Annotated in this window: 105 protein-coding genes and 1 pseudogene (2 of these 106 cut by a window edge); 63 read left to right on the top strand and 43 right to left on the bottom strand. The window is 36.9% G+C overall.

Going from position 1 to position 115,343, the window contains the following annotated elements; all coding sequences use genetic code 11:
* Together ACJZU6_RS19840 and ACJZU6_RS19835 are read right to left on the bottom strand one after the other, a co-directional pair.
* Positions 1-321, bottom strand: the start of a protein-coding gene (locus ACJZU6_RS19840; protein ID WP_080156067.1) for a DEAD/DEAH box helicase. 978 nt of this gene lie to the left of the window's left edge; the window shows 321 of its 1,299 coding nt (coding positions 1-321); its start codon is at positions 319-321; the stop codon falls past the left edge of the window.
* 193 nt (positions 322-514) lie between these two features.
* Positions 515-2,161, bottom strand: coding sequence for an ABC-ATPase domain-containing protein (locus ACJZU6_RS19835; protein ID WP_080156554.1), 1,647 nt, complete (start codon positions 2,159-2,161; stop codon positions 515-517).
* Between the two features lie 601 nt (positions 2,162-2,762).
* On the opposite strand from ACJZU6_RS19835, the gene ACJZU6_RS19830 reads away from it, so the two are divergent.
* Positions 2,763-3,653 carry a phosphotransferase gene (locus tag ACJZU6_RS19830; RefSeq protein ID WP_080156066.1) on the top strand — a complete coding sequence of 297 codons (891 nt, stop codon included), beginning with the start codon at positions 2,763-2,765 and terminating at the stop codon, positions 3,651-3,653.
* 96 nt (positions 3,654-3,749) lie between these two features.
* The gene (locus ACJZU6_RS19825; RefSeq protein WP_080156065.1) at positions 3,750-4,460 is read left to right on the top strand and encodes a RimK/LysX family protein; all 711 of its coding nucleotides are present in this window, start codon (positions 3,750-3,752) and stop codon (positions 4,458-4,460) included.
* 87 nt (positions 4,461-4,547) lie between these two features.
* Here ACJZU6_RS19825 and ACJZU6_RS19820 read toward each other — a convergent pair whose 3' ends face one another.
* The 5 genes from ACJZU6_RS19820 to ACJZU6_RS19800 form a co-directional block, all read right to left on the bottom strand.
* Positions 4,548-5,360 (bottom strand): DUF2797 domain-containing protein, encoded by an 813-nt coding sequence (locus tag ACJZU6_RS19820; RefSeq protein ID WP_080156064.1) that lies wholly within the window; start codon positions 5,358-5,360, stop codon positions 4,548-4,550.
* Positions 5,361-5,750: 390 nt separating this feature from the next.
* A complete protein-coding gene (locus tag ACJZU6_RS19815) occupies positions 5,751-6,689 on the bottom strand; it encodes an ABC transporter permease subunit (protein ID WP_080156063.1) in 939 nt (312 codons plus the stop codon).
* Positions 6,690-6,691: 2 nt separating this feature from the next.
* Positions 6,692-7,507: a transporter substrate-binding domain-containing protein gene (locus ACJZU6_RS19810; RefSeq protein ID WP_080156062.1), complete on the bottom strand. Its 816-nt coding sequence runs from the start codon at positions 7,505-7,507 to the stop codon at positions 6,692-6,694.
* A gap of 26 nt (positions 7,508-7,533) precedes the next feature.
* Positions 7,534-8,334, bottom strand: coding sequence for an amino acid ABC transporter permease (locus ACJZU6_RS19805; protein WP_408901189.1), 801 nt, complete (start codon positions 8,332-8,334; stop codon positions 7,534-7,536).
* A gap of 10 nt (positions 8,335-8,344) precedes the next feature.
* A complete protein-coding gene (locus tag ACJZU6_RS19800; RefSeq protein WP_408901188.1) occupies positions 8,345-9,082 on the bottom strand; it encodes an amino acid ABC transporter ATP-binding protein in 738 nt (245 codons plus the stop codon).
* Between the two features lie 450 nt (positions 9,083-9,532).
* On the opposite strand from ACJZU6_RS19800, the gene aroG reads away from it, so the two are divergent.
* On the top strand, positions 9,533-10,585 hold the full coding sequence (gene aroG / locus ACJZU6_RS19795) for a 3-deoxy-7-phosphoheptulonate synthase AroG (protein ID WP_408901187.1): 1,053 nt from the start codon (positions 9,533-9,535) through the stop codon (positions 10,583-10,585).
* 74 nt (positions 10,586-10,659) lie between these two features.
* On the opposite strand, the gene ACJZU6_RS19790 is transcribed toward aroG, so the two are convergent.
* Entirely contained in the window at positions 10,660-10,842 is a 183-nt protein-coding gene (locus ACJZU6_RS19790) for a hypothetical protein (protein WP_080156058.1), read from the bottom strand.
* 249 nt (positions 10,843-11,091) lie between these two features.
* Between ACJZU6_RS19790 and ACJZU6_RS19785 the strand changes: the two genes are divergently transcribed.
* Positions 11,092-11,589, top strand: coding sequence for a hypothetical protein (locus ACJZU6_RS19785; protein WP_408901186.1), 498 nt, complete (start codon positions 11,092-11,094; stop codon positions 11,587-11,589).
* Between the two features lie 12 nt (positions 11,590-11,601).
* On the opposite strand, the gene ACJZU6_RS19780 is transcribed toward ACJZU6_RS19785, so the two are convergent.
* Positions 11,602-13,032 carry a hypothetical protein gene (locus tag ACJZU6_RS19780; protein ID WP_080156056.1) on the bottom strand — a complete coding sequence of 477 codons (1,431 nt, stop codon included), beginning with the start codon at positions 13,030-13,032 and terminating at the stop codon, positions 11,602-11,604.
* 184 nt (positions 13,033-13,216) lie between these two features.
* Between ACJZU6_RS19780 and ACJZU6_RS19775 the strand changes: the two genes are divergently transcribed.
* A complete protein-coding gene (locus ACJZU6_RS19775) occupies positions 13,217-13,543 on the top strand; it encodes a DUF1840 domain-containing protein (protein WP_408901185.1) in 327 nt (108 codons plus the stop codon).
* 25 nt (positions 13,544-13,568) lie between these two features.
* Here the strand turns inward: ACJZU6_RS19775 and ACJZU6_RS19770 are convergent, their stop codons facing one another.
* Positions 13,569-14,189, bottom strand: a complete 621-nt coding sequence (locus ACJZU6_RS19770; RefSeq protein WP_235865772.1) for a DJ-1/PfpI family protein — start codon at positions 14,187-14,189, stop codon at positions 13,569-13,571.
* Between the two features lie 194 nt (positions 14,190-14,383).
* Here ACJZU6_RS19770 and ACJZU6_RS19765 point away from each other — a divergent pair, with 194 nt between their 5' ends.
* Both ACJZU6_RS19765 and ACJZU6_RS19760 read left to right on the top strand, forming a co-directional pair.
* Entirely contained in the window at positions 14,384-14,584 is a 201-nt protein-coding gene (locus ACJZU6_RS19765) for a DUF2986 domain-containing protein (protein WP_080156053.1), read from the top strand.
* 170 nt (positions 14,585-14,754) lie between these two features.
* On the top strand, positions 14,755-16,206 hold the full coding sequence (locus ACJZU6_RS19760) for a DEAD/DEAH box helicase (RefSeq protein WP_408901184.1): 1,452 nt from the start codon (positions 14,755-14,757) through the stop codon (positions 16,204-16,206).
* A gap of 245 nt (positions 16,207-16,451) precedes the next feature.
* Here ACJZU6_RS19760 and ACJZU6_RS19755 read toward each other — a convergent pair.
* The 3 genes from ACJZU6_RS19755 to ACJZU6_RS19745 all read right to left on the bottom strand — a co-directional run bounded on the left by ACJZU6_RS19755 (position 16,452) and on the right by ACJZU6_RS19745 (position 19,369).
* Positions 16,452-17,629, bottom strand: a protein-coding gene (locus ACJZU6_RS19755; protein ID WP_408900069.1) for an IS3 family transposase whose coding sequence is annotated in 2 segments (ribosomal slippage) — positions 16,452-17,371 and positions 17,371-17,629 — 1,179 coding nt in all. Because the reading frame shifts where the segments join, the coding sequence is not laid out codon by codon here.
* A gap of 59 nt (positions 17,630-17,688) precedes the next feature.
* Positions 17,689-18,624, bottom strand: a complete 936-nt coding sequence (locus ACJZU6_RS19750) for an endonuclease/exonuclease/phosphatase family protein (RefSeq protein ID WP_408901183.1) — start codon at positions 18,622-18,624, stop codon at positions 17,689-17,691.
* Between the two features lie 130 nt (positions 18,625-18,754).
* The gene (locus ACJZU6_RS19745; protein WP_408901182.1) at positions 18,755-19,369 is read right to left on the bottom strand and encodes a PolC-type DNA polymerase III; all 615 of its coding nucleotides are present in this window, start codon (positions 19,367-19,369) and stop codon (positions 18,755-18,757) included.
* Between the two features lie 232 nt (positions 19,370-19,601).
* Between ACJZU6_RS19745 and mrdA the strand changes: the two genes are divergently transcribed.
* Positions 19,602-21,608: a penicillin-binding protein 2 gene (gene mrdA / locus ACJZU6_RS19740; protein ID WP_408901181.1), complete on the top strand. Its 2,007-nt coding sequence runs from the start codon at positions 19,602-19,604 to the stop codon at positions 21,606-21,608.
* 24 nt (positions 21,609-21,632) lie between these two features.
* Here mrdA and ACJZU6_RS19735 read toward each other — a convergent pair whose 3' ends face one another.
* The 3 genes from ACJZU6_RS19735 to ACJZU6_RS19725 form a co-directional block, all read right to left on the bottom strand.
* Positions 21,633-23,390 (bottom strand): ATP-binding protein, encoded by a 1,758-nt coding sequence (locus ACJZU6_RS19735; RefSeq protein WP_408901180.1) that lies wholly within the window; start codon positions 23,388-23,390, stop codon positions 21,633-21,635.
* Between the two features lies 1 nt (position 23,391).
* Positions 23,392-23,931, bottom strand: coding sequence for a heme NO-binding domain-containing protein (locus ACJZU6_RS19730; protein ID WP_327772034.1), 540 nt, complete (start codon positions 23,929-23,931; stop codon positions 23,392-23,394).
* A gap of 192 nt (positions 23,932-24,123) precedes the next feature.
* Positions 24,124-24,645 carry a hypothetical protein gene (locus ACJZU6_RS19725; protein ID WP_080156047.1) on the bottom strand — a complete coding sequence of 174 codons (522 nt, stop codon included), beginning with the start codon at positions 24,643-24,645 and terminating at the stop codon, positions 24,124-24,126.
* 243 nt (positions 24,646-24,888) lie between these two features.
* On the opposite strand from ACJZU6_RS19725, the gene ACJZU6_RS19720 reads away from it, so the two are divergent.
* The 5 genes from ACJZU6_RS19720 to ACJZU6_RS19700 all read left to right on the top strand — a co-directional run bounded on the left by ACJZU6_RS19720 (position 24,889) and on the right by ACJZU6_RS19700 (position 27,879).
* A complete protein-coding gene (locus ACJZU6_RS19720; protein ID WP_080156046.1) occupies positions 24,889-25,323 on the top strand; it encodes an Ivy family c-type lysozyme inhibitor in 435 nt (144 codons plus the stop codon).
* Between the two features lie 419 nt (positions 25,324-25,742).
* Positions 25,743-25,976 carry a hypothetical protein gene (locus ACJZU6_RS19715; RefSeq protein WP_408901179.1) on the top strand — a complete coding sequence of 78 codons (234 nt, stop codon included), beginning with the start codon at positions 25,743-25,745 and terminating at the stop codon, positions 25,974-25,976.
* Entirely contained in the window at positions 25,942-26,436 is a 495-nt protein-coding gene (locus tag ACJZU6_RS19710; protein ID WP_408901178.1) for a hypothetical protein, read from the top strand. Before ACJZU6_RS19715 ends, ACJZU6_RS19710 begins: the two co-directional genes overlap by 35 nt.
* Positions 26,437-27,142: 706 nt before the next feature.
* Positions 27,143-27,454, top strand: coding sequence for a type II toxin-antitoxin system HigB family toxin (locus tag ACJZU6_RS19705; protein ID WP_408901177.1), 312 nt, complete (start codon positions 27,143-27,145; stop codon positions 27,452-27,454).
* Positions 27,451-27,879: a type II toxin-antitoxin system HigA family antitoxin gene (locus tag ACJZU6_RS19700; protein ID WP_107275599.1), complete on the top strand. Its 429-nt coding sequence runs from the start codon at positions 27,451-27,453 to the stop codon at positions 27,877-27,879. Before ACJZU6_RS19705 ends, ACJZU6_RS19700 begins: the two co-directional genes overlap by 4 nt.
* A gap of 75 nt (positions 27,880-27,954) precedes the next feature.
* On the opposite strand, the gene ACJZU6_RS19695 is transcribed toward ACJZU6_RS19700, so the two are convergent.
* A complete protein-coding gene (locus tag ACJZU6_RS19695; protein ID WP_408901176.1) occupies positions 27,955-28,341 on the bottom strand; it encodes a hypothetical protein in 387 nt (128 codons plus the stop codon).
* A gap of 99 nt (positions 28,342-28,440) precedes the next feature.
* Entirely contained in the window at positions 28,441-29,181 is a 741-nt protein-coding gene (locus ACJZU6_RS19690) for a nitroreductase family protein (protein ID WP_408901175.1), read from the bottom strand.
* Between the two features lie 362 nt (positions 29,182-29,543).
* On the opposite strand from ACJZU6_RS19690, the gene ACJZU6_RS19685 reads away from it, so the two are divergent.
* Complete coding sequence (locus ACJZU6_RS19685) at positions 29,544-31,250, top strand: SgrR family transcriptional regulator (RefSeq protein ID WP_408901174.1); 1,707 nt, start codon at positions 29,544-29,546, stop codon at positions 31,248-31,250.
* 11 nt (positions 31,251-31,261) lie between these two features.
* Here the strand turns inward: ACJZU6_RS19685 and ACJZU6_RS19680 are convergent, their stop codons facing one another.
* Positions 31,262-31,729 carry a hypothetical protein gene (locus ACJZU6_RS19680; protein WP_408901173.1) on the bottom strand — a complete coding sequence of 156 codons (468 nt, stop codon included), beginning with the start codon at positions 31,727-31,729 and terminating at the stop codon, positions 31,262-31,264.
* Between the two features lie 215 nt (positions 31,730-31,944).
* Positions 31,945-32,952, bottom strand: coding sequence for a low-specificity L-threonine aldolase (gene ltaE, locus ACJZU6_RS19675; protein WP_408901172.1), 1,008 nt, complete (start codon positions 32,950-32,952; stop codon positions 31,945-31,947).
* Positions 32,953-33,185: 233 nt separating this feature from the next.
* Here ltaE and ACJZU6_RS19670 point away from each other — a divergent pair, with 233 nt between their 5' ends.
* The gene (locus tag ACJZU6_RS19670; protein WP_327763297.1) at positions 33,186-33,485 is read left to right on the top strand and encodes a hypothetical protein; all 300 of its coding nucleotides are present in this window, start codon (positions 33,186-33,188) and stop codon (positions 33,483-33,485) included.
* Between the two features lie 100 nt (positions 33,486-33,585).
* Here ACJZU6_RS19670 and ACJZU6_RS19665 read toward each other — a convergent pair whose 3' ends face one another.
* From ACJZU6_RS19665 to ACJZU6_RS19655, 3 genes are read right to left on the bottom strand one after another with little or no spacing between them, the layout of a single operon-like run.
* Entirely contained in the window at positions 33,586-34,923 is a 1,338-nt protein-coding gene (locus tag ACJZU6_RS19665; protein WP_080156035.1) for an ATP-binding protein, read from the bottom strand.
* Positions 34,913-35,572: a response regulator transcription factor gene (locus ACJZU6_RS19660; protein WP_080156034.1), complete on the bottom strand. Its 660-nt coding sequence runs from the start codon at positions 35,570-35,572 to the stop codon at positions 34,913-34,915. The genes ACJZU6_RS19665 and ACJZU6_RS19660 overlap by 11 nt, the downstream gene beginning before the upstream one ends.
* Positions 35,569-35,919 carry a PepSY domain-containing protein gene (locus ACJZU6_RS19655; RefSeq protein ID WP_080156033.1) on the bottom strand — a complete coding sequence of 117 codons (351 nt, stop codon included), beginning with the start codon at positions 35,917-35,919 and terminating at the stop codon, positions 35,569-35,571. Before ACJZU6_RS19655 ends, ACJZU6_RS19660 begins: the two co-directional genes overlap by 4 nt.
* A gap of 224 nt (positions 35,920-36,143) precedes the next feature.
* Between ACJZU6_RS19655 and ACJZU6_RS19650 the strand changes: the two genes are divergently transcribed.
* Both ACJZU6_RS19650 and ACJZU6_RS19645 read left to right on the top strand, forming a co-directional pair.
* Entirely contained in the window at positions 36,144-36,767 is a 624-nt protein-coding gene (locus tag ACJZU6_RS19650; RefSeq protein WP_408901171.1) for a TnsA endonuclease N-terminal domain-containing protein, read from the top strand.
* Between the two features lie 7 nt (positions 36,768-36,774).
* Positions 36,775-37,536: a hypothetical protein gene (locus ACJZU6_RS19645; protein WP_408901170.1), complete on the top strand. Its 762-nt coding sequence runs from the start codon at positions 36,775-36,777 to the stop codon at positions 37,534-37,536.
* Positions 37,537-37,541: 5 nt separating this feature from the next.
* Here the strand turns inward: ACJZU6_RS19645 and ACJZU6_RS19640 are convergent.
* A protein-coding gene (locus ACJZU6_RS19640; protein WP_408900069.1) for an IS3 family transposase occupies positions 37,542-38,719 on the bottom strand; the annotation gives its coding sequence in 2 pieces (ribosomal slippage) (positions 37,542-38,461 and positions 38,461-38,719; 1,179 coding nt in all).
* Positions 38,720-38,820: 101 nt separating this feature from the next.
* Between ACJZU6_RS19640 and ACJZU6_RS19635 the strand changes: the two genes are divergently transcribed.
* Both ACJZU6_RS19635 and ACJZU6_RS19630 read left to right on the top strand, forming a co-directional pair.
* Positions 38,821-39,237, top strand: coding sequence for a hypothetical protein (locus ACJZU6_RS19635; protein ID WP_408901169.1), 417 nt, complete (start codon positions 38,821-38,823; stop codon positions 39,235-39,237).
* A complete protein-coding gene (locus tag ACJZU6_RS19630) occupies positions 39,234-40,220 on the top strand; it encodes a TniB family NTP-binding protein (protein ID WP_408901168.1) in 987 nt (328 codons plus the stop codon). The genes ACJZU6_RS19635 and ACJZU6_RS19630 overlap by 4 nt, the downstream gene beginning before the upstream one ends.
* 3 nt (positions 40,221-40,223) lie before the next feature.
* Here the strand turns inward: ACJZU6_RS19630 and ACJZU6_RS19625 are convergent, their stop codons facing one another.
* Complete coding sequence (locus ACJZU6_RS19625) at positions 40,224-40,532, bottom strand: helix-turn-helix domain-containing protein (RefSeq protein WP_408901167.1); 309 nt, start codon at positions 40,530-40,532, stop codon at positions 40,224-40,226.
* Positions 40,533-40,633: 101 nt separating this feature from the next.
* Between ACJZU6_RS19625 and ACJZU6_RS19620 the strand changes: the two are divergent.
* The 21 genes and pseudogenes from ACJZU6_RS19620 (at position 40,634) to ACJZU6_RS19520 (ending at position 70,358) form a co-directional block, all read left to right on the top strand.
* Positions 40,634-41,160, top strand: a pseudogene (locus ACJZU6_RS19620) (hypothetical protein).
* Complete coding sequence (locus tag ACJZU6_RS19615) at positions 41,154-42,530, top strand: DEAD/DEAH box helicase (protein ID WP_408901166.1); 1,377 nt, start codon at positions 41,154-41,156, stop codon at positions 42,528-42,530. The pseudogene ACJZU6_RS19620 and the gene ACJZU6_RS19615 overlap by 7 nt, the downstream one beginning before the upstream one ends.
* A 122-nt stretch (positions 42,531-42,652) precedes the next feature.
* Entirely contained in the window at positions 42,653-45,097 is a 2,445-nt protein-coding gene (gene hsdR, locus ACJZU6_RS19610) for an EcoAI/FtnUII family type I restriction enzme subunit R (RefSeq protein WP_408901165.1), read from the top strand.
* 54 nt (positions 45,098-45,151) lie between these two features.
* The gene (locus tag ACJZU6_RS19605) at positions 45,152-46,429 is read left to right on the top strand and encodes a hypothetical protein (protein ID WP_408901164.1); all 1,278 of its coding nucleotides are present in this window, start codon (positions 45,152-45,154) and stop codon (positions 46,427-46,429) included.
* Between the two features lie 10 nt (positions 46,430-46,439).
* Entirely contained in the window at positions 46,440-47,768 is a 1,329-nt protein-coding gene (locus ACJZU6_RS19600; protein ID WP_408901163.1) for an MATE family Na+-driven efflux transporter, read from the top strand.
* 148 nt (positions 47,769-47,916) lie between these two features.
* A complete protein-coding gene (locus ACJZU6_RS19595) occupies positions 47,917-49,410 on the top strand; it encodes an N-6 DNA methylase (protein WP_408901162.1) in 1,494 nt (497 codons plus the stop codon).
* 2 nt (positions 49,411-49,412) lie between these two features.
* Positions 49,413-51,179, top strand: a complete 1,767-nt coding sequence (locus ACJZU6_RS19590; RefSeq protein WP_408901161.1) for a restriction endonuclease subunit S — start codon at positions 49,413-49,415, stop codon at positions 51,177-51,179.
* Between the two features lie 2 nt (positions 51,180-51,181).
* Complete coding sequence (locus tag ACJZU6_RS19585; RefSeq protein WP_408901160.1) at positions 51,182-52,522, top strand: DUF262 domain-containing protein; 1,341 nt, start codon at positions 51,182-51,184, stop codon at positions 52,520-52,522.
* Positions 52,509-54,425, top strand: a complete 1,917-nt coding sequence (locus ACJZU6_RS19580) for a DUF262 domain-containing protein (protein ID WP_408901159.1) — start codon at positions 52,509-52,511, stop codon at positions 54,423-54,425. The genes ACJZU6_RS19585 and ACJZU6_RS19580 overlap by 14 nt, the downstream gene beginning before the upstream one ends.
* 55 nt (positions 54,426-54,480) lie before the next feature.
* Entirely contained in the window at positions 54,481-55,074 is a 594-nt protein-coding gene (locus ACJZU6_RS19575; RefSeq protein ID WP_408901158.1) for a hypothetical protein, read from the top strand.
* A gap of 21 nt (positions 55,075-55,095) precedes the next feature.
* Positions 55,096-56,088 (top strand): hypothetical protein, encoded by a 993-nt coding sequence (locus ACJZU6_RS19570; protein WP_408901157.1) that lies wholly within the window; start codon positions 55,096-55,098, stop codon positions 56,086-56,088.
* Positions 56,089-56,192: 104 nt separating this feature from the next.
* A complete protein-coding gene (locus ACJZU6_RS19565) occupies positions 56,193-57,404 on the top strand; it encodes a TniQ family protein (RefSeq protein ID WP_408901156.1) in 1,212 nt (403 codons plus the stop codon).
* Positions 57,405-57,406: 2 nt separating this feature from the next.
* Positions 57,407-59,494: a type I-F CRISPR-associated protein Csy2 gene (locus ACJZU6_RS19560; RefSeq protein WP_408901155.1), complete on the top strand. Its 2,088-nt coding sequence runs from the start codon at positions 57,407-57,409 to the stop codon at positions 59,492-59,494.
* Between the two features lie 4 nt (positions 59,495-59,498).
* Positions 59,499-60,530: a type I-F CRISPR-associated protein Csy3 gene (gene csy3, locus ACJZU6_RS19555; protein WP_408901154.1), complete on the top strand. Its 1,032-nt coding sequence runs from the start codon at positions 59,499-59,501 to the stop codon at positions 60,528-60,530.
* Between the two features lie 9 nt (positions 60,531-60,539).
* Positions 60,540-61,160, top strand: a complete 621-nt coding sequence (gene cas6f / locus ACJZU6_RS19550) for a type I-F CRISPR-associated endoribonuclease Cas6/Csy4 (protein WP_408901153.1) — start codon at positions 60,540-60,542, stop codon at positions 61,158-61,160.
* Between the two features lie 861 nt (positions 61,161-62,021).
* The gene (locus ACJZU6_RS19545; protein WP_408901152.1) at positions 62,022-62,318 is read left to right on the top strand and encodes a hypothetical protein; all 297 of its coding nucleotides are present in this window, start codon (positions 62,022-62,024) and stop codon (positions 62,316-62,318) included.
* 145 nt (positions 62,319-62,463) lie between these two features.
* A complete protein-coding gene (locus tag ACJZU6_RS19540) occupies positions 62,464-64,422 on the top strand; it encodes a hypothetical protein (RefSeq protein ID WP_408901151.1) in 1,959 nt (652 codons plus the stop codon).
* A gap of 4 nt (positions 64,423-64,426) precedes the next feature.
* Positions 64,427-65,719 (top strand): hypothetical protein, encoded by a 1,293-nt coding sequence (locus ACJZU6_RS19535; RefSeq protein ID WP_408901150.1) that lies wholly within the window; start codon positions 64,427-64,429, stop codon positions 65,717-65,719.
* Positions 65,716-66,168 (top strand): hypothetical protein, encoded by a 453-nt coding sequence (locus tag ACJZU6_RS19530; protein ID WP_408901149.1) that lies wholly within the window; start codon positions 65,716-65,718, stop codon positions 66,166-66,168. Before ACJZU6_RS19535 ends, ACJZU6_RS19530 begins: the two co-directional genes overlap by 4 nt.
* A gap of 2 nt (positions 66,169-66,170) precedes the next feature.
* Entirely contained in the window at positions 66,171-67,790 is a 1,620-nt protein-coding gene (locus ACJZU6_RS19525; protein WP_408901148.1) for an AAA domain-containing protein, read from the top strand.
* A 603-nt stretch (positions 67,791-68,393) separates the two neighbouring features.
* Positions 68,394-70,358: an FRG domain-containing protein gene (locus tag ACJZU6_RS19520; RefSeq protein WP_408901147.1), complete on the top strand. Its 1,965-nt coding sequence runs from the start codon at positions 68,394-68,396 to the stop codon at positions 70,356-70,358.
* A gap of 283 nt (positions 70,359-70,641) precedes the next feature.
* Here ACJZU6_RS19520 and ACJZU6_RS19515 read toward each other — a convergent pair.
* A protein-coding gene (locus ACJZU6_RS19515; protein WP_408901146.1) for an IS3 family transposase occupies positions 70,642-71,828 on the bottom strand; the annotation gives its coding sequence in 2 pieces (ribosomal slippage) (positions 70,642-71,570 and positions 71,570-71,828; 1,188 coding nt in all).
* Between the two features lie 949 nt (positions 71,829-72,777).
* Here ACJZU6_RS19515 and ppiC point away from each other — a divergent pair.
* From ppiC to ACJZU6_RS19495, 4 genes are all read left to right on the top strand, one after another.
* The gene (gene ppiC, locus ACJZU6_RS19510; RefSeq protein ID WP_045036901.1) at positions 72,778-73,059 is read left to right on the top strand and encodes a peptidylprolyl isomerase PpiC; all 282 of its coding nucleotides are present in this window, start codon (positions 72,778-72,780) and stop codon (positions 73,057-73,059) included.
* A 438-nt stretch (positions 73,060-73,497) separates the two neighbouring features.
* Positions 73,498-74,007 carry a superoxide dismutase family protein gene (locus tag ACJZU6_RS19505; RefSeq protein ID WP_408901145.1) on the top strand — a complete coding sequence of 170 codons (510 nt, stop codon included), beginning with the start codon at positions 73,498-73,500 and terminating at the stop codon, positions 74,005-74,007.
* 727 nt (positions 74,008-74,734) lie between these two features.
* The gene (fliB, locus tag ACJZU6_RS19500; protein ID WP_408901144.1) at positions 74,735-75,919 is read left to right on the top strand and encodes a flagellin lysine-N-methylase; all 1,185 of its coding nucleotides are present in this window, start codon (positions 74,735-74,737) and stop codon (positions 75,917-75,919) included.
* A gap of 282 nt (positions 75,920-76,201) precedes the next feature.
* Positions 76,202-76,549: a hypothetical protein gene (locus ACJZU6_RS19495; protein WP_408901143.1), complete on the top strand. Its 348-nt coding sequence runs from the start codon at positions 76,202-76,204 to the stop codon at positions 76,547-76,549.
* A 66-nt stretch (positions 76,550-76,615) separates the two neighbouring features.
* Here the strand turns inward: ACJZU6_RS19495 and ACJZU6_RS19490 are convergent, their stop codons facing one another.
* Positions 76,616-77,743, bottom strand: a complete 1,128-nt coding sequence (locus ACJZU6_RS19490) for a hypothetical protein (RefSeq protein WP_080156027.1) — start codon at positions 77,741-77,743, stop codon at positions 76,616-76,618.
* 255 nt (positions 77,744-77,998) lie between these two features.
* On the opposite strand from ACJZU6_RS19490, the gene ACJZU6_RS19485 reads away from it, so the two are divergent.
* The 3 genes from ACJZU6_RS19485 to ACJZU6_RS19475 all read left to right on the top strand — a co-directional run bounded on the left by ACJZU6_RS19485 (position 77,999) and on the right by ACJZU6_RS19475 (position 80,497).
* Positions 77,999-78,280 carry a hypothetical protein gene (locus tag ACJZU6_RS19485; RefSeq protein ID WP_327767128.1) on the top strand — a complete coding sequence of 94 codons (282 nt, stop codon included), beginning with the start codon at positions 77,999-78,001 and terminating at the stop codon, positions 78,278-78,280.
* Between the two features lie 152 nt (positions 78,281-78,432).
* Positions 78,433-79,632 carry an enoyl-CoA hydratase/isomerase family protein gene (locus tag ACJZU6_RS19480; RefSeq protein ID WP_408901142.1) on the top strand — a complete coding sequence of 400 codons (1,200 nt, stop codon included), beginning with the start codon at positions 78,433-78,435 and terminating at the stop codon, positions 79,630-79,632.
* Between the two features lie 106 nt (positions 79,633-79,738).
* Positions 79,739-80,497 carry an SDR family oxidoreductase gene (locus tag ACJZU6_RS19475; protein ID WP_080156024.1) on the top strand — a complete coding sequence of 253 codons (759 nt, stop codon included), beginning with the start codon at positions 79,739-79,741 and terminating at the stop codon, positions 80,495-80,497.
* An 11-nt stretch (positions 80,498-80,508) separates the two neighbouring features.
* On the opposite strand, the gene ACJZU6_RS19470 is transcribed toward ACJZU6_RS19475, so the two are convergent.
* The gene (locus ACJZU6_RS19470) at positions 80,509-80,616 is read right to left on the bottom strand and encodes a hypothetical protein (RefSeq protein WP_045036908.1); all 108 of its coding nucleotides are present in this window, start codon (positions 80,614-80,616) and stop codon (positions 80,509-80,511) included.
* A gap of 169 nt (positions 80,617-80,785) precedes the next feature.
* Positions 80,786-81,142 (bottom strand): YibL family ribosome-associated protein, encoded by a 357-nt coding sequence (locus ACJZU6_RS19465; RefSeq protein WP_080156023.1) that lies wholly within the window; start codon positions 81,140-81,142, stop codon positions 80,786-80,788.
* Between the two features lie 301 nt (positions 81,143-81,443).
* Here ACJZU6_RS19465 and cutA point away from each other — a divergent pair, with 301 nt between their 5' ends.
* Positions 81,444-81,758, top strand: coding sequence for a divalent-cation tolerance protein CutA (cutA, locus tag ACJZU6_RS19460; protein ID WP_107275587.1), 315 nt, complete (start codon positions 81,444-81,446; stop codon positions 81,756-81,758).
* Between the two features lie 261 nt (positions 81,759-82,019).
* Positions 82,020-83,042: a methylenetetrahydrofolate reductase gene (locus ACJZU6_RS19455; protein WP_408901141.1), complete on the top strand. Its 1,023-nt coding sequence runs from the start codon at positions 82,020-82,022 to the stop codon at positions 83,040-83,042.
* A gap of 96 nt (positions 83,043-83,138) precedes the next feature.
* Here ACJZU6_RS19455 and ACJZU6_RS19450 read toward each other — a convergent pair whose 3' ends face one another.
* From ACJZU6_RS19450 to msrP, 5 genes are all read right to left on the bottom strand, one after another.
* Positions 83,139-84,611: a DASS family sodium-coupled anion symporter gene (locus ACJZU6_RS19450; protein WP_408901140.1), complete on the bottom strand. Its 1,473-nt coding sequence runs from the start codon at positions 84,609-84,611 to the stop codon at positions 83,139-83,141.
* A gap of 275 nt (positions 84,612-84,886) precedes the next feature.
* The gene (gene pflB / locus ACJZU6_RS19445) at positions 84,887-87,184 is read right to left on the bottom strand and encodes a formate C-acetyltransferase (protein WP_408901139.1); all 2,298 of its coding nucleotides are present in this window, start codon (positions 87,182-87,184) and stop codon (positions 84,887-84,889) included.
* A gap of 438 nt (positions 87,185-87,622) precedes the next feature.
* Positions 87,623-88,966: an MATE family efflux transporter gene (locus ACJZU6_RS19440; protein ID WP_408901138.1), complete on the bottom strand. Its 1,344-nt coding sequence runs from the start codon at positions 88,964-88,966 to the stop codon at positions 87,623-87,625.
* 191 nt (positions 88,967-89,157) lie between these two features.
* A complete protein-coding gene (msrQ, locus tag ACJZU6_RS19435) occupies positions 89,158-89,829 on the bottom strand; it encodes a protein-methionine-sulfoxide reductase heme-binding subunit MsrQ (RefSeq protein ID WP_408901137.1) in 672 nt (223 codons plus the stop codon).
* Positions 89,829-90,842 carry a protein-methionine-sulfoxide reductase catalytic subunit MsrP gene (gene msrP / locus ACJZU6_RS19430; protein WP_408901136.1) on the bottom strand — a complete coding sequence of 338 codons (1,014 nt, stop codon included), beginning with the start codon at positions 90,840-90,842 and terminating at the stop codon, positions 89,829-89,831. The genes msrQ and msrP overlap by 1 nt, the downstream gene beginning before the upstream one ends.
* A 144-nt stretch (positions 90,843-90,986) precedes the next feature.
* Here msrP and ACJZU6_RS19425 point away from each other — a divergent pair, with 144 nt between their 5' ends.
* From ACJZU6_RS19425 to ACJZU6_RS19415, 3 genes are all read left to right on the top strand, one after another.
* Positions 90,987-91,469: a hypothetical protein gene (locus ACJZU6_RS19425; RefSeq protein WP_408901135.1), complete on the top strand. Its 483-nt coding sequence runs from the start codon at positions 90,987-90,989 to the stop codon at positions 91,467-91,469.
* Between the two features lie 91 nt (positions 91,470-91,560).
* Complete coding sequence (locus ACJZU6_RS19420; protein WP_327767114.1) at positions 91,561-92,694, top strand: fatty acid desaturase; 1,134 nt, start codon at positions 91,561-91,563, stop codon at positions 92,692-92,694.
* Between the two features lie 291 nt (positions 92,695-92,985).
* Positions 92,986-93,891 carry a L,D-transpeptidase family protein gene (locus ACJZU6_RS19415; RefSeq protein WP_080156013.1) on the top strand — a complete coding sequence of 302 codons (906 nt, stop codon included), beginning with the start codon at positions 92,986-92,988 and terminating at the stop codon, positions 93,889-93,891.
* 250 nt (positions 93,892-94,141) lie between these two features.
* On the opposite strand, the gene ACJZU6_RS19410 is transcribed toward ACJZU6_RS19415, so the two are convergent.
* From ACJZU6_RS19410 to ACJZU6_RS19395, 4 genes are all read right to left on the bottom strand, one after another.
* Positions 94,142-94,405, bottom strand: a complete 264-nt coding sequence (locus tag ACJZU6_RS19410; RefSeq protein WP_080156012.1) for an Lpp/OprI family alanine-zipper lipoprotein — start codon at positions 94,403-94,405, stop codon at positions 94,142-94,144.
* 457 nt (positions 94,406-94,862) lie between these two features.
* Entirely contained in the window at positions 94,863-95,456 is a 594-nt protein-coding gene (locus ACJZU6_RS19405) for an SCO family protein (protein WP_080156011.1), read from the bottom strand.
* 180 nt (positions 95,457-95,636) lie between these two features.
* Positions 95,637-96,554: a DUF368 domain-containing protein gene (locus ACJZU6_RS19400; RefSeq protein WP_080156010.1), complete on the bottom strand. Its 918-nt coding sequence runs from the start codon at positions 96,552-96,554 to the stop codon at positions 95,637-95,639.
* Positions 96,555-96,783: 229 nt separating this feature from the next.
* Entirely contained in the window at positions 96,784-97,401 is a 618-nt protein-coding gene (locus tag ACJZU6_RS19395) for a hypothetical protein (RefSeq protein WP_327769296.1), read from the bottom strand.
* An 880-nt stretch (positions 97,402-98,281) separates the two neighbouring features.
* Between ACJZU6_RS19395 and ACJZU6_RS19390 the strand changes: the two genes are divergently transcribed.
* Positions 98,282-98,695: an NADH:ubiquinone oxidoreductase gene (locus ACJZU6_RS19390; RefSeq protein ID WP_080156008.1), complete on the top strand. Its 414-nt coding sequence runs from the start codon at positions 98,282-98,284 to the stop codon at positions 98,693-98,695.
* Between the two features lie 96 nt (positions 98,696-98,791).
* On the opposite strand, the gene nagA is transcribed toward ACJZU6_RS19390, so the two are convergent.
* Positions 98,792-99,925, bottom strand: coding sequence for an N-acetylglucosamine-6-phosphate deacetylase (nagA, locus tag ACJZU6_RS19385; protein ID WP_107275580.1), 1,134 nt, complete (start codon positions 99,923-99,925; stop codon positions 98,792-98,794).
* A 561-nt stretch (positions 99,926-100,486) separates the two neighbouring features.
* Here nagA and ACJZU6_RS19380 point away from each other — a divergent pair.
* The 5 genes from ACJZU6_RS19380 (at position 100,487) to ACJZU6_RS19360 (ending at position 106,601) form a co-directional block, all read left to right on the top strand.
* A complete protein-coding gene (locus ACJZU6_RS19380) occupies positions 100,487-101,251 on the top strand; it encodes a hypothetical protein (protein WP_080156006.1) in 765 nt (254 codons plus the stop codon).
* A gap of 243 nt (positions 101,252-101,494) precedes the next feature.
* On the top strand, positions 101,495-102,181 hold the full coding sequence (locus ACJZU6_RS19375; protein WP_080156004.1) for a VC0807 family protein: 687 nt from the start codon (positions 101,495-101,497) through the stop codon (positions 102,179-102,181).
* A gap of 121 nt (positions 102,182-102,302) precedes the next feature.
* Positions 102,303-103,319 carry an IS110 family transposase gene (locus ACJZU6_RS19370; RefSeq protein WP_408901523.1) on the top strand — a complete coding sequence of 339 codons (1,017 nt, stop codon included), beginning with the start codon at positions 102,303-102,305 and terminating at the stop codon, positions 103,317-103,319.
* A gap of 330 nt (positions 103,320-103,649) precedes the next feature.
* Positions 103,650-104,129 (top strand): hypothetical protein, encoded by a 480-nt coding sequence (locus tag ACJZU6_RS19365; protein WP_080156003.1) that lies wholly within the window; start codon positions 103,650-103,652, stop codon positions 104,127-104,129.
* A 909-nt stretch (positions 104,130-105,038) separates the two neighbouring features.
* Entirely contained in the window at positions 105,039-106,601 is a 1,563-nt protein-coding gene (locus ACJZU6_RS19360) for an EAL domain-containing protein (RefSeq protein WP_408901134.1), read from the top strand.
* A 55-nt stretch (positions 106,602-106,656) separates the two neighbouring features.
* On the opposite strand, the gene nagZ is transcribed toward ACJZU6_RS19360, so the two are convergent.
* Positions 106,657-107,661, bottom strand: a complete 1,005-nt coding sequence (nagZ, locus tag ACJZU6_RS19355; protein ID WP_327767108.1) for a beta-N-acetylhexosaminidase — start codon at positions 107,659-107,661, stop codon at positions 106,657-106,659.
* A gap of 240 nt (positions 107,662-107,901) precedes the next feature.
* On the opposite strand from nagZ, the gene ACJZU6_RS19350 reads away from it, so the two are divergent.
* A complete protein-coding gene (locus ACJZU6_RS19350) occupies positions 107,902-108,375 on the top strand; it encodes a DUF1097 domain-containing protein (protein WP_080156000.1) in 474 nt (157 codons plus the stop codon).
* Positions 108,376-108,453: 78 nt separating this feature from the next.
* On the opposite strand, the gene ACJZU6_RS19345 is transcribed toward ACJZU6_RS19350, so the two are convergent.
* Both ACJZU6_RS19345 and ACJZU6_RS19340 read right to left on the bottom strand, forming a co-directional pair.
* Complete coding sequence (locus ACJZU6_RS19345; RefSeq protein ID WP_408901133.1) at positions 108,454-109,392, bottom strand: NAD(P)-dependent oxidoreductase; 939 nt, start codon at positions 109,390-109,392, stop codon at positions 108,454-108,456.
* A 108-nt stretch (positions 109,393-109,500) separates the two neighbouring features.
* Positions 109,501-110,628 (bottom strand): S1 family serine peptidase, encoded by a 1,128-nt coding sequence (locus ACJZU6_RS19340; protein WP_408901132.1) that lies wholly within the window; start codon positions 110,626-110,628, stop codon positions 109,501-109,503.
* A gap of 197 nt (positions 110,629-110,825) precedes the next feature.
* On the opposite strand from ACJZU6_RS19340, the gene ACJZU6_RS19335 reads away from it, so the two are divergent.
* The 3 genes from ACJZU6_RS19335 to ACJZU6_RS19325 all read left to right on the top strand — a co-directional run bounded on the left by ACJZU6_RS19335 (position 110,826) and on the right by ACJZU6_RS19325 (position 113,180).
* Positions 110,826-111,677 (top strand): DUF5718 family protein, encoded by an 852-nt coding sequence (locus tag ACJZU6_RS19335; protein WP_408901522.1) that lies wholly within the window; start codon positions 110,826-110,828, stop codon positions 111,675-111,677.
* 76 nt (positions 111,678-111,753) lie between these two features.
* Positions 111,754-112,314: a nucleotidyltransferase family protein gene (locus ACJZU6_RS19330; protein WP_408901131.1), complete on the top strand. Its 561-nt coding sequence runs from the start codon at positions 111,754-111,756 to the stop codon at positions 112,312-112,314.
* Positions 112,315-112,322: 8 nt separating this feature from the next.
* Positions 112,323-113,180, top strand: a complete 858-nt coding sequence (locus ACJZU6_RS19325; RefSeq protein ID WP_408901130.1) for a sulfurtransferase — start codon at positions 112,323-112,325, stop codon at positions 113,178-113,180.
* A 111-nt stretch (positions 113,181-113,291) separates the two neighbouring features.
* Here the strand turns inward: ACJZU6_RS19325 and ACJZU6_RS19320 are convergent, their stop codons facing one another.
* Positions 113,292-114,113: a phosphate ABC transporter substrate-binding protein gene (locus ACJZU6_RS19320; protein WP_408901129.1), complete on the bottom strand. Its 822-nt coding sequence runs from the start codon at positions 114,111-114,113 to the stop codon at positions 113,292-113,294.
* A 398-nt stretch (positions 114,114-114,511) separates the two neighbouring features.
* Between ACJZU6_RS19320 and ACJZU6_RS19315 the strand changes: the two genes are divergently transcribed.
* A protein-coding gene (locus ACJZU6_RS19315; RefSeq protein ID WP_327779643.1) for an ATPase RavA domain-containing protein crosses the window boundary here: on the top strand, positions 114,512-115,343 show its 5' portion. The gene runs 824 nt beyond the window's last position; the window shows 832 of its 1,656 coding nt (coding positions 1-832); the start codon lies at positions 114,512-114,514; its stop codon lies off the right edge, out of view.

The following is a 115,343-nucleotide window of genomic DNA, read 5'->3' as shown; positions in this document are numbered from 1 at the left end:
AGCCGTACAATTAATGTTGGTGTATTTAGCATAATCGTTGATGTTAACTGAGATTTGTTCTGCGAGTTCGCGCGTTGGTGCAAGGATTAATGCACGAACGTTAAAACGGCTTTTTGTTGCTGGTTTGTCCAACAACTTTTGAATAATAGGTAATGCAAAAGCGGCTGTTTTGCCTGTTCCTGTTTGTGCTAATGCTAAAATGTCAGCACCACGTCGCGCTTGAGGAATCGCTTTTTGCTGAATTGGGGTTAATTTCTCGTAACCAATATCGGTTAATGCTTTAACAAGCTCTGGAGAAAAACCTTGAGATAAAAATGACATGCTGTGTTCCTAAACTGTCGGCCTATGCCGATTACATTCATAAACTAATGATTATGGTCAGTTTATGAATGTAATCCGCGAATAAAATGACCGCGTATTATAATAGATTGTAGATTATTGCGCTACCGTATCCTGAGCTAATATAAACCCCGCATTACGCGGGGTTGATAGCATCATTGATAGAACAAAAAGCTTACTTAAATTCAGCTTTGCGCATACGGTTTAATACCGCCATAACTTCAATGACGCGAGGTTTAGCCATTTCACCATACTTAGGCATCATATCAGCCCAGTTATCGTGCAACATATTGGCAAACGCACGAGTAGGATTTTTTTCCCACCCTTTTGTTTGTGCTAGTTGGAACCATAGGTACCCAATAGCTAATAGCTGGCTAGAGTGAGCAATTTGCTCTAATGCTTGTAAATCAATGTATTCACGACCAAAACGAAGAGACGTCTTGTCTTTAACCTGAATACGGAATTTACCTTCTTCTAGCATTGCTTGTAATGCACTGCGGTTTATTTGACGTGTGCGAGGATGAACAATAACTTCTGTTCCTTCTTGCTTACGACGTGTTGGGTGAGAAGCTACCACAGCACGTGCTTTTTCTGTCACATCAACAGCATCATAGTTGTGCATTTGAATGACAGTATCAGCAACATCAAGATAGTCACCAGAACCGCCCATTACCAACATAACTGAGATGTTGTGTTGATCGCGTAATAGTGCAATACGGTCAACCAATGGTGTTATTGGCTCATCTTCTTTACAGATCAGTGCTTGCATACGTTCATCACGGATCATGAAGTTAGACGCTGATGTGTCTTCATCAATCAATAAGGCTTCAGCGCCTGATTCAATTGATTCTTGTAACCATGATGCTTGTGACGTTGAGCCTGACGCATTTTGACTACTAAAAGCAGTTGTGTCTTTACCCATTGGTAAGTTGCTGATGTAAGGTGATAGGTCAACATTGTGAACACAACGACCATCTTCAGCGCGAATTTTAGCCGCAGCGTAATTGGTAACAACGTACTCACGGCCATCGCCAGGAATATGATCATATACTGAGCGTTCAATAGCACTCAACAACGTTGATTTACCATGGAAGCCACCACCAACGATAAGCGTAATACCTTCAGGAATACCCATACCGCGTATTTTGCCTTTATGCGGCGCTTCTAGTTCAACCGCTAAGTTATCAGGGCTTAGGAATGGCACTGCTTCCGTTAGTGGTAAATCACTATTACCAGCAAGGCGAGGTAATAAGCTGCCATCAGCGACAAAGGCTAATAATTTGTGTTGTTTAAGCTGGCTTCGTAGCGCAACTTGATCTTCAACCGCTTCACAGTGACGTTGTAACTCATCCATGGGTAATTCACGCGCGATAGTGGCTCGACGAATCATCTTTGGTAAGTAGAATGTCAGTAGATTAAGGGTTTTTTTCGCAATAATAGTACGGCCATCAGCAGGCATATTAATGCGGAAACGTAATTCAATACCTTCTTCATCAAACACAACTGAAGTGCGATCAAGAATGGTTTGTCCAGGCATGTCAATTAAGACAGCATTATCTTGCTGGGATAATTCAGCAAAGAAGCGTGCAATAAAATCACGAGCTGCACGTTGATAATCAGTCGATTTTTCACGTAGCCATTCAAGGTCAGTTAATGACCAAGCGCGACGGGCACGAACGCGAGAAGCAGGCGCAAAAGGATCCGACTGAACGGTATCGATAAAAAAGTCGAAATCAACAAAGTGATATTCACCGCGCATACTTGAATAGCTACGGTAGTTATGACGGTCAATTTTATGGAGTTTGGCTTCGAGTAATTGCATATCGCCCCGATATCGTTCGTTATTAAATACAGAGCGCATAATGTGGTTGGCTCTAGTCGCTGGATATTACACTAAACACTGACTTTTAGCATGAAAACTTTATCTAGGTCACAAAAAAACGTTTTAAGCGTCGATTGTTTCAAAACGAAGAAATAACAAAATGTAAAGTAATATTACGCTAACAAAATAATACTAATGCTGAAGTGATCGTTATGAAGCAAAGCTTTTATTTATGAGCCATATCATCATTAAATAGCACCAATAGGGCGTTGAATACCCAAAAGGCATATTAATTCCTTGTATATATATGTTTATTCTTGGTTTTTTTGGGGTGATAAATTAATTATATTTATATGAACATTTAAATATAGTTTAGAACACTAAAATATTGTTTATTAGAAGTGATTATTAGCACTAAAAATGAAATTGTAAGTAAAAGTAAACTATTTTCGTCTTTTCTATCACTCAATACTGGTTATCTTTGCTGTTATGATGCATTCTTAAAAGATAAAACAACGAAAACTTACATAAAACCAATGAGTTATTCCTTTTTGGTATAATTTATCTGTGTTATGTAACAATGATTATCAAGGTAACAACTATGAATAAACCACAGCTTAAAACTATTGCCGAAAACGCTTTTTTTTCAATGTTTCGTCGCAAAGCTGATGTGTGTGATATTCAGGAAACCTTTTATGGTTGGGTAGTTTTTCTTGCCTCAGGGAAGTCGAAAATTGTGGTCAAATTTTCGCGTGAAGTAGGTCGAATTGGTAAAGAAGTGGCGAGTTTAGAGCAGTTACGTAAAATTGTGTCGTGCCCTGTGCCTGAAATTTATTTATTTGGTCGAGAAGCAGGCTATGACTATATCGTTTTAGATTGGTTAGACGGTGTCTCTGCACATCAATTACCAGAAGATTCTAAAGCGGTGATGACATTCAGAGAAGATTATACTGATATTTTATTAGCGCTACATGAACATCAGCATCCACAAGGTTTTGAACTTTCAAATGGTCAATTTAGCCAAAATTTAAGTTCAGCATTTGATGATTGGATGGGAAGTGTCTATCACTATTTAATGAGTACAGGTTCCCCTTTCAGCTCGAAGTTAAAAGAAAAATTCACAGAACTTTGGGAAAATAGGACCAAAATATTAGCACCAATTGCCCATGAGTCATCGTCATTTGTACATGATGATTGTCATATTGCGAATGTGTTATTTGATCCTACCACGTTCAAAGTTGCAGGATTATTAGACCCTTGTGACAGTGGTTTTAAACATCGAGAATTGGATGTGATTCATTTATTTGATGTGCGTAGTGATTTACATATTGCAGAACGCTACTTAGAAAAAAGTCATTTAGATGATGGTTTTGAAGAGCGTCGTCATTTTTTTAGTCTATGGGATGATGCTAAGCATAGTCGCAATATGGGTTGGTATAATGAACAATGGTTAACGAATAAGTTTTCATTATATGAATCAGCAGTGCAGTAACGACGTACTTTAACGATATAGAATTATTTGGCATAACGTGAATCTACGTATTATGGTTAGTTATGGTTTGTAAAAATGTAAAGGAAGATGTGATTTATGAAGAAAACGGCAGTAGGTTTATTAACCTTGTTTCTTTTTGGTTGTGCTCAACAATTACCTGTCGACGATCAGCAACAAACAACAGCATCGGTAGCTAAGCCAATTACCAAACCATTAGCATTTGCATCAATGGTGACGGCTGCTGAGATAAAAGCAGCGGCAAAAGCACAAACTGCCGCCGCTGAAAAAAAAGCATCCCAAAAGCATCAACAGGCTTTAGTTAAAAAGGATGTGACAACAGATAAAATTACGGCTTCAACCGCATCAGCTAAGTTAGCATCTGTTGATCATAAGCAAAAGGCGGCCACAAAAAAGACCACCAAAGATGGCATGTTAGTTTTAGGTCACCATGAATGGGTACTAATATTATCGGGTACCAAACATGTTTCTGCTTATATTGATCCTAAATCAACAACGTCTCGAATTGGTGTTAAAGATTTAGTGGAATTTGAGCGTGATGGTGATAATTGGGTGAAGTTTAATTTTCAAGGCAAAGAATATAAATACCCAGTGAAATCATGGTCAAAATCTGAAGATAAAAAACGATTACCTGTTGTGTCACTACGAACAAAACTTGGGGATCGTAATGATGAAGTTGAATATCAATTAATTGCAGGTGGTAATGGGGTTGTTTTAGGTGAAAACTTTATGCGAGATATCGCGATACAGAATAGCCAACGCCAATACGTTCAGCCGCGAGCAAAGTAATTTCATTTTATATTAAGTTAACAAGATAAGAAATGGCATTGATCTTACTTAAGATCAATGCCGTTTTTTGTTACCGATTAGTGTGCTTTATTCAGTAACGATAACTTCATAGCTACTAAATTTTCGTATATTAATCACGCCGGTATCAAACAATAAATACTGACCTTTAATCCCTTCGAGAATACCACTGACTACGGGTTCTTTATCAAAATTATGTGACGCTATTTTGGTTGGAAACTGATCAACAGGATAATGAATATCCACAATGCTATTATCCAAATATTCGATAGCATCTTCACCAAATTCTGCCGTTATCTCAGCTAATTTTTGTTTTACTTGTGGTAACAGTAACTGCGCTTGTTGCTGTAAATCGATATCGTCATTATTGCCTTTTAGCATTGTGCGCCAATTGGTTTTATCTGCCACCATTTCAGCGATAGCAACTTCAACGAGCCCTGATATTTGGCGGGTTTTTACTTTTAATACCGCAAGAGCTTGAGTTGCACCTTGATCAATCCAGCGAGTTGGGAGCTGAGTATGACGAGTGATGCCAACTTTAAGGGCTGATGTATTAGAAAGATAAACATAGTGAGGCACCATGCAATTTTCTTCACCCCATTGTGGTTCACGACAAGTTCCTTCAGCGTAATGACAAGTTTCTGGTTTCATGATGCACATGTCACAGCTAGCTAGCTTTTTCATACAAGGAAAACAATGCCCTTGAGAATAGCTTTTTTTTGTCTTTTTTCCGCATGAACAGCAGAAGATATTGCCTGTATGAGTGAGCGTTAATTGCTTACCAATATAGGGATTAAGATGCAGTTGTTGATCGCCAACAGGGAGATAGTAATCAACGATATCTCCAAGAGATGATTTCATTTTACTGAGTGTACCTTGCATGCTCGTGCTCACCATTAATTGTTTGTTCTGAGTGTATCAGTGATTGGTATCAAGACCTAAATATCTTGCGATGATTGATATTGAATCGCAAACCCTATAATTAGGCGGATTCTGATCTCATTACATAAACAGTAGCTATAATTAAGTGAATATACATTTGTTGTCATAGAGGGGCAAATATGAAAAATAAATTTAAGAGGCTAATAAATGCTTATATAAAAATAGTAAGTAGCAAGCAGATCCATAATATTTACAAATAATAAATCCAGTAATGATATTGTTATAATTATATTTATTAAATTCAATCGAAGACGTTATTACAAAATGAAAGTTAAAAAACAAGAAAACCCAAGAATATTGACTATTCTTGGGTTTTATAATAAATATTTATTAATGTTGTAAATGACGTGAACTGTGTTTTTCTAGCTTGCTAAATAGCAGTGATAAGCTAAAGCACAATAAAAAATAAACAACACCAACGATAAGCCATATTTCAAAGATAAACCCAGATGAGTTAGCAATCTCAGAACCAGTAAAAGTAAGCTCTTGTATCGAAATTAATGAAATAATGGATGAATCTTTTACGATTGATATAAATTGTCCCGCTAGTGTCGGAACAATAGCTGTTAATGCTTGTGGAAATATAACAAATCGAAATCGACTATAGGTTGACAAGCCAAGTGAATCTGCCGCTTCCCATTGCCCCTTACTGATAGTATTAATGCCTGAACGAATTATCTCAGCTATATAAGCCGCTGCAATTAATCCTACACATAGCACACCTGAAAATAGGTTTTCCCATAGGTTACTATGTCCAAATAAAATAATCTGTAAGGCGTTTTCTTGGCCATTATAGTGACGAAAGATACCGCTTAAGCCGAGCAGTGGAACTAGCTGATTTGAAATGAAAAAGTAGAAAATAAACACAAACACAAGCGGCGGAATATTACGCAGTAACTGGATATAGCTACTTGAGATAAGTCGCATTATTTTAAATGATGAGAGGTTAGCGAGTGCGAGTAATAAACCAAATGTAGCGGCAAAAATCATGCCCCAAATACTAACACGAATGGTGCTAATGATACCTTGTATAAAATAAGGTAAGCCACCATGATGGCTACAAGTAAAGATAAGCTCAAATGCTTGACGCCAATGCCAATGGTAGTGAATACCAATAGACGAACGATAAGCTAGCCAACTCAGAAAACAACCAATAACAATCAGTAAAAAGATATCGAGTTTATTCAGTTTGAAATTAAAGCGACGCTTTACAGGAGGGCGTAAACCCTCCTGTATTGTATTGTCACCTGACGTTTTAGCGACAGTCATTATTAATTATTCTCGTTAACCAGGTTTTGCCAATCAGTTGTTTTAAACCAATATTGGTAACGATTGTTTAACCAGCCATCTTCTGTGCGTACTTGAATCCAGTTATTAAGGAAATTTAGCAAGTTAAAGTCACCTTGACGAATCGCAAAACCGGTTGCGTAACGTGTTAGAGGCTTTTTAAATGGCATAAATAAGCTTTCTGGATTTTTAATGACCATTTGCTCAGGTGTTGGCGTTGATGCTAATGCAGCTTGAGCATTACCATTAAGCACTTCTTGGAATGCTTGGGTTTCATCATCAAACTGGCGTAGTTTTGCTTTCGGGAATAACTTACGTGCAGTTTGGACTGGGTAAGCGCCACTACGAACGGCAATTGTCACACTGCGTTTATTATAGTCAGCAATTGTTGTCATTTTTGATGCTAGTTTTTTGCTAGCAACCATTTGAACCGCAGAATATGAGTATGGGTGAGTGAATAGCACGCTCATATTACGTTCAGGAGTAATGGTTAAACCGCCAATGATGACATCAAATTTACCTGCTAATAGTGCAGGAATAATACCATCCCAAGCGGTAGGTACAAATTCAACTTTTAATCCAGCATCAGCCGCTAAACGCTTAGCAACATCAACTTCAAAACCAATTAAATCGCCTTGCTTATCACGCATAGCCCAAGGAACAAATGTTGATAAACCAACACGTAACGTACCGCTTTCTTTAATTTGCTGTAGCGCATTACTGTCGTCTGCAGCAAAGGCATTATTAGCCCCTAATAAGCAAGTAAAAACGGTAACGAGTACCGCAATAAAGCGTTTCATAGCTTTCTCCATCGATGTGCATAAATTTAATGATTAGGGATACTTAAACGGCGCTCTAGCCAAACTGCTAATGCTGATAATGTTAAAGTGATACAAAGATAAATTGCAGCCACAGTGAACCACACTTCAAATGGCATCGCTGTGTCTGCGACAATATTCCGTCCTTCTGTTGTAAGATCAAATATAGCCATAATACTTACAATAGAAGAATTTTTTACTAACGATACCGCTTCATTTGTGAGCGGTGGAATTATTTTTCTAAACATTTGTGGAATAACAACAAATCGGTAACTATCAATTTGTGATAAACCTAAACTTTCTGCTGCTTCAATCTGACCTCGAGGGATCCCTTGTAGTCCAGCTCGAAAAATTTCAGCGCTATAAGCCCCTTGAAATAAAGACAGCGCTAAAATAGCAGTTGTAGTGCGATCAATACCTAATACTGGGCCAAAAACGAAATATAATAGATAAATTTGAACCAATAACGGTGTACTACGAATAACCTCAATATACCCACGAGCAAGGCTTCGCCCGACAATAGAGTCAGACATTCGTAATAACGCGGTGATAAAGCCGATAACAATAGTACAGATTAAGCTGATACTTGATATTTTCAGCGTTACCATTAAGCCTTCAAGTAAGTCACCAGAATACCATTGGCCATCTTCTTTAAACCAAAGGTATTCAGGAATACGGTACCATTGCCAGTGATAATGCATGGCTTTAGCTCCGCTATTGAGTAGCAACATGATGATAGAAGCGACACAAATTACTTGTAAGGCGATGGCGATAATTTTAGGAATTCGAGATCGTGTATTGTGGGTCATTATTTTGATCTCAATAGCTAAGGATATTTTCTAAAAATTGTTGTGTACGCTGATGTTGAGGATGATCAAACAATTGCGTTGGAGGTGCTATTTCAACAATTTCACCTTGATCCATAAATATAACCCGATCGGCAACTTGACGAGCAAAGCCCATTTCATGCGTTACACAAACCATAGTAATACCATCATCGGCGAGTTCTTTCATAACATCAAGAACTTCACGGATCATTTCCGGATCAAGGGCAGATGTAGGCTCATCAAAAAGCAATATATTGGGTTTCATACATAAAGAACGGGCAATCGCTACCCGTTGCTGTTGACCGCCAGACAGTTGGCCTGGAAACTTATCCGCTTGATGACCGATGTTGACACGCTCTAGAAACTTACGAGCTAAATTCTCTGCGTCAACTTTTGACATTTTCAATGCGCGACGAGGGGCTAATGTAAGATTATCTAAAACCGTCATATGAGGAAATAAATTGAAGTGCTGAAAAACCATACCAACTTGGCCACGAATAGTATGAAGTTCTTCGTGGTTTAATATATGCCCAGCGACTGTTATCTCACCGTTATTATATTTCTCCAATCCATTTATGCAGCGAATCAATGTGGATTTACCTGAACCTGATGGTCCACAAATGACCAGTCTTTCACCTTTATTAATAGAAAGATTAATATTTTTGAGTGCATGATAATTGCCATACCATTTGTCAACATTATTAAATGTGATTATGTTTTTTTCAAGCAACGTTGCACTCCTTAAATTTAATAGGCATCTATTTATATGATCTTTAGTTATGTTTTTTATGATTAAAGAATACAGAATTATTGAATTAATATGTTAATTTTGGTCAATGATATATCAGCAATGCATTGATCGTATCTATATTTTTTAATGTATAACAAATTTGGTTGCTAATAATTTTTATAAGTATATTTTACAGCGTTTCTATTCTCTAGTGTAATAATATATCCTGTATTTTTGATGTTTCTGTTCATATATTGTCATTTATATGTGAAATGATGCAGAAGCTTACAATGTTATGGAAAAATTGATGCGAGTTTTGATTCAATAACCGTTTGCACTCTTAGTTTTTAAAAGATAAGTTAAACAAATGTACCAGAATTAATATTATATGGTTATTTGTCTCTATAGGCTAATCGTTGGGTATTAAAAGGAATTATAGGAAGTAAGTATATGCATAAGACGGATGACATTCGTATAAGTGAAATCAAACAGCTTTTACCACCGATTGCAGTGTTAGAGAAATTTCCTGCGTCTAATACCGCGGCTAAAACAGTTTATGAGTCACGTAAATCAATCCATAATATTCTCAATGATGAAGATGACCGTTTATTGGCCATTGTCGGCCCTTGTTCGATTCATGATCCTGAAGCGGCATTAGAATATGGTAAAAAGCTGAAGACATTAAGAGATGAGCTTAAAGGCGATCTTGAAATTGTTATGCGAGTTTATTTTGAAAAACCACGTACAACCGTTGGTTGGAAAGGGCTTATCAATGACCCATATATGGATAATAGCTTCCAGCTAAATGATGGTTTACGTATTGGTCGAAAATTATTAGCGGATCTTACCGATTTAGGATTGCCAACAGCGGGTGAGTTTTTAGATATGATCACGCCGCAATATATGGGGGATTTGATAAGTTGGGGGGCGATTGGTGCTCGAACAACAGAATCCCAAGTGCACCGTGAGCTTTCGTCTGGGCTTTCTTGTCCTGTTGGTTTTAAAAATGGTACCGATGGTAATATTAAAATAGCTACAGATGCTATCGGATCAGCGAGTGCGCCTCATCACTTTTTATCAGTGACAAAATATGGCCATTCTGCGATTGTTGCCACTGCGGGTAATGAAGATTGCCATATTATATTACGGGGCGGTAAAGCACCTAATTACAGTGCTGAAGATGTGAATGCCATTATGCAGCAACTCGTAGATGCAGGTTTACGTAATAAATTGATGATTGATTTCAGCCATGCGAATAGTTCAAAACAATATCAACGACAAGTGATTGTGTCTGAAGATGTTGGGCAACAAATTGCTCACGGTAATAACGCCATTTTTGGGGTGATGATTGAAAGTCACCTTGTCGAAGGTCGTCAGGATATCGTTGATGGTAAAACACCGACTTATGGTCAAAGTATTACTGATGCCTGCATTGGTTGGGACGATACTGATAAAGTATTACGCCAACTTGCCGCAGATGTCAGAACGCGTCGTCAAAAATAGTGGTGTTAATTGTTTAATACGCTGTAAATAAACATATTTTTTAAAGCTCCTGCTTATATAGAGTAGGGGCTTTTTTATTGGTAGTATCGATAACCATCATTAAATTCAATATCATAATGTTTACCGTAGTGGTAGCGATTAAGTAAGTTAGGATTAAAAGGAAATTGGCAATAGATGCAATAATGCTGATGTAAGCCATTATTGATAAAAGCTTTAAAAATATCGTGAGTGTCAGCAATAAGTGTTTTTTTATTCATAATGACTCCAAGAGGCGATTCCCGGTAAGTAATATCATGAAAACAAGTTGTCACTTATTTAAGTGTATGCGAATTTGTTGAGAACAGGCGAAATTATGCTTAAAGATGTACACTAAATAGGACACTATTTGTTATTATTGTTTATTAAGAAGACTGTTATTTTTTAGTTTTGTTATTAATAATAAAAGATATATTTTGTTCGTCATCAAATTTGTCGAGATTCATCTCTTATCATTGAGTAAGGAGAAGATGATGCGTAGTCAAAAATGGACATTCAACCTAAAGAGTGCATTGGTGTTAACGCTTTTATTGGGTGGGCACATAAATGTGACTTATGCTAATAACCTGCATTCAACGCACCTCAGTGTCATTTCAACGATCCAAACTTACATTAATCAGCAAACGGTTTATCAACAACCACAGCAGAATATTGTTTATCATCCCACATTAGGCTACATGGATTATCAACAAATTTGGTGTAATAATTCATACCAACAACAAATGATAAATTATCAACATTTTATATTAAAGGTATGCAATGAAAGAGGTGGGGAGTTAGTTAATCATTGGTGTTCTTTATCTGATTCACATCAGCCACTATTCTATACCTCCATTGCACCTTATGATGCAAATTGTAGCAGTAATAGTGCAATAATTGTTCATATTATTGAGACATTGCCAGAGGCAAATAAAGATCCTATAGTGGCTGTTGCATGGATAAAAACAGCAAAAAGCTTTGGTTTCTAAATTAACGTTATATCAACTGTTATACCATTGTTTAAATAATTGCTGACTGATTATTTGGTTAAGATTATACCCCATAGAGGTTGTATTAGGGGTTTGTTGACTGAAGTCTTTTGGTGGCGTTAACGTATTATGCCCATTATAAATGACACTGTAACTTTTTTTGACATCAATAACTATTTTGTAATTATTTTCTCGTATTTTTGGAAGTATAAAATTACCGTTATTAGCGATGCTGAACGTTAACTCTTGAGGGTATTCGTTAAGAATTTTTGTTGCGTATTCTTGCGTCAATTTAGTTACTAACGCTTTATTATTATAGAGTATCGCAAAATTAACGATAGGATCTTTGATCTTATTACCTAGTCGTAGCGGTGATAGTTTTTCATAAAATGCCATACTTGAAATGTTAACTTTGTTCTGATCGTCAAGTAGGGTTTTATCGATGTTATTTGCCATTGCCATCGTTAATTTGTTGTACTGTTCAACATAATTATCGATAGCATGTTGAGATTGTCGTCCCATATTAATTGTTCGTTTGATAGCTAAATTATTATTAGCAATCATGAGATCTTTCTGTAAATAATGATCAAAGACTTGTTTATTATAAGTTGATTCAAAATAACCATTAAGTAGTACCATTGTCTTCCATAACTTTGGTACGTATGTATTCATAACAATATTTACTTGTGATTGATATTGTTGGGGTATTTTGTTTATAAGCTCTTCTTTATTATAATAAATACAAGTGTCAGGTGATGTGAATGTGATTTGTTGATATTCACCTAAGTATTTTGAACAATGAAGTGTTTTATCTGTCTTATATTTAAACTTAATATTTGAGATTAGATCAAAAGTGAGATCATCATCAAGCAATATAGTCTGTAACTCATGTTTAAGCGAACGACGTAGTTTTATATAATATTTTTGTTTTTCTTGGATCTTGTTTTTTATGGTTTTTATTTCATTAAGATGTTGTTTTTCATCTTTTTTTATAATTTCCAGGTGAGAATTAATAGATGCTAGTTCTTGTTGGTAATACATTAATTTAGCATCGATGTCTGCTTGAAGTTTTCTTTTTATAATATTAACTTCGATCATGTTTTTTTTATATATTAATGCGCTATTATTAAGTGCTTGAATAAAAATATTCGCATTTTTTATATGTGTTTGGTTAAATTGGTAAATTAGATGATTAATATCTTCAAGATAATGTGGGTTAGATAACCAATTTGAGTTAATTAATGCTTTGGATGTGTATTCGAGATTTTTAAAATCTAGCGGTGTTTTAAATGGGCTACATTTATTAGTAATAATAAACCCTTGTTGTTTTTGATCCGGAATAACTTCAGGTTGGATATTAAAAGAAGAATAATCGATATGGCTCTCTTTATCACAGCCTGCAACCATGCATAACATAATAAAAAAATTGCGCAAGATGTTCATATTCCACTGCATTTACAATTACTAATCAATAAGATGAATTATACCGAGATTGATAGTATATACAAGCGTATGCTTAGTTGCGATCATCACCTGTGAAACATGGTGTGATTCTAATGTGATAAAAGTGTTTATGTGGTTAAATGTTTAAATAAGATAAGTGATCATAAATAGATTGGAGGCAATAATGCTCGTTACGTTTAGCTGTAAAGCACACAATGATGTCACCATGTTTGGTGATATTGCTCAATCATTAATTAAGATGATGGAATACACAACGGATATACCTGGGGCGATCATTGCAGAAGATGTTGAGCTTGCACTGGCTAATTTAGAAAAAAATCTCATTGGTGCAGCAGCAAAGCAATGTGCAACTCAAGAGCAACAGCAAGTGGTTGATCTGGATGATGAGGATGAGAAAGAACCTGAGATTGATATTAGCGTGCGCGCAGTACCGCTGATAGAGCTATTAAAAGCGGCTATTTTAGCTAAAAGTTATGTGATGTGGCAGTAACCTTATTTAGCTATTTATAGCGTGTCTATTTGACTAAATGCAGGGGAGCAAAAGGGTCATCATTTGGGTCATTGAGCCACAAATATTCAGTATCTGCGGCAATGCGACGGGCAAGCGAATCGCCATGTTGATGACCAATAATAGCTAATGACATATCAATACTGGCAGAACAGCCTGATGCCGTAAAAATATTGTTATTACGCACCCAACGTGCTGATGTTTGCCATTGAATATTGTTGCCAAATTGAGATACCCAATCAAGGTTCTTTTGGGTAGTGGTGGCTTTACTATTATCGAGCAAACCTGCATTTGCAAGTAATGCTGCGCCCGTTGAGGTTGAGCAGATAATGTGTTGTTGTGGCGCTATTTTTTTTAACCAAGTTAAAATATCTTTGTTATGAGCTGCAAAACGAACACCGGCCCCACCTGGAATAATCAAAATTCCTGCAGAGATTACGTCATTAAAGCTTAATGTTGGTTGCATATTAATACCTTGCGTACTGGTAACATGCTGTCCATTCGTTGTGATTATTTGTAATTGATAATGTTCAGGTAATAATCCAAACATGTGCAGTGGACCTAATGCATCAAGTAATTCAAATTGTTCAAAAAGTAATACCGTTACTGTTTGTCGTTCTAACATCATATATACCTTGCAATAAACCTAATGTTATTAGTCGATACTATTAGTAATAGCCCAATTCATCATGATCCATTGTGTTGGAGATGATAATTTGGCATTTATAATTGCATTATGAGGATAATGCTTGTTATTCAGCTACGAATGATTACAATCAGCTCCCTGTTTGAAAATGGCTCAAAATAACAGCTGACACGATTATGAATAGAAAGAAAAAAATTAACGAAACATTAAAAAAGAGAATGAAGAAGGCGAATGCTAAGCTTAATAAAAGCAATAAGCCTCGTTATATTTCTAAAGCAGAACGTGCCAAGCTTGATGACGAAGCTGCACAGGTTACTGAAACTGCAGATGTAATATCTGATACTACTGTTGATAGTGATACTGAATCTGCGCTTTAGTCAATAGTCAAAAAATATGAATTTTATATCTTAAACAGAAACATGATTTTGGTCGTTTTTCTGTTTTTTCGCATCATGCCTATGAATATTTATAGGATGATTGCTTGCTTATCATTAGATGAGCAATCTACTACGCTATTATGCGTTTAATTTATACAAAGAGAGATGCTATGAGTTTTGCCTCTTTAGGCCTATCCGCCCCAATTCTTGAAGCCGTTGCAAAGCAAGGCTACGAAAAACCATCCCCAATTCAAGCGCAAGCAATTCCAGCAATTCTGGAAGGCAAGGATGTCATGGCGGCGGCACAAACGGGTACAGGCAAAACAGCAGGTTTTACATTGCCGCTGCTAGAAAAATTATCTAGTGGTCAACCTGCTCGTTCAAACCATGTTCGCGCACTTGTGTTAACACCTACGCGTGAGCTTGCAGCTCAGGTTGGTGAAAGTGTTGCAACATACGGCAAAAATTTAGCAATCAGCTCTGCGGTTGTATTTGGTGGCGTAAAAGCTAACCCACAAATGGTACGCATGCGTAAGGGTGCTGATGTTTTAGTTGCAACACCTGGCCGTTTGATGGATCTACATAGTCAAAATGCGGTTAAATTTCGTGATATTGAAATTTTAGTGTTAGATGAAGCTGACCGTATGTTAGATATGGGCTTTATTCGTGATATTCGTAAAATTTTAGCGCTATTACCAAAACAACGCCAAAACCTACTGTTTTCGGCAACGTTCTCTGATGAAATTCGCGAACTCGCTAAAGGCTTAGTGAATAATCCTGTTGAGATCGACGTTAACCCACGAAACCAAACTGCACCGACAGTGAAGCAGTGGATTTGTCCTGTTGATCAAAAGAAAAAAGCGAACTTATTAACAAAATTATTAAGTGAACGTAACTGGAAGCAAGTATTAGTCTTTACTAAAACAAAGCATGGTGCAAATCGCCTAGCAACGCATCTAGAAAGCCGTGGTATCTCAGCTGCTGCAATCCATGGTAACAAGAGCCAAGGTGCACGTACTAAAGCGTTGGCTAACTTTAAGTCAGGTGCTATTCGTGTGCTAGTTGCAACAGACATTGCAGCACGTGGTCTTGATATTGAACAATTACCACAAGTGGTGAACTTCGATCTACCACACGTAGCAGAAGATTACGTTCACCGTATTGGTCGTACTGGTCGTGCTGGCTGTGTGGGTGAGGCGATTTCATTAGTATGTGCTGATGAATTTGGTGATTTGATTGCCATTGAACGTTTAACGAAGCAAATCTTAGATCGTGAAATTGTTGAAGGTTTCGAACCAACCAACAAATTGCCTGCATCAAAGTTAGATACGCGTCCACTGAAGCCTAAAAAGCCAAAGAAACCGCAATCATTTGCAGCGAATGGCGAAAAACGTCCACGTTCAAATGGTAAGCCAACAACGCGTCGTAAACCAACGCCACGTAGTGATGATGCACCACGTGCAGAAGGTGCAAAGCCAGCACGTAAGCCGCGCCCAACTGATGCTAAACCTAAAGCAACTGATGGCAAACCAGCGCGTCGTTACAATGATGAAAAGCCAAAGACTGATGGTCGTCGTGCTCCTCAACGTAGTCGTAAGCCAGCAACAACAACAGCTAACTAATATCCGCTGACGGTTTAATCCGTTAGGGTGGAGTCGTTGTAATAAAAACCAGCGTGTAATGATAATCTGTCATTAGCGTTGGTTTTTTTATGTGTATTTATTCGAAGTGATTAAGATCTAAGTGACAACGTCACACATGGAATAGCATGATCGGTGCTATAACCATCTTCATCAAAACTGCTATTAACAAGATGTTTATCTTCAGTATGATAATCGCTAACTTCAAACAATGAACCGTGAAGTGGTCAAGTAAAATTGGCCACTGATTTGTATTCATTATTAAATCGGCGTTCTGATTCATTAGGCGTCAAGCCACCGTTATATTGATGGGGCCTGACTTGGTTGTAATATCGGATAATATATTCAGTGATCGCCACTTTAGCTTCATTCGATGAGCGATAACCCGCAGTTGGCATCCACTCTGTTTTAAAACTTCTAAAAAATCGTTCCATTGGGGCGTTATCCCAACAATTTCCACGTCGACTCATACTTTGTGTAATTTGATACCGCCAAAGTAATCGGCGATATTGTTTACTTGTGTAATGACAGCCTTGATCTGAATGAAACATAACACTTTTAGGCGCCCCTCGAACTTCATAAGCCATCGAAAGGGCTTTACCTGTTAGATCTGTATTGGGTGAGCCTGACGTTGCCCAACCAATCACTTTACGGGCAAATAAATCAATCACAACAGCAAGGTACAACCAACGTTGTCCTGACCAAATATATGTCACGTCGCCACACCAAACCTGATTAGGCTCAGTAACTGCAAACTGGCGATCTAATGTATTGGGAATATTTAAATGTTCATTTTCTACTTTTTTATAACGATGTTTTTTAACCTGACAACTGACTAATCCTAGTTGTTTCATGATGTTAGTTGCCTTATATCGACTTAACGGCACGCCTTTAGTCGTAACGATACCTGCAATTGTTCTGGCTCCAGCAGAGCCACTACTGGCACGATGTGCAGCCTTCACTTCACTAGATAATAGCACTTGCTCTTTTGACTGCGTTTTAGGCCGTTTAGTCCAATATTTATAGCTACTGCGATGAATATCAAAGACATGACAAAGGATAGATACAGGATAATAAGCTTTTAATTCATCAACTAATATGAAGTTTTGAATGAGTCCGAGGCCAAAAGAGCGGTTGCTTTTTTTAGTATTTCTTTCTCCATTTCAATCCGTTTAATCTTCTTCTCTAATTCACGAATTTTAAGCTGATCAGGCGTCATTGGTGTTGCTTTCGGTGTCATTCCACCACGTTCATCTTTCAGCTGTCGAACCCACTTATCCATTGTTGATTTACCAACATTCATTGCTTCCGCAGCTTCTTTTACAGAGTAGCCTTGGTCTAAAACGAGTTGTGCTGATTCTAATCGAAATTCAGGTGTAAAATTAGGGCGTATTCTTTTAGTCATAGTGTCACCTATTAAATTATGAGGTGATGATATCACCTCTAACTAGGTGGCCAAATTAACTATGCCACTTCACCGTGGTATTGGGCGTTAAATTCTTGGGATAATAAAATATAATCAAGCACAGAGCTTTTAGCGCCAAAATAGTGTGTTGGTGGGCGAGGCCGTGTGGCTTGTTCTGTATTTTGGGTAAATAAGGTCCAGCTATCGTATAAGCGGTAATAACCAATTAAACGTTCAATATCACTGTCTGACATACCAAACACATTTCCAGCGATAAGTTGCTCTAAACATGAGCTGGATATCTCATCATTGAAATCGCCCATGAGCAGCATTGGATGCGTGCTTGATTCACGTTGTTTTAGAATCGCTAATAATAATAAATTTGCTTCGGTGCCACGTAGCATAGCTGAGCCCCAACTGCCTAAGCGTTGGCCTGTAAAACGAGATAATGCAGTGTTTGATGGCACAATGGTATCAGGAAGTGGATCATCAAATAGTGATCGCTTTGATTTAAAATGGGTGATATAGCAGTCAGTTAAGCCAACATGAGGAATATCAATCGTGGCTCTAAGAGGCTTTCGGCTAAAATGAAAATCTGTTAATCCCAGTAATGCTGCAGCTTGTTGATCCGCTGTTACTGCTGCGACTTCAGTGATCGGAAATTTAGAAGCAATGGCAACGACAGGGCTACGGTAGATAAAATCATCAATCACTGTGGGAGAATCGATTACCGCATAATAAGGGTAACCTGCTTTTTCCAACAGAGATTGTAGACTCTCACTACTAAAGACTTCTTGAAAACCAATAATATCAGGTTGATTTTTATCAAGAAATCGTGTTATCCATGCTTGTTTTTTATGCCATTGTTCCATGGTGTAAATATTTTGAAAATCATAATAAGCCATCGGAGGCTCAAGATAATTCAATAAGTTAAAACTCGCAATTTTAACTGTGGGTAATGGCACTTCATAAGAAGGCTGATTTACGTCAGACACTCTACACTCTCAATAACTATAGCCGAACTGTATAACTCGGCTCTATGATTTCGTTAAATTATTGATATATAGCATACCAGAGTGAGGTCTTAATGACAGTGATGCTTTGATATAAGTAAATTAATGCACGTTAACTGAATAATTTATTGATATTGGCTTTTGGTGTTTTAGCAAATTTTTGCATTAACCCAAACGATACGTCTTCAACACCATATTGATGTTTTATATCGTCAATCATTGCTAACCATAAGCGGGCGGTCATTTCGGAGTCAGCTAATGCACGGTGAAAGACGCCATCATGATGAATATGTTTATAATCAACTAATGTGCCCAGTTTGTGGTTTGGATCATGTTGATATAAACGTCGTGCAATAAGCATAGAACACGCAAATTGATCGCTATATTTTCGATTAATTAACGCTAGTTCTGCATCTAAAAAACGCTGATCAAAAGAGGCATTGTGAGCAACAAGGTTTGCATCACCAATAAAATCAGCAAATTCAGCCATGACATTTTCACAGCAAGGGGCAGTACGGAGCATATTGTTACTAATGCCAGTATAGCTCTCGATAAAACTGCTGACTCTAAAGCCTGGATTCATTAATTGCTGGAAATGCGCGACGACCTGACCATCTTCAAGTTTAACAGCACCAATCTCAATTGCTCGATCACCTTGGGTTGGTGATAAGCCTGTGGTTTCAAAGTCGAGTACGATAACGCTATTGGCAGAACGAGAATTAAACATTTGTAAATCTTTAACGATAAGAAGAACAGTATTGTAGCGTTATCCGTTCAGTTGTAAATTGCAACCAGTCAATTTTATGCCACTTTTAATGCTGTATTTTTAAACAAATAAATGTATTTTTATTCATTATTGGGCTTAGATGACATTTTGTATTCTATAAAAGTATCAATAGGGTGTTATATTTGACGATTAGCAATTTATCGCCCTCGATTATGAGTCAATTAAACGTTCTATGAAAAACAAACGCTACCGCCAGATTCGCGATCATAAGCAAGAAAAAGCCTTATTCATTCGACGAGCGATTCAAGCTTTTGTTGGTATTTTGATTTTAACCTGTGTGTTAATTGCCAACCTTTATCATTTACAAGTAGAAGATTACAGTGAATATAAAGCGCGCTCAAATAACAACAGTATTAAACTTATTCCTGTCGCGCCTAATCGGGGTCGTATTTATGACCGTAATGGGGTGATATTAGCGGATAATATTCCCGTTTGCTCATTAGAAATAATTCCAGACCAAGTAAAAAATTTATCACAAGTATTAATTCAACTACAACAATTATTAGGCATCTCAGATAAAGAGATAGTGGCTTTCAATAAAGCGAAATCACAAGTACAAGCATTTAAACCTGTCACCCTTATTTCGCACATGAACAATAAACAAGTGGCGGTATTTTCGGTTAATGAATTTGAATATCCAGGGGTTGATGTTGATGCCCATCTTGAACGTTATTATCCTTATGGCGCCTCATTAACGCATTTATTAGGGTATGTCGGAAAAATTAATGATCGTGATATTGCTGCTTTAAAAAAGAGCGGTAAATTCGATAATTATAAGGCAACTCGCACTATTGGTAAGTTAGGTATTGAGCACTACTATGAAGATTTACTGCATGGTAAAACTGGCTATGAAACAGTTGAAGTTAACAGTCATGGCCGTGTTGTACGCACATTATCTTATATTCCACCGGTGGCTGGAAAAGATCTCAAATTAACGCTTGATATTAATCTACAACTTTATGCTCAAAAATTACTGACACTACAGCAAAAAGATCCTACAACAGGCTTAATGGTAACCAAAGTTCGTCGCGGTGCTATCGTGGCTATGAACCCCAAAAATGGGGCGATTTTAGCTATGGTTTCAAGTCCGAGCTATAACCCGAATTTGTTTGTTAATGGTATTTCCTCAAAAGCTTATGCCGCATTGTTGGACGATCCTGCACGTCCACTTATAAACCGTGCTACATTAGGTTTATATCCACCGGGTTCAACCGTCAAACCTGAGTTAGCTGCGGCAGGGTTAACAACAGGGGTTATCACAGTACATACTGTTCGTAATAATCATGGCTGGTGGCGCATTCCTAACAGTAAAAGCCGTAAATTTAGAGATGACAGAGTGCAAGGATTTGCCAATGTTGATATTTATAAAGCGATTGAAAAATCAGTGAATACCTATTTTTACCAAGTGGCTTATGATTTAGGTATTGATCGATTATCAATGTGGATGACTAAATTTGGTTATGGTCAGCATTCAGGCATTGATATTGATGAAGATTCAACCGGTATTATGCCAACACGATCTTGGAAAATGGCACGTTTTCATCATCCATGGATGCAAGGGGATACGGTACCACTTGGGATTGGCCAGGGTTACTGGACTGCGACGCCAATACAGATAGCCAAAGCCACATCGGTTATTGCAGAAGATGGGGTTGAGCATCGTCCGCATTTATTAAAAGATATCATTGATGGTAAAGTCCAACAGCCTGTTACTTTTACTGATTTTAAACCGCTTAGCTCTGTACCTCAAAAAGATTGGGCGATCATTAAAAAGGGCATGGAGCTTGTTGTAGAAAAAGGGACAGCCAGTCAAATGTTCCAAAATATGCCATTTCAAGTTGCGGGTAAAACAGGAACGAGTCAGGTTTATTCAATGAAGGATACTGAACATTACAACGCGAATGAAGTTGCTGAGCATTTTAAAGATCACGCTTTATTTACGGGTTTTGCCCCTGCTAATGATCCCACTATTTTAGTGACTGTAGTGTTAGAACATGGTGGCTGGGGGTGGCATGCTGCTCCATTTGCACGAGATATCATGGAGTATGTTTTACTAAAACCAACATTACGTCCACAATCTGATGAGTTAGTGCAACAGCCATCGCCATCACTTGCAGGGTCAAGCAATGTATCTAAGGTTGCAACAAAGACCGTATCTGTAGTGGCTCATAGTCATTAATTTAATGGTATTAATGCCATGATGTTAGTTGTTTGACTCATGGCTTAAATGGCGTTGATGTGAGGTATTGCACCATAAATTAAGCATTGCCAGCAATTCTGCTGCCATGTAAGGCTTACATAAAATATCGTCCATACCCGCAGTAATACAAGCTTCTCGTTCGGCCGTTGTTGTGCCTGCTGTTAGTGCAATAATGGGTTTGGTGAAGTTTTGTTTACGTAATACTTTGGTAGCACAATACCCATCCATAATCGGCATACGGCAATCCATAAGTACAATATCAAATGGTTTCTCGGCAATAATCTCTAATGCTGTTTGGCCATTATCGACAATCGTGACATTAATATCATGTTTTTGAAGCATTAATTGAATAATCATTTGGTTGGTTTTTAAATCTTCAACAACCAAAATATTTAATTGTTGTAATGCTTCATGTGAAATAGGAGGGTGATTCGATAGTGTCTCATCAAGTGTACTTATTGTTAATGGCAATGATACTGAAAACGTTGTGCCCTTATTGGTTTCGCTAGATAAGGTAATATTACCGTCCATTTGTTCGCATAACTGTTTACATATCGCTAAGCCTAAACCTGTACCTTCATGGCTGCGTTTACTTGATATATCAATCTGGCTAAATGGTCTAAATAACTTATGTTGTTGTTGTTTTTCAATGCCACAACCACTGTCTTCTACGGTAAAGATGAGACAATTATTTTTCCAACTAAATTTCGCTCTTACAAATCCTTGATGGGTGAACTTTATCGCATTAGCAATGAGGTTAACGTAAATTTGTTTAAGACGATCTTCATCGGCATTAATTGAACGCGGAATACTAGGATCATAGTCGATAGTAAAATCTAACCGTTTTTCTAAAGCACGATGAGAGAATATATCTCTTAATTTGATGACTAATAAATGGCTATCGAATGGTTTTTCTATGAGCTCTAACATGCCTGCATTGATTTTACTGTAATCAAGTAAATCATTAATAATCGCGCGAAGTAGTTCACCTGAATGATTTAATGTTGTTAATAATTTACTCTGATTTTGGTTTAATTCGGTATCTTGTAATAGCTCTGCTGTGCCTAATAAACCATTAAGCGGTGTGCGTAATTCATGATTAATCATTGCCAAAAAATCACGGGTTGATTGTTCTGAATCTTCGGCACGTTGACGCGCGTGAATAGCTCGACTAAGCGTTATTTGACGACCAATGGCGGAACGGAATAATTCACAAAAAAGTGCTAGATGTTGCTGAATAATTGTAATCCTATTTATTGGTGCCGATATTCTTGCCGCAAAATACCCCACAATATCGTTGTTATTAATCAATGCCGTCCAGTAAAGGTTGGTGGTTGGGTCCCATAATGAAATCTGATTTTTAAGTGCCGCTGGTGGAACCCACATTTGTTCTCGACCGCTGCAATAATCACCACTAATAGTAATGTTTTCAATAGGCATGATAGAAATATAACAAGCAGTAATGTAGTAGCCATCAATGAGGCTTTCGATTAATTGCTGAATATTTTCACGGCAAGGTGCTTGCTTGAGGAATAACCGCGCATAAGTAAGGAGCAAGTTTTCTATTTTTGTTTGATAAGCAAGTTGAGCGGAATCTAATTCTGCCTGTAAACGTAGTTTTTCTAATGATTTTTCTAATATGTTATTAGTCTCAAAAAGCTCACGACTTTTCATCTCTAATAATTTTTCAGCCATAATACGAGATGCATATTCTCGTTCTAGTTTGCGTTCTAATAACATAATATGGCGTTTGGCATCCATGTTAGTCACCAGTGAGAGTTAATGAAAATCTTACATGACTTTGTGATGTATTCATCGGTTGCATAGCGATGGTTAATGATTGATTAAAATAATTAGCACAGCCTTCTAATACGCCCATGCAAACATGCCCCATACAACGGGCTGAATGATAATCCATTGTCATTGTTGATTGTGTTTTATTGCTAAAAACAAATTTAGGTGGCGTCACATCAGGGTAGAGTTTTTTAACTTCAATATGAATGTATCGGTCTACTTTTTCGATAAAACTGAAAGTATCATCACTTTCAATATCGGGAACAGGGAGAGTTTTTAATAATGTTGGAAAAACGAGCCGACCATAGGTTTGTTGAAGTTGTTGCGCGGGAATATTAGTAATGTGACTTAGGCTCATTATCAGCTTAATTAATTGTCGATGATCATAGCTACCAACAGCAGTATAAACTCCCGTATCATTAGCATGATCAAACATTTTTTGACTTATTTCTAAACCAAATTGTTCTTCTACTATCGTAATAAACTCTGTGAAAATGATTCCTTTCATATCATTCCTTGTTATCTAATTGTATTTAATTAATATAGCCATTATGCAACCAGCAACTATAAATAGAATTGTATTAATATTATGGCAGAGTTTATCGATGCGTCAAAAATACGGAGCGAGAACATCGTATTTTTTAGAGGTCGCCAATATAAAGTATCAAGATGCAATATGGTTACATCTTGATATTTTTTATTATTTTTGAAGTACTACAGTTGTCGCGGCTTGTTGAGCAACATCTAATAAATATTGCTCCATGTCTTGCGTTAGTTGGCTTTGATTTGGAAGTGGTAGTGCATGTATATCACTGACTAAAGCTACTTTATCACCATCGTTAATATCAGTATAAATCATACCTGTTGCTGCAGGTTTACCATTATAAAATCCCACATAAAGTTGTGCATTTTCATCAGCTTCAAACATAATTTGAGTTAAGTATTCAACAATAGCTTGTTGTTGCTCTTCTTGTTGCCAGTAGCTTGAATACACTAATGCATAGCGGATAGTAAGGGGATGACAATCTACAGGATAAAAGGTTAACGATGATTCAGTTGGAGAGGTAATTGAGTCAATAATCTGCGTAGACAGTTCTGAGTGTGCGAGTTGATACAGATGTAAACCTTGTTCACTTAATGGGGTTGGAAATTCAGCATCAGTAATATGGCTAGCCATCCACGCGTTTTTTAAAGTAATCAGTTTTTCTGTAATTAGTGGCATATCATCACTTCTTTTATTCAATTGCCGATACCATAACCTAAATTACGGTAATAAGGTATGCTATTTGATTGTTTTCGATAAAAACGTTCGTAGTTTTACTTTGTGATTGAACAAAGTATGCGCTATTAACATTTAAAGTGCATCTAAAAGAATAAACTAATGGTTGTTACCAAGAATATCGCTATATGATGTTGATTACTTATATTTTAATTATAAACCTAACTATTAGGTATCAGAGTCAGAATGAAAAAATTAGTGTTAATAGCAGCGATGAGTGTGATGCTGGCAGGGTGTGATTTTTCGCACACGTCATCATTCCAAACAGAAGCAAAAGCGACGACAGCAAATGCAGTTCAATCGGTAGCGAGTGTTGAAAAGCAACTTCCTGATTGGATAAAAGACAATACCGTTACTTCGCCATTAGAAGCTATTGTTATGGGCGGTCATACTTATGATGCTGTTTCTTTTTGTAAACCTCATGATTGTGCTAGTGATTTTATGATCACTTTAACGACTGATAATAATAAAAAATATTCAATGATTGTGCATGTGAAAGATGTGCCTGATGCATTGAATACCCCCAGTATTTACGCAACATATCAATATATTGGTGAGCCGGATCAGCAAGTGAAAGATGTATTCACACAAGCCTTAAGCCAAAACCCTAACTGGCAATAAAAATCACCGCGCTACAATTAGTGGCTATCAGAAAGAGAGCGTTCAGTATTGTACTGAGGGCTCTGTTTGTTCACCACAAGCTGAAATCTTTATTGAATAGTGATAGATATGGGTGTTCTGTATCTCTGTGGTGAAATATAAATATTCCTACTAGTGAATACTAAACTCACCCCGTCATTCCCTACAGTGAATATCTGCGAATACGATAAGGAATCTATTATTAGCGTGTCGTAGAGTAAAAAACCGGAAACTAAACGGCGAGTGCCTGATTTTGTGATTACTATCGGGATTCATAAGTGAAAATGTATCTGATTTATAATGTTTTTTATATTATTTAGGAGATAAATACGGGAGCGCGTTCAAAGAATAAATTTGGGCGAGTTGTTAATATAATGAGTTGTTATAAGTTTTGAGGAAATATGGAAGCATCAAATTTTAATCGGATATTAATTAAATTTATGGATGAACAGTATATTGATTTTTTCTTAGATGAAGGAACAATTTACATGAATACTGTTAATTATTTCAAAAATTATGAGTCAAATGATGTAGCTGTTCGAGCAGATATCTATGAAGGTTTAGCTGCAACTTTTAATTCCAAGGAAATGGTTATATCTTATGGAGGAGTTACCGCAAAAAAATACTATAGGTAAAGTGGATATCAATTTTGACTGTATAGATAATGTTAATATTTATAGTATGACAAAAATTAGTGATCAAGATATATTGGATGCAGGAGAGAGCGGTTTATTTTTATCTCGCGATTTCTTAAAATTTGGAAACAAGGCAATTGTTATTTCAAACGAATCCATTGAGAAGTTTGAAATAATTCTAAAATCAGCGATTGATAAAAATAAAAACATTTACCCAGTAAAAAAAGGCGATCTGATTGCTAATAAAGTTGAGTATGTTGATCGTGATACTTACCACGGTGAAATTGGCATTTATAAGAAATTTAGTGATTATAAATGGCAATACGAATGGCGATTAGCATTTATGCAGAAATCAAACGAGGGACCATTTATATTAAAATTAGGCTCGCTTCGGGAACTTGTGGATGTTTTTGATACTTCTGAACTTATTGATACAGCAATTAAACTCGCAGAAATATAAACTTATAACAGATAAGGATATGTGTCGCGTAGCCGACACCTATTCAAGTGTTGGACAAGTCCGAGCACCTTTATATAAGTAAATATTGCGAATATTATGAAGGGTGATGCTGAAAAGAAGTCGAGCGTTATCCTTGACGTGAGCAAATTAATTTAAGTCATTAATTTATAATTAGAACCTCTTTAATTATTACGCGTTAATGCCATTATCCTTATTATTTTCGCTGACGTCTTTTAAGCTCAATTACGTGATGAATAGATCACGGATAGCTTCGTTCCTCAACTTCCGAGATGACGAATAATAACCAGCCTAATTCTTTACCATAACGCATAAATCAACGATCGTTATTTACAACACAGTGAAACATAAACATTCCTGCTAGTGAATGCTCAACTCACCCCGTCATTCCCTACAGTGAGGTTACGAACGAGATAGGGAATCTACTATCAGCGCGTTGTAGAGTAAAAAACGGAAACTAGCAGGTAAGTGCCTGATTTTGTGATTAACATTGAGATTGATAAGTGGAAATATATCTGATTTATAATGTTTTTTATATTATTAGAAGATAAATACGGGCGCATGTTCAAAGAATAAATTTGGGCAAGTTGTTAATATAATAAGTTTTTAAACGCTTCTTTGTTGGTTCACAACTTGTGAAGTTTATCTGTGAGTGCTATATTCACATATAGTGAACTTAGAGGTATTTATGCACGTAATATCAAGAAAACCATTCAGCGATGCCGCGAAAAAATATCCGAATGATGCTGCGGCAATTTATGCGCTATATAAATCATTAAAAAATAATAACTTTTCAAATCCACTGGATATGAAAAATGTTTATCCAAGCTTAGATAATTTTAAGTATAAAGATAAATGGTATGTTCTTGATACCGGTGGAAATAATTTACGATTAATGACCTTTATTGAGTTTCGAGATAATAGAATGTTTGTTAAGCATATTGTTCCTCACGCAGAATATGACAAGTTATGCGCCAAATATGCAAAGGAGTCAAAATGAAAAATTTTAATCAAGTGAAATCAACCGCATTACAATTATTTTCAATGGCTAGTTTTGTTGGCCATATTTCAACGGAAGAAGAATACGCTGAAGCCTTGGCATTAATGGACGATCTTATTGAAGAATATGATGTCTATAAACCATTAATTGAGGTGTTGGAAGTATCTATCGAGCGTTGGGAAGACAGTGCAGATGAATTTGCAGAGTTTAATTCTCGTATTGAGAATTTAGATGATGGAGTGGCAATACTGCGTGTATTAATGGATCAGTATCAACTTAAAGCTGATGATCTAAAAGATGTCATTGGTGGCAAAAGTTTGGTTTCAATGATCCTCAATGGTTCTCGTAAACTGACAAAAGAGCATATTCAAGCGATTTCATCTAAATATAATATCAGCCCCGCATTGTTTTTTGGCTGCGTTTAACAGATAAGCATATGTGTCGCGTAGCCGACACCTATTCAAGTGTTAGACAAGCCCGAGTGCCTTTCGAGCTTATCATCACTCAAGAGTTTCAAAGTAGAACTTGTAATCACGAACACCATCTATATGAATGCCTTTTTCTCTTAACTCAAGATATTGCTGAATCTTAATGGTTCTAAAATCCATTGCTTTTAGTGCCAGAATTATTCGCAGTTCATCCATTGGGCGCGATTTAGCATCAGAACTACAGCTACCACAAACAACATGTGCTTTTTGTTTAAAGCCAACCTGATTAAGCCAGTTAAGATCTTTGGTTTCTTTACGTGTGCCACAAAAATAACAACGATTCTGCTGTTGTAATACAGTCTGTTCCCTCAATGCTTTAGGGCTTGATGATTTGGCTGGTGGGGGAGTGTTCGTCTTTTTATTTTGACTGAACATAGAAAGCTGAACGACATTAGACATTTGAATTACTCTTACTAACCAAGGGATAGCGCATATAACAGAACATTAATGCCATGCGCTTTTGTATTTTATTGCTTGTGTATTCGATGAGTCAAACTATCAAGCATGCGTAATGATGATCTCTTGATTATCAACCCGTTGACGCTCGCCATAAATACCTTCATCTGTGCGCTTGCCACAGCTAACAATCATGGTAATTTCATCGCTATTTTTAAGGCCTAGTAAGGCTTTAGCGCGTTTAGAGTCAAATCCTTCCATTGGGCACGTGTCATAGCCTTCTGCACGCATTGCCATCATAAATGTCATTGCTGCCAGTGAACTGCTTTTGTGCAAACAAACCCGTAAATCGGCTTTACTCACTTCACGCATCATTGGCTTGTTTCTACCTAAAAAGGTGCAGATTAAGCGACGACCTAAGCCCAAAAGACCAAATCGATCGTTGCGATATACAAACGGGATCAGCTTTTCGTAATATTTAAGAGCGCGTTTAGAGGCTTTATCATCACGGCCTTTAAACATTTCTCGAATGTGAGCGGCATTGATACGTGTGCGCTGTTGCCATTTATCAGGTGTGATCACAAATGCGACTAATTCATTTGCAGTCTTAGCTGCATTTTGACCCATACAAAGTGTGGCTAATTGCTGGCGTTTATCATCATTAATCACGCGGTGGAATTGCCACAGCTGCATGTTGGAACTGTTAGGTGAAAGGGCGGCTAATTCTAAAGCACGAGTAACTACTTGATGATCAAATTTGGCCGTTAAATCATATTTACGTACCGAACGGCGACTATGAACTAAAGAGGAAAAATCGTAAGGTTGAGAAATAGATTCAGGCATGATGAGAATGAGTTCTAAGGAATAGATAAGTATGTTTTTACCTATATTTGATTTAATTAGCAACTTCTGTCGCCATGTTTGTGTTGGAATACAAAGTTTGATGCAAGAAAAGAGGAAAGACTGGCTGATACTATAAAGCTATAACATCAACCAGTGTTATTAATGATCACTCAGGAGTCACAATGGTTTGGGGGAACACATTGCAGACAATGTTCATTAACCTTGTCAGTACATTAAACGCCACAGAGTTAACATGCGTAATTTTACTCTGTGATGACACGTTTTTGTTTTGACATGTTCTATTTTAAGTTAAAGTAGAAAAGTTAAAAGAGTATAAATCGATAAATAAGGTTCCCCTTTTTATGAGTGGTCAACGGCTTAAATTGCAATTTCAACGTCTTTATAATCACTTTGGTGGTAATAGCATCGAGACTAATTTACAAGATATCTCTGAAGTCTTATTTTGTACGCGTCGTAACGTGCGGATGGTGATCAATAAGATGGTTGAAAAAGGTTGGGTTGACTGGCAACCTGCCGTTGGTCGAGGTAAGCAGTCGCGGCTTATTTTTAATAATACAGACAGTGAGTTACAGCTTAATCATGCCCGTAAATTGGTTGCAGAAGGAAAGCTTGAGCCAGCATTAGTTGCCTTAGATCATAATGCTGAAAAATTGGTGCAATTGATTCAAGAACAGTTGGGTATTTCACATCATCAAGGCAAGCAAATTGTTCGTTTACCTTATTATCGTAGCTTTGAAAATATCACACCTTTAAAGCCGTTACGTCGTTCAGAACAACATCTTGTAAGGCAAATTTTCAGTGGCCTAACGCAGCTAAATGAGGAAAAAGGGGAACAAGAAACAGTTATTGGCGATATTGCTCATTCATGGGAGGCAATAACACCCCGCCATTGGCGCTTTTATTTACGGCCAGCCATTCGGTTTCATGATGGTCGATTACTTGATAGTAACGATATTTTTGCTACTTTTTCAGAAGTGAAGCAACTGGCTTTGTTTGCACATATCGACAAAGTGTCGTCACCATTTATTAATATTATTGATTTTTACCTGACTCAAGATGATTTCCGTTTTCCTGATTTATTAGCCAATACCTGCGCAATGATTCAGCCAGCTAATCATGCATCGTTGCCTAATTATGAAAAGTTTCCGATAGGTACTGGTCCTTATAAAGTAGCAGTTAATGATAAACAACGATTTAAGTTGGAAGCGTTTGAGCATTACTTTGGTTTTAGAGCGTTAAGTGATGTGGTTGAAGTGTGGATATTAAATCATTTTGCGGCGTGTTATTTACAACCGACATTGGGGGATAAACTTGAGCAACATGTTCATATTTCATCACGTTTATCCATGGATCAAGGCTGCACCTTCTTATTGTTGAACCGTATTTCTGGTTTAGCGCAAGATCCTCAATGGCTACGTTATTTTCAATCGCGGTTATATAGTTTAAATGTGATGCGTGAGATGGATTTAACACAGGTAGGGGATTTTAAACTGTTTAATGCTTATGGGTTATTACCTGGTTGGATTCATACACAACAATTACCTGAAGCTGTTGTTATACCGCATAAAAGAGTGGTGACATTGGCTTATCAACATGAGCACCCTATCTATCCGTATGTTGCTTCTTTGATTGAAAAAATCCTGATGAAAGATGGTATTCGGCTCAATATAATAGAATTAAGCTATGAAGATATCGTTTTAGGAAAGCATGCTGAAAAAATTGATATTTGGTTAAATGGCATGAGTCTGGGAAGCAATCGTAGTGATGCTATTTTGGCGTGGTTACATAATTTTAATCATATTAAACGTGTAATGCCAAATGCTGAATTTAAGCAATTACAGCAGGTGATCAGTGAATGGCGTTCAACGGTAACCGCTAAGTTCCCCAGTGATATTATTGGCGAAACATTGTCTCAAACAGGACAGATTATTCCACTTTTCCATAATTGGCTTGGCGTAGATGACAACGTACAGTTACAAGGAATGGAGTCGAACTTACTCGGCTGGTTTGATTTTAAATCTGTATGGAGTAAGCCTCAGTCATCGTAATAATAATGGCTTTAATATCTAAGATTAAGGTGTTGTTGTGCCGCCATAAAAATAACATGTAAATCGATCAAATCACGACTTTGTTGTTGCCAGTGTTGCGGTTGCTGGCATTGGCAAAATTCTAATAATTTCACAATGATGCTATCGAGTTTTTTTAAACTCCAGCGTTTTGTGGTGGCACTTTGCTGCGGATCGCAGATAAGCGCTTGTAACTTGGCATAAGGTAATTGGAGATAAGTAAAGGCGAGTTCTGGTTGTTGTTGGCGATGAAACTGGCTGATTTTTTGACACCCATCAAGCCAATAAGCTAACGCTTCTTCATATTTATGATTATCTTGCTTGTTTTGAGGCATCTCTGGTGCAGTAAATAAACTCGCAGGGGTAGCGCTAATGATCGCGATAAGAGGTTCAAGATTATGTGGATTATTTTCGCTGTACCATGTTTTTATGGTGGCAACCCATAATTGTAAATCATCCATATATTCATCCTTGTTTAGCGACTTGAAGCTACAGCTTATACTGTATTTTTATCTATTTTAAATTCTACTTATAAGGGTAGTTTAGGATCGTAAAGATGAGAGATAAATTTAGCGTTTCTTTGCTGGGTTGTGATGCATTTCTAAAATTAAAATAAAGCCCATATTCACAGCTGTGTATTATGGGCTATTCGTTTTGTTAGCTAATTAACAGGTTATTACAAAGCGCTTTTTAGTGCGGCAATAAAGGTGTCAATATCTGCTGTTGTGATATCCAGATGAGTAACGAAGCGCATTGGATTGCCGCCACTGATCAAAATATCTTGCTGTTTTAGGGTTGCGATCAGTTGGGTTTGATTAATGTGTTGATCGACCTTCGCAAATGCCATATTGGTTTGGATATGTTGTAAGTTTACGCTAAAACCTTCAACAGTATTTAACTGCTCTGCTAAGTAACGTGCGTTATGGTGATCGTCAGCAAGACGCTCAATATTTTCAGTTAATGCTAATTTACCCGCTGCGGCAATAATACCCGCTTGGCGCATGCCACCACCCAGCACTTTACGCCAGCGGCGAGCTTTGGCTATCAAGGCTTTATCACCAAGTAATAAAGAGCCGACAGGCGCACCTAAGCCTTTAGATAGACAAATCGTAAATGAATCAAAGTATTTGACGATCTCTGTAATATCCACGTTCATGGCAACAGCGGCATTATAAACACGCGCACCATCAAGGTGCATTTGTAAGCCGTGTTGATTAACAAACTCACGCGCTTGCTGAATGTATTCTAATGGCAACACTTTACCATTGATGGTGTTTTCAAGGCTAAGTAGTTTAGTACGCGCAAAGTGTGGATCTAAGGGCTTAATAGCAGCCGTTAGTTTTGAGAATGGAATGCTACCATCAGCATCATTTTCTAGTGGCTGAGGCTGAATTGAACCTAATACTGCTGCGCCGCCACCTTCAAACTTATAGTTATGTGCTTGTTGGCCACAAAGGTATTCATCGCCACGGTTACAATGTGCCATTAATGCAAGTAAGTTGGCTTGGGTGCCTGAGGTGCAATAAATAGCAGCTTCAAAACCATGACGTTCTGCGGCCCATAATTCAAGATCGTTAACGGTTGTGTCGTCACCATAAACATCATCACCTACAAGGGCAGAGGCCATGACTTGGCGCATTTTATCTGATGGGCGAGTTACTGTATCTGAGCGGAAATCTATCATTTAATTTTTATCTTCCTTTGTTATGTTTTTTTAATATATCACTGCGTTATTTGAATGATCTATAACAAAAGATATCTTTCTGATGAACTTGATAGTATGAAGAATCAAGTATATGAAATAATAGAACTATTAATAGAAGTAAAAATATCTCTAATCTCGATTTATGAATCTACACTTAGATATGTTATGTGGCTAGGTGCAGTACACTCATTTTAATAAGAGACAAGGAGAAAATGATGATGTTAATTGAGCAACGAAACTTTACCTTGTGTGGCAATCAGCAAGGTAATGCTTCTGTACGTGTTATTCCGACAGGGAAGCTAGAAGTGATAATGACGGAAAATGATGCCCTTTGTGAAGCGGATTTTTCGCAATTGTGGTTCAACAAAGCAGGTATGAAAACATTGCTAGTGTGTCGTGAAGCCGAGCAGGTTTGTTGGCAATTGGATCTCACTAATCAAGATGCAAAAGAGCTTCAATGTTTAATTGAATCAGCACAAGAAGATTTTGAAATTTTAATGCGTGCGTTGTAGGTTCTAGGAAAAAGAGATGGTAAAGAAAGCCAATTAAGCCCTACAAGCATGATTTGTTGTAGGGCTTGTTATGTTATAGATGGTTATTAATAGCTAAGGTTTACTTACGAGGAATTGGTAAATAAAGCATGGCTTTTAAACCACCTAGAGTACTATTGGTTAATACTAAATCGCCACGGTAACTGTGTACTAACTCGTTAACAATATTGAGCCCAAGTCCTGTACCCGGAGTATTTTCATCTAATCTAACTCCGCGTTTTAATACTTGTTTGCATTTTTCACGAGCAATACCCGGTCCATCATCTTCAATCACTAACACGATATGACCATCGACAATGGGTTCTTGATAAACTCGAATTAAACTCGTTGCCCATTTATAACTATTCTCAATGATGTTACCGATCATTTCATCTAAGTCACTTTTTTCAACCGCAATCACCACATCACTATCTAGCTCATTGACTAGTACAACACCGCGATGTGCATAGACTTTATCCATCGCTAATGAAATGGCATCAATACGGTGTGATAACGCTGTTTTTGTCGCAAGAATATTCATTGCACCAGCCATACGTGCGCGGCCCAAGTGGTAATCAATATGCTGTTGTAATTGTTGCAGCGCAGGGGCAAGTTTGGCCTGTGTAGTGGGATCTAATAGCGATACTTCATTATTCAAGATAGCAATCGGGGTTTTTAACGCATGTGATAAATTACCCGAGTGGTTTCTTGCACGCAGCAGCAGTTCTTGATAATGAAACAAGAGTGCATTTAGATCATCAATCACAGGCTGAATTTCAACAGGATAAAGCCCTGTAAGCTCCGTTGAATGGCCCTCTCGAACTTCAATAAGGTTTTTACGCAGTTTACGTAATGGCCATAACGACCAACTGACTTGTAAGGTTGTTAAGACTAAAATACCAATTGCCATGATAATAAGAATAATCCATAAACCATGAGTTAATTGTTGTAATGTTTTAAGGAGCTTATCTTGATTTACCGCAACCGATAATTCGATAGGGTAATCACTGTCGGGTAAGCTGAATTTACGTTTCACAACAATGAGAGATTGGTTATTAGGACCTTCAAAACCTTTTTGCGCATTGCCTTTTATGGTGGTATCCCATAATGAACGCGAGCGCAATACTTGGTGATTAAGCTTTAATGACCAATATAAGCCGCTATATGGAAAATTAAAGCGAGGGTTTGATAGACGACCATCAACAAACAGTTGACCATGCTTATCAATATCGACTTGGGCTGTAATTTGATCCATGTAAAGGTAGAGCTGTGACTTCTCTTGTTCAATTAAATAGGTTTTTATAAAAGTAGGGACAAGGTAGCCCGCTGCTAATGTAATCGCCAATAACCAGACTGCTGCAGCAATGAGCAGTCGGTTACGAATACTGGGTTGACGATTTTTGGGTAGGTTAATTAGCATTGATACGATATCCAAGACCACGTACTGTCTTGATTACGTCATTACCAATTTTGCGGCGAATACGGCCAATAAACACTTCAATGGTGTTTGAATCACGGTCGAAATCTTGCTTATAAATATGTTCAACGAGTTCAGTGCGAGAGATTACTTTATCTGTATTGTGCATTAGGTATGACAGCACTTTAAATTCAAGTGCTGTTAAATCAATGACATTATCTTGCCAGGTTACCTTTGAGGTACGGGTATCTAAGCTTAAATCGCCAGCTTGAATAACGGGTGATACATTACCGGTTGCACGGCGTAATTGGGCGCGTACGCGTGCCACTAACTCGACCATTTGAAATGGCTTGGTGAGATAGTCATCAGCACCTGCATTTAAGCCATCAACACGTTGTGTTAGCTCATTACGTGCGCTCAGGATCACCACTGGGCAGTTAACGTTTTCTTCACGAATGCCTTTTAAAACGGTAATGCCATCTAGCTTGGGTAAGCCTAAATCAAGCACAATTGCATCCCATGGCTCTGAGGTTGCACGGTAAAGTGCATCAATACCATCTATGGAGTGCTCAGCAACCCAACCGTTTTGTTCTAAACCTGCGACAACTTGCTCGCCTAATGTTACATCATCTTCAACAACTAGAATTTTCATTTTGGAACCTTAAGGACGCTTTCAAGATGGCGACCTTTTATTTCTATCATTTTAAGAGTACGGGCTTCATACTCGACTTTAATTATATTGTTGTTACCATCAATAAGCTTTAATTCATAAATCCATTCATCAACATCTTTGTCTAACTCGACGCGAATAATACGGGCTAATAACTGCTGCTGGACTTTATGTTGTAATGCAGAAAAAGGCTGAATGAGTCCTTGGGCTACTGCATCCATAACATTATCGTGATGTTCATCTATATCAGCCGTCGGGGAGGCAAACACCTGACAACTTATGAGACTGATAAATCCAATTAGATATAAATATTTGCAATGTTTTTTCATATTTATAACTGTAACTAAGTCGCCATGAATGGAAAATGAATAGTACCATTATAAATGGATTCTTTAATTTGTAAGCCTTTAAATTTTTTCACCTTTTTAATGTTATATGTCGCTGAAAGCATAAGGTGTCCTTTTAAAAGCATAAAGTGTCCTTTTAAAATCCATAAAATGTCCTAAACTAAGTTTAGTTGTTTTATTACAACGTTAACGTTAAGGGGCAAGTTATGTACGTTCGAAATCTTCGTAAATCCTCTCCAGTAAAAAAAGTGTACAAATTTGCAAGTTTTAAAAATCGAAGTATTATTATGTGCGAAAGCTCTTTAGAACGAGATTGTTGTTATCATCTCGAATACTCTAAGGATGTTGTTGCATTTCAATCACAGCCAGAAGGTTTTTATTATTCTTCAGGTAACAAGCGTTATCCTTATACTCCTGATTTTCTCGTTCAAAACCAAGATGGTTCAGAATACTTTATTGAAGTTAAACCTCTTAATAAAATCTTTCCTGAAGATTTCAAAAACACCTTTGCTTTAAAGCGTATTGCTGCCAAGAAATTAGGAAAACCATTAGTATTAGTCACTGATGAACAAATACGTAAAGGTTCGTTTCTAGAAAACTTGAAATTAAGCCATCGTTACAGCAGATTAATGGATACCGATACGTCTTTAATCTGTGTTGTTGATGAGTTGCGTGCTATAGGACCGATGTGTATTCGTTCTCTTGCAAATAACCTTAAACTGTCTGTTGGTGAGGTGATAGCAATAGTTTTTTGTCTAATTGGACTCGATAAAGTTAATGTATCTTTAGATACTGTGATTAATGAAATGTCTGTAATTTCGGTGAACTGATATGGGGATGTCGTTTGATGATGAGTTTGAATCCATTAACGAAGCTTCTCAAGCTGAATATGATTTATCCCCTGAGTCTAAATTAGCTCGTAAGCAATACTTACCACTTGATGAGTCAACTGTTTATGATAGAGATCTTGCCTCGTTTACTGAGGAGCAAAAGATCAAGGCCATAGAAAGATATAAACTTATTTCATTTGTTGCTAAACAGATATTAGGTGGTTGGACTCCTAAGAATATTAATCCATTAATTGACAAATATAGCCCTCAGTTATCTATCAAACGACCAAGCTATAAGACGGTAATTCGTTGGTATAAATCTTTTTTTGAGCATGATGGTAATATTGTGAGTTTGATTGATCACAATCATAAAAAAGGAAATAGAACCAAACGTACCATCGAGGATGAAACTTATTTTATTGAGGCTACAGAACGCTTTCTAGATGCAAGAAGACCTAGTTATTCACAAGCGTATCAGTTTTATTGTGACAGGATTGAAATTGAAAATAGTACTATAATCTCAGGTAAGATAGCAAAAGTAAGCTATCAGGCTTTTAAAGAAAGACTGAAAAAACTCCCGCCTTATGAAGTCGCACTAAAACGCTTTGGTAAAAATTACGCAAATAAGCTTTTCAATTACTATCAATCCTCTGTTTCTACAACAAGAATTTTGGAACGTGTAGAAATAGATCATACGCCATTAGATTTAATTCTTCTTGATGATGACTTATTAATACCTCTAGGTAGAGCATATTTGACGTTACTTTGAAGTGGTCAAGTAAAATTGGCCACTGATTTGTATTCATTATTAAATCGGCGTTCTGATTCATTAGGCGTCAAGCCACCGTTATATTGATGGGGCCTGACTTGGTTGTAATATCGGATAATATATTCAGTGATCGCCACTTTAGCTTCATTCGATGAGCGATAACCCGCAGTTGGCATCCACTCTGTTTTAAAACTTCTAAAAAATCGTTCCATTGGGGCGTTATCCCAACAATTTCCACGTCGACTCATACTTTGTGTAATTTGATACCGCCAAAGTAATCGGCGATATTGTTTACTTGTGTAATGACAGCCTTGATCTGAATGAAACATAACACTTTTAGGCGCCCCTCGAACTTCATAAGCCATCGAAAGGGCTTTACCTGTTAGATCTGTATTGGGTGAGCCTGACGTTGCCCAACCAATCACTTTACGGGCAAATAAATCAATCACAACAGCAAGGTACAACCAACGTTGTCCTGACCAAATATATGTCACGTCGCCACACCAAACCTGATTAGGCTCAGTAACTGCAAACTGGCGATCTAATGTATTGGGAATATTTAAATGTTCATTTTCTACTTTTTTATAACGATGTTTTTTAACCTGACAACTGACTAATCCTAGTTGTTTCATGATGTTAGTTGCCTTATATCGACTTAACGGCACGCCTTTAGTCGTAACGATACCTGCAATTGTTCTGGCTCCAGCAGAGCCACTACTGGCACGATGTGCAGCCTTCACTTCACTAGATAATAGCACTTGCTCTTTTGACTGCGTTTTAGGCCGTTTAGTCCAATATTTATAGCTACTGCGATGAATATCAAAGACATGACAAAGGATAGATACAGGATAATAAGCTTTTAATTCATCAACTAATATGAAGTTTTGAATGAGTCCGAGGCCAAAAGAGCGGTTGCTTTTTTTAGTATTTCTTTCTCCATTTCAATCCGTTTAATCTTCTTCTCTAATTCACGAATTTTAAGCTGATCAGGCGTCATTGGTGTTGCTTTCGGTGTCATTCCACCACGTTCATCTTTCAGCTGTCGAACCCACTTATCCATTGTTGATTTACCAACATTCATTGCTTCCGCAGCTTCTTTTACAGAGTAGCCTTGGTCTAAAACGAGTTGTGCTGATTCTAATCGAAATTCAGGTGTAAAATTAGGGCGTATTCTTTTAGTCATAGTGTCACCTATTAAATTATGAGGTGATGATATCACCTCTAACTAGGTGGCCAAATTAACTATGCCACTTCATAGACCCTGATGATCTGTCTAGTATATTTGTGTTTCTGGAGGAAGTTGGTGGGTACGTTGAGATCCCTTGTAATAATGATCCTTTGGGGTACACAAAAAATTTATCGCTGAGTGAACATGTTCGTATGTTGAAAATACACCGTGAGTTTATAAAAGGTGAAGTGGATGCTTTATCGCTAGCAAAGGCAAGGCTGGCACTTCATGAACGTATTAAATCAGAACAAGAGCACTTTGCGTTAATGTCGGTTGAGAGTAGAGCTAAAAAAGCCAAACATGGTAAGAAAATGGCGGCTTTTTCAGGTATATCTAACGAGCAACCAACATCTATACAAAAAGCGATTGAAAACAAGAATAAGCCTTTGGGTGACAATCCTGATGAGCATCCAATGGATAATTTAAAGTCACTCTGGAATAAGCATAAAGAGATAAAAAGGCATAAAGAATGAAATTATTAGCAGAACAACAAAATTCTATAGATGAGCTAATAAATCAATACCATGATTTATTTGTGATTTATCCAGATGTACAGAATATTTTTGATGGGTTGGATTGGATTGTTCGTCGTAGTAAGTTTGGCAACTTCACACCATCAATGCTGATTACTGGTGGTACTGGAGCGGGTAAAACATCACTCATTAATCATTATGTAAAACACCATTTTAATGATAATGAAGTGTTGGTCACTCGCGTTAGACCAAGTTTTGTCGAAACACTTATCTGGGCTATAGATAAGTTAGGTATTCCTTATAACACTCGTTCGAAACGTTCAGAAATTGGTTTACAGGATTATTTCATCAATAGTGTTAGAAAATCCAAACTTAAGCTGTTAGTTATCGAAGAAGCTCAAGAATTATTTGAGTGTGCCTCGCCAAAAGAAAGACAAAAAATACGTGATCGACTAAAGATGATCAGTGACGAATGCCGATTACCTATCGTCTTTATCGGTATACCTACCGCCAAACTTATCTTGGAAGACTCACAGTGGGATAGACGAATAATGGTTAAAAGGGAGTTGCCGTATATTCAAATTACATCAGAATCATCAATAGCGGCATACATTGATTTACTTGACGATCTCGAAAAGCATCTTCCTATTTCGGTACAGCCGGAACTTTCGGATATGGATATCGCAATGAGATTGTTGTCAGCGACCAAAGGAATGCTTGGAGCTATCAAAGAGTTAGTTGGTTATGCATTAGAGCTCGCGTTGCTATCAGGTAAATCAGTAATAACCAATGACGAATTCATATTGGGGTTCGAAACAATCAACGGACCAGATGTATCTAATCCGTTTTCAACAGATATTGAAAAACTATTAGTACCGCAGGTTATTGAGTACGAAGGATTTATCATTGACCCAGAAAGTGGCGAAATCAAATTTACTAAACAAATTTTTAAAGATATACCATTAGCAACCTTATTGGGTTAGCTCTTATTTAGACGCGATCAACTTTTCTAGTAATTCCTGTTTATCTTCATCACTTAACTTTTCAATAGCGCACACAAGCTCTGCACTTAATTCATTCTCGCAGAAGAAGTAATGTAGCGGAACGCCTAGCTCTTCAGCCATACGCTTCAAAGTGCCAATATCAGGTACATGACGGCCTTTTTCATAATGATTCATTCGGCCACTAGCCGAGCTTTCTTCCATACCTATTTTCACCCCTAAATCCTTCTGGGTGATTTTTGCTTTTTTACGCGCAGCTTTGAGCCTCGCTGGAATGGGGTTGTTGTATTCCACTTAGACATTTCTTTTAAACCTATAGATAACTTAGATTGTCTAAGTTTTACTGATTTTTGTATACTTAGCAATCCTAAGTTTTTATTGGTCTAAATTTACACATGAATACAATCATCAAAATAAATGCTCATATGTTTAACCTATTGATTGAAAATAAGAGGATGATTTTTCGGTGATAGAGCTCAGAGATGCGCTACTGAGTCTGGATGTGTCGTTTACTGATAAAGAAGAAGCGAGACAATATGTCTATAGACAGCTTCTATCGTTTGAAAAAAATGGATGGCTAACATCTTTAGGAAAAAGAAGAGATAAACGTTACTCAATAACAGATCTATTTCGAACTCAATCTTTTGCGCCAAAAAGTGATGAAAAAGTAAAAGCATCAAATTGTGTTGGCAACATTATCGAAATCCTAGTTCAAGAGAAAAAGGAGTATGAAGCGGAACTTGCGATTACATTGGGTGAAGTTGAAGAATATCAATCATTACTTAATCGTTTCCCTAATGATGAGGAAATATTGATCCCGCTTTTTGATACAGCTAAAGAACGTTCCGCTAAACTTTTGGGCAAAGTAAATGCGTTAACAAATCGTTTGCAGGTAAAAAATAGTAAGGTGTCCCTATGCTGAGGCTTTGGCAGTCGGAATGTGTTAATAAAGCGTTAGATAAATATATAAATGGATATTCACACTTCTTTTGCCAAGCGACTCCAGGTGCTGGAAAGACCATCATGGCCGCGAATGTCGCCAAATCATTATTGGATAATGATGAAATAGACTTAGTACTCTGTTTTTCGCCTTCTTCTGCAGTAGCAGAGGGAATAAAAGCGACATTTTCATCTTATTTATCATGCGCGTTTAGTGGTGGGTTAGGGACTTTAGGGGCATCTTACACATACCAAAGCATCAAATATCTTGATGATTCCTTTTGGAAAACGTTAAAAAAGTATCGAATTTTTGTCGTGTTTGATGAAATCCATCATTGTTCGTTTGACGAGGATGGGAAAAGTAATTCATGGGGAGAGCAAGTCGTATGTAAAGTACAGCGGCTAGCTAAATATACATTAGCGCTATCGGGTACACCTTGGCGCTCTGATCGTTTACCCATAGCAATGGCAGAATATTCTGATCCTGAAGGAATGCTAGTCTGTGATTATCAATACACGTTAAATCAAGCGGTTAATGATAATGTTTGTCGTCGGCCTAAGATTGTATTGGTTGATAATGAAGGTTTATCTATTAAAGATGAATCTAGCCACTCATTTCCATCAATTGCTGACTTACTTCAACATACAAAAGCGTCATACCAATCGATTATTCATAATCAAGCTGCTGTTATCTATATATTAAAGTTGGCTTGTACAAAGCTCAGCGAGATTAGAAAAAGAACAGCTAATGCAGCAGGGCTGATTGTTGCCGCTTCAGTATCACATGCTAAATGGATACAAAAGTTGTTAGATGTTGAACTTAAACAAACTGCTTCTATCGTTACTTATCACCATCAATCTCCAATGGAAGAGATTCAGCGTTTTAGAAATGATAAAACGCAGTGGATAGTCAGTGTGGGAATGATTAGTGAAGGTACTGATATACCAAGGCTTCAAGTTTGTTGTCACTTAAGTGCGGTTAAAACAGAGTTGTATTTTAGACAGGTATTGGGGCGTATTTTGCGTGTAACTAATAGCATTAATCAAGATGCATGGCTTTATACATTTGCTGAAAGTAACTTGGTAGAGTTTGCTGAACGTATAGAGCAAGATATACCAGAGTCTTGTTTGTATATTGATGTTGCTCAGTCTGTTAAAGACATCATTAGTGACACGAAAGTAAAAGCGACTGAAAGTACTGCGACTATTCAGAGTGGCTTTTCTTCACTCTTCATTGATTGGCAAGACGATGTGTCAAATAGCTCTAAAAGTGGTAGTGAAATGATTTATCAAGAATCTGAGCGTATAAAACTAGGACGTTATCGAGAACGAGTGATAGCAGCTTTTGGATAGTAATCTTTAATGTAACTATGTGATCAGATTACTTAAATATTTAAGACTTGTTACTTTGAAATACTTCTATCATATGAACTTTGTTATATAATCATCTGCAATTACAGATGGATTAAAGTCATATGGTCGAAAAATTTTCCAAATCTCAGCTTTCTGAAGCCGACATTATTTCTAAATTTATCCTTCCAGCTATTAAAGCTAATGGCTGGAATGATATGACGCAAATTCGCCAGGAAGTAAAATTACGAGATGGTAAGGTCGTCGTACGAGGTCAAATTGCGGCTCGTAAAAAAGTGAAATCTGCTGATATTGTGTTGTACCACAAGCCGAGTATTCCGCTTGCCGTTGTTGAAGCTAAAGCTAACAAGCACGAAATCGGCAAAGGCATGCAGCAGGGATTGGATTACGCATCATTGCTTGAAGTTCCATTCGTTTTTGCTAGTAATGGTGATGGTTTTATTTTTCACGATAAAACAAATCCAGCAAAGCTAGAGTCTGAAATTAATTTAGAAGATTTCCCTTCCCCACAAATGCTGTGGGAAAAGTATTGCCAATGGAAAGGCTATACTGCTACACAATTACCATTGATCACGCAAGATTACTATGACGATGGTAGTGGTAAGTCTCCACGTTATTATCAATTAAATGCGATTAATAAGACTATTGAAGCCGTATCTTCTGGTGAAGACCGTATCTTGCTAGTGATGGCGACGGGCACCGGTAAAACCTATACCGCATTTCAAATCATCTGGCGCCTTTGGAAATCAGGGGCTAAGAAACGTATTCTTTTCCTAGCTGATCGTAATATTTTGGTCGATCAAACCAAAAATAACGATTTTCAGCCGTTTGATACCGCAATGACCAAAATTGGTAATCGTAGTATCGACCCTGCTTTTGAAATTCACCTTGGTTTATATCAAGCTATGACTGGGCAAGAAGAAGGCAAGAAAATCTTCAAGAATGTCAGTCCTGACTTCTTTGATTTAATTGTTGTGGATGAGTGCCATCGAGGAAGTGCGTCTGAAGATAGTGCATGGCGTGAAATTCTTGAATATTTTAAGTCTGCGACTCAAATAGGTTTAACCGCAACCCCCAAAGAAACAGACGAAGTCTCTAACATCGAATACTTTAAAGAGCCTGTCTATACCTATTCGTTAAAACAAGGTATTGAAGATGGTTTTCTTGCTCCTTACAAAGTGGTTCGCATTGATTTAGACGTTGATTTACAAGGTTGGCGACCAACAAAAGGGCAGAAAGATAAACACGGTGAAACCATTACAGATCGAATCTACAATCAGAAAGACTTCGATCGCACCATGGTGATTGATGAGCGTACAGAATTAGTCGCTCAAACCATCACGAACTATTTAAAACGTACGGATCCAATGGCAAAAACCATCGTCTTTTGTAACGATATTGACCATGCCGAGCGCATGCGTCGTGCCATTGCCAATTGCTGTCCTGAGCAAATGGCTAAAAATGAAAAGTATGTAATGAAAATTACTGGCGATGATCAAATTGGTAAAGCTCAACTAGATAATTTCATTAATCCTAAAAAGGCATATCCAGTTATTGCAACAACCTCAGAATTAATGACCACTGGAGTTGATGCAAAAACGTGTAAGTTAATTGTCCTCGATTCGACGATTAAATCGATGACAAAGTTTAAGCAAGTTATTGGTCGCGGAACGCGCATTGATGATCGCTACGGCAAACTATGGTTTTCGATTTTAGATTTTAAAAAAGCGACAGAATTATTTGCTGATGAACGCTTTGATGGTTCGCCTGAACAAGTAAAAGTGGCGAAACCTGGTGACTTTGAAAATCCAGAAGATCTGGATGATATTGTCAATGGTACTGATGGAGAAGATTCATCAGAAACACCATTTGGCGACGATGATATTGACCCGAATACAATTTTAGAGCCGACACCACCGTCATATACTCCATCAGGAGATGACAATACACCGCAAGGTGTTGATGATCCTGTTCAGGAAGAAGTAAAGAAATTCCATGTGTCAGGTGTCACTGTCACTAAAATTGCTGAGCGTGTGCAATATTACGATAGTGATGGCAAGTTAGTGACGGAGTCATTTAAAGACTACACACGTAAAGCCATGGCAACGCAATTTTCCTCGTTAGACGATTTTACCAAACGTTGGAATGATGCCGATCGCAAGCAAGCGATTATTGATGAATTAGCTGAGCTTGGCATTATTTGGGATGCATTAGAACAAGAAGTGGGTAAAGATATGGATCCATTCGATATGATTTGTCATGTCGTTTATGATCAGCCAGCACTTACACGAAAAGAACGTGCAGAGAACGTTAAAAAGCGTAATTACTTTACCAAGTACGGTGAAACAGCGCAGCAGGTGTTGAGTAATCTACTTGAAAAATATGCCGATGAAGGTGTGCAAGAGATTGAAAATATTCACGTTCTAAAAGTAAAACCGTTTGATGAACTGGGGCGCCCAATAGAAATCATCAAAAAAGGCTTTGGCGGCAAACCGCAATATTTAGAAGCAGTTAACGAACTTGAAGCTGCTATTTATCAGTCCGCATAAACTTATCAATATTAACAGGCTACAAACAGTGTAGCCTGTTCTTCGGAACACCCCATGCACATCTACCTATTTGGAAATCTGAACTCAGGTAAATCCACGCTGAGTCAGAAAATATCTCAATTTTTACCTTCATATAATTATTTATCATTGGATGAATTTCGCATTTTATACAGTGATGGTAGTGATCAAGGTGAACAGGAAGCCTGTGAACGTTTCGTTGCCGCTGTAAGTCAAACCTCAGACGCTATTATTGAATTTTCTGGCTATGGTCGTGTTGCTGAGTCATTGAAATTACAGTTAAAAACAAAACGTGGCATTTTGATTCATTGTGTCCGAGATATAGAAAAGAGTATTTCGGCTATCAATGCTGATAAATATGCAAAAATTCCTTATCCAGAGTCATATAAAAAAGCACAAAGCATAGCAGAAACCATTCGATTTCTTGCTGATAAAGTCACGCTAAAGACGCTTGAATATTATTGGCAATGTCATATTTGGCAATCTTATTCGTTTGAATATGGACAAGATTTTTCTAAGTTCTGGCAATCATTTCCGCTTAGGCATCACCAGTGTTTAGATAAACTACGTCATGCTTTCGTTGATGATGTTGATGCTGAAACTGTTTTAGGTTTTGGGAGTTTAGGTGCAAATCGATTAACGACATTATCTGATCTTGATCTTTTTATTCAGTCAGATTTATCCGCTGATAAATGGTGTGAAAAGTTACTCGCTCTGTTGGGGAACGAATGTGTTCATGCCGACATACTGGGTACAAAAATAATATTACGCATGAAAAATCGTTTACTGGTAGAAGTAGTAATAGGGCGAACAACTTCTGAAATCTCACTCTATTATCGTGAATCGCAAATTCATAACGTTAACTTTACCGTTTTAAAAGGGACTACGGTTCAGGTTAAAGATCTTAAATCGATCACCCAACAGAAAAGCGATAACAAAGCAAAAGCGAGTGAATTAGCATCTCAAGTTTACTTTCTGTTTTGCTCGTTACCGACATTAATGGTTAAGGACGATGGTTATAAATACAGTTTTCATTGTTCGATAATGCAGCATTATTGTGTTCAGTTAGAACATATATTAATGGGAAAGCATCAACATAATTACTTACCTAAGTTTGCTGTTAATACGTTAGAAGACTTTCCATGGCAGGCGTTTTCAACATCACCGACAGTAATTAAAAAATCGCAATATGATGATTTGTTTCAATATCTTATGACACTGTTTTCATCTTTACAGCAACAAGAGCTCATTGATAATAAACATTACTTTTCAAAAGAAACCCTTTTTCTTCATCAAATTTCAACAGATCTATAAAGTAGGTAACATGCTGGAACGTATTGAGCTTAAGTCAATTAACTATCGACTTTGGTTGGTATTAATTCTTACGAGCCTTATTCCATTGGTGTATTCAACAACCCGTATTCACTTTTTAGGAGCGCTGCCTAATAGCTGGACATTCAGTATCGCAGCACAGGTTGCATGGCTAAATGTTGGCTATGAAGTGCTTAGTGAAGCGCTATTGGTGCCATTAGCTTTCATCTTAGGGCAGGTTATCAGTGATAATCGTCAGTTTCGTCAGCGAGCAAGTGTTTCTTTACTTATTACTATTGTTTGTTATGTGATTTTAACGGTTATTGTTTTAGCGTTAACACCACAGCTTGTTGGTGCAATGCAGCAGCAAGCAGAGCTATTGAATCGTACCGTTGACTATATTCGGCTAGAGTCCGTGGCTATTTTACTGTCTAGTGTTTATGCCTTTTTGTCGTTGGTTCTGGTATTAAAAAATCAGAAAAATGCCTTGTGTGGTCTACTTATTGCACAAATGGTAATGACAATCCTGTGTGATAGTGCTTTGGTTAGCCAATTTTCATTCTCAATGCAATTGGGAGTAAATGGCATTGCAGTCAGCAATATTATCGTAAATAGCGTGCTTGCTATTGTTGCTCTGATATATCTATCGAAATCTGGCGTGAGCTTAAACCTCAATATTAGCGAATTTAATCATCGAGACTGGTTAAAAGAGTGGGCAATTATTGGTTGGAAATCGGGTCTAGAGTCGTTTGTTCGTAATACAGCATTCATTGTGATGATCTTACAGCTAGTGAATCAGGTTCAGCAGTCGGGCACTTATTGGTTAGCAAACCAGTTTATTTGGGGGTGGCTATTACTACCGGTCTTAACGCTGGGGCAATTGGTTAAACAAGATGCAGCAACCCATAATGGCTTAACCTCACAGCGGGTAAATAGTTACCTTTGGTTAAGTGTTGGCATTGTTGCTACATGGTTACTTACAGCACCACAGTGGCAGAGCTTTATCGCTAATGTGATGGGGATCAGTGATGTAGCGCCTGTTATGCATTTGATTGGGTTACTGGTTGGTTTTTATATCGTATTTAGCCTTAATAATGTTATCGATAGCTATTTTTACGGTATCGGCCGAACAGATTTAATGCTCTATCAGTCATTGCTTGTTAACAGTATTTTTTATGGTAATGCTTTTGCTTTGTATCAAATAGGCATATTCGTTCCAACATTAGATCGTATAGCTATCATGTTTGGACTAGGTATTACTATTGATGCCTTAATAACATGGGTTCTATATTCGATTTTACGAAGAAAAGTGAATGCTAATTACACAATGATGCCGAATTAATTTACCAATACCACCAATAAGTTGAACATTTTCTCAACACCCTTTAAAGCGTATCTTTTTGATACGCTTTTTTGTTAACTGTATATCTAATCATTATGCGTTTAATGGTACAATTCCCCACAATTTCAGTTAGCTAAAGTAGTAAAACATGTCTATCAGTTCCGTAATTAAATCTATTCAAGACATTATGCGTAAAGACGCTGGTGTAGATGGTGACGCACAGCGCCTTGGTCAAATGTCGTGGCTATTATTCCTTAAGGTTTTTGATGCTCAAGAAGAAGAGTTAGAGCTGGAACAAGATGATTACCAAGCACCGATTGACGAAAAATACTTATGGCGTAACTGGGCAGCAGATGCAGAAGGGATCACTGGCGAAAAATTACTTGAGTTTGTCAACGATGACCTGTTTTATCATTTAAAAAACATGCTAGTTAATGGCGAGAAAAATCCTCGTGGTTTAGTAGTAAAAGCTGCGTTTAGTGATGCATTTAACTATATGAAAAATGGCACATTGCTTCGCCAAGTGATCAACAAGCTAAATGAAATCGATTTTACCGATTCAACCGAGCGTCATCTGTTTGGTGATATTTACGAACAAATATTAAAAGACCTACAAAGTGCAGGTAATTCGGGTGAGTTTTATACTCCTCGTGCTATTACGAAGTTTATTGTAAAAGTAACTGATCCAAAATTGGGTGAATCTATTATGGATCCCGCTTGTGGTACAGGCGGTTTTTTAGCGTGCTCGTTTGATCATGTAAAAGAGAATTATGTAATAACCTCAGCTGACCATGAAACGCTGCAAAAGCAAATTCACGGGGTAGAGAAAAAACAGCTGCCACATTTGTTGTGTACTACCAATATGATGTTGCATGGTATTGAAGTGCCAGTGCAAATTAAACACGGTAATACCTTAAATAAACCTCTTTCAAGTTGGGATGATGAAATTGACGTTATCGTCACTAACCCGCCATTTGGTGGTACGGAAGAAGATGGCATCGAAAAGAACTTCCCTGCCGAGATGCAAACCCGTGAAACCGCCGATCTGTTTTTACAGCTAATTATTGAAGTGCTTGCTGCCCCTGTAAATGGTAAACAAGGTGGCCGAGCTGCGGTTGTATTGCCCGATGGCACACTATTCGGTGAAGGTGTTAAAACCAAAATCAAAAAGATGCTGACCGAAGAGTGTAACTTACACACCATCGTTCGTTTGCCAAACGGGGTATTTAACCCATACACAGGCATTAAAACCAATATTTTGTTCTTCACCAAAGGTAAGCCAACTAAAGAGGTATGGTTCTACGAGCATCCATACCCAGCAGGCGTGAAGAACTACAGCAAAACTAAGCCGATGAAGTTTGAAGAGTTCCAGCAAGAGATTGATTGGTGGGGCAATGAAGCGGACGGTTTTGCTTCACGTGTTGAAAATGAACATGCATGGAAAGTCTCAATTGAAGAAATCATCGAGCGTAACTTCAACTTAGACATTAAAAATCCGCATCAAGATGAAGTGATTGTCCATGATCCCCAAGAGCTATTGGCAAGCTACCAACAGCAGCAACAAGAGATCACAGAACTACGTAATCAGTTAAAGAACATCTTGGGTGATGCGCTGAAATCATCAACTGGCAGTGAGGCGTGATCATGACTGTTGAATCGTTAATTACCCAACACATTGATACGTGGACATCTGCAGTAAAAAATCAATCCACATCAGGGCGTGGTAGTCGCAAAAAATTAGAGTTGTATGGCGTTAAGAAACTCCGTGAGTTGATTTTAGAATTGGCTGTGCGTGGTAAGTTAGTGCCGCAAGATCCAAGTGATGAGCCTGCATCTGTATTGCTTGAACGCATTGCGGCTGAAAAAGCACAGTTGGTTAGAGATAAAATAATTCCAAGAACAAAAGCTCTTCCTGAATTACTCGATTCTGATATACCAAATGATTTACCAACAGGGTGGTCAATAGTTAGGTTAGGTAATTTAACTTCAAAACTGGGCTCAGGTAGTACGCCAAGAGGAGGCAAAACTGCATATGTTGAAGAGGGCGTACCATTTTTGCGTTCTCAAAATATACGAAACGAAGGTATTAAACTGGATGATATCGCATACATACCGATGGAAACTCATCAGAAAATGGAAAAAACTAAGGTTCTTCCTAATGATGTTTTGTTAAATATCACTGGTGCATCACTAGGTCGTTCAACGATATTTCCCGAAAGTTTATACGAAGCAAACGTAAGTCAGCATGTAACAATCATTCGCTTAATTGAAAGCAAAATGAGTAGCTTTATACATCTGGGTATTCTGTCTCCAATGGTGCAAAAACTTGTTTGGGGAAGACAAGTAGGAATGGCGATTGAGGGACTTAGTAAAAAAGTTCTCGAAATGTTTGAGTTCCCAGTGCCTCCTTTAGCTGAACAACACCGCATCGTCGCCAAAGTCGATGAATTAATGACACTTTGCGACCAACTAGAGCAACAAACCGAAGCCAGTATTGAAGCGCATCAGTTATTAGTGAGCACGTTACTCTGCACATTGGCTAACTCAGCTGATGCCAATGAGTTAATGGATAACTGGGCACGCATTAGCGATCACTTCGATACATTATTCACCACAGAAGAGAGCATCGATCAGCTAAAACAAACCATTTTGCAGTTAGCTGTGATGGGTAAACTTGTCCCACAAGATCCAAATGATGAACCTGCATCGGTGCTGCTAGAGCGTATTGCTCTGCATCAACAGTTAAGAATTAAAAATAAAGAGATTCAAAAACCTAAAAAAGTGGTCATTGACGATACTCTAGATTTAGAAACACCAAGTGGTTGGCATCAAGTGCTTTTAAACGACCTTGTGTTTGTTACAAAACTTGCAGGCTTTGAATATACCAAATACATAAATCTAGAGGATGCTGGGGATGTTGCTGTTATCCGAGCTCAAAATGTAAGACCGTTTTCACCAGATCTTGAAAATCTAAAATATATTGATAAAGAAACCTCTTTAAATTTACCTAGAAGTGCTATTGATCGACCTGCATTATTGGTTACATTCATTGGTGCTGGTATTGGTGATGTATGTGTTTTTAATAGAAAAGAACGGTGGCACCTTGCCCCAAATGTTGCAAAAGTAGAGCCTTATGCAGATTTAAATTTACATTATCTTTGTATATATCTTAATAGTCCAATAGGTAGAAAAGAACTATTTAAATCAATGAAATCAACTGCTCAACCAAGTCTATCTATGACAACAATTCGAGAAATTTGGGTTAAATTACCGCCGTGCACGGAACAAGTGAAGATTGTAAAAGTCGTTGAGAGTTTATTTTCTACATGTGAGCAACTTAAAAAACGATTAAAGGAATCTCAAGTTACTCAATTACACCTCACTGACGCTATCATTGAACAGGCTGTATAACCATGGCAATTGTCTTCAATCAGCCTCAAACTATTGCGCAGTTGTTGGGGGAATTACTCATAATTCCTGAGTATCAACGTCCATACAAATGGCAACCCAAGCACGTTAATCAGCTGATTGATGACATTATTCATCACCGTACTAAGCTGTGTTATCGGCTTGGTACGGTGGTACTGCATCAAGACAAAGACTCAGAAAGTGCTGCGCTTAATATCGTTGATGGTCAGCAGCGCTTGCTGACACTAACCTTGCTTTGCACCATTCTGGACGAGGAAGAGAACAGCATTTCATCTAGCTTGCTTGAGCATAGATTTGAATCATCGGTCAGTATCGAAAACCTTAAGAATAATGCACAACTGATATCTGAGCGAGTAGCGAACCTGCCTGTGATAGAAAAACAGGAACTACTCAATTTTGTACTTAACAAGTGCGAGCTAATCCAAGTCACATTGGATGATTTGAGTGAAGCATTCCAGTTCTTCGATTCACAAAATGCACGTGGTAAAGCACTTGCCCCTCATGATTTGCTAAAAGCGTATCACCTGCGTGAAATGATGGACTCAACAGAACAAAATGAGCGTCTGCATCACGTCAGCTTGTGGGAGCAAGGCGTAAACCCAGATGATGAGTCTGCGAACTTGCACACCATCATGGGGGAGTTCTTGTTCCGAATGCGCCGCTGGGTTGATGGTGACTACGGCATCCAGTTTAGTCGTCACAATATTGATGTATTCAAAGGTATTAACCTAGACAGCACACAGTACGCTTATGTCGATTCCATGCTTGCGCTGGATTATGCGATTGAAACTTTCAATGCCGATCCTGCTCGCAAATGGGACAAGCAAACCAAGGGCTACCCATTCCAAGTCGATCAGGTGATGATCAACGGTAAGCGCTTCTTTGAGTACATTCAGCACTACATGGCTATTCACTCAGCCTTATTTGCTGGTAAAGATTCAAAGCTATTTTCATTCATTGAGACACACGCTAATTACAGTGGCAGCAACCGCAAAGGAGATAGCTACGTGCGAAACCTATTTTTGTGTGCGGTGATGTACTACTACGACAAGTTCGGAGATGTGGAGTTAGAGAAAGCAGCACAGATTTGTTATCGCTGGAGCTACTTCTTACGCCTTGACCTACAACGCATCGGGATGGAGTCGGTAGACAATCACGCTAAAGCGCGTAATGGGTTATTCAGAGCCATAAACAAAGCGGTTCACCCTCAGCAAGTGTTGAACTTTCAGCCGCCGTATATCAAAGAGCCTAAGTTCAACAACGCTAAGGGCGTTGAGGCATCTATTGAAGCAATGAAATCGGGAAGTCTTAATGAGTCAAACTAATCAAGTAGAGCAGTTATCCGTTAAAGCGCTTTTCGATAGCAAAACGCAATACGTGATCCCTATTTATCAGCGTAATTACGCTTGGGGCGCGACAGAGATTGAACAGCTTATTCAAGATATCAGTGATGCCGCAGGGCTTATTACCCAAGCAGAAGAAACCGTTACAGCCAAGCAAGATAAGTATTATCTGGGTAGCCTTGTGGTTTATCAGCGTACAACGCATTCGCAGCAATCGAATGTGGTGTATGAAACCATAGATGGTCAGCAAAGGCATACTACGCTTTCTATCTTATTGGCGTACCTAAAGCATCGTAATGTCTTGGGTTGCGATGAACTTGAAGCGTTAGCGATCAACTTAACCTTTGATAGTCGCCCAAAGTCTTCCAGAGCGTTAGACGATATTTATTCCGGTAATACCAATAGCGAGACAGAAGAGCCCAATATTCACGCTGCCTTCAACATTATTCAGCGTTACTTCAAAGCAAAGGGTTTAGATGATAAGGCGAAAACCAAGCAGTTCGTCGATTACCTATTAAAAAGCGTCACCATACTGAGAGTTGTTGTGCCGCCACAAACCGATCTTAACCACTATTTTGAGATCATGAACAACCGTGGTGAACAGCTAGAAAAGCATGAAGTATTAAAAGCGAAATTCATGGCGACACTGGCTAGCGATGAGGAAAGAGGCTGTTTTTCAACTATCTGGGATGCTTGTTCTAATATGACGCGTTATACCCAGATGGGCTTTCAATCAGATCTACGAAAAGCCGTATTCGGTGACAGTTGGCAGATGATGCCAGCTAACTTTGATGCCATTTTAGAAAAGCATACGAGCAAGCAGCAAAAGCAAGATGCCATGACGTTGCGAGATATCATCAAGAATAAGGCATCAAACTCAAACACTGATGATGAAGAGCGAGAGAAGGAAGAGCGTTTTGGTACGGTTATCGACTTCTCCAACTTTTTACTTCATGTGTTAAAACTAATGAATACGGAAGAGAGCGTTTCATTAGATGATAAGAAGCTAATCGATACGTTTATCTCTAAAGATGATGGCTTAAAGGTGAGTGCTAAAGCGTTTGTCTATGAGCTGCTTAAGTATCGCATTCTATTTGATAGTTACGTCATAAAACCAGATCAACACGATGAGAAGCGTAAGTGGAGTTTGTTAAGACTTAATGCGTACAAATACGGTAATAGTCTAAGCCCTGAGTATTCAAATGCGTTGACTGGCGATTATAACGAAAAAGTTCGTATGATATTGGCAATGTTCCATGTCTCGAACCCTGCTTTAGTTTACAAACGTTGGTTAAACGATACGTTGAGTATTTTGAATAAACATACAACGCAGCAATCGAATTTTGTTGTTGATGGCGAAGTGTACTTAAAAGAGCTTGAACGCCTAAGTGATCGTTATTTTAAAGAAATCACAGATGGTAAATGTTTAGCGTTTAGTGAAGGTGACCCAGGGGTATTGCATCAAGGTACAGGTGTTCAGAACTTTGTGTTTAACAGGTTGGATTACCTACTATGGAAGCGTTTATCGAACAATGAATCATTTGATGGTATTGGTAAAAAAGAACTTGGAAAGCACTTTGAGGATTTTCAGTTTTCATTCCGAACATCTGTTGAGCATTACTTCCCACAAACCGATCCATCTGGTGCAAGAAAGATGGAAGACGTTGATCGCTTTGGCAACCTTTGCCTCATTTCCCCAAGCAGTAACTCAAGGCTGAGTAATTACTCCCCACAAGATAAGAAGAAATTCTATCAAGAGAACAATCGTGCCGAGAGTTTAAAACAAGCCATTATGATGAGCTATGACGATTGGGGACCAGAAGGAAAAGGGAAGGCTAATATACAGAATCATGAAAAAGAGATGATTAATGTTTTGAATAACTAGGTTGTTATAAAAATAGCATCCTTAGCGTCTTGGCTTATGTTACTGAAATAATAAAATGAAATTGCTAACAGATTTAATTTCTACTCTAGGAAAAGAGACAAAAACTCTAAGTATTCGTGGTTTGCTTTATGATAGTGTTGAGCAAACCTCGAAAGGTACATATTTATTTACGAATTCTCAATCTTCCGATCAGTTTGAAACTCAATTGAGCTTTTTACATACTCTGTATCAGGATGGTCGTTTATTTAACCCTGAATACGCATCAGTTGTTCAGGATAAAAAGGGGTTTAGTAAGCGTCACACTTCAAAAACTTCTCTGATTTCATCGAATAAGACAAGTAAAACTCAATCGATGTATGGATTATCCTCTGATGAGACAATGGAGTTTGAAGAACTTTTACGTGAAATGCGCCCAATGAATTTTGTTAGTAGCAAGCAGCTATCAAACTATATTGTGAAGCATAAATTAGGGAATAAATATCCAAATATATCTGGCATTGCTCGTATGAGTAACGGCGAACGTGAATGGAATTTTGAAGGTGGATTTCCTCCTGAAATATATAAAATTATTTGCCAAGAATTAGATTTGTGTAATCAAGGAACAAGAAGTCGAGTGGTGGGTTTTTCGTCATTTGCTTCTTTAAGATAGTTTATTTAATTGGTATCAGATATGAGCCTTTACAATATTTCAAATAAAAGCCTAACTGCTTTAACGCAAACTACTTTTGCAGCTGAGGGATTACTTGAACGTCAAGATTTACAAGAAGCGTTAAAAGGTTGTATTGGTGCTATTGCACCTGACTGCTTAGTTATTTCTGAGGAGTTTTCAGATTGGGAAGACAGTCGTCGGCGTATTGATTTACTTGCTATTGATAAAAGAGCCAACTTGGTTGTGATCGAATTAAAACGTGATGAAATTGGGGCTCATATGGAGCTTCAGTCTTTACGTTATGCGGCCATGATATCGACGATGACGTTTGATAAAGCGTGTTCTTACTTTGAAGAATATATCGAAAAAGAAGAGTTAGAGCTGAATGCGCGTCAAACTATTCTCGACTTTGTTGATTTGGATGAAAGCAGTTTAGATGACTTTGGCAATGATGTTCGTATTGTTTTAGCTTCAGCTAATTTTGGCAAAGAGCTGACAACATCAGTGCTTTGGTTACGTGATAAAGGGATCGATATCAGTTGTGTGCGATTAACGCCATATCGTTACAATGACGATGTTTTAATCAATGCAGAGCAAATCATTCCTGTTCCTGAGGTTGAAGAGTATCAGGTTAAGTTCAGAGAAAAACAGGTAGAGCAACGAACCAGTAAAAAAACACAGCGAGATTACTCAAAATATCGTTTTAACGGGCAGATTTACAATAAACGTAAATTAGCATTAGCGATTTTAACGCATTGGATTAATGTTAAAAAACCAACTGACTTAGCTGAAGTTCATCGATCTCTTGAAGGTTATAATCTACCACGCGCTGTTGCTTTATTTGATCAGATCACTGAAAAGTATCTAAATCGTTACCATTCCTCTGAAAATGATCTTTTGACTTTAGATTCAGGGGAACTCATCGCTATTTCCAATCAATGGGGAGATAACATCCCTAGATTGTTAGATGCTATGAGTCAATACGGGATTCATGCTGAGAAGATAGAGGGGTAAATTTTTACGGGCATGACGTTGGTAAATTGAATTTTTTCGTTAATTAAACTGGTAATTATCAAATTAAGCGCCATACTAAAACTTAGTTATTCTAAGTTTTTGTGGTGAGTATGGATATTCAGTTGTATCAAGACGAATCGCTCGAAAGTATTCTTTTGCGACTCTCGCATGAGAAAGGCTACGAGCGATTTTCACATTTCGCTGAAGATATTTGGCATGAAGTATTAGTTAATTCAACGGCGATACCGGGGGCTTTTTCACTTTCGCTTGATTTAATTAATATCTATCACGCAAATACCACAAGCCAAATGCGTGTACGGACGTTAATGCATTTAGAACAACAATTAGGCATTAGCAATTATGGAATCTTACGCTTAGCTTTAATGCACTCAAAATCTATTTTTTCGCCTAATTTCAAAGCGATTAATAGACATGGCTGCGATTATCCTTTTTCCTTTCTAAGAAAACGTTTTACTCCTATATGCCCACACTGTTTAGCTGAAGCTTCTTATATACGCCAAGAGTGGCAATTTATCCCTATTCAAGCCTGTACGAAACACAAATGCCAACTTATTCACTTATGTCCAGAATGTGGTACTCGGCTGGAATATCAAAAGACAGAGAGTATCCATTATTGTAAGTGTGGATACGATCTGTCTAAAGCAAGCATCCAGATCGCTTTAGGTGGTCCACTGCAAGTTGTGCAATGGCTATCTGGTGAAGGTGTATTTGAACATGGCTTAATGAATAAGCAGTTGTCTAAATCCGAGCGATATGGTTTTTTGCTTTGGTATGTTCATCGATATGGCGATCGCGAAGATATTAATTTCGATGCATTTATTCGTTATTGTGGCTCTTGGCCAAATTTGTTGTGTAAAGAATTAGATGAGTTGATAAAAAAAACAGATAACACTCGAGTAAAAGGGTGGAAAAAAGTGTTTTTTAGTGAAGTATTTGCTGGTTTGTTAATTGATTGTAAGCAACTTCCAAGTTGTCAGTTAAGTCGAAATACAGTATCAACTCAAGTCTTAGCATATTTCATAAAGCTGATGGCTGAGACTCCTATAGATCCAAAGGGAAATATTAGTGATGTACTTTTAAGCCCTTTAGAAGCCTCGACGTTGCTTTCTTGTACAGTAGGTGAAATTAATCGGTTGTATAAGTTTGGGGAGATAAAGGCCATGATAAGACTAAAAAAACAGACTAATATAGATAGAAACGTATCTATTTTTTCACTACGAAGTGTAATAGAAACGAAATTAACTCGAATGTGTTCTGAATCTGATGGTTTAAGTTTATATCTATCTGAGTGGTAATCATGACGACATTAACTGATGTAATTGCATTAGATGATGCAAAAGTTAAGCAAGCCACACTAAAAAAGCTTTTTATGCCGTGGAGTCAAGATGTCGTTATTGATGGTTTTGAAAGAGAAGCTTTGGCGGTGTTACTGAATATAAGCTCAAATCACAAGAAAGATAAGTGTGATGACTTGTTAGACATTACTCGAGCAAAAAAGTATTTAAAAAATAAGGCTAACCATAGTTTATTCTTAGCTGAGGTTAAATGGTTTCATACTCACAACCTAAAATTCCCTGATTGTCGTGTAAACGGTCAAAGGCTTATTGCAAAACCTATTCTCACTGACGAATCTTTTATTTCAAGCTCAACATTAGAAGCTAGTTTAGGCTGGGCCCATAATAGTGCGTCTTATCGCCATCCAATTTGGCTGTTGAGTCCGTTTAGTTGGCAATCAAAGACGGTGACGATTTTATCGTTAATTGAACAGAAAGATCCTGTTTGGTTAGAAATCCTTTATGAATTTGGTTTGAGCTGTGAGCAACTTAAATATATACAGAGTATTTTACTCACTGATCTACCGAAAGAAACCCTTCCAACCAGTGTAAGCACTTTTAGTAAACAAGTAAGATTTCCTTGGAATAATGACTATGTGTCAATAACTCCAGTAGTGAGTCATTCAATTCAACGAGAATTAGAAGTTCGGTCTAGGGCTAAAGAAAGTAAATTACAGTTCACTTCTACATTTCTACCGAACCCACAAAATATTGGTTTTTTATGTGGCAGTGTTGGTGGGCATGTGCAAGTTTTAGATTATCCTTTGGGAGTAGAATTTAATCCTGACCAAACGTTGGTTGCGAGTCGTCAAAAAAAAGGACGTTATTTTGATGATTATCAGATAACTAACCTCAAAATCTGTCAGGTACTGAGTCATCTAGTTGAAATAGATCCGCTTAAAACACAAAAACAAAGAGATAGGGCACGTAAGGTACAAACTAATATTTTACGAAAGCAAATAGCCCTATGGATGTTACCATTACTTGAATTAAGGGATATTAAAGATGCCACGCCTGAAGATAAAATACCTGAATATCATGATCCTTTAGTTCAAGCATTTATGACGCAGCCAGAGTCTGAATTTACGTCGCTGTCTAGCAAGTTCAATCGACATATACATTTTATTTTCCAGAAAAACAAATATACAGCGAAGTTTGCTTATCATCCTAATCTTATTAATGTTGTGAAATCTCAAATTGACTGGATACTTGAGAAAATTAGTAAAGATAATTCTCAAGATGTTTATGTAAATTCAGAACAATATATCTACCTCTCACACTTGCGAGTGCAAGATGCCGTTGCTATGAGTAGTCCTTACTTATCCGGAGCTCCTTCACTATCGGCTATTTGGGGCTTTATGCATCAATATCAAAGAAAATTAAATGAGCTTGTAAATAATGATTTTCAATTTGAGTTTTCTAGTTTTTCGTTGTTTGTTAGAAGTGAAAATATTCAGAATACAGCGAAGTTAACCGAACCAAAGTCACCAATAAAAAAGAGAACAATATCTAATATCAAAAGACCGGCGATTATCGGTCAGCGTTTGTCAGATTTAGAGATTGATTTAATTATAAGAGTAAATAGTAACAAACAAATCGTAAGTCTTTTGTCGGAACTAAAAGCGGCGCTTCCCGAGGTATTTGCTGGAGGAGTAATCTACCAACCACCTATATCATTGAATATTAATTGGTTACGAACCTTTACTAGTAAAAGTGAGCTGTTTTATATCATTAAAGGTTTACCGGCATATGGATGCTGGTTATATCCAAGCAATCAGCAACCAAAGACTTTTGATGAACTTGAAGATTTTTTAAATGATAACGTAGATATAATTCCTGTATCGATGGGCTATCATTTTTTAGATCGTCCAACTAGCCGTGAAAATGCATTAACTGAGAGCCATGCCTATGCAGAAAATGTTTTAGGTATTGCTGAGCGACTAAATCCAATTGACGTTCGCCTTAATAGAAGAGAGCAATTTTTTAGTAATGCTTTTTGGGGGATAGAATCTAAACCTGAAACTATTCTTATAAAACAATATAAGGGTTAGTGCTATGAATTTATGTAATCAACTTAACTATCAACGTTCACTTTCAACAGGTAAAGCTTATTTCTATTACTTGTCTAAAGATAATGCAATATGTGCTCTTGAGAAAGATAGATCGGTAATACGAGCACCTAAGGGTGGGTATGCTGAAGCATACAATGGGAATAACTACGAACCTAAGAATTTAGCGCCACAAGATTTAGCCTACTCTAATTTATTACGAATTGAAGAATGTTATGTTCCGCCTGGTGTAAATGAAGTTTATTTAGGTTTTTCTATGCGTATAAACGCAAACTCAATTAAGCCATTGGTTTGTAATAGTGATGATGTGCGAAATACACTTATTGAGTTGGCAGAAGTTTATAAAAATTTAGGCGGATATTCTGAACTGGCTTGTCGTTATGCTAAGAATATATTGATGGGAACATGGTTATGGCGTAATAGAGGACCTCGATGTTTACAAATAGAGATTACAACGAGTGAATCAGATAAATATGTTATTGAAAATGCAATTAAACTTAATTGGTATGATGAGTGGGATAAGCAGTCAAAAAAAATTTTGAACAATTTAACCGCTTATCTGGAGAAAGCCTTATCTGATCCAGCAGGGTATTTTTATATTGATATTTTAGCAAAAATGACAGTCAACTGGGGAGATGAAATATATCCAAGTCAAAAGTTTTTAGATATCAAAGAAGATGGAGTACCTACAAAGCAGCTTAAAACTGCTACGTTTGAAAATGGAAAGGAAACGGTTTCACTTACTGGGCCAAAAGTTGGAGCAGCCATACAGACCATAGATGATTGGTGGTGTGATGATGCAGATAAGCCATTGAGAGTAAATGAATATGGGGCCGATAGAGAGTATGTTATTGCAAGGCGACATCCAACTTTTAATAATGACTTTTATCATTTGATTAGAAATACAGAAGGTTTGATTAGTGATATGCGGTCATCAAAAACTATACCTAATGATGTTCACTTTATTATGTCTGTTTTAATTAAAGGTGGCCTATTTAATTGTTCAAGTTCTAGCTAAGAGGCCGGTATGAATAAGAGATACTACTTCTTAATACGTTATTTACCTGCTCATACTGATAATGAGTTATTGGCAGGCCGATGTATTTCGCAGATGCATTTTTTTATTTTTGATAATAATCAAGCGATGAATAAAGTAGGGATAAGCTTCCCTGACTGGAGTACAGCCTCGGTTGGAGAGTCAATTGCTTTTATTGGAGATGAAAAAGATTTGATTACTGGGCTCTCTTTTCAGCCTTACTTTTCTTTGATGGTAAAAGAAGGGATTTTTGAACTTTCAAGTGTACTGGAAGTACCAGAAAGAGTGACAGAAGCACGTTTTACTCGTAATCAGAATATTGAAAAGAACTTTTTAGGCTCAAAGAGGCGACGAATAAAGAGAAGTATCGCTAGAGGGGAGTTGTCTGATATTACAAAGACATTACCAACAAGCAAAGAAGAGCGTGTACTTGAACCATTCCACAGAGTACCAATATCTAGTGTATCGTCAGGAAAAGAATTTATTTTATTTATACAAAAAGAGATTGCAGATAAACGATACAGCGCAAATTTTAATACCTACGGTCTTGCAACAAATCAGGATCGAAGAGGAACAGTTCCTGATTTAATTTTTAACCCTTTTTTGAAGTGAATATTTATTTTTAATAAAAACAGTTGCTTATAGATATGGTAAATAAAAAGGTATTTTGATGATTAAAGTAATAAAAAGACTACGAATCAATGAGATGTTTGCTATTATTTATAGTGTCCCGCCGAGTAGGCAGCTAAGAAATTGCTACAGTCCCTTTCAAGGTTCTAGGTAAGGTGTCCCGCCGAGTAGGCAGCTAAGAAATCCCTCTTATTATTAAAGTGGTTACTGATGATGTGTCCCGCCGAGTAGGCAGTTAAAAAAATGAAGGGAAAGTAAATAGGCCTATTATATTGATGTTCCGCCGAACAGGCAGTGTATTGGTCAAGTATAATATTTTTCACTTAAGTTTATTACTAATCAAAAGCTCTCTAATACAGAGAGCTTTTTCTTGTGTTCATGCTGTAGTGCTATATGTCAACGTTGTGTTACATGCCATCATTCTATGCAGACTGATATGATAACAACTTTAATACACTTATTATTGATTTATATTGATAATCAATGGGTTGTGAGAAATTGAGGCCGTCAATTTCCCTCGGTAATAATATAAACGACAAAGTCACTTGGTAGTTAATGTACGACAGAATCGCTTGGTGATCACAATGAGTTAGCTGTCGTGGCTAGCTCAGAAATTCTCATTCCTACTTAGATCTTTTACTTATTCATATTGTATTAACGTGGTTTTGGATTAGTTTTATTAGGCTAATCAAGCTTATTTAATACATTTCTTACTTTCTACATTTCAAATAAACAGTTTAAAACAAAATAATGCAATCAAGCTCATGATATTTATGAATTAAATTGATTATGATTGCATCGTTTTATTTATATGTTTTTTTCCGTTTTTATTGTGGGATGATTATGAAATCAATTAAAAAAGTAAAGTCTATTTTTGCGATAGGTGTTTTGCTTTCAGTATTTAGTACTACTACGTTTGCCGATATGTTTCAACCAAGTCATTCGTGCTCAACACCTTATAAACCCTACCAGTTTAATAACCAGTATGAAGTAGATAGCTTCAATGATGATGTAAGTAGCTATCAACAATGTATTAATGACTTTGTTGAAGAACAAAATGATGCAGCAAGAAATCATGCAGAGGCAGCAGAGCAAGCTATCAACGATTGGAATAATTTTGTAAATTACGAGCTGAATTAAACGTGAACTCAAAGTTATTAGTGGAAGATGTAAGTTTATTATTTATACTAGCAAGCTAAACTCGATGCATATGTCGGTGGTTAATAAGTTTTTTAATTTATTTCTATCAAGAATAAACAGGCATTTATAAGAAAAAATACTAAAAATGAAAAATAAAACCACTAAAAAATCTCATGTGTCTGATGCTTTTTCTCAGGGTATTGGAAACCTAAATCAAATTCAAACGACTAATCTTGATTCAGCGTTAAATGCATATAACGATATATTAAGAAAAACAATTTCAAATAGTAAAACGGGTCTGATTACGAAACAAACACTAGCAGTGAAACAAGGCTTTTTATCTGAAGGTCATCATACAGCCTCATTCAATATTAACGCAGCCGCTAAAGGTGTTGACAATGTTTCTGCGAGTATGGATTCTCTGTCTCCTATCGATCCTGTTGCAGATATCCGCATTATGGAGTCGAACGGTACTCACACTGATGCGCAGCTTAAGTCTTACAAGGATGGCAAAGCGTCCTCTACGGCGATCAGTAAAAGTAAGCTCAATCAAACTCAAAAAGTGGTGCCCAAAGATCAGTTAGCAGATGCCAAATTTCATGCAAACAAGCAATCTATCAGAAATCAGCAGTCTAGACCCGAGGTATCAAAAAACTATAAAAACACTGCTGATAATGTAGATGATCGCATTCGATCTAGAACCAACCCCGAACTGTCTAGCGATTCAATAGCGAGGAAAGGAAAAGGGGGTACAGAAGACCTGACCAAACGAATTGAGAAGGGTGATGAAAAGGTTGAGTATGCCCGTAAGGCAGAAGTGCAAGCAGAATTGCGAAGTGTCCAGTATGCCAATGCTTTAAAATCCGGCTCGATAGCAGGTTTAGTGTCGAGTTCCGCATCCGAATTAATCCGTTTTATGAGGTCCGGTAATAAATTATCGCGTGAAGAATGCAATGAAATTGCTCTAAACATCGTGCTTGGCACTGCAGGTGGTGCCGCTAAGGCGCTACTCACGACAGGCCTCCAGCATGCCGGGCAGCATTTAGCTGAAAATGCTAGCAAGGAAGTCTTAAAATCATTAGGTAAAAACCTAGTTAAAGGTAGCGTGGCCGCGAATGCCGCTTTAATGGTCGCTGAACTAGGTAAAGGACTTTTCGAATACAGCAGAGGCACCATTGATGGTGTTGAATTTGCTGAAAACATGACGTCATCTGGCTTGAATATCGCCGCTGGTGCAGCTGGATACGCCGCTGGTGTCGCTGTGGCACCCTTTGTCGGCACGTTTATTTCTTCATCCGTCGCATCAGTTGCGGTTGCGGGAACCACGCTTGGCGCTCTAGGTCCGATAGGCCTTGGAATTGCCACCAGTATTGCCTTAACTATGGTAGTCAGTGCGTATTGTGGCCATTTCTCAAAAAAAGGTACTCAGATTGCCCATGTTGAGTTTCAGCGCGATATGGAATTACTACAAGCAGGCGAGATCACCTTGGCAACTTACACTGGACGTGTTGGCACTATGTCAGAATTAAGCTTTTCGTGGTCAGATATCTTACCGTTTTCTGGTGCTTTTTCTGTTTGGGGTGAATATAAAGCGCGTAAAGGCCAATTGACAGCGATTCAGGAAAACATGGCTCAGCGTATTCATAATCTACGCGGTGAAGAAGCCGAAATGATGTATAAGCTACAAGCGGACTATCGACAGAAATTCACTCAAATTGAACAGCAATACCAAGAGATGGTGAGCGGATTAAACCAACAAGTTGACGCGACATTTGACCAATTCAATCGAGATCTTGACGAGCATCTTCAATTTAAATTCATGCTGAACCAAGCATCTGGCGTTGAAACCTTTCGAGCGATGGCGGAGAAAAAGGGCACATTACAAGCCATCGAACGTGAGAATCAACAAATAGCCTTTTATAAAGAAGAGCTCAATAATTTAATGTGCGAGCTGTCTGAGTCAATTTCAGAAGGTGATCAGGAGCTTAGGCTGATAATGATAAATACGATAAAAAACCGCATCGATAACATTTTGCCATCGGTGACTCCTTTTGATCAGGCGTATAACTTTCTAAATTCAGACTCACCACAGACCTCGGTATAATCTAATGTTTTTAAAAGCAATTACACACTTTTTTGCGAAAAAAGGACTCGCTTCCCATGAAGCGGATACTCGCGCGGCCATTTCTCGTTACGAACGCGAAAAAGAGGCAAGTGAATTTCGAATTAATGAGCGGATGGTTAATTTCCGCGAACGTTTACAGTCTCACGCAGATAAGCGTGACGAAGATCTGAAAAAATACGTTGATGAGTTAAATGAATTTATCGCGATTACTGCGGAAATGCAGCCCTCGATTCATAAATTGTATGATCAGATGTTTTTAGCTTTTGATGCTTGGGGGAAAGTAAAACTTACACAACAAGATTTAGACATTGAACGTTCAAAGAGAAACCTTTTACAGGAAGAAATCAATTTATTTAAAGATGCATTGGCAGCTCTAGAGCTAATGGCTCAAAACGAGGATAAGAAACACTGGCATGATCGGGTAGAGAGCCAACCGCTAGGTTTAGATAATAAAGCCATCAAAAAAGAATTAAAAACAGTTGGTCGCTGGCAGGCCAATCAAGAACGTGAGCTAGCTGATCAGCGAAAAAGAATTGAGTCGGCGATTCGTCAAAACGGCATGAAGCTAGGTCAGTGTCGAAAAAATATTAAAGATCTAACAGATCAATTATGGCCACTGAAAGAGGAATTAAAACGGAATCGCGATCAAGTGCGAGAGACGTACTTCGGATTATGTGACCACTGGAAATCAGCTAAAAACAGTGTGGACTCAATGTATGCTGGTCAATGTGATGAGCTCTATTACGTCGAAGAAGTTTGCGTTATGAAAGAAACGCCACTGAAAGTTTTATTTTCTTGGTTGTCTTCCTCTAAGGAAGAAGTGCCCATTAAACTGACTACGCCTAAAGGTTGGGGCACAAAGTCGGAATTGAAAGAATCCTGTGATTTATTCAAAGCGGATCTCGACGAGTTATTCGAAAATAAGAAAAAATACCAGAATGAATTAAATCATTACTCAGATCGAATTAAAGAAGCAAGAAGCACTGAAGATTACTCAACATTTGATCAAGATAAAACACACCGCTCCATCGCTTTTAATAATAAAAAAGAAACACAAGATCAAATTGGCATCGTAAAACCCAAAAAAGATCAATTGAGCTTATATCTATTCAAGATAAGAAAGATGACCGGTTGGTTACAAGATATCCACCCGCAAGTACATTTGAATCGAATGTACAATATGTGTAAAGAAATGCAGGAAGAGGGCGAGGAAATGTACCAGCGCTCATGTGGACTTAAAGTTACCCAACCGAAAAATAAAGGTCGTCAGTCATGAACACCACTCCAACCATACAAATTGATCTTGTTAACGCTGAAATTGAAATTCGGTGGAAAAGAGAGATCAATAGCGCGGAATGTTTAGCCATAATGTACGCTGTTAACCATGGCTACAACACACGCGAAGAATTAATACGGGTGTTACCTCAGTTTTCACAAAATCGCATACAGTCAGCGCTGGCAATACTTTTTGCATACCAATTAGTAACGCAGCAAATGGAATTGTTAATTTTATCTCTAGATGCAATATTGATTGATCACATCACAATGGCGCCAAATATGGTATTACCGTTAGATGTCGGTATCGAGTTAGGCAATCTCCCTATATCGTTTCAATTGGATGTATTACAAAAATTGGGTATTGAAAATCAGGGTATTGCACTGTCCACTGTTTTTTTTAGGGCATCAAACGCCGCGGTTGCCAATATAGCGTCGGAGGAGGAGTGATCATGACGCAAACCAATTTTATACAACATATCGATGATTGGGTCGAGTACCTATGCCTATTAATAAATAAAATGGACAGCGTGCAAGATCGAGTTAAGTACCAACGTCAGTTGCGTTGGACTCTGGGTTTTAGACGAGGCACAAACTGCTCTTTGGTGCACAATAACACGCTAGCCGATCTGTACGCGGGGATTGAACTGGATCCCAGTCGTTTAATTGACGAGAACTCTAAGTCTTACGAGCCAATTCAGATGTGTTACAAAGCTGATCCTTCTGGTCATGCCTTCAAACAAATAGGAAAGGCAATGCAATGTAACAGTCTCTTTTTGCTGCAAGGACCACCGGGAACTGGTAAGACAACGGCTATTGTTGAAGTCGTGCTTCAAACATTGCGAGCTAATCCGAATGCTCGTATTTTGATCACATCAGAAACCCATGTGGCTGTTGATAACGCATTGGATCGACTCAGTCGTGAACTGGGTGATAATTTATTATCTAGCATGATGAGGTATCAAAAATTCAGCGATAGCACTGAGTTAGATAATCCAGAAGTTAAAAGGATAGAGGCACTGGCTCTACACGATCAGGTTTGGCAAGAATCTTTTAACAGAGAACCTGAATTTACAGGACTGTTATGGCAGCGGTTGAGTCAACTAGAAAAACGTGAAGGTATGGTACCGCGTTGGCTGGCACGTAACCTCGCGGATAATCACCAGATCATCGGAGTGACATGCAACCAAATCGAGCATTTAATCGATGAAAATACCGAGTTATTTGATCTAGCTATTATTGATGAATGCTCTAAAGCAACGTTGCCAGAATGGATTATGGCGATGTCTGTGGCGGCAAAATGCTTACTGGTTGGTGATCATAAGCAATTACCACCGACCTTTTGTTCTGAAGAATCCGATGCATTATCGGAGCTCGAAGAACACCAAGAGCAATTAATACGCGATGGTGTCATTGATCGGATTTTTGTTAATGCCCCTGAGGAAATGAAAGGAACCTTACTAACACAATTTCGAATGCAACCGAATATTGGCGAATTTATTAGTAAGGAGTTCTATAACGGCCAATTATCTCACTATCAGCAGCAAACTGTAGATCCAGACTCGAACTTTGGTTGGTTGACGTATAAAACCCCACGTCTTTTTCCGGCAAGGACTGGCGATAAAGTGTTAAGCAATGAAATTGAAGTCGAAATAATTAAGTGCAAGCTGCTCGATTTAGCTGAGACAAACCAACTTGACCGCCTTTTGGATGTGGCGATAATTACGCCATATAAAGCTCAAAAACGGGCTTTAAGAGATATGGTTAAGAAATTGAAATTAGAAGATAAGTTGTTGATTGAAATCGATACGGTTGATGCATTCCAAGGTAAAGAAGCCAGTATCGTATTTTTCTCGTTTGTTCGGAATAATGGATCTGCGCAATTTTACGGGGATGCACGACGTTTAAATGTGGCATTGTCACGCGGTAAAAGTCATGTTTACCTTGTGGGTCATTGTCAATATTTAGGTCGACAAAAAATTCAAGCGTTAAAGTCGTTGGTTCAACTTAAGATTCTATCTACTTTTGATGATCAAAAACGTAATCAGATTTATATAAAAAATCCTATCTAGGTTTTTTAGGCGGGTGTTTAGTTAATTTTGTTTCTTCATTAGAATATTTTAGCTAAATCATCCCCAGCTAATAGATATTGAACTTTAACTAACTTTTGCCCAATTTTTATCTGGGGCACTTTCTAACTCGAAAGTGCCCCATTATCATTCAGAGCAAATACTCATTAATATCGCATTAACGTGATTTTGGATTAGTTTTATTTACTGTGTATATCAACAGTTATAATGAAACGTGGTGATTTTATCGCTTTAGTTCTGTTTTTAATAAGAAATATTTCTTGTTAAAAACAGAACTAATTGAAAATTATATTATTTAACATTTCAGTTTGTATTTAATAAGACTGATTTAATACATTTCTTACTTATCACATCCTCTCATTGAACTTCAGGCGTGAAAAATTGTTATCAACTTCATGATATATATAGATTATATCTAGTATGATAAAGTTTTTTTATGCGTGTGTTTTTGCGTGAAAGTAAGAATGCTTATTAATATACTGTTAGGCTACTCACTGTGATTCTATGCCAATTTAATGTATAATTGTGAAATATGTTTATTTATTTTTTATTAAGATTCAAAGTTATATAGGAACCATTAGGTGTATGAGTGATGATGCTATTTATTTCCCAAATATATTACAACTTGCTATAAGTTTGAAATATGGAGACTCAGAGTATTTCAATAAAATTGATACCTATGGTTTTGGTAATACTCCTGAACATGACAATGATTATTCACTTATTGGTTCAGAACAAGCTTTGGAATTCGTAAATGAAATACGCAATAGTGACTATTTTGAGAACAAAAATTTTATCTCTCACCTAAAGTTCAATCCATTAATAAAGCTGTTAGATATAAACGAAGATGTTTATGGTTTGATAAAAAAGCCGTCAATCTCTATAAAGTCTATCCCTGAAGGCTCCCAAATTCCGAGTAATGGAAGATACATGGAATTTGAAACATCTCCTATTTTTATGTCTCAAATTGCTTTTTCTATGGATCGTATTATTGATAGGCAAAGTGCAATTGGAAGAGAAGCTAAGCTCTATGCTTCTCTTGCTAAAAAGTATGGTGAGCTCGCTGGAGGGCGACCTCAAATAGTGAATATGGGATCTATAAAACAATATAATGCGACTTTATCAGCATATCACGCGAGAGCTAGTTATATTGCGGGTATTGAAAGGTTTATTGATAAATCATTAATTGAACAGTCCGAGGAAGCTTACAAAAATAGCAGATATAAATTAAGTTGGCATTTGAAATCACAAGAAATAGTGAATAGTGTTAACAATGATGACAATAACAAGCTGTTTTCAAATGTAACTGAGAAATATAATGAATTACTAGGTGGTGGAGTCTACTTTTTAAAGAAAGAACAATATTTGAATGGAAGTTTATTCGCATTTTCTCTAGATGGTGAAATTGAAAATACAATATCGACTTCTACTAAGGAAGACTCATCAAATTATTTTGGTGTTAAAAATTCAGATGAAAAAATAATAGACAGCTATTATCAGTCAATTTTCGATGTAAACTTTTTGAAAAGTAATGGCGTATACGGAATTAACGGCAGAGATGCTTGTAACCTTAAAGCTTTGTCAAAAAGTGTAAGTTCTAGCTTTAGAGTTAAAAATAATAAGGTCCCCCAGATACTAGTTAATACAATTGAGGAGTTAAATGAAGTCATAAATTCAGTAACCAAACAATTTCCAAACAAGGATGTTTATTTTCGTGGGCAAGGAAAGCACCATAAATTGGATAGACCTGCCAGCGTAAATAAATTTTTGTATGGTGAGGCTAAGGTTAATGAGTTATCTCTACCTACTTCAGCAAGTCGTAATAAGTTTGATTTTGACTCTTTTAATTCAGCATTTCAAATGCATATACAAGGAATGATGTATTCAAAAATTGAAAAGTCTAAGTTTAGTAGTCTTCATGATAATTGGAGATACTGGTCACATTACCCTCAATGCACAGATAAACTTATATTTGAAGCTTCTGAAAAGTGGTTTAAGTTATTTTACTCTTACGAGTGGGACCTAATGGTAATGGCTTTGGCGCAACATTATGGTATTTCTACACATGGTTTAGATATTACTAGTGATTTGAACGTTGCTCTATGGTTCGCAACTAACAAATGGTATGAATACAAAGTGGGAGAAAAAAAATTCTGTTGGTATAAGGGATTAGAGAGACCTGTTCAAAAAGACATTAATGATTATCCTGTGATATATATTGTTGCGACGGATAGAAATTTAAAGCGAGACTTGGACCAAGTAGAATATGCTGGTTTAAAAGCTCTAAGGCCAGAAAGGCAGGGGGCTTTTTTACATTTTGGCGGGTGGGGACTCCACAGCAATGTTTGTGCTGAAGATATAGTAACTGCAATTCATTTATCTGAAAAAGTAAGCTTACCAACTTTACCAGAAGCGGAATGGTTATTTCCCTCACCTGAAGAGGATCAATTCTATAACGACTTATTAGAATTGAAAAATGATGCGATCAAAGCTGGCTTTCTTTCGGGTTTTGAGGATATTGCAGAGTATCGTAAAGAACCAAAAGTTTAGTTGTATATGGATCCATGTGTTTCGCTTTGGTAAAAGGTACAAAACAATCGCTTAGATTGATTTTATGCTAAAAGTACCTAACAAGGCATTTAAACGGAACTAAAACAGTGGGTTAGGTTCCGCTTCGCTCCACATTATAACCCACTATTTTAGTCCGCTTAATGCAGCGTTAATTGCTAGAGGTAACGATGAGATCTGATCAATTCGTCAAAAACATAAAAGCCGAGATTGAAAGCCTTGTATCTCTTTATGCACAAGGTTCTGAAGGTAAAACTTGAAGTGGTCAAGTAAAATTGGCCACTGATTTGTATTCATTATTAAATCGGCGTTCTGATTCATTAGGCGTCAAGCCACCGTTATATTGATGGGGCCTGACTTGGTTGTAATATCGGATAATGTATTTAGTGATCGCCACTTTAGCTTCATTCGATGAGCGATAACCCGCAGTTGGCATCCACTCTGTTTTAAAACTTCTAAAACTTCTAAAAAATCGTTCCATTGGGGCGTTATCCCAACAATTTCCACGTCGACTCATACTTTGTGTAATTTGATACCGCCAAAGTAATCGGCGATATTGTTTACTTGTGTAATGACAGCCTTGATCTGAATGAAACATAACACTTTTAGGCGCCCCTCGAACTTCATAAGCCATCGAAAGAGCTTTACCTGTTAAATCTGTATTGGGTGAGCCTGACGTTGCCCAACCAATCACTTTACGGGCAAATAAATCAATCACAACAGCAAGGTACAACCAACGTTGTCCTGACCAAATATATGTCACGTCGCCACACCAAACCTGATTAGGCTCAGTAACTGCAAACTGGCGATCTAATGTATTGGGAATATTTAAATGTTCATTTTCTACTTTTTTATAACGATGTTTTTTAACCTGACAACTGACTAATCCTAGTTGTTTCATGATGTTAGTTGCCTTATATCGACTTAACGGCACGCCTTTAGTCGTAACGATACCTGCAATTGTTCTGGCTCCAGCAGAGCCACTACTGGCACGATGTGCAGCCTTCACTTCACTAGATAATAGCACTTGCTCTTTTGACTGCGTTTTAGGCCGTTTAGTCCAATATTTATAGCTACTGCGATGAATATCAAAGACATGACAAAGGATAGATACAGGATAATAAGCTTTTAATTCATCAACTAATATGAAGTTTTGAATGAGTCCGAGGCCAAAAGAGCGGTTGCTTTTTTTAGTATTTCTTTCTCCATTTCAATCCGTTTAATCTTCTTCTCTAATTCACGAATTTTAAGCTGATCAGGCGTCATTGGTGTTGCTTTCGGTGTCATTCCACCACGTTCATCTTTCAGCTGTCGAACCCACTTATCCATTGTTGATTTACCAACATTCATTGCTTCCGCAGCTTCTTTTACAGAGTAGCCTTGGTCTAAAACGAGTTGTGCTGATTCTAATCGAAATTCAGGTGTAAAATTAGGGCGTATTCTTTTAGTCATAGTGTCACCTATTAAATTATGAGGTGATGATATCACCTCTAACTAGGTGGCCAAATTAACTATGCCACTTCAACTGAGATTGGTACTAAGTTAGACTCTCTGAATCTTAGCCCTGAACTAAATGCGGAAGTTGTATCATTAATTGAGCAGGCTATTAAAGAATCTACCTACAACTTAATTAGTGGTCTTGAAGGCTCAGCTTCACTGGCTGGTACTCAAGAAATATATAAAATCACGAATGAAAGCGGCAACGAACTTTCAGGTGAACTAGACGTAATATTCTATGAACAAGTCATGGAGTAAACATTTTACAATAAGGATATGTGTTGCGAAGCCGACACCTATACGACGTGTTTAACAAGCCCAAGCCACCTTATATACGTAAATATTGCGAATATTATAAAGGTGATGCTGACTTTCTTTTGTTCACTATATTTTTCCTAATACCTACCAGTTTTAATAGAGTAAAAAGTCTAACTCATTTCTGTCCACTTATGAGTTAGCTACTTGGCTAACTCATGTGTGATCACCGAGCGATTCTGTCTACCACTCAGGTTATGTCAGCTTCATGCATTGACTTTGCTTGAAAATATAAAATAACTAAAAACTCCTCGTTAATAAACTATCTGCTAACATTTTTTGCTAGCGTTTTTATATGTAGTTTTATTTACTCGTAATAATGGTGAAACAAAATTACTGAAAATTTATTTCACCATTATAATGGCTTTTAACATGAAAATAGATTTAGGACACCTTATGCTTTTATATTGGGACACGATATGCTTTTACGGGGTTATTAACTAATTGATTATAATGAGGTCGTTAGGACACTTTATGCTTTCAGCGACATTATAATATAACGAGAGGCATTAGCATTTTGTACCAACTAATGCGATAATTATCACATAAGCAAGCCCTTTATTAGTATAGCGACAATAGGTTTATTAGCATGGCTTCAACAGCAGCAGCACTCCATATTTTGGTAAAACATAAAGAACAAGCCGATGATATTTTAGAGCAACTTAAAAAAGGTGCTAAATTTCAGACGCTTGCTAAAAAATATTCTACTTGTCCATCAGGTAAAAAAGGTGGTGATTTAGGTGAGTTTAAAAAAGGTGCGATGGTACCGGCATTTGATAAAGCTGTATTCAGCGGCAAAGTACTAGAGCCAATCGGTCCGATTAAGACAAAATTTGGTTACCATATTATTAAGGTTTTATACCGTACGTAGCCGATCAGATTATCGTGGATTTTTAAGAAGGCGCTGATGATTCAGCGTCTTTTTTATGAGTTGTAAAAATATTGTCATTATGACGGTATTATTAATAAGAGTATTACCACCAGAATAGCGTTAAGGTCATTAATATTCGGCACATCATATGACATAAATAAAATGAATCATTGAGGAGGGTATTAAGATGTAATCCGTCGCAGTGGAGTTATTTTTTTAGCCATAATACATTATAAATACGCTTCATAAGATGTTATTTGTAGCATTATTTTCCGTGCAAAAATTTCATTATTAATTCCTATTAAGCTCATAAGTATTAACTATTATACATTTTTACTGGATGTGGATATTTTTGTCTGGCAAAAATATGCCACCAATGACGTATTGTTTAGTTATGCACTAATATGTTTTAGATGAGTTTCTATAAGGATTATAACAATGAAAAAATTACTACTCTCCGCTTTGATTTTAGCGAGTGCAAGTGCAAGTGCAGCAGATCTTTCAATTAAGATGACAGATCTTAACTCAGGTATGGTGGCTGGGACGATATCAGCTGAACAAACAAAATATGGTGTAGTCTTTACACCACATTTGGAAGGCTTACCTGCCGGGTTACATGGTTTTCATGTGCATACAAACCCATCATGTGGTACGACTGAAAAAATGGGTAAGACTGTTTTAGGTGGTGGCGCTGGTGGCCATTATGATCCAATGAAAACGGATAAGCATGGTTTCTCATGGACCGATGATAATCATTTGGGAGATCTACCACCTCTTTATGTTAATCATAAAGGTGATGCTGTTCAGCCAGTGCTAGCCCCTCGATTAAAATTATCAGATTTGAAAGGGCGATCATTAATGATTCATGCTGGAGGGGATAACCATTCAGATCATCCTCAACCGCTTGGTGGTGGTGGTGCACGTATGGTCTGTGGTGTGATAAAATAATACACGATAACGTTTTAAGAAGGCGCTGATAATTCGGCGCTTTTTTGTGGGTGTTATAAAAGGGGTTAAATCTAAAGCATTTAACAGCATGTATTATTTTCAGGTTTTGTTAGGTTATTAGAATGAACATACATCGACTTATACGCCAGATAGTATTTTACTCATTAGCAGCTATTGTTTTTTATAGTGCTTTAGAAGCGGCAAAATTTGTATACTTATTGGGTTCAAGTAAAGCACTCTATCCGATTTCAATTTTTGGGTTTTCTTTGTTTTACAGTACGTTATTGTTGTTGGTGTCATATTCTTTAGGGCAGAAGTTTCTATTTGAAGCGACACGGACTAATCAGCTGTTTACAATTAAAAGACAGTCATACCAAACTCTCGGCATGGTGAGCTTGTTTACGGGATTAACTGTTATTAATGTGATTGTTTTATCGAGTTTTTCTTCTGGAACATTAATATCATCAAGCGTATATACCTTGTGCAGTTTGTCTCTACAATATGGTGTACCTGTAGCCTTAGTGACATTTATTTGTCTTTTTGTTGTCCTGTTAATAAATAATATGATTGTAACTAGGGAAAAGCACATTTAGTACGGTTGTATTTTTAGAATGAGTAATGAATATGTGAAAAACATAACATCGTTAGCTTCTTTTAATTGCATCGCAAATAATTACTTATACTATTGTTTTGATAATTTAACCAATAGTATAAGAATTGCACGTTTATGAAAATGATAATAACACCAGAGTATATAAAAAATTTTTCATGTATCGCGGATAAGTGTGAAGACCATTGCTGTCATAGTTGGGATATTTCGATTGATAAATCAACATATCAGTTTATGACTCAGAAAAGTGAGCTAAAAAATAAGGCTGCTAAAGTAATTCTTCGAACTAAAGGAGAATCACCTTATTATGCTAAAATAGAATTAGATAATAATGGTGTTTGTCCTTTTAGAGAAAATAATGGTTTATGTGAGGTTCATAAGGTACATGGGCATAAGCGTTTGTCCAATACTTGCCAATCTTACCCACGAATATCAACAATTCGTGGGTATAAAAAAGAACATAATTTATCGTTGTCATGCCCAGAGGCAGCCAGACAGATTTTATTAAATCCGGCAGCAATGGAATTTCATCAAGAAAATTATCCTGATGATATCTTTAAAGCTAATAATTATTCTCGTCCTGTTTGGTATAATACTGTCCAACAATTTATTGTTGATATTTTATTTATAAATAATTCTAGCTTAGAACAACGTTTATCTTATATTGGTATGACATTGCGTTTAATTGCTCCTTATACTAATCAACCAGATGAACTTCAGAAACGTTTATTACTTTGCTGTGAGGAAATTAATAATAATAATTTTAATCAACTATATGATAATCAACAAACTTCATCTGACATTCAAGCTGGATTATTAATTAAAATATTTAACTTTCGTATTGATCTTGAGTCAAAAAGAAACTTAATTATCGCTTATGAACGATTTGATAGTATCCATAAGCAACTAATAGAATCATTATCCCTTGCAAATGGCGATAGTGATAAACAAAAAAAGATTTTACAATATGGATTTAACAATAATTACACTAATTATTTTAAAGAAAATACACATATTTGGATAAATTATATTATTTATGTTTTTTATCAAAATGATTTTCCTGCTAAAGATATGCAAAAAATTTATAGCGATTTGATTGTGGATTTCTTTATTATTCGAGGGGTGTTATCTGCAATTTCTTCAATGCGAGAGCTTAATGATGATGATGTTATATTAGTTTTTCAAACCTATCATCGTATTCGTAGTCATAATAAAGATTTCATGAAAAACATTAATGAAATATGTAATGAAATTAAAGCTAATAATACCATATTACCTTTATTATTAATAAAAAATAGCTAATTGATTAAATAGAATACCTATCATTTAAATGGGCTAGTTTGTTCTAGCCTTTATTCTATCTATTATTTTTTAATATGACTTTCTATTATTAATATTCTTATCAAACAATGAATAGGGTAGGTTTTATGGGAACTAAGCACATTAAAAATATGTTTAAAAAATAATCAGCCAATCGTGTACTAAAAGACCTATTAAGCAGAATACAATAAGATTAATATTCCATTAAAGGATATTGGAGTATGATGAGCCCAAATAGCTAACTTTGATTTGTAAGGTAAAGATATGCGTTATTCATGGGCGATAGTTGGTATGTTTGCACTTTTGTCTGGATGTAGTTCGTCAGCGTTAACATCTACATCTTCTGCAGCGACGGCAGTAAAAGAAACCGCTACGCAAACAGCCAAGCCTCTTACACTGAACCAGCAATTTATTCAACATGGCTATAATGATGGATGTAAAGATGCGCTTAAGAATCAATGGCAGCCATCAAAGACAATCCTTGATGATCTTAAGGGTGTTGAAAAAATGAAGTATATCGAAGGCTGGAAAAAAGGTTATCAACGTTGTGTGATTGGTTTAGGCCCTGTAATTATCAACGATACAATGCCTATCTCACATCAGAAAAAATAATAAAAATAGATCGTAATTAACACCGTTAAGCATGAGGATTATTCTATCGCTTAACGGTGTTTTTTCTTATTGTTCAGTGAGGTTACGTTGTTTAACAGGTTTTGGAATATAACGCCCTAATTCATCAATTTTTCGGTTTTTAGAAAAGAACATTTCAAGTTCAATCATAATACCTAAGTTAGCGTGGTAATTATAATCTCGCGGAAATTCAAGTTGTGGTCGTGCCGCGAGATAAAGCCAGTGCTTATACACACGTCGTTTCCATTCAGCCGATACCCAATAGTTAGTGATTTCTTTCATTTCATCGGTATCTGCACTTATTCCCATTGAATACTCAAATAAATCCCTTTCTGTTGCTCGCTGATAAACATTAAATTGTTGTACCAATTCCCATTTATCATCTTCTTGTAAATATTGTGCACTGGTTGTGGTTCTAAAAATATTTTTGTGGTCGGAAGTTAGTGCATAAAACCCGCTTAATTGAGTGAGAGATCCAAAACCTTTTGAATGGTAATAAAACACCTCTTGTTCAAGTTGAGTTGTCCAGTTTTTACTGACATTATCCACTCGAGTCAGGCGAGCTTTTACAAAAGGATCGATAGGGAATTTGAGCTTAATACCAATATCAAAATCAGAGCTCCAGTTACCAAATTGTGCATCTTGAAGTCTAAAGCCACCAACAGTGTCTCCATTTTGGGTTTTACTGCCAGAGGCGATACCCCGTTGTTTACTTTCTAGGCTGTCATAATCACTGGGCTCTGAATCCAAGATTAATTTCCAATCACGCTTAACGTGCGGTAAATCGAGTTTAAAGTAAACCTTGAAATCATTTTCTAATTTACCTCGGTATGAATATATCGCCCGCTGACGAATACGAAGATAACTGCGATTGGTCAGTTCGGCTTCATTCTCATCTTTAGTTAGACTTTGATCTATATATTCTCCGACGGTGTGTACTGAATCGGTCATTGATTGTTGAGAGCTATCAATCCATTGCTTCATTTTATACGGTGTATTGTCGTCGTTAGTGTCGTTACTTGGTGTTGTTGTCTGCGGTAATACACTGGTTTCTGTCTGATTCTTGTCTAAGGAATTTTGAGCGAGAGGGGCTGCATTAGCTGTCGCTGTATAGAACACACACAATGACAATGGTAACGAGAGATAAAACCGAATAGTGTGATTTAGAGTCTTCAACTGAGTGTCATATCCTTATTTTTTGTCGTATAAATTTCATTTTTATCTCGCATACGACAACTATACTGATTAAGAAAATAGGTCTAAATACATATAGTGTAGAGTAATATCCTATGGTTATTTTGTTAAGTGATATGATTAACAGTGTATGTTTATTGTTTGTTTTTGATAGATTAATACAATAAATGCGATCCAGCAATTGCTTTTAATCGATCGTTTATTACTATTATTATTGTTGTTTTTCTGGAGGTGTATATGGATAGTTCAGAATTTAAAAGAATCAAACAAGAGGTGTCAGGGAAAGTGAATGACATCTTTGACGACTTTGAAGAATCGAATAATCGTTTACCAACAATGGAAGAACTTCGCGTCATTATTACGGATACAACTGATCATTATTTAGGTCCAATGGATCAAAATGTTATTGATGGTATTAATGCTAATTTAGAGCGGCAGCACATACGCGAAAAGTTATTATGGGATGCTGTCTCTGAATGTGAAGCTGAAGTTAGGAAATCTAAGGATTATAATTGTTAATCATATGGTTATGGGATAGTTGCCTTACAGTAGTATACGCTGTAATAAAATTGAAAACTCTGTTTTCAACACTATTTCTTAACTATCATTCAGTGAGAGGCTATAAATAGCATATTATTGCTAATTGAATGGATTATGAAAGAGGTTTAAGGATGACTGGAACGGTAAATATATTTGAAATTCGATGTGGCAGTGGTCATGCAATTGGTGTGCTAGAACTGAATAATGCGTCATCATTAAATGCACTAACACTGACAATGCTTAGAACGATTCAACAACAACTATTGCATTGGCAATATGATGAAAAAATTGTGAGTGTGATGATTCAAGCGGTTGGAGAAAAAGCATTTTGTTCTGGCGCTGATATTCGAGCGCTTTATTATGCGATTGAAAATGATCCTGCTTTGACTGCTGTAGAGCAAGTGACGACGCCAACAGTTGATGATTACATTCATCGTGCTAACAATGATAATAGCTATTTAGCAAAGCCGTTTTTGATTGATTATTTTACCGTTGAATATAGTTGTGATTATTTGATTCACAGTTACCCAAAGCCGATTATTGCTTGGGGAAATGGCTTAGTGATGGGCGGCGGATTGGGACTCTTTATTGGTGCTAGTCATCGCGTTGTTACACCGTCAGCGTCGTTAGCAATGCCTGAAATGAATATTGGTTTATATCCAGATGTGGGTGCAACATGGTTTTTAAATCAGCTTCCTGCCGGAATAGGACTATTTTTAGGTCTAACAGGGTCTGATGTTAATGCCAGTGATGCGCTTGATTTAGCAATGGCTGATCACCTTATCGTTGATAAAGATCGCGAGCGTTTGATTAAACAGTTGAAGCATTATCCGTGGCAAAATGTAGTAGAAAATCAAATTTCAGCGGTTGTAACAGAGATATTAACTGAGATTGCGATAGATTCTGAACGTCAGCGTCCACCAAGCCAAATGATTCCTTATTTTCCACAAATTCAAGCAGCATGTGTGGCACCAACGCTTGAGATTGTTTACCAACAAATTAATGCTATTGACGGGTTGGGATGTTGGCTTGAAAAAGCAAAACAAACCCTTGCCAATGGAAGCCCATTATCAGCTCACATCTGTTTTCAGCAAATGCAACAATACCAACAAGCAAGCTTAGCTGAATGCTTTAAGATGGAATTATCTCTGTCTGTTCGATGTGGATTAGTGGGAGAGTTTAAAGAAGGTGTAAGAGCGCGACTTATTGATAAAGACGCTCAGCCTCAGTGGTTATATAAGACTATTTCAACAGTAGACATACGCTTAGTTGATAGTTTATTTATGCCGTTATGGCAGCAACAAGCAAATCCATTAACTGATTTAATGTGATTATTCGAATAATGAAACAGTGTTGTGCTTTCTCTATTTTTTCGAATTGTTAATGTTAATCAGTGTTTTTTGATATATGTATAAACAGGTTTAGGAGCGAATTAACGTGGACATTGAGAATAGTGTTATTGTCATAACTGGCGCAGGTCAAGGGCTTGGGCAAATGATGGCTGTAACGCTTGCACAGATGGGAGCACAGCTCGCTTTAATTGATGTGAATACAGTAGGGTTAAGACAAACACAAGATCAATGTCATATGCTTAATAGCATGGCGCGAATTTATGAAGCGGATGTGACAAGTGAAGATCAGGTAGAAGAAGCCTTTACTCATATTATGGAAGATTTTGAGCATATTGATATTCTAATTAATAATGCTGGTATCTTGGATGATGGTTTGTTGGTGCAGAAAGACCAGACCGGTATTAGTAAAATGTCATTGGATCAATTTCAAACTGTAATGAATGTTAACGTTACAGGCACTTTTTTATGCGGCAGAGAAGCGGCTAAGTGGATGATTGAAAATGAAACCAAAGGCGTTATCATTAATATCTCTAGTGCGGCTCGTGCTGGCAATATTGGCCAGACAAACTATGCTGCATCAAAAGCGGCAGTAACGACAATGGCTGTCGGTTGGGCGCGAGAGCTCGGACAATATGGTATTCGAGTTGCTGCAATTGCACCGGGTCTGATTGATACGCCAATGGCTGCACAAATTAACGATGACATGATTGAACGTATGTTGGCGATGGTTCCATTAGCACGTATTGGTGAGCCAACAGAAATCGCCCATTCGGTGAGATTTATTATAGAAAATGATTATTTCACCGGCAGGGTACTTGAGATTGACGGTGGATTACGATTGTAATCAAAGTCTACTCAAAAGTGGTTATATAGTGCAACTAATGCTAAAACGCCACCAACAACAAACATGATCATTGATAGACCAAATGCGAATTTTGCCATATACGGCATTAATTTTTCCATTGGAAAGTCCAAATAACGATGAAGGAATATATTCTACCTCAGTTTGTGGATTAATGAGCACTAATATTGAGGTATGACTGTATTTTTGACATAAAAAAAGATCGTCATATGACGATCTTTTTTATGCCTTTCGGCAATATTTGTTTATAAGTTACCTTGTAAACAGATATTAGAATGCTTTTGGTGCGTAACCTGTAACAGCTTTAATACCCATGCTACGACCAAGTGCCGTCATTGGGTGAACAACAACAAGGTCTTTTACTGATTTTTTCAGTTTACCCATGTCTGCTTGTTCTGCTTTTGTTAACACGCGATTAAAAGCAAGAGATTTTACATCTTTACTTTTGCCACTTACTTCTGTTGACTTACGGTGTTTAACGTTTTGCGCTTTTTTGTTAAGGCTAAGAAGCTCATCTTTAAACTGCTTGATGATAACTTTATCATCACGTTGAATAGCAGCAGCAAGTTTACGCTGGCACTTGTCCATACGATTGTTAAGATTTTGAAGCTCTTGGTTTAAATTCATTTCATTACCTTTGTATTAACACTCGCAATACACTAAATCGTAGTGTTTACGATGAATAGGTATTGAGTTGCCGCTAGTATACATTATATTTTTGATAACTGGATCGCTATCCAGCAACTATTTTTGCTCAAAATTGCATTTTTATGGAGATATATGCCTCTTTCTCTATTTAGATATATCGCTGCCATTAATTGCCATCAACAATTTTGGCTAAAAACGATGGCTATGAATCGCTCTGATAACATTTATCACTAATATTTGATTATTAATTTAATACATGAGTTTTTAGAAGGAACAAAAAATGACAAATTATTGCGTCATTGTTACTACATTTTCAGATGATGAAAATGGTCAAACAATCATTAATGCTCTACTTGAACAGCGCCTCGCGGCATGTATTCAAGTTATGCCGATTAAAAGTTATTACCATTGGAAACAGAAGATTAACTGTGATCAAGAGCAGCAAATAATCATTAAGACTAAAACAAATCTGTTTGAGCAGGTGCAAGCTATCATAGTAAAACACCACCTTTATGAAACGCCTGAAATTATCCAACTACCGATAACAAAAGGTTCCGTTGATTACTTATCATGGATAGATCAGACCTGCATGTGATTTTATATGATTGAAAATAAAACGGATATATTTTGATTTATAGAGAGTGATTAGGTACAAAGGAAACAAGGTGTTTGAAAAAGAAACTAATTTATGCATTTAAATAATTAGTATCTTTCTGGAAGTTATAATAGTTTTAATACAAGGATGTTAACGATAGCGCAACATAATAGCGCTATAGTTAGGAAATATTTGTCATCATCGGTTTAATGATTTATGGCTACATTTAGGGCCGATGACAAAACATGGAAGTGATTATTAATGGTAAATCAAGCGTCAGCGACAAATGCAGAATCTGAACTTCGTGTGCGTTATAACGATATTACACGCGGTGTTTATTTTATTGGTACAACGCCGCCAAAAACAAATACGCCTTTAGATGAAGTTGAAGGCATTGCAGATCGATTAGTGAATCGTATTAAAGATCTCGCGATTGATGGTTTGATTGTGTATGACATTCAAGATGAAGTTTCACGGACAAAAAAACCACGTCCATTCCCATTCAAATCGACTCATGATCCTCGTTATTATTCATCGTTACTTAATAAGAAAACTGGGTGTCCGGTAATTACTTATAAAAGTGTGGTGCAATCGGAAACAGAAGCATTTGATGAATGGCTGAATGAAGCGTGGCATGAATATCAAGTACGTGACATTGTGTTAGTTGGAAGTCCATCAGCGAAAAATGAAGTATCGTTGCCGTTATCGACAGCGTATCAAGCATTGGCAGAACATCAGAATAACTTTTTTACTGGCGGCATTATGATTGCTGAACGTCATGCTAAGAAAGGCAATGAACATGCCCGATTAATTGAAAAATACCAGCAAGGGTGTAATTTCTTTATCTCTCAAGCTATTTATGACACTCAGGCAACGATTGATATTTTGACTCGTTATGCGATTGAATGTAAGCAAGATGGTATTAAACCTCAGCGTATTTTATTAACGTTTTCACCATGTGGTAGTGCTAAGACACTAGAGTTTATTGAATGGTTAGGTGTGAGTGTGCCTGAGGCAACCAGTTTGCGTATTCTAAATGCGACAAATCCATTACATGAATCGATTAAAATGTGCTGCAATAGCCTTAATCAAATTTTAGATGCAGTGGTTGAATATGATTTACCATTGGGGCTCAATATTGAAAGTTTAACCAATCGTAAAGAAGAAATTGATGGGTCTATTTTATTGTATAAATTACTTCGAGCATCAATGGACAGTCATTTAGCTAAACATGAGTTTCGAACATTACAAGCTAAAGTGAGTGCATCAATTGCATTGATTTAGTCATAGCGAAGACAGGAAAGTTAGCCCATACTGATTTATCATGGTATGGGCTTTTTATTAGTGTTATTTGTGTGCTGAGATGATGGTATTAATAGCTTACATAAGGCCTAAAATCGACCACCAAATAATACCTGAAGTCATAAATATTACGGCACCGCCGCCAGAGATAATTAAACCAATTTTCATCCACTGTTTATCGTTATGGTATTGATAGCCCATTAATAATGGATTACGTGCATGACTATAGGTTGTAAGGTTACAGCCTATATTTGTAATTCCTGCTACGGCTAAAATTGAGATTAAAGGGCTAACACCTAAAGCCATTAAAGAACCAATAATCACCGGACCTAAAGCAACAACTTTTGCTGTTCCTGAGGCAAAAAAGTAGGCGGTTACAAGATAGAAAATCATCATGACAATTAAAATCAGTGTGGAACTAGCATGGCCCATATATTGACTGATTAAATCAGAAACGCCGTGACCCACCCAAGCGGTAAAACCGAGTTTTTTTAGTTGGCTTGCCATTCCCATTAATACTGCAAACCAAACTAGCGTATCCCATGCGCCTTTTTCTGATTTGACATCATTCCAATTTAAAACACCTAAGATTAATAAGGCAGATAAACCGATAAATGCTGATGTGGTTGAGTGTAGATGCAGAGACTGTCCACCGACCCACATAATAATTAATGCAATAAAGACCGCGATTAATTTCCATTCAGCAACACTAACAGGACCTAAATGCAGTAAAGCTTGTTTTGCATAAGCTGGAGCTTGTGGCGTTTTTTTTGTTTCTGGGTTAATAAATTTAAACAGAATAAAGGGGATCGTTAATAGTAAAATTGCTGCTGGTAGTAATAAATACAGTGCCCAGTGGCTAAAGGTCATATTAATGCCAGCAACCGAGGCAGCTATTCCGACTAAAGCAAGGTTACCCGCAAACCCGGTTTGAAAACCTACTGCTGATGCGTCGTTCATAGCGCTTACTGAAGAAATAAGGTATTGACCCAACTTGCGATCATCTTTATTGATGACTTTTGCAAGTGAATCGGCAATAGGAGAGATAATAGCTGAACGAGCGGTATTGCTGGGTGTAGCGGGGGCGATAAGAAAATCAGCCACACCTAAACAATAAGCAATACGTAAAGAAGACTGACCAAACCAACTAAGCAAGATAAGCGCAATACGTTTACCTAAGCCTGTTTTAGCAAAGGCACGAGCAATCATAAAGGCAATGACGATCAACCAAATAAGGGCATTATTAAAATTGCTGGTGGCTGCCATAATTGCGGCTTTTGCTGATGTTTCTCCTCCTGCATGAAGAACGGCATAAGCGGAAACCGCAATAACAGCAACAGCTCCAGTGGGTAAGACATTCGCAACGATGGCGACAATGGTGGCGATAAAAATAATAGCGGTATGAAAGGCGGCAATATTTAATTCGGATGGTATATCGATAAAGTGCCAGCTGAGGGTACTGAGCAATACAATGATGATGGCGGGAATAATTTTGATAGCAAAGAAAGGCTCTGGTGGTGGTAATGATTCTTTAACGGCAGTTGTAGTCATGATCTTCTAGTTATGTTGTTGTGTATGTCTATATGGTATATGTGATTTTAATAATTCCTACTTAATATGTTATTTATGCGATATAAATATCAAAAAATTGGTTTTTCTTATTCATAATAGCGTGTTTTTTATGCAACAGGTGGGTTTTGCAAGGAAGGGTTCGTAAATGTGCGGTAAAAAGAAAACGCCACCTTATTAAGTATAAAGTGGCGTGAGATAACAAACAAAACTAGGTAGTCATGCCGTTTTGTTTATCGCTATCTTTATTGCTGCTGTTATATTTTACTGGTAAATGTACGAGTAATTACGTCTTGCTGTTGTTCACGTGTTAAAGAATTAAAACGTACGGCATAACCTGATACACGAATAGTTAGCTGAGGGTATTTCTCTGGGTGTTCAACTGCATCTAATAATGTGTCGCGGTTTAATACGTTCACGTTTAGGTGTTGGCCACCTTCAATACCGTCTGCTGCACCTGCTGTTTCGTGGTGGAAGTAACCATCCATTAATGCTGCAAGGTTTTGCTTTTGTGTATTTTCATCTTTGCCTAATGCATTTGGCACGATAGAGAAAGTATAAGAAATACCATCTTTTGCATAAGCGAATGGCAGTTTTGATACTGATGTTAATGAAGCAACGGCGCCATTTTCATCACGACCATGCATTGGGTTCGCACCAGGACCAAATGGCATACCAGCACGACGACCATCAGGTGTATTACCCGTTTTCTTACCGTATACAACATTAGAGGTAATGGTTAAGATTGATTGTGTTGGAATTGCTTCACGATACATATGCATTGTTTGAATCTTCTTCATGAAGCGTTCAACTAAATCACAAGCGATATCATCCACACGAGCGTCGTTATTACCAAATTTAGGGTAATCGCCTTCAATTTCAAAATCGATAGCCACGCCATTTTCATCACGAATCGGTGTTACTTTAGCAAACTTGATGGCTGCTAATGAGTCAGCGACAACAGAAAGACCTGCAATACCACAAGCCATAGTACGGCGAACATCGCGATCCATTAATGCCATTAGTGACGCTTCATAGCTGTAACGGTCATGAGAATAATGAATAATATTAAGTGCGGTGACGTATTGAGTCGCTAACCAATCAAGCATGGCATCATAACGAGGTATTAGCGTATCAAAATTAAGCACTTCATCCGTGATTTTAGCAACCTGAGGGCCTACTTGTTGTTGTGATTTCTCATCAATACCACCATTGATGGTATACAGTAATGCTTTAGCAAGGTTGGCTCGCGCACCAAAGAACTGCATGTGCTTACCAACAATCTGTGGGCTTACACAACATGCGATAGCGTAATCATCGTTGTCAAAATCAGGGCGCATTAGATCATCGTTTTCGTATTGAACAGACGATGTTTCAATGGAGACTTTTGCCGCGTATTGCTTAAAGGCGATAGGCAGTTGCTCAGACCAAAGAATAGTCATGTTTGGCTCAGGAGCAGGACCCATTGTATGTAAAGTATGTAGGTAACGGAATGTGGTTTTAGTGACTAATGTACGACCATCAACACCCATACCTGCCATTGCTTCTGTTGCCCAAATTGGGTCGCCAGAAAACAATGAATCGTACTCTGGTGTACGTAGGAAACGCACCATACGCAGTTTCATGATGAAATGATCTACCATTTCTTGTGCTTGTTGTTCAGTAATTAAACCGTTAGCGATATCACGCTCAACAAAGACATCAATAAATGTTGATGTACGACCAAGCGACATCGCAGCGCCATTTTGTGATTTAACCGCCGCAAGGTAGCCAAAGTAGGTAAATTGAATGGCTTCTTGTGCCGTGCGGGCAGGTAAAGACATGTCAATGCTGTATGTAAGCCCCATTGTGCGAATATCTTCTAATGCTTGAACTTGATCAGCAAGCTCTTCACGTAGACGCATGGTTTTTTCTAAATCTTGGCCTTGTTCAAGGAAAGATTGAGTTGAGTTAAATTGCTCTATTTTATCGGCTTTAAGAAAATCGATACCATAAAGGGCTAAACGACGGTAATCGCCAATAATACGACCGCGGCCATAAGCATCAGGTAGACCGGTGATAATACCAGAACGGCGACAAGCTAAAATTTCTTTGGTGTATAAATCAAAACAAGCTTTGTTATGTGTTTTGCGGTAATCAGTAAAGATTTTTTCAACCATTGGGTCTAATTCACGGCCGTAAACTTCACATGAACTTTTCACCATGCGAATACCGCCATTGGCAATAATTGCACGTTTTAGTGGTTTATCTGTTTGTAGACCGACAATGGTTTCAAGATCTTGATTAATATAGCCAGCACCATGAGAAGTAACGGTTGAAGGTAAGTCTGTATCAAAATCAACGGGAGCATGAGTGCTGCTTTCTTGCTTGATGCCTTCCATCACATCATTCCACAACGTAGTAGTTGTCTCGGTTACTTTGGCTAAGAAAGACTCATCACCTTCATATGGCGTATAGTTAGTTTGAATAAAGTCACGTGTATTAACGCTAGTTTGCCATTCGCCTTTACTAAAACCACGCCATGCTTCAAGCATGTCAGTTGTTGGGATTGTCATACTACTTACCTCTATAATAAAAATTTGAATGCGAGTGAGCAATGCTGTTTATTGCTCTCTTTTTGATTAAGTGCCATTTATTCAATGTTATAAATGTTGATTGAGGTGCTGGTTATTACTTTCAATATTAATAGGTTGGCTTTTATTATTGCCATTATCTTGAACCATATTTGGGTGTGATATGCTGCCTTTAAACCTTGAAATAATAGTATGACTAATATCTATATGAGTAAAATGAATGGTTTTCATTTTGCCTATGATTTTTACGCATAGATTGTTTGGTTATATTGTTATAAGTGCTCTGTAGCGGAAGAAATCTATGATGTAGATAGGGCTGTATTGTAGGTAAGGCTGTATCATAGGGATCGTTGAACCATAAAATCGTCAGCTATAATTAAATGACGATTTTATAGTAATAACAGTGACTTAATGTCCTATTTATGCAATAGCTCTGGACAGTTTACGTAGTCTAAATACCATCCATAGTGTAAGCAAAGCACTACAAATAGGTAACGCGAGCCAAACACCAGTAACGCCAATTGTATGCGCCAGCACAAAAATAATAATTGTGATTAGAATGAGTTTCCCCCCTGTTAATAGAGAGGCTTCTTTAGGCATATTTATCGCCTGAAAGTAGGTTGCACCTATGAGTAATGCTCCTTCAAAAGGCAGCCCCCAAAAATAGAGCGACATACCTTTCACTGCTTCAGGTTGAAGGAGCGGATTATTACCTGCAAACATATACACTACGGCATCAGGAATACTATATAAAGTAATGACACCAATAACGGCTATCAATAAGGTCATGGCAAATGCAAGGTTTCGAATTTTAATGACGCGATCTTTAAGACCTGCTCCGGTATTAAAGCTGACAAGGGGTTGAGTGCCTAGTGCGATACCTTCAAAAATCAAATAAAAGAATGCCTCAGTGTAACTAACGATGCTGTAAGCGGCGACATGAATGGGTTTTCCTACTAATAGAAAAGCTTTGCTATGTAGAATTAATACCACAGATAGGTACATGTACATTAATAAACTGGATGTGCCTAATTTAAGTATTTGTAATACAGTATCCCATTTTATTTTAAGGCTATCTCTGCCAATACGTAATTGTGTTTTATCGGTGAAAAAGTGTTGTAGGCATAAGATACAGGTAACGGCCTGCGATAGCATGGTAGCAATTGCGGCACCGGTTAATCCCCAAGGAATGACAACAATAAATAACCAATCGAGAAAGATATTTAATATGCCACCTAAGATCATGATCAATGTTACGCGATTAGGCTGACCATCGTTACGCAATAATGCAGAAAAAGCCATTGAAACAATAGCAAACCCACCCATAGTGAAATACCAAAATAGATAGTCTGTTGCCATTGATAAAATATGATTCTTTGCCCCAATCCAAATGAGAATATCTTGCCCAAACATCAGCCCTAACGAGCAAAAAATAAGGCCAGTAATGATACAAAGTGTCAGTGCATTACCAACAATATGACGCGCTTGTTGAGTATTATCTTCTCCCATTTTTATTGAGACTAAAGCAGATGATCCCATACCAATCATGGCACCAATAGCATAAAGGATAGAACCAATAGGGTAACCGAGCATAATAGCGGCAAGGCCATCTTCCCCGATGAAATGTCCAACAAACATTCCATCAACGGCAACATAGATCCCCGTAATAAGCATTGCTGCGATGGTAGGTAAAGTATAGCGCCAAAAAAGACGAAAGATTGAATCATCACGTAAAGATAATGGTTGGGATGTTGATATTGTCATTGGACAGCTTCCATGTGAACCGCAGCACTAAATGTAAAAAATTGTTGGTATTGTCTGTGGCTACATGGGGTTAGTCAATCCAACTAACTGTATTTATGCGTCGGGATCACGTGATTTTGATATTATTATCTATTAAATAAAAAGACCAAAAGGAGGACATTACACTCCTTTTGGATTTGATAGTTGAATATCTAGCGGTTGGTGTTTTTTGCCGCTGATTTAGTCTGGTATTGATTGGTGTTTTTGGTAAACCATTTCATGATTTTTTGTTGACGGCAATATAACAGCAAGGCACAAACACCTAAGTAAATTGTTGGCTCAATCAATCCTGATTTTACTGACCAATAGTAGTGAATAGGGCTTAATAGTAAAGCGAGATACACCCAATTATGCAGTTGTTGCCAATGTTTGCCTAAGCGACGCTGCATCGATTGTGTAGAGGTAAGTGTTAATAATAATAAGATAATCCAACTAATAGCACCAATGGCAAGGTAAGGACGTTTTATTATCTCGCTGCCTAATAAAGACCAATCAAAATTCAGATCCAGTGTAAGATAGACACTAAGATGAAGTGCAGCCCAAAAGAAGCTGTATACGCCGAGTAATCGTCTTAGACGTATCAGTCCTCCTTGTTTATATTGCTTTGCTAAAGGTGATAACAATAGTGTCAGTATTAATGTATTTAATGCTGCTTTACCAGTGAAATGCTCTATGCCCTTGATTGGATCAGCACCAAACCCACCGTTAATAGTGTTGTAAATTAGTATTACGATAAAAAATAAAGACAGTGTATGGATAGTGACTTTTATCATTAAGACACGAGAAGGGGTGAGGCGGTACTTTTGAGCATGTTGAGTGAGCATTAATAGTTCCTTTTTAAATCCATACCTTTGTATAACGCTGCCACTTCTTCAGCGTAGCCGTTAAACATTAATGTGGGTTGGCGACGACTACTAAAGACATTACCTTCACCGATAAAACGTTCACTGGCTTGACTCCAACGTGGGTGATCAATCTCAGGATTAACATTGGCATAAAAGCCGTACTCGCTCGGTGCTAAACGATTCCAAGTCGTTGGTGGTTGTTTATCGGTAAGATGGATATGTACAATTGATTTAATACTTTTAAAACCATACTTCCATGGTACGACAAGCCGTAAAGGAGCCCCATTTTGCGGGGCTAATGTTTTGCCATATAATCCGACTGAGATCATGGTCAATGGGTGCATGGCTTCATCAATTCGTAAGCCTTCTACGTAGGGGTATTCAATACCGCCACCAAGTCGTGATGAGGCTTGCCCTGGCATTTGCTTAGGATCGTATAAGGTTTCAAAGGCGACGTATTTTGCTCGTTGTTGTGGATCGGCTTTTTTAATGATGTCGCGTAAGCTAAAACCTATCCATGGAATATTCATTGACCATGCTTCAACACAACGTAAGCGGTAGATACGTTCTTCTAAGGTAAACTGGCTAAATAAGTCATCATAATCGAGTGTGAATGGTTTATTTACCATCCCATCAATTGTGACTTTCCATGGATCAGTGATGAATTTTTCTGCACGTATCGCTGGCGATGATTTGTCAGTTCCAAACTCATAAAAATTATTATAATGAAGAATTTTATCCTCAGGTGTTAGTGACAATGCTGCATTGGATAATGACGAAGTTGTTCCTGCTAATTGTCGACGATGATCAATTGCAGGCTCTTCTGAAGATGAGATAAAATCAAACAGGCCAGCATGGGCATTGGTTGATAATGGTAATCCAACTGCTGCAATCCCTAATTTTTTTAAAATAGAGCGCCGTTGATGATAGATATCTTCTGGTGTGACTTGGCTTTCCGTTAATGCCCAACGAGGGCGTATTTTTATTTGCATAAGCGGCCTATTGGTAATATTCAAAATGATAATTATCGTTATTTGAATAGACCGTAATCGAATAATAAAAATTTCAAAAATAGTTGGTTTTTATTATTATTTGGAAAAATAACAAACAAAAAAAAGCAAATAAAAGGAATACATATGAATGAGATCAATAACTTTAATGCTAATCTTGAATTACAACATATTTATTTAGAAGTTTATTCCGAGCGGTATAGTCATTTACGAACGTTTTTAGAGTCATATTATTGCTACCAACATGGATTAGTGACAAAGCAAGGTAAACCCGATTGGATACAGATATTTAATATTGGTAAACGAACGGTTGCGGCGCATCATATTCAGGAACGGAAATTGCTTGTAAGAGAGATGATAATGCCGTTATCGGTGCTCACTGGGTATTTAAAAACCTTAGGACGTGATGATGAAGCAACGATTGACAATATTAAGACGATTATTGATGAGCATCTTGAATATGTCATCATGACACGAGAGGAATATAATACGTTAGTAGACGCAGGGCTAAAAGAATCAATGCCTGCTGGTTATTATCAAGCTTCAGAAGCCAGTTATCGTTGCATAAATGCTCGTTTTGATGTGGTGGGAATCACATTATTGGCGTAGTAATAACGCTAATTGTGGTGGTTAGTTGAATCACTCAAGCGGTCGGTATAATGTGGCTTACATGTGTACGCTGAAAATAAGGTGAACAAGGATGATACCTCAACAGCAAAAACCGCCTATTATTTGGTTAAATGTAGCTCTATTTACGCTCACGTTTTTAATCGCGATTATTGGTGTGCCGCTATACCTTTATTTTTATAACCTCGATCTTACGCTTGTCGTGATGACCATCGTGGCTTTTTGCTGTTGTGGTATGTCAATTACAGCGGGTTACCACCGTTTATGGGCACATCAAAGTTATCAAGCAAATCGTTTTTTGCGAATGATGTTTGCTCTTGGCGGCGCATTTGCTTTGCAAAATAGTATTCTACATTGGTGTGCTGATCATCGAATTCATCATCGTTATGTAGATAATAATAACAAAGATCCATACTCAGCTAAAAAAGGATTTTTCTATAGTCACATCGGTTGGATGTTACGACAATATCAAGCTAGCCGTTATCATGATTATTCAAATTGTATTGATTTACAACAAGATCCTATCGTTGTCTGGCAACACAAGTATTACTTATTATTAGCCGCCATCATGAATATCGGGGTGCCTGTTGTGGTTGGGTTATTGCTTGGTAATTTATGGGGAGCTTTGTTGTTTGTTGGTGTTTTGCGATTAGTATTAAGTCACCATACGACCTTTTTTATTAATTCATTGGCTCATAAGTGGGGATCTCAACCTTATACCGATAGAAATAGTGCGCGTGATAATGGCATTATTGCATGGCTAACATTTGGTGAGGGCTATCATAATTATCATCATATTTTTGAAAATGATTACCGCAACGGCATTTGCTGGTGGCAATTTGATCCAACAAAATGGTTGATCAAAAGTTGCTCATGGCTTGGCTGGACAACAAATTTAAAAGTAACACCAGCAGATAGGATAGAAAAAACGCGGACAAAAATGGAATTTATGCGGTTACAGAACAAATTGAAATCATTACCAAATAACAGTGCGCGTTTGCAACAATTACAATTTGAATATGAATCCTTAATGAGTAAAATTTCTGATTATTACCAAGTAAATAAACGCTTAATAGATTTAAAGCAAAAAAAATTAGCAAATAATTATGAAAACTTTGAATTTATGCAACAGTATGAATTGATTAGACAGAAATTAAATCAACAGCGACGAGAATGGAAGTATTTACTCCAACAATATACTGTTTAATATTTAAAAATACTGATTGAGCTGTTAGGTCTTACCAAGATTTAACAGCTCTTTTTTATGAGAGGTTATAATCAAATGACACTATCATGCTGTTCCTTGGTTTGTTGTGATCAATATTATTGTAGATTTACTGTTACCGATAAACTAGTAGATTAAAATAATATCAAGTAGTATGGCAGTAAAGCTTAAAAACACATGTAATAATTAAATATAGTTATTGTATGTATAATTAATTACAGCGTTTTACATCCATGATTGAATGTTTGTAAGATCTTAACCGGAGATATTGTCGTGTACCGCGCATTACTTTTGTCACTCACATGTTTAGCTTCATCCGCAGCGCATGCAATTGAATATAAGCTACCAACCAATGGTAGTAATATCGTTGGTACAGCAGAATATTACGAAGTAAAGCAAGGGGATAGCCTTGCTGATATTGCAAATAAATATAACGTGGGTTTTCTTGGAATGATGGCCGCAAATAAAGGTATTGATCCTTTTTTACCACAGCCAGGAAAGCTATTACAAATACCTACCCAAGTTATATTGCCAGATGTTGCTCATAAAGGCATCGTGGTCAATCTTGCTGAATTACGTCTTTACTATTTTCCAAAAGATGATGCTTCTATTGTGTACGTTTTTCCTATTGGTATTGGTCGCGTTGGTCGTGAAACACCAAGTATGACTACTTCCATCAGTGAAAAAGTAAAAAACCCAACATGGACACCGCCAGCCTCAATCCGTAAAGAGCATGCAGCAAAAGGGGATATTCTTCCGGCTGTGGTTCCCGCAGGGCCTGATAACCCATTGGGTGATTATAAAATGCGATTGGCCTACGGTCATGGCGAATACCTTATCCATGGTACCAATAAAGATTTTGGTATCGGTATGCGTGTTAGTGGCGGCTGTATTCGTATGAACCCTTGGGATGTTGAGTGGCTGTTTCCACATGTAGCTCTTGGTACTCAAGTTCAAATTATTAATCAACCCGTAAAAACGTCACGAGATCCTGATGGTGAGTTAATTGTAGAAGTACATTCACCACTGTCAAAGAGCGAATCTCAGATAGGGGTTAAGAAAAGTCTTGATGCACCAGAAGTCTTATTGAAAGATGTAGAAGGTGATACTAAGGCAACGAAACGACTATATTCAGAACTGGATAAACAATCAGGTCTTCCTGTAATTTTAAAATCATAGTAAGCCCGTTGTTACTATATAAACGAGATAATATTATCTCGTTTTTTTTTGCATATTATTTGAAAAATAAAATATGATAATCACATTAATAATGTATTAACTTTATATTATTGTGATCTGTATTTTATTTTTATTTGAGATAATGTGGTTGGAATTGAGAAGGGTTATTTATAATTATTATTGTAAAGATAGACAAATAAAAAGAGACGACATAAGCCATCTCTTTAGATATTTTATAGCTAAGTATTGATTACTTAGTGTATGAACCAGCGATGTGGTCGATACGCTTATTAGCACGCATTGCTTCTTGGTATGCTGCGTCAGATGCTGCACGAGAATCATTTACTGCGCCTACGATTTGGTCTTGTTGACCTTGTAGCGCACTAACTTGCTCAGACAGTGTGTCAACTTTGTTAGTTAGTTGCTGCATTTGACTTACTTCATCAGAGCTAGAACAACCTACAAGAGAAGCACTTAGTAAAACACCAGCTAAGATAGATACAGTACGTTTCATTTTTATATAATCTCCATATTGATTTAGCCACTACAACTGTTGAATAAAGTTTGAGTTGGCAAATTCATTATGGCATAACTTATTATAATTGCTCATTAATTTTTTTCAGCAAAGAAAAAAAAATCCGATATCTGTCGCGTTTTTGAATAAAAAAAGTACATATTTAACCGTTTTTTTGCATTTATATTTAAATTGGCTTGAGCATAACTCCGCTTAATATAAGGAGTTACAAGTAATTTCTCGTTTTTAATAGTACCTAAAGTCAGGGAAATGTAAAATTTTGCAAATACTCAAATAAGTAACATAATAGATTAAAAAACGAGCAAAAAAGCAGTGATAAAAATAAGTGCCATTTATATTATGCAATTAAAAAAATAGATCATTTAAGTATTAAATATAATAGATATGAATCATGTCGACTATTATGATCTATGTCTTAGTTCTATTTATTCATTTATTACTCAGTTATTGATGATGTTATTATCGGAATCGTTGCAATTAATTGAGCAGGACTAGCCATATGAGGGAGTTTTTTAATTAACTCACCGGAAGGTTTTAAAAAATAAAAATAAGAATTGTGATCAATGACGTATTTTATTTCGGAATTATTTAATTCGTTTTTAATATAGAGTACGCCGTATGTGTCTGCTAATGATTTAATTTGTTGTTCTGTCCCTGTTGCCCCTGTAATAGTCGGGTCAAAATAAGCCGCATATTGAGCTGTTTTATCTGCTGAATCACGCATTGGATCAAGACTAATAAAAACAGGCCATAATTTATCTCGTTGTTGTTGTGGAATTGCCTTTAGAGCTGCTGACAATACAGCTAACGAGGTTGGACAGATATCTGGACATTGTGTGTAGCCAAAATAGACTAAACGAATACGTTCGTCTTCAGGGGCAAATAAATCAATAACCTCTGTACCTGATTCCAAATAATTCATTGGGTAGTAGGGTTCACGTGCAACTTCTGGATCGTTACTGTCCATCATGTAACGGGCAAACAGTCCAGCAACTAAAGCCAAAGCAAGAACTAACCATTGGTATTTCATCCATTCATCCTTAAATGTTTCCTGATAATCTATGTGGCATAAATGAATTATGAATAGAGATGTTTATAAAAGGTAGGTGCAGAGTAATTTTTTGTGATGTAACGGCATGGATAAGATTCAAAGAATAAAAAAAGTAGCCATGGCGGCTACTCTTTAAATGTTTTTTGAGGCTACTGGCAATTAGTCATTACGTTCAGCATATTTTTCAAGACCCCAAACAACGGCAAGACCTAAAATCATGGCAGCGATAGCATAACCAAGTAGAGCAGGGTGACCCGTTACATTCTCATAATTAAATGGTGATAAGTTATGCTCAAGTAGTGGCACTTGTTCACCGTGTGAATTTGTACGCCATGTTAGCACTTCTTTCCAAGGCCAAATCTTACCTAAAGTACCAATCATTAAGCCTGTTAGTAGCGTTAGGGCAAGATCACGGTAATTGCGTAGAATCCATGACAGTACATGAGAGAACGTCAACAGACCAGCAACGCAACCAACAGCAAATAAACCAAGTGTGAATACATCCACTGATTTTGCAGCCGCAAGAATAGGAGCATACATACCAAGCAGGAGTAAAATGAAGCTACCAGAAATACCTGGTAAGATCATTGCACAGATAGCGATAGCGCCAGCAATAAAGATATTTAATGGCGTAGGATCCATCGCTACAGGGTGTAGTACGGTAATACCATAGGCAAATACAACACCAAGAATAATGGCTATAAAACTACCAATATTCCATTTTTCAACTTGCTTAAGCATATGGATAACGGAAATAATAATTAAGCCAAAGAAAAATGACCATAATGGAATTGGATGAGTATGGAGCATCCAAGTGATCACTTTCGCTAACGTAAAGATACTTGTTAATATGCCACCAAATAAACAGATTAAGAAGGTACCATTAACGTGCTCAAATGCGGCTTTAATGCCACCGTTGCGGATTATTCTTATTAAGCTTGGATTGATACGACGAATACTTTCAAGCAGCGTATCGTAAATGCCGGTGATGAATGCGATAGTACCGCCTGACACGCCAGGGACAACATCTGCTGCACCCATCGCCATGCCTTTTAAAAAGGTTGATATTTTACTCATTGGATTCCGTAACTGTGATAGCTGAATAATTTAGGTCGAACATTATACAGCGAACTACTAAAAACCACTATTAAATCATAAATATAGTATTTTTCTATGTATATAAAAAGAAATATACATATAGTGGATATTGTTTAATTAATTATGATGACACAGCATATTAATTGTCGTGTCGTTTTTGTGTCAATTTAGCCGGTAAGTTTACATTCCTATTGATATATAACCACAATCACTGTGGGATGAATGTAGTTTGTAACATCGACTCGGCCAAGAGTGTAAATCTCTGACAAGGTTGTGGTTCAAAGGTAATAGTGAATGGGGATGTGGCTATAATAGCTAATAGTTTTTCTTCTGCTTTATCTTTAATGACTAGCTGCTGGTCGGTATTAAAATAATTTAATATGGGTGATATCAAGGTATTATCTACCTGTTGTAATGAGTAATAGCATTGATTAATAGCAATATTATTTGTAATTAAACTGAGGGCTGTAATTGAGAGAATACGATCTTTTTGATTAAGTGTTGCGAGGAGCCTGTCCCAGTGCGCTGCTGCTAAAATACCCATAGCAACATATTCAGGTCGTTGGTATTGGCTGAGTAAGAGTCGTTCATAGTCATCTCGAATGTTGTTGTGATTGATATCGTTCATCACTTTATCGTTAGTTGATAGGATCTCATAAGGACGAGGAACCTGACTGCTGCTTACTTTCTTTAATGCTAAGATTTCTAAAGCATGATACTCATTTAAAGGTAATTCGACAGTATGTTGTGTTATGGGATCTGGTGATAATTTAATCACTGTTTTGATGGGGGCAGCCAGTGTTGAGCTTGTTACCAAACTCGTCACAACATAAAAAATAACAGATAGCAAGTAAAGTAAGTGCATATAAATGATAATATTACAGCCAATATTAACTTAACTATGTGATTTATAATTATAAATAGCAATTTTATTAATGTGATTTGCGATGGATAATAAATAACAATATGATTAAAAATGTTATTTAAGTAACAATTGTGTATATTTTGTCGCAATTTTAGTGACGATAAAAATTAATCGAATGCGTGCATTTCTATATAATATTTAACATTCAGATGTGAGTTGTTCAGCTAATATTTAGTATTCATAATTATACTATTATTACAGAAATAAAAGGTTAATACCTCGCTTAACCATAAGAAGTCGAGGCTATTAATTAACCGCAATAAGTTACGTTGTAACTGAACACGTGGTGTAATATGGCCAAACATATCTTTGAATTATTACTAACTGTGGGTGCAATAATATTGGCTATTAGTATATTCATGCTCATTGTTATTCATTAGTTTTTGAAGCCGTTATAAGTTTATCCATGCTTATAGCGGTTTTTTCGTTAATGATGAAAAATAAATCCTCTAATCTAATATTCACGATTAAATGTGGGTAAATCGGCATATCCCTGGCTTCTTTGGTGTGGAAAAAACTGCTTTATATTGTTTTTATGGTATTAATGACTGAAAATAGTCTTTTTATAATAAAGTATCGCTATCGTTATTAAGTATTTTATCAGTTGATTTGTCGTCTATAATTATTTAATAACAATTGCTTAGGTTATTTTTTGCAACTGAGAAACGCACAGTGCCATTAATGGAATCTTTTACTCCATATATACAAGTTGATCTTTAGGTGAGAAAATACATTTAGAGACTACATCGAGATGTTTTGTGGATATTATAAGTGAGGATATATGATATTTGGATTAGTTATCTTGTTATCTATCGTTGCTGGAATACTATCTGGTGAGCATTTCCATTCGTTTATGGCAGGCTTTGGTATTGCAGCTATCGCGATAGGAACGGCGTATTGGTTAGCTTTTCGTGCGACACGTTATCCGCAATTAGCATTACTTATGTTACTTGTGGCGATGATGGCGAAATTAGTGATTACTGTGATTGGCGTAATCTGGGTTGTTAAGGCTAATTTGCTTAGTTCACCTTTTGTATTTTCACTGTCTTATTTGTTCTTCTCTATCGTGGTGAGTTACGGCTATTTCAAATTGCGAGAATATCAAATGTCTGTTGCTGAAAAACGTAACACGGTCGTTTTTTCTACGCCAATAAAGCGTACAGTTACAATGATAACTCCAACAACATCATCGTAGATGTAATCATCAAAATTAAAACGCATTACTAAAAAGGCAGCCATTTATTGAATGGCTGCCTTTTGCTTTTTTATTACTTTAAGCTATGAACTTAAATTAGAATGCTTTTTTACCCATTTGGTAAACGTGCTGAACTTGGTTATTATCAGAAAGCAATGTGATATTTGCTTTGTAGCCAGCTTTTAGTAAGCCGTATTCGTTATCAACTTTAATTGCTTTTGCTGGGTACAATGTAGCCATACGTAATGCTTCTTCACGAGAAAGGCCAACGTGATCGATAAGGTTATTTAGACCTTGTTCCATTGTTACCGCTGAACCTGCGATTGTACCGTCTTTGTAATGACATTTACCGTCAGTTACGTAAGCTTGTAAGCCGGCCATATCAAACTCAGTCATATCTGTGCCCGCTGGAGCAACGGCATCAGTTACCATAAATAGTTGCTCACCTAAAATTTCGTGGGCAATACGTACTGATGGGTAAGAAGCATGAATACCGTCAACAATAATACCTGCATGTGGTTTTTTATCGAAGATGTAACCAACAACGCCTGGTTCACGAGAGCCTAGTGGTGTCATTGCATTATAAAGGTGAGTGGCCATAGTTAGACCTTTCTTCTCTGCAACTTGCTCGTAAGTTGCATTAGTATGACCTAATGATACGGTAATACCTGCATTACGAACAATATCGATAACTTCTTGTGAAGTATTCTCTGGTGCAACGGTTAATACGCAAATTTTATCTGCATTATCAGCAAGATATTTAGCCGTATTTTTGTCTAATTCGCGAATAAATTCTTCGCGGTGCGCGCCTTTCTTTTCTGTGCTGATGAAAGGGCCTTCAAGGTGCAAACCTAACACGCCTTTTTGTAAGCGATCATCCATTGCTCCAACCATATCAAGCACTTCAATCATTGACTCAGCATCGCTGGTAATGAATGTAGGTAGAAACTGTGTAGTACCACCTTTTAAGTTGGCTTGATTCATTGTCTCAAGGGTTTCTTTACAGATAGCAGTGTTAAGTAATACACCACCACAACCATTTAGTTGTACATCAATAAAGCCTGGTGATGCGAGTAAGCCTTTTGCATCAAACGTTTCTTGTGGTAATTCACTTTCTGATACATCAGACATTGGAACAATACGTGAAATAAGATCGTTTTCAATAAAGATGGCTTGGTTTTCTTGAATAGTTTTACCATCGAATACGTTGGTGTTAATAATTGCAAACATCTGATTACTCACTTTAATTCTATAGCCTGATGATAAATTAGCAGGCAAAGTGGTGATTTTACTCTATATCGAGTGTGCCTTATTTAAATAAGAGCAATACATGTACACATGATAGATAGAGCACCGAATAATTGGGTTGAAATGAGATTTTTTATGGCATGTTAAATCTTATTTCACTATAAAAAATAAGATACCTGTTTCAATCATCCTTCGTCAATCTTTTATCCTATTAAATGCTAAAAATTCTCTGATCGTTATCTTTTTTTATATTTAGATCATACAAAAGTAAATTTTATCCTGTAACTGAATGAGGTTTATGGTAGGAAACTGAAATTTATATGCTTTTATAGATAAGGCTGTTGTTATCTGCTGTTTTGATTGATTTTATAAATACTTATAGTGCTTATTTTAGTGAGTAAATTTGTTCTTTTGTACCAAAGCTTTTTGCACTCATTCAGACAATTAGGCAAAATAGCCATTTACTAAAATACGTTATGATATATGACGTTGGTTATATCGACCAATATCTTATGTCTAAGTAAAGCTGTGTTAGGAGCTAAAATGCAGTGGAATAATTGGTCAATATTATTGTCTGAAGTGTTAGAGCAATTTTCGATAGGGGCGTTCATCATTATTGGTGGGGTAATGCTGTCGGGTAAATTATGTTTTGGACAACATGATCGAGTAATGAAAGTGTTACCTTTCATTAGTTGGCTATTGATTGCTTCATTGTTAATACGTGAAGCGACTTTAATGGCATTACCATCAAGTAGCATTGCCACCAATGCGAATATGGTTGTGTTTGTTTTAGTGTTTGTCGCTTTAACGTTAATTTATAGTTTGTGTGAAAATCGTCTAATTGGAAAAGATGGATCGCGTAAGCTTATTATCGGTGTCATGCTATTGTGGAGTATTGCTTATGTTGTCGATATTTTAAGCTTTAATGCTGGTAATGGCCATATTGGCAATATAATCACAACGGTTTTCAGTGTTGGTTTTGGCGGAAGTCTGTTAGCACATTCAATGCTAATCAAAGCACAGCATAAAGTTGATCCTCTGAATGTTGGATTACCATTATTTGGTACATTGATTAGTGTTATTGTCTTTATTGTTGCATGTCTAGATTTAGCAACACTTGTTGAACAAACCCAATCCGGGATTTTATTGCCATTTATCTGGCGCATGGTAGGTGTGGGATGCTTGGTGGCCGCAACAGGGCTATGGTTAATGTCATTATTAACTAAAACTAAACCCGTGTTAGCAATATTAGCGTGTGCATGTACTTTAGCTGTTATGGCTAGTTTAGCGGTTAATGGTAGTTTTTGATGATGACTAAATTAATGTCGTTGCTTTATTGAAGAATATTTTAATGATTTGTAACGATATTGTGCTTTACAGTTATGATAATAAACGAAACAATCAAAACAAAGAAAGAGCAGTTTCTATAGCTTTTACTAAAATTACTATAATACCAACGATAATTTTAGAAGAGTTGTACGGAATTAACGTATTTATGTTGAGCTCCATTCAAAGTGACATAATTATGAATAAAGGAAATTATTAGGAATTATGGCTGAAAAGAAAGCAAATCCGTTAAATGAGATTATTTTTAACGTTGTTGTTCCATCAATCATTTTAATGAAAATGAGTGGTGATGATCGTTTAGGCTCCGTAGGGGCATTATTAGTTGCTTTGGCTTTTCCTGTAGCATTTGGTAGCTATGAATTATTAAAAAATAAGAAACTCAACTTTATAGCAATACTTGGTATTGTGAGTGTTTTACTTACTGGTGGTATTGGTATTTTACAGCTTGATACACAATGGCTGGCAGTGAAAGAAGCATTAATACCCGGTATTATTGGCGTTGTTGTTCTAGGTTCAACTTTTACGAAATATCCGATTGTCACTAAAATGATATTTAATGAAGGCATTTTAAATTTAGGTTTAATTAAGCAAAAGCTAATGGAATATGATCAACAACAAGCTTTTGATCGTTGCCTAGTTCAATCTAATTATTTATTTGCAAGTACCTTCGTCTTTTCTTCTGTTATGAATTATATTTTAGCAACAGTAATAGTAACAAGTCCGGCTGGAACGGAAGCATTTAATGAAGAACTTGGTCGTATGACGTTATTAAGTTACCCCGTTATTGCTATTCCTTCAATGCTCATGATGATTGGAATATTCTATTTTGTTTGGCGTCAAATTCGTAAAATGACTAAGCTTGAAACAGTGCAAATATTTAAAACACAATAAATTATAATGTGTTAAAACAAATAATAGCCAGTAATGCTAACAACATTGCTGGCTTAATTAGATGGTCCGCCTCTCTCTAAAGCCGCTAGGCTTTAGTTGTGAGTATCTAGAGAGGCGAACCATCATGTTAATTAAAGTACTTGGTATTGATTTAGGCAAAACTTCACTTCATCTAATTGGGCACGATTATGCGGGCCGTGAGGTATATCGCAAAAAATGTAACCGTGCTCAACTATTAAAAATATTGCTTCAACTTGATAAAACTACTGTTGCGATGGAATCTTGTGCTGGATCTCACTGGCTAGCAAGAAAGTGCCAATCTTTTGGACATAACACCAAACTAATCCCTCCTCAATACGTTAAACCCTATGTAAAAACTAACAAAAATGACTACATTGATGCTGATGCTATCGCTGAAGCTTCTGCTAGACCTTCAATGCGTTTTGTTAGTGTCAAAACTGAAGAATCCCAAATTTTATCTGCAGTACAACGTATCCGTTCTGGGTTTATTAAAGAACAAACAGCAACGATGTGTCGCATTGGTGCACTACTACTTGAATTTGGTATCAATTTTCCTCGTGGACACGCTGCCATGGGAAAATTATTTCAATGGCTTGCCGATAAAAATCACACCTTACCACCACTTTTGCTTCAAGAATTAGCTGTTCTTTATGAGCATTATCAATATTTACATCAAAAGATTGCTGAGCAAGATAAAAAGATAAAAGCAGTTTTGAAAGAATCAGAAATGGGTGAATTATTACAAACTATCCCAGGTATTGGACCGATGATTGCGAGCGCATGTTTATCAGAAGTACCATCACCAAAAGATTTTAAAAATGGACGACATTTAGCAGCATGGGTAGGCTTAGTTCCTCGTCAATATTCAACAGGAGGGAAATCCACACTGCTGGGTATCAGTAAACGAGGGAATAAGTCATTAAGGACATTATTTATTCATGGAGCACGAGCTTTGATATCAAGGCCAAAAATAGCTGAAGCTATTTTTGGGGATTGGATAACAGAATTATTAAAACGAAAACCATTTAATGTTGTAGTTGTGGCGTTAGCTAATAAGTTGGCAAGGATCGCTTGGTCAGTAATGGTAACTGGATTGCCATTTAGAAAACTAAATTAATCAGATTTGCATGTGTAGAGAGATAACAGAACGGTTAAACCACCAGATAAAGGACCTGATACAAAAAACAGTGATTATACACTTTCGGCTTTTTAAGGATTATCTGGCGCGGAGCTTATCGTGGAGATGAAGTTTAAGTAAGTTAACTTCAATTAAACTCCGAATACATTAGCGCAAACCAACCTCGTTATCGAAATTTGCACTTGCAATAACGAGGCGGACCATACATTTTGTATGTAAAAATCTTAATTATAAGAACTTTGGCATAATCAAAGCAGTCCAACAATGAGTAAGTCATACTGGTGTTAATACTTATTATTGGAGGGTAATATGAAGCCATTCTCATTACTCTGTACATTATTTTTAGTTATAGCATGTTCATCAGCTGATGTTGCTGAATTAAATAAAAGTACCAATATTCGCCAAGGAGAGCATTGTGGTACGTATTTAGCCCCTCAAACTAAGGATTATTTTAATGACTTTATTTCTTTACAATTACAACAAGTTAATGCCCTCAAAGGCAAAATTACAAATGATAATCTGAATGAATTGCATAATGCGTTATATCAATTTGAAGCTCATTGGTTAGCGCTAAAAGAAGAACGGTATGATGCTTGCCAGCGATATGCAAATTGTACTGAATTAGAGCAGCAATATAATAATAAAAGGGTACAGCATCCTCGAGATTGGATTGCTTCATCGCAGCATTTGATGTGTCAAAAAAGTAGCTTTGAATACGCAATTAGCCGTATAAAAATGGTGGCATTTTACACTGATGTTGAGCGATTAGAATTGATTCGCCAAGAATAATAAAATCAATATGAATGTTGTTTGTTAACATTATGATAAATAACAATTTAATCTTATTAATTCTCACCTGATAAAATCTTATTTTATCAAAAATAAGATTTTCATTGTATTCAATACTATAGTTAATAAGAGTTGTTTTATACCAATGTGAGATATTGCGCTAATGATCAATGAGATAAATTGGAATCTATGACTATTATTTAGGTAGGGAATATTATTGCACACCATTAATAACGTACAAGGTTAAGCATATAGATGCAATGTGAGTTGATGTTCATATTGTTTGTGTTGAATTTATAATTCGATAAATTTGGCAAAGTATGATGTTGTGAATTGTCATACTCAATAACGTTAGATATAACGTGAGTTTTATGCAAAATGTTGTGCGGAACGTAAATTTTAACCGTAAATTGTCACAACTTTATAACTTATTTAAGCTGTTGTTAGTACAATCATGTAAGTTATTGGGGGATTTGAGCCAAGCGATAATCAGATTCCAATGACTTATGAACTGGAAATTATCAGTTGGTTTTGTTTTAGCAGATATAAAGGTCAATTATGGAAATTATACTCACCGTAGCGTTTATTGTTGGTGCGTTTTATATTATTTTTAAAGAGAGAAAAAAATGTTCAAAATCTGTCGACTATTCAAAAGATAGTTTATAGCGCAAGATATAAGTAACATTTATGGTAAATATCGTTAATATGATATGGTAAAAGTACCAAATGGTACTTTTATGCATTTTTGATACATAATCATTGTCATATAAAATAAACTAATATAAAACCACTCCTTTCCGTTCTAAATGTATGTATATTATTATTGTTGATAAGAATAATATCAGTTAATATTTGCAATATAATAGGAAGTATTAAAAGTAGAGTAACATTATAAATATAATGAGTGACTTGTATAAAATAAAATCATGGTTTAAAAGTCGATTAATAGCGGATTATGCTGGTACTATGATGGTAGTAGCTATATTCATCATTATATTTATGGCTATAAGCTTCACCTTGCTATCGCCTTATATTGCGAGAGAACAATTGTCTTCTAAATTAGACACTATGTCTAGTGAATTAGTTGATAACTACAGTACAAATATTGGTGAGTATCATGAACTTATAACAGATGTAGTCAATAATATTAATTTTGATTGTAGTAAAAGTGATCGTAAATATATAAAAACAAAAACATATAATAAATATTATATTAAAAATATTGATATAAAAACGCATGATAATATTGTTTGTTCAAGTTTTAATGATAAGCCTAAACATCACACTCAAGCTATATTTATTAAAAATCTTCAAGATAACATCTCGTTATGGGCTATTGATAATAACAAAGAACAATCAATACTTTCATTAGTATGGGAAGATACCAAGGGTAAAGTCTCTATTGATTTTGAACCAATAATATCAAAGATTACGCGTAATAAGCATTGTGATGACTGTATCTTAACTGTAGTTTCAATACCAAATAATAATAAAACACTACACTCTCAAGATGATGAAAATGTTCTATCAAAACAAGCTTTAAATATAGAAGTTTTTAAAAACAGTTTAATATTAAAAAATTATGTTGACCCTCAATTGTTATCACTTATATCTATGGATTTAAAACCGTTATTATTTATTATTGGCGGGCTAATTGGTTTGCTCGTTTTCTTTGTCATTAACACTTATGCTAAGCGCCAATTATCTTTACATTCATTAATCATAAAAGGGATAGGGCGTAAAGAATTCATTCCTTATTATCAACCTATTATTAATGTTAAAAATAATAAAATGTATGGTTGTGAAGTATTGGTTCGATGGTGGTTTAACAAAAAAGAATTAATTTCTCCTGATGAATTTATCCCTTATGCTGAAAGCAACGGATTAATTATACATATTACTGATATTTTGCTTGAAAAAACATTAGCACAGTTAAGTTCATTAGATTGGAATAAAAGCTCGGGAATTATCAGTATTAATCTTGTTCCTGAGCAATTAGAAAATAAACTGCATATGCGTAAAGCTGTTGATTTAATTATTAAGTCATCAATTTCGCCTAAATTAATTGCTTTTGAAATTACAGAAAGAATGTCATTTACTGATCTTGATAAAGCAGCGGCTGTTATTGATTATTTGAAGGCTCAAGGTATCAATGTCAAATTAGATGATGCAGGTACAGGCTATGGCAGTTTTAGTTATATACAACATTTGAAATTGCAAAGCTTAAAGATTGATAAAATGTTTGTTGATACCATAGGTACGTTTGATCATAGACTGTCTGTTTTAGATTCAATTATTGCTTTTGGTAAAAAGTCAGGTATGGAAATGATAGCTGAAGGTGTTGAAACTAAAGAACAATCTGAATATTTGTTAAATAATGGTGTCTATTTGCAACAAGGGTACTATTTCTCAGAACCATTAAAGTTTGAACAATTTCATGACTATTACAAACAAGATCAAGTTAATAATTAAAAGGCACTTTATTCTCCAATTAAAATGAAGAATAAAGTGCGATAATTTTAGTCAATTATTTATTTTTGTTATTCCACGTATCGACTAAGTGTGCAATAGATTGGTGTGCTTGTTTCCATTCACGAGTTTGCATTAATGCATTAAATTCAGGTGTTGGTTTTTTCAATAATGAATTTAAGATAGAAACTTGAGTCTGTGGTAATCCATCTAATGCTTGTATTGCACCTTCACGGTTATTACATAACATAACCATATCACAACCTGATTGTTGAGCGGCAACAGCACGTTCACCATAGGTACCTAATACATCAGCACCTTTCATATTTAAATCATCAGAAAAGATAACGCCATTAAAACCTAAATCACGACGAAGTACTTGTTTTAGCCAATATTCAGAACCACTTGCAGGTCGTTCATCATAAGCATTGAATACGACGTGTGCAGGCATAATCCCTTGAAGCTTATTGTTGCTTATTAAATCCGTGAATACAGTCATATCGTGTTGCTTGATGTTGTCACGTGAGTCATATGGAGTTTCAAGGTGTGAATCTGCAATTACACCACCATGGCCTGGGAAATGTTTCCCTGTCGCTGCCATACCTGCGGTTGCCATACCATCAATAAAAGCAGAGGCATAACGAATAACATCGGCCGGATTATCAGAAAAAGCCCGATTGCCGATGGCTTTACAATCAAAACCTAAATCCAATACTGGCGCAAAGCTGATATCGATATCCATTGCCAGTAATTCAGCGGCCATTAGCCATCCTCCGGTTGTTGCAAGTGCTAAACCATTGTCTGATTCTGCAAATGCACGAGCTGGTGGCAGTATAGAAAATTGCTCTCTAAAACGCTGAACACGTCCACCTTCTTGATCAACGCCAATAATAAGAGGGCGTTTTGCTGTTTTACGAATATCTTTTATCAGTGCTCGAAGTTGATCGCGATTATCGTAGTTGCGAGCAAAGAAAATAATGCCGCCAACAGTAGGGTGTTGAATAATTTCACGTTCTTCTGCATCAAGTTCATAGCTTGAAACATCAAGCATTAAAGGTCCCATCAAGACACTCCAGCAAACAAATAGAACGAACAAATTATCATAGTTTGCTATAACCGCAATTTTTAATCTGGATTTTATTGTGTTTTTTAGTTCTTGATACAGAAAATTAAGCAGTGATACGTATCACTTTAAATGGTAACTGAATGTAAGGTTATTTATCTGAATGTGATCTAAATCGTTTCAAGTGCAGCTCTGGTTAATATAGACTACGCACCATTGAAAATTGATGCGGGATCAATGATGTCTTTGCTTATTGCGATTGCTTTAACAACGGGTATTCTTTCTGGAATATGGGGCTGGGTTGCTGTTTCTTTAGGATTACTGAGTTGGGGGGGCTTCTTAGGCTGTACAACATACTTTGCTTTGCAACGAGATGGACTGAAAGGGGTTGGATTAAGCATTGCGACTAACCTAAGTGGTGTTTTTTGGGCTATGGTGATTATTAAGCTATCAAGCATGATTAATATAGAAATCATTGGTTATGTCATTACAGCTCTTGTCGCATTTATGATGTGTGCTCAAGCAAAGAAACACTGGTTAAGCTTTATCCCTGGTACATTCATTGGTTCTTGTGCAACATTTGCAGCAGCGGGTGATTGGCAGCTCGTGATTCCGTCTCTTATTGTTGGTGTTATCTTTGGTTATTTGATGAAAACAACGGGTATATGGCTACATGCAAAATTATCACCGAATTATGAGCAAATAAATAGCTAAGAATATGGCAATGAATAAGTATTGATAACAAAAACGCAGAGCTTCGGTTCTGCGTTTTTAGTTCTGTGTGACAATATTTCAACCAAAAATGGGTACGAAAATACCATTATGGTTGGCGCAGTACTTTTTGATGCCTGGACGGTGGTTATCTTTAGTGGCAAGTATGCAAACTCGCACGCCTTGCTGGGTAAGATTTTCAGTGAGAGCTTGAATATTTTTATGATCACAGCATTCACGATCAGCATCGCGTCGACATAGATCAACAAACACATCAGCTACATCGTCATGGTAAAGAACATATTCTGACTGTTGCATTAATCGTAATGCTTTAAGACTGAGTAATTCAGGATCATGCCCCGTTTCAATAAGGTAAATGCTTCCACCACATTGGTTCTTCTCAGTTAATAATTGTTGAAAAGCCGCTTCTAATTCTTCGGTTGTATGGGCATTTTCTACCACACTTAATCTGAAAAATTGTTCCCAAAATTTTCGGCGTTCATCTACGGTAGTGAAATGTTGTTTAATACGTTGGCGTTGTTCGCCTGAGAATGATGCGAGTAAACTTAAATTTTGTGGTAAATAGGTTTCTAAACGTTCACGTAAGTAACGTACTAGCACGGGTGATGCACCACCACTAGAAATGGCAACTTGAATTGGAGACCGATCAACCATTGATGGTGTAATAAAGTCGCAAAATGTTGGGTCATCAACAACATTAGTCCAGATTTTTAATGCATTTGCGTCATGGTAAATCTGATGATTAAGCGCTGCTGAGTCAGTTGTTGCCCACACTTGATCTGCACCACTAAGTTGTGATGACTGATAAGGTTGTTCGATATGTGTGATCAGTTGCTGTTGTAATAACTCTTGCAAATGCGGATGTAGTTGTGGTGATACAACGGTAACATTTGCGTGTGCTTTTAATAATAAATCAACTTTACGGCAAGCAACGTCGCCACCACCAACAACTAAGATTTGTTTGTTATTTATTTTTAGAAATATAGGAAAGAAATCCATTTAATAATATCCATTTAAATATCAATGTAGGTCTATTATTACGTAATAATTATCGATGACAATAATGTATTTTTTATTATTCATAAATAGACAGTTAGATCTACACTTCTATAATAAATTGATTCTTTTTCGAAATAAAGCAATTGCTACAAGTATAATCAAAACTTTAATTGGTATAGTTCCAGCAGATTGAGGCTGAGTTGAAACTAATAATAGATTAAGATCTTGGTCTTGAGGGTAATCATCGACAAGGATGAAAGGATCGTACTTGTAATTAGGTGAATTATAGTGTGTGGCTAAAGAAAAGTGGGGCAGGTTGTCATATTGCTTAATAGTGTCTTCAATCCAAATACGTAATGCGGCTAATTCGGTATATTGTCCATGCAGTTGTTGGTACTGCTGTGTTGGATTATTGAGCCTTTGTTCACACAGAGCGCCGTTACTAACGATGCCAAGTACACGTAAACCAAAGTCACTATTAGCAATATGTTGTTGGTTTTGCCAAATTAAAGGGCCACCAGAGTCGCCACTACAAACGTCTTTTAGAAGGCCATCAATATTTGAATCAGCACAAATGATTTGTGATTTGTTGGCTTGCAGGCCATTGCAATATTGATCAGGAACACCGGCTAATGTTATTAATTGTAATTGGTTAGGGTAGTTTATTTTACTGTCATTATTGGATTTCCCCCAGCCTGATGCAATGAGATTTGCTGTTGAGTTTTGATGTATTACCCAGTTATTATCAAAAATATTATTAGCTGCTATTTGTTCATTTACTGACGCAATAACAATAGGTTTAGCAACAGTAAATAAAGAGCTATTAACACGGATTAATGCAATATCATTAGCAAATATTTCCTTATTATAATTAGGGTGATTTATAATATGTGCGATGGTGAATTTATATTTGGCATCGAGTTGTTGCGAATTTTGCCGAGGAATTGTTGAAGTTCCAGCAATAACATGACGAATATAATTTTTGGTACAGTGAGCGGCGGTAATTAACCAATATTCATCAATAATAACGGCGCCACATAAAACAGAGGTTACATTTGATGACGTTATTGCTGCTTGCCACGGTAATAATAATGGCGCATAACGCGTAGCTGGATTACTGTTTATTGCTTTTGGTGTAGGTTGTGCTGCAAATACAATTGCATGATGAGCGCTCGTTACTATAAGTAAGAATATAAAAAAATAACGGGTTATGTTTTGTTTTATTTGTAAACGCATTATTCTTCCTTATCTTACCTTTCCCATTATCTTCAGTGTAGTTAGCGGAAGATTAACTGGCTGATGAAATTGTGACTAAAGTTGAATCAAAAATGAGAATGTTGTTTATTGAGTTGGAATAATTGTTAACTTGATAACGGAAAATGACGTAAATTTTGATTATCATAAGTAACTATTTTTTGCTTATTGATGGATAAATCGTGTTTAATCAATGTATTGGTTTTGGTGTAGCAGGTAATTTTGCGGGGCATTTAGAACAGGCGGGTGAAGCTGCGGATTTTGTTACGGTTGCAGTAAAAGAAGTGACACAGCCAAAAGCTATTTTTCCATTTTATCTTCCTAATATTAATTCTGGATTGCTAACAACATACCCATTATCTTCTACACAGATCACGCCTCCTAACGATGCTGATAATCTTCAAATTGAACCTGAAGTGGCATTGGTTTGTGATGTTATATATACGACTAATGCTGATGATAGCCGTCAAACGGTATCAGATTTAATTCCACGTCAATTTGGTGCTTATAACGATTGTTCAATTCGAAAACCACATGCGAAAAAAATCAGTGAAAAGAAAAACTGGGGTATAAATAGTAAAGGCATGAGCGATCATCTTATTGCTATCGATCATTTTTCTGCGGGTGGTGTTTTAGACCGTTACCGTATCGCGAGTTTCCATTGTCGTGACGGTGAAATTCATCGTTATGGTGAAGACAGTGCCGTGGTTGGTTACAGTTATTTTCATGACACATTATTAGATTGGATTATTGAACGAATGAACCACCAGCAAGATGTTGGACCGACTGAAAATATTGCTGATTTATTAGAACAGAGTCAGTATCCAACTCAAGCGGTGATCAGCATTGGAGCGACTCGTTATACACCCTATGGTGAAAGCTATTTTTTACAAGCGGGTGATACTAGTATCGTCGTTGTCTACGATGGCAATTGCTATAATGCTGAAGAAATCATGCAGATGGCATTAACTCATGATCTAACTAATGATGATGGTATGTCAGTATTAATTCAACAGGTTGTTACATCGTAACTTACTACTAGGTACAGATATTACTGCTTATATCTATTGTTATTTATAAACATGCGCCCGTAAAGGATCTTAATATATGGCTGACTTAGTCTCAAATACTGCCATCGTCATAGCAGCAGATCCTCTTAGAATGGCATGTTTACGTGCTGTACAAACATTGAATTTACCAGATTGGTTTATAGCTGCTGGGTTTGTTCGTAATGCTATTTGGGATCACTTACATCATTTACCGATGACACCATTAAATGATGTTGATGTGGTGTATTTTGATCCTAATGACTGCTCATTAGCAACTGAAGCGCATTATGCTGCATTGCTACAACAGCAATTACCTATGATTAATTGGGAAGTTAAAAACCAAGCAAGAATGCATTTAAAGCATCAACATTCACCTTATAAAAATAGTGCAGATGCCATATCTCGCTGGGTAGAAGTTCCCACATGTGTTGGGGTACGGTTACTGGTTGATAATCAATTAATTTTTACTGCAGCATATGGACTAGAGCATAACTGGTCATTACATGTTAGCATCAATCCACATTACCCAAGACCTGCCGTTTATCAACAGCGTATTCGAGACAAAAAGTGGCAGGTATTGTGGCCCAGGTTAAAAATTTTAACTGCGGATTATTCCTAAGGATTTTTATGGTATCGCCTGTTAATAATATAGTGTCTGCTGCTTGGCTTCATCAGCAATTATTTGATAGCTCGTTGGCAGCATCAATTGTAGTGCTAGATGCTAGTGCATTTATGCCTGATGTGCCGCGTGATCCGCAACAAGAGTTTATTGAGGTTCGCATCCCAACGGCACGTTTTTTTGATTTTAACCATCAAATAGCAGCACCGAATACTGATTTACCGCATATGTTGCCATCTGCTGAATTATTCACTCAAGAAGTCGCAAAATTAGGCGTGAATAATGATAGCCATGTTGTTATTTATGATAGCCAAGGAATGTTTTCAGCACCACGTGGGTGGTGGATGTTCAAGGCGATGGGACATGATAATGTGTCAGTGCTTGATGGGGGTTTACCTGCTTGGCTAGCGGCGGGTTATGCGACGCAAACGGGTGTACCAATGACTAATGCGATTGGGGATTTCAGTGCTATATATCGATCTAGTTGGGTGATTGATGCCGATACTTTGTGTCAAAGACTGGATGATACCTGTATTCAAATCATTGATGCACGTCCTACAGCACGTTTTCTCGCCACTGTAAAAGAACCGCGTGTTGGGCTTCGTAGTGGTCATATGCCAAATGCGAAAAGTTTACCTTTTGGCGAGTTATTAACCGATGGTTATTTTCTGCCCGTTGAACAATTACAGCAGAAGTTTGATGCATTGAGTACTGCCGAGCAACAACTTATTTTTAGCTGTGGTTCTGGTGTTACGGCTTGTATTTTAGCTCTAGCCGCGCAACTTAGTGGACGTGACAATGTCACTGTTTATGATGGCTCATGGACAGAATGGGGCGCAAATGAGAAGTATCCAGTGGTGAAATAACTGTCGTTAACCGATCCAAATAATGCAAAGAGTTATGATTTAAAACTAGAACTTAGCATTGGCTTTTAGTGGTGTTTTCACTAAAAGCCATGCTTGTTTTAAAAGGGGCAATTATGATGATTCTGCGATATAACCATTATTATTAATGATTTTTTTTGCATCATCAGATGCTAAAAATTGAATAAATTTCGCAGCGTTCGCTGATAGTCCTTGCTTCTTATACATAATCAAAAATGGGCGAGCCATCTTATATTCACCTGAATGGATATTACTAATAGTGGGCGTTACTCCATTATAAGATAATGGTTTAATTGAGCTATCAATTGATCCAAAAGATAAATAACCAATCGCTTGTTGATTTCGTGCAATTAAACTTTTGACCATACCATTAGTGCTTACCACTAATACCTCAGGATTGATGTCTGATACGGTAAATCCTGCCACATTTTGAGTGAGTTGCATAAAGTGCTCAAACGAAAATCGAGATCCTGATGCATTCTCACGGCTCACAACTGCAATTTCTTCATTATTACCACCTACCTGTTGCCAATTTTTTGTTATGCCATGATAAATATTATTAACTTGTGAGTGGGTGATATTATTAATCGGATTGGCAGGGTTAACGACTAATGCAATTCCATCATGTGCGATAGGGGTAATTATATAGTTATCATCAAGCTCATCTGCATTAATTATACGTGAACTCATGCCTATTTCAGCAGTACCCGTTTGTAATGCGACGATACCAGCGGATGAACTGATACCTTGTACATTAATTTTGTTATTAGGATATTGTATTGAATAGTGCTCAGCTAAAATACCCATAATATGACTGACTGATGTTGAGCCAGTCACGGTAACGGTAGTGTTAGCTTGAGCACTAAATGCAAGTGTTGTACAAAGAGCCCATAGGGTAGTTGCCTTGATTAGCATTGCTTTGCTCCATTGGTGAATGATAAGCAAATATGTTATTACGTATATATGACGATAATATGAAACTCAAACAGCGATTTTATTAACTTAACTCTATTCAAGTTACGTTTAACTTAGTATTAAAAGAAATATAAAATGAAAATAAATTTGGTATAACAATGATTTGTATAATAAATTTATTAAGCCATATCTATATTAACGTGGTTATATAGCAATGTTCGTTTTATAGCTTGTTTTTAACATGACACCTTATTGTTAAAAGTTCGTATAAGATGTATCAGCGCACAAAATCATGCTATAACGGTAAAGAGACAACAACGTAGAGGTGTGGTTTTCAGCCATTAAACACTGTTTACGGTACACCATGTAGGGTAAGAAAAGAATTCAAGGTTGGATATATGCTTACAGTAGCAACAGCAGCACCGAATAAAGCCATTTTATCAGAACGCATTCAAAAGCTGATCAGTGGGCTTTCTAATGGTGTTTATGAACGTGAAGAAACCATCAAATTATGTCTATTAGCCGCGCTAGCTGGCGAAAGTGTGTTCCTGTTAGGTCCTCCTGGTATTGCAAAGAGCTTAATTGCAAAACGATTAATTCAAGCGTTTGATGACAGTAAATTTTTCGATTATTTAATGACACGTTTTTCAACGCCTGAAGAAGTATTTGGACCATTATCTATTCAGGAATTAAAAGATAATGGTAAGTATGTGCGTTTAATTGATGGCTACTTACCGACAGCTCAAGTGGTTTTTCTCGATGAAATCTGGAAAGCGGGACCCGCTATTCTTAATACTTTATTAACCGTAGTGAATGAACGAACATTTAAAAATGGTCAGGATATTTTACCAATACCTATGCGATTGTTGATTACTGCATCAAACGAATTACCCGATGCAGACAGTGGTTTAGACGCGTTATATGACCGTATGTTAGTACGCGTGTTTGTTAACCGAATTCAAGAAAAACGTAATTTCAAATCAATGCTTATGGGTGATGGTGCAACGCTAACAGCGATTGATCCATCATTAACTATCAAAGATGATGAATACCATAGCTGGCAAGCACATATTGAGGATGTGACATTAACTGATCCCCTTTTTGAAAAAATTTATCAGTTAAAATCAATGATAGAAGCGCGTTCTGGTGAAAGTATTGAACAAACAACGGATAGTGAGCTTTATATTTCTGATCGCCGCTGGAAAAAATCAGTACGTTTATTAAAAGCGA

It is taken from the genome of Photobacterium piscicola, from assembly GCF_046058925.1.
GTDB classification, from domain to species: Bacteria; Pseudomonadota; Gammaproteobacteria; order Enterobacterales; family Vibrionaceae; genus Photobacterium; species Photobacterium piscicola.
Note: the sequence above shows the minus strand (reverse complement) of the source record. Positions and strands in the feature narration are given on the sequence as shown.

Excerpts from the sequence above, each read along its gene's own strand:
- ACJZU6_RS19805 (WP_408901189.1), bottom strand. The coding sequence starts at position 8,334 with ATGACCCACAATACACGATCTCGAATTCCTAAAATTATCGCCATCGCC.
- msrP (WP_408901136.1), bottom strand. The coding sequence starts at position 90,842 with ATGCAAATAAAAATACGCCCTCGTTGGGCATTAACGGAAAGCCAAGTC.
- fliB (WP_408901144.1), top strand. The coding sequence starts at position 74,735 with ATGAAAATGATAATAACACCAGAGTATATAAAAAATTTTTCATGTATC.
- nagZ (WP_327767108.1), bottom strand. The coding sequence starts at position 107,661 with ATGGGACCTTTAATGCTTGATGTTTCAAGCTATGAACTTGATGCAGAA.
- ACJZU6_RS19320 (WP_408901129.1), bottom strand. The coding sequence starts at position 114,113 with ATGCTAATCAAGGCAACTACCCTATGGGCTCTTTGTACAACACTTGCA.
- ACJZU6_RS19480 (WP_408901142.1), top strand. The coding sequence starts at position 78,433 with ATGACTGGAACGGTAAATATATTTGAAATTCGATGTGGCAGTGGTCAT.
- ACJZU6_RS19425 (WP_408901135.1), top strand. The coding sequence starts at position 90,987 with ATGAATGAGATCAATAACTTTAATGCTAATCTTGAATTACAACATATT.
- ACJZU6_RS19405 (WP_080156011.1), bottom strand. The coding sequence starts at position 95,456 with ATGAAATACCAATGGTTAGTTCTTGCTTTGGCTTTAGTTGCTGGACTG.
- ppiC (WP_045036901.1), top strand. The coding sequence starts at position 72,778 with ATGGCTTCAACAGCAGCAGCACTCCATATTTTGGTAAAACATAAAGAA.
- ACJZU6_RS19790 (WP_080156058.1), bottom strand. The coding sequence starts at position 10,842 with ATGAATAAAAAAACACTTATTGCTGACACTCACGATATTTTTAAAGCT.
- ACJZU6_RS19440 (WP_408901138.1), bottom strand. The coding sequence starts at position 88,966 with ATGACAATATCAACATCCCAACCATTATCTTTACGTGATGATTCAATC.
- ACJZU6_RS19605 (WP_408901164.1), top strand. The coding sequence starts at position 45,152 with ATGCACATCTACCTATTTGGAAATCTGAACTCAGGTAAATCCACGCTG.
- ACJZU6_RS19680 (WP_408901173.1), bottom strand. The coding sequence starts at position 31,729 with ATGGATGATTTACAATTATGGGTTGCCACCATAAAAACATGGTACAGC.
- ACJZU6_RS19665 (WP_080156035.1), bottom strand. The coding sequence starts at position 34,923 with ATGCTAATTAACCTACCCAAAAATCGTCAACCCAGTATTCGTAACCGA.
- pflB (WP_408901139.1), bottom strand. The coding sequence starts at position 87,184 with ATGACAATCCCAACAACTGACATGCTTGAAGCATGGCGTGGTTTTAGT.
- ACJZU6_RS19595 (WP_408901162.1), top strand. The coding sequence starts at position 47,917 with ATGTCTATCAGTTCCGTAATTAAATCTATTCAAGACATTATGCGTAAA.
- nagA (WP_107275580.1), bottom strand. The coding sequence starts at position 99,925 with ATGTTTGCAATTATTAACACCAACGTATTCGATGGTAAAACTATTCAA.
- ACJZU6_RS19785 (WP_408901186.1), top strand. The coding sequence starts at position 11,092 with ATGATGCGTAGTCAAAAATGGACATTCAACCTAAAGAGTGCATTGGTG.
- aroG (WP_408901187.1), top strand. The coding sequence starts at position 9,533 with ATGCATAAGACGGATGACATTCGTATAAGTGAAATCAAACAGCTTTTA.
- hsdR (WP_408901165.1), top strand. The coding sequence starts at position 42,653 with ATGGTCGAAAAATTTTCCAAATCTCAGCTTTCTGAAGCCGACATTATT.
- ACJZU6_RS19350 (WP_080156000.1), top strand. The coding sequence starts at position 107,902 with ATGTCTTTGCTTATTGCGATTGCTTTAACAACGGGTATTCTTTCTGGA.
- ACJZU6_RS19775 (WP_408901185.1), top strand. The coding sequence starts at position 13,217 with ATGCTCGTTACGTTTAGCTGTAAAGCACACAATGATGTCACCATGTTT.
- ACJZU6_RS19470 (WP_045036908.1), bottom strand. The coding sequence starts at position 80,616 with ATGGAAAAATTAATGCCGTATATGGCAAAATTCGCATTTGGTCTATCA.
- ACJZU6_RS19330 (WP_408901131.1), top strand. The coding sequence starts at position 111,754 with ATGGCTGACTTAGTCTCAAATACTGCCATCGTCATAGCAGCAGATCCT.
- ACJZU6_RS19825 (WP_080156065.1), top strand. The coding sequence starts at position 3,750 with ATGAAGAAAACGGCAGTAGGTTTATTAACCTTGTTTCTTTTTGGTTGT.
- ACJZU6_RS19465 (WP_080156023.1), bottom strand. The coding sequence starts at position 81,142 with ATGAATTTAAACCAAGAGCTTCAAAATCTTAACAATCGTATGGACAAG.
- ACJZU6_RS19770 (WP_235865772.1), bottom strand. The coding sequence starts at position 14,189 with ATGATGTTAGAACGACAAACAGTAACGGTATTACTTTTTGAACAATTT.
- ACJZU6_RS19705 (WP_408901177.1), top strand. The coding sequence starts at position 27,143 with ATGCACGTAATATCAAGAAAACCATTCAGCGATGCCGCGAAAAAATAT.
- ACJZU6_RS19815 (WP_080156063.1), bottom strand. The coding sequence starts at position 6,689 with ATGACTGTCGCTAAAACGTCAGGTGACAATACAATACAGGAGGGTTTA.
- ACJZU6_RS19400 (WP_080156010.1), bottom strand. The coding sequence starts at position 96,554 with ATGAGTAAAATATCAACCTTTTTAAAAGGCATGGCGATGGGTGCAGCA.
- ACJZU6_RS19560 (WP_408901155.1), top strand. The coding sequence starts at position 57,407 with ATGACGACATTAACTGATGTAATTGCATTAGATGATGCAAAAGTTAAG.
- ACJZU6_RS19695 (WP_408901176.1), bottom strand. The coding sequence starts at position 28,341 with ATGTCTAATGTCGTTCAGCTTTCTATGTTCAGTCAAAATAAAAAGACG.
- ACJZU6_RS19735 (WP_408901180.1), bottom strand. The coding sequence starts at position 23,390 with ATGGATGCCAAACGCCATATTATGTTATTAGAACGCAAACTAGAACGA.
- ACJZU6_RS19820 (WP_080156064.1), bottom strand. The coding sequence starts at position 5,360 with ATGCAAGGTACACTCAGTAAAATGAAATCATCTCTTGGAGATATCGTT.
- mrdA (WP_408901181.1), top strand. The coding sequence starts at position 19,602 with ATGAAAAACAAACGCTACCGCCAGATTCGCGATCATAAGCAAGAAAAA.
- ACJZU6_RS19455 (WP_408901141.1), top strand. The coding sequence starts at position 82,020 with ATGGTAAATCAAGCGTCAGCGACAAATGCAGAATCTGAACTTCGTGTG.
- cas6f (WP_408901153.1), top strand. The coding sequence starts at position 60,540 with ATGAATAAGAGATACTACTTCTTAATACGTTATTTACCTGCTCATACT.
- ACJZU6_RS19810 (WP_080156062.1), bottom strand. The coding sequence starts at position 7,507 with ATGAAACGCTTTATTGCGGTACTCGTTACCGTTTTTACTTGCTTATTA.
- ACJZU6_RS19390 (WP_080156008.1), top strand. The coding sequence starts at position 98,282 with ATGATATTTGGATTAGTTATCTTGTTATCTATCGTTGCTGGAATACTA.
- ACJZU6_RS19585 (WP_408901160.1), top strand. The coding sequence starts at position 51,182 with ATGGCAATTGTCTTCAATCAGCCTCAAACTATTGCGCAGTTGTTGGGG.
- ACJZU6_RS19835 (WP_080156554.1), bottom strand. The coding sequence starts at position 2,161 with ATGCAATTACTCGAAGCCAAACTCCATAAAATTGACCGTCATAACTAC.
- ACJZU6_RS19410 (WP_080156012.1), bottom strand. The coding sequence starts at position 94,405 with ATGAAACGTACTGTATCTATCTTAGCTGGTGTTTTACTAAGTGCTTCT.
- ACJZU6_RS19420 (WP_327767114.1), top strand. The coding sequence starts at position 91,561 with ATGATACCTCAACAGCAAAAACCGCCTATTATTTGGTTAAATGTAGCT.
- ACJZU6_RS19725 (WP_080156047.1), bottom strand. The coding sequence starts at position 24,645 with ATGCCACTAATTACAGAAAAACTGATTACTTTAAAAAACGCGTGGATG.
- ACJZU6_RS19690 (WP_408901175.1), bottom strand. The coding sequence starts at position 29,181 with ATGCCTGAATCTATTTCTCAACCTTACGATTTTTCCTCTTTAGTTCAT.
- ACJZU6_RS19375 (WP_080156004.1), top strand. The coding sequence starts at position 101,495 with ATGGCTGAAAAGAAAGCAAATCCGTTAAATGAGATTATTTTTAACGTT.
- ACJZU6_RS19575 (WP_408901158.1), top strand. The coding sequence starts at position 54,481 with ATGAAATTGCTAACAGATTTAATTTCTACTCTAGGAAAAGAGACAAAA.
- ACJZU6_RS19590 (WP_408901161.1), top strand. The coding sequence starts at position 49,413 with ATGACTGTTGAATCGTTAATTACCCAACACATTGATACGTGGACATCT.
- ACJZU6_RS19520 (WP_408901147.1), top strand. The coding sequence starts at position 68,394 with ATGAGTGATGATGCTATTTATTTCCCAAATATATTACAACTTGCTATA.
- ACJZU6_RS19340 (WP_408901132.1), bottom strand. The coding sequence starts at position 110,628 with ATGCGTTTACAAATAAAACAAAACATAACCCGTTATTTTTTTATATTC.
- cutA (WP_107275587.1), top strand. The coding sequence starts at position 81,444 with ATGACAAATTATTGCGTCATTGTTACTACATTTTCAGATGATGAAAAT.
- ACJZU6_RS19765 (WP_080156053.1), top strand. The coding sequence starts at position 14,384 with ATGAATAGAAAGAAAAAAATTAACGAAACATTAAAAAAGAGAATGAAG.
- ACJZU6_RS19535 (WP_408901150.1), top strand. The coding sequence starts at position 64,427 with ATGTTTTTAAAAGCAATTACACACTTTTTTGCGAAAAAAGGACTCGCT.
- ACJZU6_RS19700 (WP_107275599.1), top strand. The coding sequence starts at position 27,451 with ATGAAAAATTTTAATCAAGTGAAATCAACCGCATTACAATTATTTTCA.
- ACJZU6_RS19505 (WP_408901145.1), top strand. The coding sequence starts at position 73,498 with ATGAAAAAATTACTACTCTCCGCTTTGATTTTAGCGAGTGCAAGTGCA.
- ACJZU6_RS19685 (WP_408901174.1), top strand. The coding sequence starts at position 29,544 with ATGAGTGGTCAACGGCTTAAATTGCAATTTCAACGTCTTTATAATCAC.
- ACJZU6_RS19655 (WP_080156033.1), bottom strand. The coding sequence starts at position 35,919 with ATGAAAAAACATTGCAAATATTTATATCTAATTGGATTTATCAGTCTC.
- ACJZU6_RS19380 (WP_080156006.1), top strand. The coding sequence starts at position 100,487 with ATGCAGTGGAATAATTGGTCAATATTATTGTCTGAAGTGTTAGAGCAA.
- ACJZU6_RS19715 (WP_408901179.1), top strand. The coding sequence starts at position 25,743 with ATGGAAGCATCAAATTTTAATCGGATATTAATTAAATTTATGGATGAA.
- ACJZU6_RS19780 (WP_080156056.1), bottom strand. The coding sequence starts at position 13,032 with ATGAACATCTTGCGCAATTTTTTTATTATGTTATGCATGGTTGCAGGC.
- ACJZU6_RS19645 (WP_408901170.1), top strand. The coding sequence starts at position 36,775 with ATGTCGTTTGATGATGAGTTTGAATCCATTAACGAAGCTTCTCAAGCT.
- ACJZU6_RS19720 (WP_080156046.1), top strand. The coding sequence starts at position 24,889 with ATGAAAAAATTAGTGTTAATAGCAGCGATGAGTGTGATGCTGGCAGGG.
- ACJZU6_RS19660 (WP_080156034.1), bottom strand. The coding sequence starts at position 35,572 with ATGAAAATTCTAGTTGTTGAAGATGATGTAACATTAGGCGAGCAAGTT.
- ACJZU6_RS19580 (WP_408901159.1), top strand. The coding sequence starts at position 52,509 with ATGAGTCAAACTAATCAAGTAGAGCAGTTATCCGTTAAAGCGCTTTTC.
- ACJZU6_RS19450 (WP_408901140.1), bottom strand. The coding sequence starts at position 84,611 with ATGACTACAACTGCCGTTAAAGAATCATTACCACCACCAGAGCCTTTC.
- ACJZU6_RS19365 (WP_080156003.1), top strand. The coding sequence starts at position 103,650 with ATGAAGCCATTCTCATTACTCTGTACATTATTTTTAGTTATAGCATGT.
- ACJZU6_RS19730 (WP_327772034.1), bottom strand. The coding sequence starts at position 23,931 with ATGAAAGGAATCATTTTCACAGAGTTTATTACGATAGTAGAAGAACAA.
- msrQ (WP_408901137.1), bottom strand. The coding sequence starts at position 89,829 with ATGCTCACTCAACATGCTCAAAAGTACCGCCTCACCCCTTCTCGTGTC.
- ACJZU6_RS19670 (WP_327763297.1), top strand. The coding sequence starts at position 33,186 with ATGATGATGTTAATTGAGCAACGAAACTTTACCTTGTGTGGCAATCAG.
- ACJZU6_RS19525 (WP_408901148.1), top strand. The coding sequence starts at position 66,171 with ATGACGCAAACCAATTTTATACAACATATCGATGATTGGGTCGAGTAC.
- ACJZU6_RS19650 (WP_408901171.1), top strand. The coding sequence starts at position 36,144 with ATGTACGTTCGAAATCTTCGTAAATCCTCTCCAGTAAAAAAAGTGTAC.
- ACJZU6_RS19485 (WP_327767128.1), top strand. The coding sequence starts at position 77,999 with ATGGATAGTTCAGAATTTAAAAGAATCAAACAAGAGGTGTCAGGGAAA.
- ACJZU6_RS19745 (WP_408901182.1), bottom strand. The coding sequence starts at position 19,369 with ATGTTTAATTCTCGTTCTGCCAATAGCGTTATCGTACTCGACTTTGAA.
- ACJZU6_RS19600 (WP_408901163.1), top strand. The coding sequence starts at position 46,440 with ATGCTGGAACGTATTGAGCTTAAGTCAATTAACTATCGACTTTGGTTG.
- ACJZU6_RS19540 (WP_408901151.1), top strand. The coding sequence starts at position 62,464 with ATGAAAAATAAAACCACTAAAAAATCTCATGTGTCTGATGCTTTTTCT.
- ACJZU6_RS19345 (WP_408901133.1), bottom strand. The coding sequence starts at position 109,392 with ATGGATTTCTTTCCTATATTTCTAAAAATAAATAACAAACAAATCTTA.
- csy3 (WP_408901154.1), top strand. The coding sequence starts at position 59,499 with ATGAATTTATGTAATCAACTTAACTATCAACGTTCACTTTCAACAGGT.
- ACJZU6_RS19710 (WP_408901178.1), top strand. The coding sequence starts at position 25,942 with ATGGAGGAGTTACCGCAAAAAAATACTATAGGTAAAGTGGATATCAAT.
- ACJZU6_RS19630 (WP_408901168.1), top strand. The coding sequence starts at position 39,234 with ATGAAATTATTAGCAGAACAACAAAATTCTATAGATGAGCTAATAAAT.
- ACJZU6_RS19545 (WP_408901152.1), top strand. The coding sequence starts at position 62,022 with ATGAAATCAATTAAAAAAGTAAAGTCTATTTTTGCGATAGGTGTTTTG.
- ltaE (WP_408901172.1), bottom strand. The coding sequence starts at position 32,952 with ATGATAGATTTCCGCTCAGATACAGTAACTCGCCCATCAGATAAAATG.
- ACJZU6_RS19325 (WP_408901130.1), top strand. The coding sequence starts at position 112,323 with ATGGTATCGCCTGTTAATAATATAGTGTCTGCTGCTTGGCTTCATCAG.
- ACJZU6_RS19760 (WP_408901184.1), top strand. The coding sequence starts at position 14,755 with ATGAGTTTTGCCTCTTTAGGCCTATCCGCCCCAATTCTTGAAGCCGTT.
- ACJZU6_RS19495 (WP_408901143.1), top strand. The coding sequence starts at position 76,202 with ATGCGTTATTCATGGGCGATAGTTGGTATGTTTGCACTTTTGTCTGGA.
- ACJZU6_RS19615 (WP_408901166.1), top strand. The coding sequence starts at position 41,154 with ATGCTGAGGCTTTGGCAGTCGGAATGTGTTAATAAAGCGTTAGATAAA.
- ACJZU6_RS19830 (WP_080156066.1), top strand. The coding sequence starts at position 2,763 with ATGAATAAACCACAGCTTAAAACTATTGCCGAAAACGCTTTTTTTTCA.
- ACJZU6_RS19530 (WP_408901149.1), top strand. The coding sequence starts at position 65,716 with ATGAACACCACTCCAACCATACAAATTGATCTTGTTAACGCTGAAATT.
- ACJZU6_RS19570 (WP_408901157.1), top strand. The coding sequence starts at position 55,096 with ATGAGCCTTTACAATATTTCAAATAAAAGCCTAACTGCTTTAACGCAA.